The sequence below is a fragment of the Streptomyces sp. NPDC089424 genome (genome assembly GCF_044749345.1).
Lineage (GTDB): Bacteria > Actinomycetota > Actinomycetes > Streptomycetales > Streptomycetaceae > Streptomyces.
In genome coordinates this window covers 114,347-227,072 of sequence record NZ_JBIVHU010000010.1, presented here as the reverse complement: position 1 = coordinate 227,072, position 112,726 = coordinate 114,347, and the positions used below count along the sequence as shown (strand labels likewise).

Here is a 112,726-nt window from a genome sequence, read left to right as displayed (position 1 = left end):
GGCGCACCGGTCTGATGTGGGTGAACCCGCTGCTGCCGCGCCGCCGGGTGGACGTACGGCTGCGGCACTGGCGCAGTGAGCCGATGCCGGCGGCCGACGGCAGCGGGCTCGCGCTGCGGGTCGTGGTCCTGGTGGTGTGGCGGGTGCGGGACACCGCCCGTGCGGTGCTGGCGGTGGAGGACCACGAGTCGTATCTGCGGGTGTGCGTGGAGGCGGCGCTGGCGCGGGTGCCGGTCGAGATGCCGGGCGCGGCGAAGCCCGCGGTGGACGCGGCGGCCGACGCGCTGACCCGGCTGGTGGCGGCGGACGCGACGCCGGTCGGCATCGAGGTGTTCTCGGTGCAGCCGGTGCGGGTGGAGTACGCCCCCGAGGTGGCCGCCGCGATGCACCGCCGGCGGATCGCCGCGCTGGACGCCCAGCACCGGGCGAGCGTGCTGACCTCGGTGGTGGACTCGGTGGAGGACACGGTGACCCGGCTGACCATGCGGGGGCTGGTGGCGCTGGACGACAACGAACGCAAGGTGCTGGTCAAGGACTTGACGGTGGCGTTCTGCGCGGGGCGGGGAGAAACCGGTCCCTGATTGGTATGGACATGTTCAACTCGCGGCAATAAACTCAGCCTTGGTCTAGACCTGCAAGCTCAGTGAACTTCCCCCACGTTCTCCAGGAGCGGCAGTATGCGCAAAAAGACCAAAGTGTCCGCATTGATGGTGGGTATGGCGACCACCGGTGCCCTGGTGCTCTCCTCCGGCGGAGCCAGCGGCCACGGCTACACCGACCTGCCCATCAGCAGGCAGAAGCTGTGTCAGAACGGCAGCGTGACCAACTGCGGCAACATCCAGTGGGAGCCGCAGAGCGTCGAGGGACCGAAGGGCTTCCCTTCCTCCGGCCCGGCCGACGGGCGGATCTGCTCCGGCAACAACGGGCAGTTCGGCCAGCTCGACAGCCCGCGCACCCCCTCGGGCGCCGCTTGGCCGGCGACCAAGGTGAACGGCGGCCAGAGCTACTCGTTCCGCTGGCAGTTCACCGCCATGCACTCCACCACCGACTTCAAGTACTACGTCACCAAGCCGGGCTGGAACCAGAACCACAACCTCGCCCGGTCCGACCTCAACCTGACCCCGTTCCTCACGGTCCCCTACAACAACCAGCGTCCGCCGCAGACCCTCTCGCACAGTGGCACCCTGCCGTCCGGGCTCAGCGGCCGGCACGTCATCGTCGCGGTGTGGACGATCGCGGACACGGCCAACGCGTTCTACGCCTGCTCGGACGTCACGTTCTGAGTGTGCCGGACACGCGAAGGAGCCCCTCGCTTCCCGCGAGGGGCTCCTGCGTTGTGCGCCGCCAGGGACTCGAACCCCGGACCCGCTGATTAAGAGTCAGCTGCTCTAACCAACTGAGCTAGCGGCGCATGACTCCCGCCGTCCGCTGTACGCGGTCGGCGACGGAGAAAATAATACCCGGTCCGCGCGGGTGCTCCGACCACCGCCCGAGGCGCTACAGCGCCAGGGAGAGCAGTACCGGAGCCGCGTTGCGGTTCAGGGTGTCGGCCGCCTGGCGCAGCCGGTGGGCGTGCTCGACCGGGAGCGACAGGGCCAGGCAGCCCACCGCGGAACCGGCGGTGATCGGGACGGCCGCGCAGACCGTGCCGATCGCGTACTCCTGGAGGTCGAGCACCGGCACCGTCGGCGGCTGGGCCTCCAGCCGGGAGAGCAGCACCTTGTCGCTGGTGATCGTGCGCGAGGTGAGGCGCGCCATCTTGTGCCGGGCGAGGTGGTCGCGGCGGCCGTTGTGGTCCAGCTGGCCGAGCAGGCTCTTGCCGACCGCCGTGGCGTGCGCCGAGAAGCGGAAGTCGACCCACTCGTTGACCGCCGGGGTGGCCGGGCCCGCCGCGTACTGGGTGACCCGGACCTCGCCGTCGACGTAGCGGCTGATGTAGACGGCCGCGCCGACGGAGTCGCGCAGCCGGTCGAGGGTGCGCTGGAGCTGCTCGCGCAGGGCCTCGTCGTGCCGGTGCGCGGAGCCGAGGCGGGCGAGCGCCGCGCCGGTCACGTAGGCCCCGTCGGAGCCCTGGTCGACGTACCCCTCGCGGCGCAGCATCCGCAGCAGTCCGGTCAGCCGCTCCGCGCGCAGTCCCGTCCGTCGGGCGATCCCGGTGACGGTGACACCGGCGGGGTGCCGTGCCACCGTCTCCAGGACGCGCAGCGCGTCCTGCGCCGAGTGGTACGGCACGGTCGGCTCGTGCTTCAGCGCCACGGTCTCCCCCTGCGCTCGCTCGCTTCCGTCCTGGGCCTGCTCTCGCTCTCCACGATAACCGGCAAGAGGCCGGTAATGAGCGGCAGTTGACGAGATGACGACCTCCTCAGCAGGGGCGTAGCCACTTGGCATATGCCAGTGGAATGCCCCGCCGCCCCGACCTCGGGTGACGGTACTGGCGCGTAGTGTGACGGACCGGAAAAAATCACAGCACCGCGCTCAGAAACTCCCGCGTCCGCTCGTGCTCGGCGTCGCCGAAGATCTTCTCCGGCGGCCCGGACTCGATCACCCGTCCCGCATCGAACATCAGGACCTGGTCGGAGATGTCCCGGGCGAAGTTCATCTCGTGGGTCACGCAGAGCATGGTGATGTCGGTGCTGCGCGCGATGTCCCGCAGCACGTCCAGCACCCCCGCGACCAGCTCCGGGTCGAGCGCGGAGGTCACCTCGTCGAGGAGCAGCACCTGCGGGCGCATCGCCAGCGCCCGCGCGATCGCCACCCGCTGCTGCTGTCCGCCGGACAGCTGGGACGGCTTCGCGTCGCACTTGTCGGCGAGGCCCACCAGCTCCAGCAGCTCCCGGGCGCGCGCCTCCGCCTCGTCCTTCGACAGGCCGAGCACGGTGACCGGTGCCTCGGTGACGTTGCGCAGCACGGACATGTTCGGGAACAGGTTGAACTGCTGGAAGACCATGCCGATCTTCTTGCGGACCTCACGGATCTGCTTCTCGGGCGCGGGGAAGAGCTTGTCCCCGTCGACGGTGATCGTGCCCTCGTCGGGCTTGATCAGGGTCATCAGCATCCGCAGGATCGTGGTCTTGCCCGATCCGGAGGGCCCGATCAGGGTGACGTGCCGGCCGGCCTCGACGGAGAAGTCGAGGTGGTCGAGGACCAGGTTGTCGCCGAACCGCTTGCTCACCTGCTCCAGTCGGATCAGCTCGGCGCTCCGGCCGGTGGCGGGGTTCTTCTCCGGGTTGGGGAGGGTCTCAGTGGGCAAGGCGTCGCTCCAGGGCTCGCAGAACAAGGGAGGCCAGGTAGGAAATGACGATGAAGGCCACGCCGATCACCGTCAGGGGCTCGGTGAAGCGGAAGGTCTCCTGGGAGAACAGCCGGGCCTCGCCGAGCATCTCCAGCACCGTGATCGCCATCAGCATCGGTGTGTCCTTCAGCATGGAGATCACGTAGTTGCCGAGGGCGGGCACCACCCGGCGGACGGCCTGCGGCAGGATCACCGCCGTCCAGGTCCGCCGCAGCGGCAGGTTCAGCGCCGTCGCGGCCTCCCACTGGCCGACGGGCACCGCCTCGATACCGGCCCGGTAGACCTGCATCGTGTACGTCGAGTAGTGCAGGCCGATACCGATCACACCGGTGGTGAGGGCCGAGGCCGTCACGCCCCACTCGGGCAGCACGTAGAACAGGAAGAACAGCTGCACCAGCAGCGGGGTGTTGCGGACGAACTCGGTGACCACACCGACCGGCCAGGTCACCCAGCGGCTCGGCACCCGCATCAACAGGGCCCACACCAGACCCAGGACGAAGGAGATCAGCGAGCCGATCACCAGGATCTGCAGGGTGACCAGCAGACCGTCCCAGAAGTGCGGCATGAAGTCCGTGACCGCGCTCCACTCCCAGTTCATCGGACCCCCTCCACCACGGCCGGCTCAGGCGTCCGGACCTTGCGCTGCGGCGCCTTGCCGACCCCGGCCTTCAGCTTCTTCTCCAGCCCGCGCATCACCCGGGTGAGCAGGAAGGCGATCACGAAGTAGACGATCAGGATGTACGTGTAGATCTCCGCGCTCTCCTGGAGGGCGAGGCGCACCAGGTTGCCGCTGAAGGCCAGATCGCCCATGCCCATGATCGACACCAGCGCGGTGCCCTTGAGCAGCTCGATCAGCAGGTTGCAGAACGGCGGGATCATCTCCGGCACCGCCTGCGGCAGCAGGATCAGCCGCATCCGCTGCCACGGTGTGAAGCTGAGCGCGATCCCGCCCTCCCGCTGCGCCGGGTCGACGGCGTTCAGCGCGCCGCGCACGATCTCCGAGCCGTACGCGCCGTAGGTCAGGCCCAGCGCCAGGGTGCCCGCCCACAGCGGGACCAGCTGCCAGCCGAAGGCCGGGGGCAGCACGAAGAACACCCAGAAGATCATCACCAGCGCCGAGGTGCCGCGGAACACCTCGGTGTAGAGGCCCGCCAGGAAGCGGACCACCCACAGCCGGTGGGTGCGCGCCATGCCGACCGCGAAGGACACGGCGGTGGCCAGCAGCGTGCTGAGGACGAGCAGCTGGATCGTGACCCAGATGCCCTGAAGTACGAGTTCCCACAGTCCCGAGGTCATCCGCCGCACAGCTCCTTCGCGGTCAGATCCGTCATCTCTTCCTCGGTGAACCCGAACGGCCTCAGGATGCGCAGCAGTTCGCCGCTCTCCTTGAGCTTTCGCAGCTCCCGGTTGAAGGCGTCCCGCAGCCCCGTCTCGGTGGGCCGGAAGGCGAACCCGCCGCCGTCGACGTGCGGCTTCCCGCCGACGATCGGCTTGAACGGCTCGGTCGCCTCGGCCTTCGCGGACTTCTTCACCACCTCGCGGGTGGTCAGCGCCGTACCGGCGAACACGTCCACGCGCCCGGCCTCGACGGCGTTCAGCCCGGCCACCTGGTCGGGCACGATGAGGATGTCGCTCTCCTCGTAGCCCGCCTCCACGGCGTAATCGATCTCGGCGTAGCCGGTGCCGGTGGCGAACCTGGCCTTCTTCTCGACGACGTCCCGGTAGTCGCGCAGTCCGAGCGGGTTGCCCTTGCGCACGATGAAGGAGTCGAGCATCTGGTAGTCGGGGTCGGAGAAGATGACCTGTTCGCAGCGCTCGGGGTTGATGTACATCCCCGCGGCCACGACGTCGAACTGCTGGGAGTTCAGGCCGGGGATGAGCGAGCCGAACTCGGTCGGCACGGGCTGCACCCGGTCCACTCCGAGCCGTTTGAAGATCACCCTTGCCAGCTCGGGCGCCTCGCCGGTCAGTTCGCCGTTCGTGTCGATGTACCCGAAGGGGATCTCGCCCGCGATGCCCAGGCGCACGACACCGGCGGCCTTCAGCCGGTCGAGCAGGTCACCGCCCGCCGTGCCGGAGGCGGTGGCCACCCGGGTGCAGCCGGCGGCGCCCAGCGCGCCGAGCGCCGCGACCCCCGCGAGCAGCGACCGGCGGGCGGGCCCGAGGGCGCGTCCCGGAGCGGGTTCGGATATGTGGTCGGTGTTTCTCGTCGGGCTTCTGCGTGGTGGAGCCATGGGCGCGCGGCTACCCGACCGCACGCGGGTTATGCCGATCTTTTCAAGCCCCGCACGCTGCGGGGCCGGGTGCGCGGGCCCCCTTGACCGCGCCGCCGCCGGGCACTCCCATGGAACCCATGGCTGATCGCTACATCGAGGTCTCGCTGGACAAACGCGCCGTCACCTGCACGGCCAGGCTGCTCGACGACCGTGCGCCGATCACCTGCGCGGCCGTCTGGGACGCCCTTCCGTTGTCCGGTGACGTCTACCACGCCAAATACGCCCGCAACGAGATCTACGGACTCTTCCCGCCCTTCGCGGCATCCGAGCCACCACTGGAAAATCCGACCGTAACCCCCATTCCGGGCGATCTGTGTTATTTCGCCTTCGCCGGTACGGAGTTGGGCACCCAGGCCTACGGCTACGACCGCGAGGTCCGCGCCGGTACCACCGTCGTGGACCTCGCGCTCTTCTACGAACGCAACAACCTGCTGCTCAACGGAGACGTCGGCTGGGTCCCCGGCATCGTCTGGGGGCAGATCGTGGACGGCCTGCCCGCGATGGCCGAGGCCTGCAACGACCTGTGGCGGACCGGCGCCGCCGGGGAGACGCTCAGCTTCCGGCGGGCCTGACCCCGGCGGCGGCACCGGCCTCGTACAGCGCGTGCGCGGCCCGCAGGACCAGGTCGTCCCGGTGCCGGGCGGCCACCAGCTGCATCCCGATCGGCAGGCCGTCCCCGTCCGTCCCGACGGGCACGGTCGCCGCGGGCTGCTGGGTCATGTTGAAGGGGTAGGTGAACGGGGTCCAGCCCGTCCACCGCCGGTGCCCCGACCCCTTCGGCACCTCGACGCCCGCCTCGAAGGCCGTGATCGGCAGGGTCGGGGTGACCAGCAGGTCGTAGGTGTCGTGGAAGCGGCCCATCCGGCGGCCCAGATCCATCCGGACGTCCACCGCGGCCAGATAGTCCAGCGCCGTGTACCGGGCTCCCCGCGCGCAGATCTCCCGCAGCCCCGCGTCCAGCAGCGCGCGCTGCTCCGGCCCGAGCCGCCGGGTCACCCGGGCGGCCCCACTGAACCACAGGGTGTGGAAGGCCTCCACCGGGTCGGTCAGGTCGGGATCGGTCTCCTCGACGTACGCGCCGAGCTCCGCCAGCCGCTGCACCCCCCGCCGTACCGCCGCCGCGACCGCCGGCCGTACCGCCACCTGCCCGCCCAGCGACGGCGAGTACGCCACCCGGAGCCCGCGCACGCCGGCCGCCAGAGCGTCGGTGAAGGCCGTGGCCGCCGGCGGCAGCCCCGACCAGTCGCGGGAGTCCGGGCCGCCGATCACGTCCAGCAGCAGTGCCGCGTCCGCCGCGTCCCGGGTCATCGGACCCACGTGCGCCAGCGTCCCGAACGCGCTCGCCGGGTACAGCGGCACGCGCCCGTACGTCGGCTTCAGCGCGAAGATCCCGCAGAACGCCGCCGGGATGCGCACGCTGCCGCCGCCGTCGGTGCCGAGCGCCAGCGGTCCCGCGCCGAGCGCCACGGCCGCCGCCGCGCCCCCGCTGGAGCCGCCCGCGGTGCGCGTCAGGTCGTACGGGTTGCGCGTCACCCCCGAGGCCGGCGAGTCCGTGACGCCCTTCCAGCCGAACTCGGGCGTCGTCGTCTTGCCGAGGAACACCGCGCCGTGCTCGCGCAGCCGGGCCACGGAGGGGGCGTCCTCGTCCCAGCGGCCCTCGGGATCGACCGTCCGCGAGCCGCGCAGGGTCGGGGCGCCGCGCAGCAGCAGGATGTCCTTCACCGTGACCGGCACCCCGTCGAGCAGCCCGTCCGGCTCACCGCGCCGCCATCGCTCCTGCGACTCCCGGGCGCGCAGCAGCGCGTCGTCGGCGGTCAGCCGGACGAAGGCGTTCACCTCCGGCTGGATCGCCTCGGCCCGCTCCAGCGCCGCGCGGACCGCCTCCACCGGGCTGAACTCGCCCTTGCGGTAACCGTCGAGGAGCCGTACGGCGGTCAGCTCGGTGAGCTCGGTCATCCACCCTCCCAGGAACGTCAGTGTCCGGGTACATACCCACGCTGTTTGTCCACCACGTTCGCGAGCGGCCGCCCCGCCTCCCATGTCTCGTACAACTCCACGAACTGCGTGCCCAGTTCGTCCCGCCAGCCGACGGTGTCGCCGCTCATGTGCGGGGACACGATCAGGTTCGGGACCTGCCACAACGGGCTGTCGGGAGGCAGTGGTTCGGCGTCGAAGACGTCCAGGGCGGCGCCCGCGATCCAGCGCTTGGCCAGCGCCTCGGCGAGCGCCTCCGTCACCACCAGCGGCCCGCGTCCCACGTTGACGAAGCGGGCGGAGGGCTGCATCATCCCGAACCGGCGGGTGTCGAACATGCCGTGCGTCTCCTCCGTGAGCGGCGCCGCCGCGATCACCCAGTCGGCGCGTGCCATCAGCCGGTCCAGGTCGCCGGGGCCGTGGACGCCGGTGCGCGGGGTGCGGCCGACCAGGGCGGTGGTGACGCCGAGCGCCTTGAGGGTGCGCACGATCGCCCGTCCGATCGGCCCGGAGCCCACCACGACCGCCCGGCCCCCGCCGACCTTCTGCGACTCGCGGTGGCGCCAGGTCCGCTCCCGCTGGAACTCCAGGGTGCGCGGCAGGTCCTTGGCCATCGCCAGCACCAGGGCGGCGACGTACTCGGCGATCGGCTCATCGAAGATGCCGCGCGCGTTCGTCACCACGGTGTCGCAGGCGGCGAGTTCCGGACACATCAGGTGGTCCACACCGGCGCTCGCGGTGTGCACCCAGCGGGGCCGTGGCCCGTCGCCCGGCCATGCCGCGCGCACGGCGTGCGAGGTGAAGTCCCACACGAGCAGCACATCGGCGTGCGGCAGCCGCTCGGCGAGCCCCGCCGCGTCCGTGTGCTCGATCCGGGCGCGGCCGGTGAGGCGGCCCAGCCGGGGGAGGGGTTCGGCGTCCAGGACGAGCAGGGTGGGAAGGGGCATGAGCAGCCGTTTCTCCAGCCGTTCGCGGGGGCGGCCGGCCGTGGGGGCGACGGCCGGTGACGACATGTCAACGGGGTTCAACCGGGTGTTGACCTGGGAGTGATCCGGGCGGATTGACCACGCTCGCACCCGAACCTACCGTCGTCAACACGGGCGTTCCCCACGATCCGTCGCCCACTCGTCTCCGAGCGTGAGGCCGGTGCCTGCCATGGACGTCGCATTTCTCGGCGGACCGGCTCCGCAACGCGGAATCGGTGTCGTCGCCCCCTTCGACTTCGCGCTGGACCGCGAGCTGTGGCGCTGGGTGCCGGACGAGGTGTCCCTGCACGTCACCCGCACCCCGTACGTGCCGGTGGAGGTGAGTCTGGACCTGGCCCGCCTGGTCAGCGAGCACGAGACGCTGAGCGAGGCGGTGCGCACCCTGAACGCGGTCGAACCCGAGGTGATCGGCTACGCCTGCACCTCGGGCAGCTTCGTCGGCGGCATCGTGGGCGAGCGCGCGATGTGCGAGGCGATGAGCCGGGCGGGCAACGTGCCGGCCATCACCACCTCCGGCGCGCTCCTGGAGGCCCTGGTCGAGCTGGACGTGCGCCGGGTGGCGCTGGTGACCCCGTACACGGTCTCGGTGACGCGGGCCCTGGAGGGCTATGTCGCCGAGGCCGGGGTCGCCGTCACGGGCTGCGCGTTCATGGGGCTGACCCGGCACATCTGGAAGGTGCCCTACCGCGAGGTGGTGGACATGGCGCGGCGGGCGGTGCGCGGCGCCGCCGACGCCCTGTTCATCAGCTGCACCAACCTGCCGACCTATGACGTGATCCCGCAACTGGAGGCCGAGCTGCGCATACCGGTGATCTCGGCCAACCAAGTGACGATGTGGGCGGCGCTGCGACGACTGGGTACCCGTGCGGTGGGGCCGTATCAGGCGCTGATCGATCCGGCGGCGCGCACCGGTCCCGTACTGCCGGGGGACACCCCCGGCGCCGTAGTGCCGGAAGAAGAGCAGCAGGAAGGCTGGACATGACAGCACTGGGATTCCTCTACCCGGGACACTCCGCCGAGGACGACTATCCGCGCATCGAACAGCTCCTGGGCAGCGACATCCGGGTGGACCTGGTGCACACCGACATCGGGGAGGACGCCCACCGCGTGGACGCCCTGCTCGAGATGGGCGCCCCGGCCCGCCTCGCCGCCGGTGTCCAGGAACTGCGGCACGCCGGTGCCGACGCCGTGGTGTGGGCGTGCACCAGCGGCAGCTTCGTGCACGGCTGGGAGGGCGCCCACGAGCAGGTGCGCACCCTGGCGCAGGCCGCGGGCATGCCGGCGTCCTCGACGTCCTTCGCCTTCGTGCACGCCGTCCGGGAGGTCGGCGCGGGCCGGGTGGCGGTCGGGGCGACCTACCCCGAGGACGTGGCCCGGCTCTTCGTGGACTTCCTGGGGGCGGCCGGCATCGAGGTGACCGGGGTGCGCAGCTCCGGGATCATCACGGCGGCCGAGGTCGGCACCTGGGGCGAGGCCGAGGTCTTCGCGCTGGCCCGCGCGGCCGACGCGCCCGACGCGCAGGCGGTGCTGCTCCCGGACACGGCGCTGCACACGGCGGCCCACATCCCGGCCCTGGAGAAGGAGCTAGGCAAGCCGGTCCTGACCGCCAACCAGGTCACCGTCTGGGAGGCGCTGCGGCTGGCGGACCGCCGGGTGAACGCCCCGCAGCTGGGGGCGCTGTTCACCAGGGAGCCGATCGTGCAGGTCTGAGTCGTGCGGGTGAGGGTGTCGACGGACTCGACGGCCTCGACGGACGCCCCGCGGACGCCCGGAAGGGAATAAGCGGGGACCGTCTCCTGTTCGCGTCCTGAGGAGACCGCACGGCCGAGGACGCAGGAGGCACCCCTTGCCTGACGAGCAGCACGACCAGCACGACCAGCAGGAACAGCCCGACGAGCGCGGTGAGCGCGACCGGAACGGGATCCGCGCCACCGCGCACGGCACCGCCCCCGTCCCGCTGTCCGTACTGGACCTGGTCACCGTCGGCGCGGGCCGCACCGCCACCGACGCCCTGCGCACGAGCGTCGCCCTGTCCCGGCTCGCGGAGACCCGCGGATACCACCGCTACTGGGTCGCCGAGCACCACTCCATGCCGGGCGTCGCCTCCTCGTCCCCGGCCGTGATCCTCGCCCACCTCGCCGCCCACACCGAGCGCATCCGGCTCGGCTCGGGCGGCGTGATGCTGCCCAACCACGCCCCGCTGGTGATCGCCGAGCAGTTCGGCACCCTGGAGGCGATGGCCCCCGGCCGGATCGACCTGGGCCTCGGCCGGGCCCCCGGCACGGACGGCGCCACCGCGGCGGCCCTGCGCCGCACGGACCGGCTGAACGAGGGCGCCGACGACTTCCCGGAGCAGCTCGCCGAGCTGACCCGGTTCCTGGACGACGACTTCCCCGACGGTCACCCCTACCGCCGCATCCACGCCGTCCCCGGCCCCGTCCAGGCCACCTCGCCCGGCGGCGTGCAGTCCCCGCACCGCCCGCCGGTCTGGCTGCTCGGCTCCTCCGGCTTCAGCGCCCGGCTGGCCGGCCTGCTCGGCCTGCCCTTCGCCTTCGCCCACCACTTCTCGGCGCAGAACACCATCCCCGCGCTCGACCTCTACCGGGAGTCCTTCAGGCCCTCCGCGCTCCTCGACGAGCCCTACGCCCTCATCGGCGTCTCCGCGCTCGCCACCGACGACGAGAAGGAGGCCCGGCGCCAGGTCCGCGCCGCCGCGCTCAGCATGATCCGGCTGCGCACCGGACGGCCGGGCCTCGTGCCCACGCCGGAGGAGGCCGAGGCGCACGAATTCAGCCCGATGGAGGAGGAGTTCGTCACCTCCTGGAACGCCAACGTCGTCCACGGCACCCCGGACGAGGTCCGTGCGGGCCTCGACGGTCTCCAGAAGCGCACCGGCGCCGACGAGTTGATGCTCACGGCCAACGCGCACAGCGGTGAGATCCGGCTCCGTTCCTACGAACTCGTCGCGGACGCCTACGGGTTGCCGACCGCCTGACCCGAAGGGCACGCCAGCAGCTCGGAGATGCGGTCCGGCGGCACCGGGCGGGAGTACAGCCACCCCTGCCCGGTGTCGCAGCCGATCCGGCGCAGCCGGCCGGCCTGCGAGGAGGTCTCGACGCACTCCGCGGTGACGGTCAGCCCCAGCCGGTGCGCCAGCTGGATCATGGCCTCGACGATGACCTCGTCGGCCGGGCTGGCGTGGGTGCTCGCGTCCTCGTACTGGAAGCCCCGGACGAAGGACCCGTCCAGCTTCAGCACCGACACGGGAAGTCTGCTGAGGTAGGCGAGGTTGGAGTAGCCGGTGCCGAAGTCGTCGATCGCGATGCGCACGCCCATGTCGCTGAGCGCCTGGAGGGCCTGCAACGGGCGGCCCGCGGAGCCCATCACCGCGGACTCGGTGAGCTCCAGCTGGAGCAGCTGTGGGGCGAGGCCCGTCTCGGCGAGGATCTCGGCGACGTCCGCGACCAGGTCGGAGTCCCAGACCTGACGCACGGCGACGTTGACGGAGACGAACAGCGGGGGCTCGTCGGGGCGTTCGAGCTGCCAGCGGCGGGCCTGGCGGCAGGCGTTGGCCAGCACCCAGCGGCCCAGCGGGACGATCGCGCCGTCCTCCTCCGCCAGTGCGATGAACCGATTCGGCGTCAGCATGCCGAACTGCGGATGATTCCAACGGACCAACGCCTCGACCCCGCTGAGCCGGCCGTCCGCCATCCCGACCAGCGGCTGGTACTCCAGCACGAACTCGCCGCGGTCGATGGCCGGGCGCAGCGTGGAGGCGAGCGCCTGGCGGGTCATCCGGTGCGCGTTGCGTTCCGGGTCGAACAGGGTCCAGCGGGACTTGCCGTCCGCCTTCGCCCAGTACAGCGTGGTGTCGGCGGCCTGCATCAGACCGGTCGCGGTGGTGCCGGCCGCCTGCCGTTCGACGACGCCGATCGACGCCGACAGCGACAGCCGCTGACCGGCGAGATCGAAGGGCTCCTGCAAGGCCGTGAGCACCGACTCGGCCAGATCGGCCAGTTGCTCGGTGCCCGTGGAGTCCTCGACCAGCAGCGCGAACTCGTCACCGCCGAGCCTGGCCACCAGCGGGGCGCTCGCCCTGCCGTAGCCCGCCTCGTCCGCGCAGCGGCCCAGCCGCTCGGCGACGGCCGCGAGCAGCCGGTCGCCGACCCGGTGGCCGAGGGTGTCGTTGACCGCCTTGAAACCGTCCAGGTCCAGGTAGCACAGGCCGATCCGGCCGGTGCCGCCGCGCGCGTACGACTCCACGTCGAGGGCGGCCGAGAGGCGCTCGAAGAACAGGGTGCGGTTGGGTAGCCGCGTCACCGGGTCGTGCATCTGCAAGTGCCGCAGTCTGCCCTGGAGTTCACGGTGCGCGCTGATGTCGGCCGCGCTCAGCAGCACGCCCGGCGCGCCGTCGGGCAGCGGGGCGACGGTGACCTGCACCCAGACGCTGTGCCCGTCGGGGTGCTTCAGCCGCCGGCTGCACCGCAGCCGGGCCTCCCGCCCACGCAGCACCTCGCGGTACGCGTGCCAGGTGCGGGCGTCGGAGGCGAGGTCGACGAGGTCGGCGGCGACCCGTCCGGTGAGGTCGCCTGGACCGGTGCCGAGCAGGTCGGCGAGTGCCGCGTTCGCGCTGACCACCAGGCCTTCGCGGTCGACGACGGCCATCGCCAGTGGTGCGGCGGCGAAGGCGGATCGGTAGGAGTCGGAGGCGTCGGCCCCGGTACTTCGCGACGCCTGGTGGTTACTGTCTGTGACGGCCGGCCCGATGAGGTCTGCCGCGGGCGTCGGCCCTTCGGACGTTCCGCTCACCGCTCGCTCCCGCAGTGCACTCGATCTGCTCGATCTCTGCTCGATCTCTGTCCGGGCAGGAAAGGGTCAGGAAAGTGTGCCGATCATAGAGGGCAGCTCCCGCCGCTCGCAGCCCACTGTCCAGTGTCGCGGAACACGCGCGGAACGGCCCGCCCTCCTGACAGATCGTTTCTGCCCGCCTGAGGACCGGTTCTCCCGTCCCTCGACCGATTGTGACGGACCGTGAGCGGTTCGGGGGTGTCGGCCGGTTTGGTGACCCCGTTCGGCCTCGGTCGCTCTCACTCGTCCGGTGCAGGCAAACAGGGCATACAACAATAAATTCACACAGTCTGGATGCGGTGTCCCGCGAACCGCATCCGGAGGTCCATGTGCCGCGCCAGCTGCCCTTGGGGGTACGCACCCGTGAGGCCCTCGAGGGGCTCGGCCGCGTCGCCGCCCGCCCCCGACTGCGCAGCACCGCGGCCGTGTTCACCACCCTGTCGGCGGTGGCGGCGACCTCTCTGATCGCCTGCCCGTCGGTCGCCGAGCCCTTCGCGGCCGCGCCCTGCGCCCTCGCCCGCACCCAGGCCCACCACTCCGAGGGCCTGGACACCTGGAACGCCGCCTATCCACGGCCGGCCGGCACGCTGGACGCGGTGATGGTCTTCCTGTCCTTCCCGGACGCCCGCCCGCTGACCACCCCCGCCGAACTGGCCGCCGACCACTTCCCGGCCACCAGCCACTACTTCGAACGGGCCTCGTACGGCAAGTTCCGGCTGCGCTCCCACCCGCTGCCGTACTGGATCCGGATGCCGCGCCCCTCCACCGCGTACGCCATACAGCGCGACTGGGGCGCCGCCCACCGGGCGGCCTATCTGCGGGACGCGCTCGCCGTCGCCGACGGCCAGGTCGACTTCTCGCGCTACGACGTCGTCTACTTCGTCGCCGACCCGCACGCGCCGGGCGTCGACTCGGACGCCACGAAGGTCGTCAACCTGGACACCCCGCTGCGCGCCGACGGCACCGACATCCGGCGGGTCGTCACCGTGTTCGAGAACCACCCGCCGGACCGGCTCGTCCTCGCCCACGAGACCGGCCACGTCTTCGACCTGCCGGACCTCTACCACCGCCCGGACGACGGAAAGGGCGACTGGGACACCCATGTGGGTGACTGGGACCTGATGGGCAGCCAGTTCGGACTCGCCCCGGATCTGTTCGGCTGGCACAAGTGGAAGCTGGGCTGGCTGGAGCCCCGGCAGGTGGTCTGCGTGCGGGGCGGCACCCCCGTACGGCTCACGCTGGAGTCGCTCGGCGCCGCACCCGGACTGCCCTCCACCACCCAGGCCGGTGCCCCCGCCTTCGGGCTGGGGCGCGGGACCAAGCTCGCCGTCGTGCGGACGGGGTCCGACAGCGCCCTCGCCATCGAGGCCCGCGGCTCGGTCGGCAACGACCAGGACAGCTGCCGCCAGGGCGTCCTCGTCTACCGCGTGCACGCCGGCGCCGAGTCCGGCGGCGGCCCGGTCCAGGTGATCGACGCCCATCCGCACACCGAGGCGTGCTGGGAGGGCTCGGTGTACCCGCCCCTCGCGGACGCGCCGGTCGCCCTCGGGGAGAGCTTCACCGTGCCGGGCACGACGGTGCGGCTGGACGTGGAGGGACGCACGGCGTCCGGGGGATGGACGGTGAAGATCGCGAGCGGGTAGCGGCCGCGCGAACGGGCAGCCGCCGCGGCGGGGCAGGAAAAAAGCCCCCCGCGTCCGCGAGGGGCCTTCTCGTTGTCGTGCGCCGCCAGGGACTCGAACCCCGGACCCGCTGATTAAGAGTCAGCTGCTCTAACCAACTGAGCTAGCGGCGCCTGCTGACGTCGTAGACCTTAGCATCCAGGTCGGGGGGAGGAAAAATCGATATCCGCACCGTCGAGCGGGCCGCTCGGACCGCCGCCCAGAGCAGGATCTCGGGGCCCGGGAGCCAGGGGTGACGGGTGTCGGGGGCGACGAGCCAGCGGGATCCGGACGCCGTGTCCGCGTCCGTTCCGGAGGGGGCGGGGACGGTCACCGCGTCGCCGGTGCCGTGGCACAGCAGGGGAGGGACGGCGGCCGTACGTCCGTCGGCGGCCGGGCCCGTGGACCCCCACTCCTCCCACTCCATCAGCGACGGCAGCCGCTGTGCCGTGCCCGGCGCGGCGAACAGCAGCATCCGGCCCCGGAACACCGCCACCGGCCCCGAGCCGGGGCCGTCGTCCCACAAGCGGTCCAGCATCGCGCGTCCGAAGATCGCGGGCGCGCTCACGACGTCGAAGGCGGAGCCGCACGGCAGCACCACGGGTGCCTCGGGGCGCTCCTCCCAGAGGGCGAGGGTGCTACGCGGATACGCTCCTGCCGAGGCGAGCCAGGCGGCGCCGTCCGAGGTCACTGTGCTGCTGCTCATGGCATCTACAGGTACCGGGAGTGAACGTCGCGTTTCCCTGGGTTGCCGGAAATCGGGACAGGAGCGGACGACAAGGGGTACCTTGCCCGGTCGGCATATGCCGAAAGGGTGGTCGCGGGCGGCGCGGGCGGCGTCCGGTCGCTCATGACCTGCGGCTCACGCCCTCAGACGGGATCCGGACCCCGCGCCTCCACGCCCCGCAGCAGGTCCCGGCCGAACTCCACCATCTTCTTGGCGTAGTCCTCGGTCCACTCGGCCCGCTCGGCGATGTCCGCCGCCGTGAGCCGGTCGAACCGGCGCGGGTCGGCGAGCTGGGCCGCGGCCATGGCCTGGTACTCCACCGCGCGGTCGGCGGCGGCACGGAACGCCTGCGTCAGCTCCGTGGCCCGGGCCAGCAGCGTCCGGGGGTCGTCGATGGACTCCAGGTCGAAGAAGTGCTCCGGATCGGAGGCCGCCTCCGCGGGCTCGAAGAGCAGGGGCGCGGGGCGTAGCCGCGGTTCGTTCCGACGCGGCGTGGGCTCCGCCATGTCCTCATCTCCTCCTCGTACGTTTCCGACGGCACCACCCGTCCAGGGTGGACCACCCTCAATTCTCTCGCGCCCGCGCAAGGGGGCCCTTGCCCCAGAACATCAGACGTACGGCGGACGCGTCCGGCGAGGGCGAGGGCAAGGCGGGGCGTGCCCGGTGTCGTCGTTCACGGGGTCCAGCGGATCCGGTGTTCGGCCAGGTGGGCCAAGACGGCGTGGTTGGCCTCCCAGCCGTCGGGGAACTTGACCAGGGTTCCCAGCTGGACCGGCTCCGTCGACGGGTAGTCGTCCAGGAGGTCGCTCACTCCCTCCCGGCAGACCACGACGCACGCGTGCCGGTGGCGGGAGGCCAGGACGCACAGGCGGCCGGTCTCCAGGTGGAAGGCGGTGGCGTCGGGGCGGCCGGAGAGCGGGTGCAGGACGACCGTGACGTCGTACTCGCGGCCCTGGAGCCGGTTCGCCGTGTCGACCGTGACCTCGCGGACGCCCAGCTCGGCGAGGGCCGCCCGGACTGCGGCCGCCTGGTCGCGGTGGGCCGTGCCGACCGCGATCCGGTCGGCGGTCAGCGGCGTCGGCTCGGACGACCGCTCCGACGTGGCCGCTCCGCCCCGGTCCAGCAGCCGCCGTACCACCGACGCCACCGCCCGCACCGCCTCCGGATCGGTGCGCGGCGTGTGCCGGGCCGGCAGCTCCAGCAGGCCCCAGCCGGACTCCGCCGCCTCGTCGATCACCCGGTCGGGACCGGAGCCGTCCGACGCGACCCCGAAGGTGAGCCGCCGGTCGCCGTGACCGGTGCCGCTGCGGAAGGGCGTATAGGGATAGAACGCGTCCGAGACGAGGGGGGCCGCCGAGGCCGGCAGCCGCCAGGAGACCGGCAGCCGGTGCTGCGGCAGCTCGGGGTTGTGGGCGAGCAGGGTCGTCACGGCGGACGCCGAGGGGTCGTACGACAACCCCGCCCACTGCTCGCTGCCCACGATCGCGAACGGGTCCAGCTGCCCCGGGTCGCCCACGAACAGCGCCCGCTCGAACAGCCCGGCCACCGCCAGCAGCGCGTCCGAGCGCATCTGGTACGCCTCGTCGACGATCGCGTGCCGCCAGGGCTCGTCGGCCTTCACATGACCCCACTTGGCGGCGGTGGAGACGACCACGGGCAGCCCCGCCAGGTCCCCCGCCTTCGCCGACTTCCGTACCTGCGGCAGCTCGTCCAGCGCCTTGTCGTACGGGTCGGCGTCACTGCTGTGCAGCCGGCCCACCGGCAGCTCGGGATCCTTCTCCGCGAGCCGCAGCACCAGGTCGTCGACCTGGGCGTTGGTCTGCGCGACGACCATCAGCGGGCGGCCCGCCTCGGCCAGTTCGAGTGCCGCGCGCACCACGAGCGTGGACTTGCCCGCGCCGGGCGGGGAGTCGACGACGACCCCGCGGTGCGCACCGTGCAGGGTGTCGCGCAGGATCGCCTCGGTCGCACGCGCCGCCGCGGCACCGGGGTCGAAGGCGGTCTCCGTGGTCACAGGACGTCCTCCTCGGTGACGGGATCGGCGGGCTCCGGCGCGGTCCGCTCACCGGGCGGCCCGCCGTGCGTCCACGGCGTCTCCTCCGGGTCGGGGAGCTTCGCCCCGCCCCGCTGCTCGTGCTCGAAGAGCGTGAAGCACAGGGCGTCGCCCTTCTCCGGCACGGACCCGGCCTCGGGCTCCTTGCCGCGGCCCATCTTGTCGAGGATCCGCAGGACCACACCCTCGCCCTCGTACCCGACGAACTCCGCGGCCTGCGGCTTTCCGTTCAGGGAGCGGTACACCTTCGCCCGCTCGCCCAGATGCGGCCGGTCGGCCGTGCGGACGGTCACCAGGGGGCGCGGGCTCGGGCGCCTGCCCTCGCCGTACGCCATGACCACCTCGGTGACCTCGCCCGAGAACGCCTCCCCGGACAGCCGCCGCCCCGCCATCACCAGCGGATCGTCGAGAGCCTCCTGGGCCTCCAGACGTGCCTGTTCGCGCTCGCGCGCGGCCAGTTTGTTCGCCGCCGTCACCGCGTCGTCGCGGCGCGGCTGCGGTGGCTCGCCCGAGAGCACCCGGTCACGATGCCCGGTGAACGACCAGCGGTCGCGCGTCCAGCGCTCCTCGACGCGCGCCCCCTCGGGCAGCTCCCGCAGCAGGTCCAGGCCCCGCCAGACCGCGTCCCAGGTGGGACGCGTGACCCGCTCGACCAGCGCGCGGATCTCCCGCTCGGCCGCGGTGGCGTCCCCGAGCCGGTCGTCCGCCTCCAGGCCGTCCTCGGCGGCGGCGAGGGCCGTACGCGCCCGGTCGTAGCGCTCGATGGCCGGGGCGAGCAGCTTGTTGTCGAACGCCGGGTCGGTGGCCGGACCCGCAGGCGGCCACCGGAGCTGGCCGTCCCCGTCCCGGTCCAGCTCGGCCCGCAGCGCGGCCTCGGCGCCGGTCGTGCCCGGCGGCGGGTCGATCCAGGCGAGCAGCGCGCCGAGGTGCTGGTCCTCCAGGCTGGACTGGCCGGTCGCCCAGTGCCGGGAGAGCACGTCCGTCAGCGCCAGCAGCAGCGAGGAGCCGGGGACCCGGGCGCGCTCCCCGTAGTGCGTGAGCCAGCGGCCGAGCAGCGGCACCCGGGGCGGCGCCGGATGTGGAGCCTCCGGGTCCTGCTCCGCCGTACGGCGAAAGCGCATCGAACGCCCCAGCAGCCGCACCAGGTCGACGCCCGGACGGCTCGGCACGATCAACTGCGGGGCGTCCGCGCACAGTTCGACCTCGACCTTGACCCGCTTGCCGGTCTCCGGGTCGGTGTCGGTGCGCTCGGCCGCCTCGACGCTGTCGGCATGCGCATCGATGTACGGCAGGACCACCTCCGCCAGTTCGGCCAGGAAGGTGAACCGGAGGTCGCGGTCGCGCGGCTGCGGCACCGCCAGCAGGCGGGGCGCGTCCCGGTCCGTGCCGACCAGCGCGCCGAGCGGGGCGCCGGCCTCACCGGCGGTGGTCAGCGGCACGAGGACGAGGGGGCGCTCGGACAGGTGCCGGTGGCGGACGGTGGCGGCCGGCTGGGCCCGGCCGCTCTCGACGGCCTCCAAGCGGGCGAGAGTGGAGATCAGCGACACCGGGCGCCCTCCGGAGACTCGACGCGCCGCTGCGGTGCCTCGGGATCCGAAGGCCCGGCCGCCCCGGGCCGCCGGCCCAGGGCCTCGGCGCGCAGGAGGGCCGCCCGGCGCAGGGCCGCGACCGCCGGATCGTCCGGGTCGCCCTGTTCGCCGCGGGAGGCCGCGAGGATGTCCTCGACGGTGGTCAGGCCGCCCAGCTCGGCGCGCAGCGAGCGGCCCAGGGAGGTCACCGCACCCCGCGCGCGGGAGCGTTCCCGGCAGTGGAAGGCCAGCTCGCACGCGGACAGGCACTCCGGCGCGTACGTCGCCGGGACCGACTCGACGGCGGCCGTGAGCCGGTCGGGGGGCAGCTCGGGGGAGAAGCAGGTGCCCTCGGGGAGCGCGTCGGCGATGTCCTCGACACGGGTGAGGCGGGCCAGCTGGCGCCGGGTGACGGCGCGCTGCTTGCGCACGTCGACGGCGGAGGCGGTGGGGAGGTTGGAGAAGTCCTTCGGGCAGACCAGCAGGACCTGGTGCCGTACCGGCGGGGCGGGGGCCATCCGGGCGGCGACCTGCTCCAGCGCCAGCACGTACACCGCCGCCTGCCGCGCGGCGGCGCCCACCTTCGCGGGGTCCGCGGAACCGTCCAGCATCGGGAACGACTTGATCTCCACGACCGTCCAGCCGCCGTCCGGGTGCACGACCACGGCGTCCGGCTCCAGGAACGCGGGGGAGCCCGCGACGTCCAGCGCGAGCATCGGATGGTCGAGCAGCGTCCAGCCGCCTGCCTCGACGGCCTCGCGCAGCGCCAGGGCCGTGCGCGCGGCACGGCCCTCGGGCCCGACGGCGGACAGCTCCGGCACGCGTGCCCGCGCCGGCGGCTCGGCGCCCGCGTCGAGCTTCTCGTGCGCCAGCCGCAGCAGGTCCGCGCCGCCGTCCGCCTTGACCCGCGCCTCGAACGCGTTGCCCCGCATGAAGGCGAACTGCGACTGCCCGAACGCCGAGGGCGCGCCCAGCGCACCGGCCAGCGCCGCCTTGTTCACCCCGGCGCCGTCGAGGATGGCACGCCGTCTGCACCCGGGGTTCGCGGCGAGGGCCGCGAGGGCGCGGGCGTCCAGCGCCTTGGCCGGGACGTCGGGACCGCGCAGCTCAGCGAGCCGGTGCCGGAGCGCCGTCCCCCGCGTCCGAGGGGGAGGCACCCGGCTCGGCTCCCGCTCCGAACCGCGACTCGCGCTGCCGTGGAATTCGCTCACCCGCCGAAGTCTGACATCCACCACCGACAATCGAGGCCCGAGCGACGGGGGAGCCCGTCGTGACCGGTGCGGTGCGCGCCGTCAGCGACGTCCGCACGCGGTTCGCGGCACGCATCACGTACGGCGCCAGCAGCAGACCGGCGCCCATCACGGCGGCGCCCGCGACGGCGTCGAGGAAGTAGTGGTTCGCGGTGCCCATCACCACGATCGTGGTCACCAGCGGATAGAGCACGCCGGCGGCCTTGGCCAGGCGCGTCCCGCCGTACCGCCACAGGATCACCCCGCACCACAGTGCCCAGCCGACGTGCAGGCTCGGCATCGCGGCGTACTGGTTGGTCATGCCCCCCAGGCCGCGCGGCGCGCTGGCCTCGCCGGCCCACCAGCCGTAGGTGCTGTACTGCGCCATCGTGTCCACGAAGCCGTACCCGGCGGACAGCAGCCTGGGCGGGCAGGTCGGCATCAGCGTGAACCCGATCAGGCCGATGAAGGTCGAGGTCATCAGCCAGGTCCGGGCCGCGCGGTAGCGCACGGCCCGGGACCGGAAGAGCCAGATGAGCAGCGCCGGCGTGACCAGGTAGTGCAGCGAGGCGTACCAGAAGTCCGCCGGTATGCCTATCCACGCCTCGCTGGTGAAGAGGCGGTTGAGCGGGTGCTCGGCGTTGAGGTGGAGGGCCTTCTCGATGCGCAGTATCGCCAGGCCGTGGTCGACGGCGGTGGTGACGTCGCCCCGGGCGAGCAGCCGGCCCGCCGAGTAGCAGGCGTACACGAGGAGGATCAGCGGCAGCTCGGACCACCAGCGCAACCGGGTTCGCGGAGCCGCCTCGATGCCCGGTGTCTCGGCGTGCGGCATCCGATCGCCCTCCCCCTTCTCCTTGCGGCGCCCCTCGGCCCTGCGGCCGGTCGAACCACTTTACGGTGTACGTGCGGTCACCCTACGGGTGCCCTTCCGGCCCTGATAGACGCCAGGATCGCCCCCCGGGTTGCCCCCGGACGCGGTGCGCGATGATGGAGACGTTCCGCCTCGGTTCTTCTCCCCGAAAGGTCCCGTCCCCTCATGGCACCGCGCATCCTGCTCGCCCGGCACGGGCAGACGGAGTGGTCGCTGGCCGGAAAGCACACCGGCCGGACCGACATACCCCTCCTCGACGAGGGGCGGCGCGGCGCGAAACTCCTCGGCGAACGCCTGCACCACAGCCCGTACGCCGGGCTCCCCGGCGTCGAGGTCCGCACCAGCCCCCTCTCCCGCGCGCGGGAGACCTGCGAGCTGGCCGGCTTCGGCAGCCGCGCGAGCACCTGGGACGCGCTCCTGGAATGGGACTACGGGGCCTACGAGGGCATGACCCCCGCGGAGATCCAGGCCCTGCGCCCCGGCTGGCTGATCTGGCGCGACGGCGTCCCCGAGGGCGAGAGCCTGGCCGACATGACCGCCCGCGCCGACGCGGTCGTCACCTGGGCCCGCGCGCAGGACGGCGACGTCCTGATCTTCGCGCACGGCCACATCCTGCGGTCGATCGGCGCCCGCTGGCTGAACCTGCCCCTCGACTTCGCGGCCCGCATCCGCCTCAACCCGACGTCACTGTCCGTCCTGGGCTGGGCCTACGGCGAGCCGGCCATCGAGAGCTGGAACGACCTCGGCCACCTGGCGGGGTGACCGGGCCTTACGAGGGGGTGGAGCGGGGCGGCCGGGGGCCACTGCGCCCCACGTCACACCGGGCGCGGCGCCGAGGCGTGCCGCTCCAGGAACTCCGACACCCCGGACGCCCGCCGGTGCGGCAGCAGCACCCGCGCCGTGCCCGCCAGCATCGTCTGGATGCGTGACGACTGCACCTCGTCGAGCAGGTCCAGCACGCGCATCCCGGCGGCGGCGGCCTCGTCGGGCCGCCCCCCGCGCGCGAGGTCGTCGGCGAGCTCCGCCGTGTACAGCGCGATGTTCCGGGTGAAGTGCGGATCCTGCAGATGCGCCGCCCGCCGCGCGTGCCGCGACGCCCGGGTCCAGTCGCCCAGCGTCGACCAGCACTGCGCCTCCAGCGCCTCCAGCTCGGCCTCGCCGTAGAAGGTCATCCACTCGGGATCGGCGTCCGACGGGCCCCGGTCGTAGAGGGCGTGCGCGCGGGTGAGCGCCTGCGCGCATCCCGTGGTGTCGGCGAGCCCCGCCCATCCCCCCGCCTCGCGCAGGGCCAGCAGCGACATCAGCCGGGCCGAGCCGAGGGGCCGCGCGATCCGCTGCGCGGCCTGCGCGGCCCGTACGGCCTCCCGCGGCCGCCCGGCGTCCCGGGCGAGGAACGCCGTGTTGCAGAAGGCGTGCGCCTCCAGCGCCGGGTCGCCGGTCATGCGCGCGGTCGCCAGGGCCTCGGCGTAGTGCGAGCGGGCGTCGTCGAACCGGCCCGAGTCGTGGGCCAGCCACCCCACGGAGATGGCCAGTTCACCGGCGCCCGAGTGCAGCCGGTCGGCGGTCGCCTGCCGGGTGGCGCCGGCGTCCAGGAGCGCGTACGCGGCGCGCAGCGGGGCCGCCGCGCGCCGGTACAGCCCGTCGGCGCCGTGCCGGTCGTCGAGCAACCGGATTCTGCGGACGGCCTCTTCGAGCGCGCCCGCCTCGCTCGCGCCGGCGCGGCGCGGTGGGCGCTGCGCCGCCGAGGCGTCGGGGGCGAGCCCGAAGGGACTCAGCGAGGCGGCGGCCACGGTGGCGCCCCCGCCGGTCATGAATGCGCGACGCAGCACGTCGCTCTCCTCGTAGTTGATGTGCGTGTCGTACGGGTTGTGCGTGGTGTCATACGGCTCGCCCGCCCCGCGCGTCTCACTCGTGGTCTGCGCCGGGCTCTGGGAGTGCACCGGGGGCGTGTCCTCGTCCGTGCGCGCCCCGCGCCCCCGGCCGCGAACGGACGAGCGGGGCGCGAACCCCAGGTCGGTGAGCGTGCGTCCGGGAAACATGTGCAGGAACACCCGCTCGTAGGCGTAGTTGGGACAGCGGATCTCACCTGCCTCCACCCGGCCGATGTAGCGCGCGTCACAGCTGACCCGCTCGCCGATCTCGCGGGCGGCGCGCCGCACCGCCGCGGCGAACTCGGCAGGCGAACGCCTGCCGCGCAGGCGCCGGAAGGCGAGGTTCGGCCGCGGTGGCCGGTTGGGCTGGGACGAGGTCACGCTCGACGACGTCATGGCCGGGTCCTCTCGTGCGAACCGTCGAACCATGCCGGAACAAGGTGAGTTGCGCTGTCAAGCCAAAGTGACGTCCTGATTCCGGCGGGCAAGAACGTACCTGCTGTGTCGGGTACGGCACGCTGTGTTTGGCTACAAATCGGATATCTCATCCAGGATCTGCCATGAACTGCCATCCTTCGCGGCGCACTTCCGCCGTAGCCGTTGACGCCGTCCGGCGTTAACCGGGTGGACCGGGAGCAGCCCGACTCCCGAACTGCTCGCTCAAGGAGGGGTTCCGTGGTGGAGGCCGGGATGAAGACCAGCCGGAGCATCGATCCGTGTACGCCGCTGCCGGCGTGCGACCTCGTGACGGTGCCCGCCCGGCAGGGCCTGGAGGCGGTGGACATCCTGCGGCGTGGTGAGGTCGAGGCCGTGGGCCCGGTCCTGCACGACGACGGCTGCGACACCCTCTGCTTCGTGGTCCCGCCCGGCACGGCGGCGGCGTGGGACATGCCCGGCAGCACCTGCACGGAGACCGACGGACGCGGACTGCGGCTGGCCCCCGAGCCGCCGCCCGGCGGGCCGGAGGCACTGCCCGGCGGCTCCGCGGCGCTGCCCGGATCGGCCTGGCTGCTGCCGCCCGGCGAGTCCGAGCCCGCGACCGACCCGGCGATGCTGCGCCGCGCGCTGGGCGAGGCGGCACGGACGATCGAGGCGGCGGACAACTGCCGCTGACGGCCACCGGCCGCCACGGCCGACCGAGCCGATGCCGCCGCGCCCGCCGATAATGGTCGCGTGGGAAAGTCCAGGAAGCCGCGGCGGGCGCAAGCCGCACTCGTAGCCGTGGAGGAGACCGTCGACGGCGGCCTCGCCCAGCTGATACCGGACCGGGACCGGGCGCGGGCCTGGACCCTGCTGATCGACGGGGCCCCGCAGTCCCACGTCGATCTGGACGATCCGGCGTACCTCTTCTTCGAGTACCAGCGGCGCCTCGGCCACGTCATCGACCTCGCCGCCCTGCCCGGCAAGCCGCTCCAGGCCGTGCACCTCGGCGGTGGCGCCCTCACGCTCGCCCGCTACGTCGCCGCCACCCGCCCCCGCTCCACCCAGCAGGTCGTCGAACGTGACGCGTCCCTCGTCCAACTGGTCCGCCGGGAGTTGCCGTTGGCGCCGGGCGCGCGCATCCGGGTGCGCTCGGCGGACGCCCGCGAAGGGCTCGCCAAGGTGCCGGACGGCTGGGCCGATCTGATCGTCGCCGATGTGTTCAGCGGGGCCCGGACGCCGGGCCACCTCACCTCGACCGAGTTCCTCGACGAGGTCCGCCGGGCACTGCGGCCCGGCGGTCTGTACGCCGCCAACGTCGCCGACGGCCCGCCGCTCGCGCACCTGCGCGGCCAGATCGCCACCGCCGCCGCCCGCTTCGGCGAGCTCGCCCTGATCGCCGATCCGGCGGTGCTCAGGGGCAAGCGCTTCGGGAACGCGATCCTCGTCGCCTCGGACCTGCCGCTGCCGCTCGCGGAGCTGACCCGCCGCGCCGCCTCCGACCCCCATCCCGGCCGCGTCGACCACGGCCGCAGGCTCGCCGACTTCACGGGGGGCGCGACGCCGGTGTCGGACGCCGGGGCGGTCGCCTCACCGGCACCGCCGCCCTCCGTCTTCCGCTGAACGCGGGCGCGGGGCGCTGGGCGCGGGGCGTTTGGGCGTTGGGCGCGGTGGCGCGAATACCGGCGCGGGGTACCGCCACGGGGGTACCGGCGCGGGGCTAGTACGTACCGATCTCCACCCGCGGTGGCCCGTCGTGCCAGGTGCAGAACACCGACACCCGCTCCGCGCCGGCCGCGAACTCCACTCGGATCCACGTCTCCGTCTTCCACACCTGCATCGACCAGCCCGCGTCCGGGGTCGCCGACACCAGCGTCGCGGAGGCGTCGCCGAGGTCGAAGACGGCCCGGCCGCCCTCGGTGGCGTAGCTCTTGATCTGTCCGGACACGGGAGCCGAGGGCGGAGCGCTCGGCCTCGGGGAGGCGCTCGGGGTGGCGGAGGGGGCCGGCTTCCGCGTGGCCGGCGCGGAGCTCGCACTCCGCGACGGTTCGGGCCGGCGCGTGCTCGCGGCGGTGGACGCCGGCCGCGGCGCACGGGTGCTCGCGTCGGCCGCGGTGACGGGCAGGGCGCGCGGCGGGTCGTACACCGTGCCCGCCATGACCGAGTGGACACCCCACCACGACAGCGTGGTCGCCGCGCCGGTGGCGAGCGACCAGGCCAGTACGTGCACGAGTCCTCTGAGCATCGCGGGCCATACTGCCTCACCCGTGACACCGCTGTCCCACCGGTCACTGTTGGACAAGGAGTTGCGCACGGAGTTGTCCACAGGCGCCGGGTTGTCCACAGGCGCCGGACCCGGCTCCCTCGCATGGCGTACGGTGCGGCGCATGGCAAGTGTTCTCGTGGTCGAGGACGACCAGTTCGTACGCTCGGCGCTCATCCGGCACCTGACCGACGCCGCGCACACCGTGCGCAGCGTCGGCACGGCGCTGGAGGCGCTGCGCGAGGTCGCCCACTTCCGTTTCGACGTGGTCATCCTGGACCTCGGCCTGCCCGACCTGGACGGCTCCGAGGCCCTGAAGATGCTGCGCGGCATCACGGACGTACCCGTGATCATCGCCACGGCGAGGGACGACGAGACGGAGGTCGTCCGGCTGCTGAACGACGGCGCGGACGACTATCTGACCAAGCCCTTCTCGGTGGAGCACCTCTCCGCACGGATCGCCGCCGTCCTGCGCCGCTCCCGCGCGACCGGCGCCGACGCCCCGCCGTCCCCGGTGCTGCGGGTGGGCGGACTGACGGTGGACCCGCTGCGCCGCGAGGCCGAGCTGGACGGGACTCGACTGGACCTGACCCGGCGCGAGTTCGACCTGCTGGCCTTCCTGGCCGGGCGGCCCGGGGTGGTCGTGTCACGCAGGGAGCTGCTCGCCGAGGTGTGGCAGCAGTCCTACGGCGACGACCAGACCATCGACGTCCATCTGTCCTGGCTGCGCAGGAAACTGGGCGAGACGGCCGCGCGCCCGCGCTATCTGCACACCCTGCGCGGCGTCGGAGTGAAGCTGGAACCGCCGCAGGCACAGGCGCGGCCATGAGGTGGGCACTGGTCAAGGTCTCGCTGGCGGTCACCGCCATGGTCGTGGTCGCCTTCGCGGTCCCGCTCGGGCTGGTCGTCAAGGAGTTGGCCCGCGACCGCGCGTTCTCCGACGCCGAGCGGAACGCCGCGGAGATCGCTCCGGCGCTGTCCATCACCACCGACCGCGACCAGCTCGAACGCGCGGTCGCCGCGGCGGGTTCGGGCGACGTGATGGCCCTGCACATACCGGGCGGCGACGGCGCGCGAGCCGTCGGTGTCGGGCGGCAGCGGGCCGCCGACGCGGACATCGAGGCGACCCGGGAGCTGGGCCGGGCCTCGACGGCCGCGGCGAGCGGCGGCTCGGCGCTGCTGCAGCCGGTCGCGCTGAGCTCCGGCGAGTTCGCCGTGGTCGAGGTGTTCATCCCCGACGCCGCCGTCACCAGGGGAGTGGCCGCGGCCTGGGCGGTGCTGGCCGGGGTCGGACTCGCGCTGATCGTCGGGTCGGTCGCGGTCGCCGACCGGCTGGGCGCGCGGATGGTGCGCCCGGCGCAGCGGCTGGTCGAGGGCGCGCGCGAACTCGGCGACGGCCGGCTGGGCGCCAGGGTGCCGGAGGAGGGGCCGCGGGAACTGCGCCTGGCGGCAGTGGCGTTCAACTCGATGGCCGACCAGGTCGTCCAGCTCCTCGCCAACGAGCGGGAACTGGCCGCGGACCTGTCCCACCGGCTGCGGACACCGCTGACGGTGCTGCGGCTGAACGCGGCCTCGCTCGGGGACGGGCCGGCCGCCGAGCAGACCCGCGCCGCGGTGGCCCAGTTGGAGCGTGAGGTCGACACGATCATCCGGACCGCCCGGGAGGCCAAGCCGCAGACCGCGGCGGCCGGTCCGGGCGCCGGGTGCGACGCGGCGGAGGTGGTGCGCGAGCGGATGGAGTTCTGGTCGGCGCTGGCCGAGGACGAGGGCCGCAAGGTGCGCACGGCCGGTGTGGAGCGGCCGGTGCGCATACCCGTGGCCCGCGCGGACCTCGCCGCCGCCCTCGACGCCCTGCTGGGCAACGTCTTCAGGCACACCCCCGAGGGCACCGCCTTCGCGGTCGACGTGCACAACGGCGAGGACGCGGTGATCGTGCTGGTCTCCGACGCGGGGCCCGGCATAGCCGACCCCGAGGCGGCGATGGCACGCGGCCGGGGCTCCGGCAGCGACGGGTCGACCGGGCTCGGGCTGGACATCGTGCGCCGGCTCGCGGAGGCGACGGGCGGCGACGTACGGATCGGTTCGTCGGTGCTGGGTGGCACCGAGGTGCGGATCTGGATCCAGCTGGACCCACGCGAGCGGACGCCCGGGCGGCGCAGCCACCGCGGGTCCATGAGACGCCGCAGACAGGGCAGATCGAGCGCGATCCTCAAGCGTCCCCGATCCCTGCCTTAAGCGCACCATAAGTTCCCCGACGGCCGTCCGGATCGGGCACTTTGCCCGAGTCCGGCCGACTAGGGTGCTGACGCTGCACACTTCCCGTGCACCCCGGAAGCCCGGGGCGCGGCACCACCCCCCACCGGTGCCGCGCCTCGACCTCCCTCCACCGAGGCCCTAGGCGCCTTCGACCGGCGGGAGCGACCCCGACCGCGCCGCCGCCCCGTACCAGCGGGCGCTCGACTTCGGGGTGCGCTCCAGCGTCGCGTAGTCGACGTAGACCGCGCCGAACCGCTTGCCGTAGCCGTAGGCCCACTCGAAGTTGTCCATCAGGGACCACAGGTAGTACCCCCGGACGTCGGCGCCGTCCGCGACGGCCCGGTGGACCGCCGAGAGGTGGCCGTGCAGATAGGCGATGCGCTCGGGATCGTGGACGCGGCCGTCGGGGTCGGGCTTGTCGTCGCAGGCCGCGCCGTTCTCGGTGATGTACAGCGGCAGGCCGGGCGCCTCCCGCCGGTACCGCATGATCAGTTCGTGCAGGCCGGACGGGTCGATGGTCCAGCCCATCGCGGTGCGCTCGCCCGGCGTCTGGTGGAAGGCCACGTCGTCCGCGGCAGGCCAGGGGGAGTGGGAGCTTGTGCCGTGACCGTCGGCGCGGGGGCCCTTCGCGTCCGGGTCGGCCGCCGAGACCAGCGTCGGGGTGTAGTAGTTGAGGCCCAGCGCGTCCAGCCGCTGGTGGGCGGCCGTCAGGTCGCCGTCCTGGACGAACGACCAGTCCGTGACCGACGCCGTCGCGGCGGTCAGGGTCTGCGGGTAGGCGCCGTGCAGCATCGGGCCGTGGAAGATCCCGTTGGCCAGGTCGTCGATCTTCCGCGCCGCCGCCAGGTCCGCCGGGTCCTGCGAAACGGGGCGCACCACCGAGGAGTTGAGGGACACCGCGACCGTGTTGCGGGCCGGCATCACCGACCGCAGCGCGGACGTGCCGAGCCCGTGCGCCAGGTTCAGGTGGTGGGCCGCCCGCAGCGCGGCGGCCGGTTCGGTACGGCCCGGGGCGTGCACCCCGGAGCCGTAGCCGAGGAAGGCGCTGCACCAGGGCTCGTTGAGCGTGATCCACTGCTCCACCCGGTCGCCGAGCGCCTCGCCGACGAGCTGCGCGTACTCCGCGAACCGGAACGCCGTGTCGCGCTCGGGCCAGCCGCCCGCGTCCTCCAGCTCCTGCGGCAGGTCCCAGTGGTAGAGGGTGACCGCCGGCTTGATCCCGGCCGCCAGCAACTCGTCGACCAGCCGCCGGTAGAAGTCGAGCCCGACCTGGACCGCGGGGCCGCGGCCCGTGGGCTGCACCCGGGACCAGGAGATCGAGAAGCGGTACGCGGTCAGGCCCAGCTCGGCCATGAGCGCGACGTCCTCGCGGAAGCGGTGGTAGTGGTCGACAGCGATGTCACCGGTGTCGCCGTCGGCCGTCCTGCCCGGCGTATGACTGAAGGTGTCCCAGATGGACGGGGTGCGGCCGCCCTCCCGCACGGCGCCCTCGATCTGGTAGGCCGAGGTGGCCGCGCCCCAGAGGAAGGCGGGCGGGAAGGAGACCGGCGATGCGGGTTCAGGCATGGAAGCGCTCCCAAGGAAGTCGTGAGAAAGAGGGGCCGAGGCGGCGGTGACCCGGCCCCTTGCGCGCGAGGGAAAGTGTCAGCCCTTGACCGCGCCCTGCATGATGCCGCCCACGATCTGCTTGCCGAAGATCGTGAAGACCAGCAGCAACGGCACCGTGCCGAGCAGCGCGCCGGCCATGATCAGGGACTGGTCGGGGGTGTAGCCGCGGCCCAGGCCCGCGACCGCCACCTGCACGGTCGGGTTGCCCGTCTGGGTCAGCACCAGGAACGGCCACAGGAAGTCGTTCCACGTCTGGACGAACATCAGCATGCCCAGCACCGCCATCGCCGGCCGCGCCGCCGGGAACACGATGTGCCAGATCACGCGCAGACTGCTCGCGCCGTCCACCCGGGCGGCCTCGATCAGCTCGTCGGGCAGCGCCTGCAACAGGTACTGACGCATGAAGAAGACCCCGAAGGCGCTCACGAGCGACGGCAGGATCACCGCCTGGAGCTGATCGGTCCAGTCCAGCTTCGCGACCATCATGTACAGCGGGATCACGCTGAGCTGCGGCGGCACCATCATCGTGCCGATGACGACGAGCATCATCGCGCTACGGCCGCGGAAGCGCAGCTTGGCGAAGGCGAACCCGGCGATCGTCGACAGCACCACGATGGTGACCGCCGAGATCCCGGCCACGATGGTGGTGTTGAGGAAGGCCTCACCGAGGTTGGCGTCCTTCCAGGCGATCTCCAGGTTGTTCATCAGGTTCGAGCCGAACCAGAACGGCGGTGGCGTCTCGGCCAGCCGCTGGTTGTCGCGGGACGCGGCGATCGCCGTCCACACCAGCGGGAACAGCGATCCGATGGTGAACAGGGCGAGGATCACGTACGCGACGGGTCCGGCGTGCAGGGTCCCGCCGGCGCGCGCCGCCTTGGGCCGCCGGAGCTGCCTGACCTCCTCGGCCGGGGGCTTGGTCGCTGTCGTCGTCACGGCCGGTCTCCTTGACTACTGGCGCGCAGCCGGCGCGAGATGACGTAGTTGACGATCCCGATCACGATGAGGATCAGGAACATCGTCCAGGCGATGGCGGAGGCGCGGCCCAGGTGCTGGTTGACCCAGCCCTGCTCGTACAGGTACAGGCCGAGCGTCTGGAACTGGTGCTGGGATCCGCCCGAGGCGCCCTTGTTGGCGTCGAACAGCAGCGGCTCGCCGAACACCTGGGAGGCGCCGATCGTCGACACGACGACGGTGAACAGGATCGTCGGCCGCAGCGACGGCAGCGTCACGTGGAGGAACTGCTGCCAGCGGTTGGCCCCGTCCAGTGCCGCCGACTCGTAGAGGTCCTGCGGTATCGCCTGCATCGCGGCCAGGTAGATCAGCGCGTTGTAGCCGGTCCAGCGCCAGATGACGATCGTCGAGACGGCGATCTGGGAGGGCCACTTCTCGTTCTGCCAGTCGACGTGGTCGAAGCCGACGGCGCCGAGCGCCCAGTTGATCATGCCGTAGTCGCGGCCGAAGAGCAGCACGAAGACCAGCGACGCGGCGGCGATCGAGGTGGCGTACGGAGCCAGCATCACGACCCGGTAGAAGGTCGAGGCGCGCAGCTTGTAGTTGAGGATGTGGGCCAGGCCCATCGCCATCAGCAACTGGGGAACGGTGGAGATGACGCCGATGGTCAGGGTGTTGCGGGCCGCGTTCCAGAAGAAGTCGTCGTCGAAGATCCGGGTGTAGTTGCGCAGGCCCACCCAGTTCATGTCGGTGGGCGCGGTCAGCTCCACCTGGTGCAGCGAGGCCCATCCCGTGTAGACGAGCGGAAACAGGCCGAAGGCGAGGAAGAGCAGGAAGAACGGCGAGACGAAGGCGTACGGGCTCCAGCGCATGTCCCGCTGCCAGCGGCGGGACAGCCGGGCCCGGCGCCGCCGCTCCTGCTCGGAGACCGGCGCGCCGGCCGACGGGCGGGCCGGGGCCGCGCCCCCCTCCTTGGCGGGGGACGCGGCGGCGGTGTCGTGCCCAGTGGTCATACGGGTCACTGGTCCAGGTTGTTGTCGATGGTCTTCACGGCCGTCTCCCAGGCCTCCTTGGCCGACTTGCCCTGGGCGACCAGGATCACGCCGTTGTCGGTCAGGCCCTGCTGGATGATCTGGTCCTTCGGGCCGATCACCTGGACCGGGGCGCTCTTGGCGGCCTCGGCGAAGATCTCGCCGATCGGGGCGTCACCGGTCATCTCGTTCTTGGCGCTCTTGACCTCGTCCATCTCGTACGCGGGCGGGGTGCTCGGGAAGTTGCCCTGCACCTTGAACAGCTTGGCCTGCTGCTCGGGCGCGGTCAGCCAGGCGGCGAGCTTCGCCGCGGCCTCCGCGTTCTTGCCGGACTTGGGCACCGCCAGGAAGGAGCCGCCCCAGTTGCCGGACTTGGGCGCCGCGGCCACGTCCCACTTGCCGGCCGCGTCCGGCTTCGACTTGCCCTTGATGTAGCCGAGCATCCACGGCGGGCAGGACATCGCGGCGAACTTGCTGTTGGCGATGGTGGTGTCCCAGGCCGGCTGGAACTGCGTCTGGTTGCCGACCAGACCGTCCTCGGCGGCGGCCGCCGTCAGGTCGAAGGCGGACTTGACGGCCGGGTTGGTCTTGTAGATGACCTCGCCGGAGGAGTCGTAGAAGCGCTCGGTCTCGCTGCTGAGGATCGCCTGGATGAGGCCGCCGGGGGAGTCCATGAAGGTGGTGCCGGAGGGCGCCTTCTTCTGGTAGTCACGGCCGGCGTCGACGAACTTCGCCCAGTCGCCCGCCCACAGCTTGCCCACTTCCTCGCGGTCGGTGGGCAGTCCGGCCTTCTCGAAGAGGTCCTTGCGGTAGCAGATGGCCATCGGGCCGACGTCGGTGCCGAGACCGATGGTCTGGCCGTCCGCGGTGGCGGCCTGCTTCCACTTCCACTCCAGGTAGTCGCTCTCCTTGCCGTACTTCGACAGGTCGAGCAGCTTGGTGCCCTGGGTCGTGGCCACCTCGGCGATGTTGCCCACCTCGACGGCCTGGATGTCCATCAGACCGCTGTTGGTGGTGAGGTGGTTGACGAGCGCGGGGTAGTAGTTCTCGTTGCGCTCGGTGACGTTCTCCTTGATGGTGATGTCCGGGTTGAGCTTCATGTACTCGTCGTAGAGACCGGCTTCCTTGAAGCCCATCGTCCCGAACAGGCCCAGGGTGATCGTGGTCTTGCCCTTGCCGTCGCCCGACGAGCCGGAGCCGCCCTCGTCGCCGCCGTCGTCGGCACAGCCGGCCAGCAGCCCGGCGCCCAGCGTCGCGATGGCCGCGAGGACCACCGACTTACGTGCTCGCATTGCGTCCTCCTGTTGCCCTGACGTGCCGACCCCCCGGCCAACTGCATGGTTGGTCCCGTAAGTTGTACTCGCTGCGGCTCGGGCGGGGAACGTGCGGGTTGTGTAGGTGTCAGGTACTGTGGGAGCGCTCCCACCAGTGATGAGTTGAAGAGTCGTCGGTTCCCGCGGGGGTGTCAAGGGAGCGGACGGCGGGAGATGCGTTCAGTTATCGGGCTGTTAACTGGAATCTGAGAGTCCGGCGCCAGGGGTGCGGGCGACGGTTTCCGGCCCGTCCGGGGCGCTCGCGGTGCCGGTCACCGCGGAACACCGGGCTGTTAGATTCCAGGCCAGCGTGAGGAACGGCGGCGGAAGGCGGAGCCCATGGCAAGCCACGGAGCGCGGGGCCGGAGCGGTGGCCGGCCCACCCTGGAGGAGGTCGCCGCGCGCGCCGGCGTGGGCCGCGGCACCGTCTCCCGGGTGATCAACGGCTCGCCCCGGGTCAGCGACGCGACCCGCGCCGCGGTCCAGGCGGCGGTCGCCGAACTCGGCTACGTCCCCAACACCGCGGCCCGCGCCCTGGCCGCGAACCGCACCGACGCGATCGCCCTCGTCGTCCCCGAGCCGGAGACGCGGTTCTTCGCCGAACCGTACTTCTCGGACATGCTGCGCGGTGTCGGCGCCGAGCTGTCCGAAACCGAGATGCAGCTCCTGCTGATCTTCGCGGGCAGCGACCGGGAGCGCCGGCGCCTGGCCCAGTACCTCGCGGCACACCGGGTGGACGGGGTGCTGCTGGTCTCGGTGCACGCGGACGACCCGCTGCCGGACCTGCTGTCCCAGCTGGAGATCCCGGCCGTGATCAGCGGCCCGCGCTCCGCGGACGAGACGCTCACCTCGGTGGACTCGGACAATTACGGCGGCGCCCGTTCCGCCGTCGAGCACCTGATCGGCCGGGGCCGCCGGCGGATAGCGCACATCACCGGCCGCCTCGACGTCTACGGCGCCCAGCGGCGCATCGACGGCTACCGCGACGCGCTGCGCGACGCCGGGCACCCGGCGACGGAGCAGCTGATCGAGGCGGGCGACTTCACCGAGGACGGCGGCCGGCGCGCCATGACCCAGCTGCTCGCCCGCGCCCCCGGCCTGGACGCGGTCTTCGCGGCCTCCGACGTGACCGCGGCCGGCGCCCGCCAGGTCCTGCGCGAGGCCGGGCGCCGGATCCCCGAGGACGTGGCCCTGGTCGGCTACGACGACTCGGCGATCGCCCGCCACATGGACCCGCCGCTCACCAGCGTGCGCCAGCCCATAGAGGAGATGGGCCGCCGGATGATCGACCTGTTGCTCACCGAGATCGCCGACCGGCGGCCCGCGGTGTCCCGGGGCGTGCAGCGGCACCAGATGGTGCTGGCGACGGAGCTGGTGGCACGCGCCTCGTCGTAGCGCAGGGGTTGCGCCGGGCGAGTCAGGGGGCGCCGCGGACGGCCCGGTCGGGACGCCTGCCGCCGGGCCCGCGCATAGGATCCGCGCGTGGCACACACCTTCGAGGAACTTCTGGCGAAACAGCGGGCCGCGGACGAGGCGCACACGAGGGTCCTGGAACTCCGGGACGACTACGGCGCCCCGACCCACGAGGGCGGATGGAACGCGCCCCAGCGCGAGACGTACGAGACGGCCTGGCGGGCCTGGCGCGACCTCGACCGCGACCTGGGTCAGACGGTGACCGAGTACGCGAGGGAGCGCGGGACCACGCGGGGCGAGGTCGAGGCGGAACTGCGCAAGGTGCTGCCGGACCCGGAGGCGGACCGGGACACCACTGAGGGCTGATCCCTGAAAAGGAATCAGCCCTCAGCTGCGAAGGGTGAGTGACGGGACTCGAACCCGCGGCATCCTGGACCACAACCAGGTGCTCTACCAGCTGAGCTACACCCACCATGACCGGCGGTTCTACTGTCGTTTCCCCGACCGGCCGAGAAAAAGTGTACAGGGTCCGAAGGGGTGCTCGCGCACGGCTTTTACGGCGCCCCTCGAACGGGTCTCGTCAGGCGGGCTGAGCAGGCAGGACGTGCTTGGCGGCGATCGCCTTCGCGGTGTCCGAGTCGGGGCCCGGCTGGGGTACGAAGACGGCCTCGCGGTAATAGCGGAGTTCCGCGATGGACTCGCGGATGTCGGCGAGGGCGCGGTGGTTGCCGTTCTTCTCGGGGCTGTTGAAGTACGCCCGCGGATACCACCGGCGGGCCAGCTCCTTGATGCTGGAGACGTCGACGATGCGGTAGTGGAGGTAGTCCTCCAGCGTGGGCATGTCGCGCAGCAGGAAGCCGCGGTCGGTGCCGACCGAGTTGCCGCACAGCGGGGCCTTGCCGGGCTCCTTGACGTGCTCACGCACGTAGGCGAGTACCTGGGCCTCGGCGTCCGCGAGGGTCGTGCCGCCCGGGAGCTCCGCGAGCAGTCCGGACGCGGTGTGCATCTGGCGGACCACCTCCGGCATCGTCTCCAGCGCCCGGTCCGGCGGGCGGATGACGATGTCCACTCCCTCGCCGAGCACGTTCAGCTCGGAGTCGGTGACGAGGGCGGCCACCTCGATGAGAGCGTCGTCGGACAGCGAGAGACCGGTCATCTCGCAGTCGATCCACACCATGCGATCGTTCATGCGTCCACCCTACGGCCGAGATGCGCGTGTGAGGTCTGCCGCGTACACGACGAGACCGTTCCGGGGCCCACAGGGGCGGTTCGCGCCCTGTGGACCCCGTCACACCGTCGCCGTCACGACCCGCTTCGCTGCCCCGGCAGACTGGCCCGGGCATACGTCTCCCGGGCGTGGTCACCCGGCAGGGACGCGGAGCCGACCGCGCCGGCCGCCGCCGTGCGGCGCGACTGGATCGGTACCGGCCCCTCCGGGTGCAGGGAGGGGGACGGGCCGGCCTGGGGCGGCGGCCCGGTCATCGGCGCGGACGTGCTCGAGTGGCCGTCGCTGTCCGAGGGTCGCTCGGACTGCGGGCGGCGTGCTCGGTACGCCGCCCGGTACGCGGCCGGGGACGAGCCCAGCTGACGGCGGAAGTGGCCGCGCAGCGCGACCGGCGAGCGGAACCCGCAGCGGCCCGCCACCTCGTCCACCGAGTAGTCCGACGTCTCCAGCAGCCGCTGCGCCTGCAGCACCCGCTGGGTGATCAGCCACTGCAGGGGCGCGCTGCCCGTCAGTGAGCGGAAGCGGCGGTCGAACGTACGCCGGCTCATGTACGCGCGCGCCGCCAGCGTCTCCACGTCGAACTGCTCGTGGAGGTGTTCCAGCGCCCAGGCGACGACCTCGGCGAGCGGGTCGGCGCCGATCTCCTCCGGTAAAGACCGATCGAGGTAGCGCTCCTGTCCGCCGGTCCGGCGCGGCGGGACCACCAGCCGGCGGGCCAGCGCGCCGGCCGCCTCGTTGCCGTGGTCCGTCCGCACGATGTGCAGACAGAGATCGATTCCGGCCGCCGTGCCCGCGGACGTCAGTACGTCGCCGTCGTCGACGAACAGCTCCCGGGGGTCCACGTGGACCGACGGGTAGCGCTTCGCCAGTGTCGGCGCGTACATCCAGTGCGTGGTGGCCGGGCGGCCGTCCAGCAGGCCCGCCGCCGCGAGGACGAACGCCCCCGTGCACAGGCCCACGATCCGGGCACCCTCTTCGTGCGCCCGCCGCAGCGCGTCGAGCGCCTCCTCCGGCGGTGGCGAGGTGATCGATCGCCAGGCGGGCACGACCACCGTGCCCGCTCGGGAGATCGCTTCCAGGCCATGCGGCGCGGTGAGTTCCAGGCCCCCTGTGGTCCGCAGGGGGCCTTCCTCGCCCGCGCACACCAGTAGTCGGTAGCGCGGTACGCCGGCGTCCTGTCGGTCGATACCGAACACCGACAGCGGTATGGAACTCTCGAAGATGGGGCCGCCGCTGAACAGCAGCACCGCGACGATCTCCTTGCGGCGGCGCCCGGACAGTTTCCGGGCCGCGGTGTCCGGCGCGGCAGTGGAGTCGTGGCTCATACTGCTAAGCCCCCCTCGGTGGTCGCGGCTCCTCGGTTGTGTCGCTCCTGCACGTTTCCCCTCGGTCCTGCACGAGTCCCCCGCCGTAGACAGTCAAGATCGAATCTACTGTGTCGCGTTGTGCCGGCGTGGCCAGTTCATCACCCGGCACATTGTCGACTTGGCAACTTGGCGTGAAGCATTCGATCACGAAGCGTTGCACTAGCGGGCCGCGCAGGGAAGTGCGCCTTGTCGCAGTGGCCAATCCACATAGGGTGCGCGCGCCCCCCGGGACCCTTTCCGTGCAGGTCGAACGGGGGTTGGGGGGTGCCGAGGGGTGCTGATGCACACTCTTCAGAAGTTGGCTGAAAAGATACGGGCGCGTGCGCGGAAACCGGTCAGGCGACCGGTGTATGCCCGCCGGGGCGCCGCCCACCCCTGTGTGCCCCCGAACCGCTGCGCTGATGCCGGCCCCGGTGCGGTGCCCCCTCCGTCGCCCGCAGCCGCGCGGCGCCACGCTCGGAGCCGCGCAGCAGCGCCCGGCAGGCCGCCGTGACGGCGGCGAGGCCGACGGCGGTGCCGGTGGCGCCCGCGAGGGAGCTCCCGCACCACAGCAGGACCACCGGCACGAGCAGGCAGCTGAAGGCGGCCCAACGCACCAGGTCGGTCACCGCGTCCGGACCGGACGCGGTGACGGGGCGCGTCTCGGAGGTCGGGCCGGGTGCGGACATCACTACTCCCTGTGCTGGCGGGCTCACGTGGATCAACGCCTGGTGCACCCGTCGGTCACTGCCATACACGCTCGAGCCGTCGCCGTAGGTGAATCCTGCGCGAACCGCCTGTACGAGGCAGCAACCATTGCGTTACGGGCGCCCCCTCGTGCATGCTCCCTGGAACCCGCCGCGGACGTGAGCGGGATCTGGGCCGAGGAGGCGTGCCGCCGTACCCTTGGGGGTATGGGGTTGGGAAGATTGATCCCGGACACAGCTCCGCCGCACAGTGTCGTCCCACCCATAAAGGATCACAACGCCGAGACAGCCATGGCCGGTCACGAATTCTTCGAACCAGCGGACCGCAAGCGGCCGGTCGCCGACCCGACGGCGGCCGATCCCCTGGCGGCGGAAGAGTCGCGCCACGCGTGCGATCCCGCCTTCAAGCACGGCGTGGTCGTCGGCTTCGACGGCTCCACCTCCTCCGAGCGGGCCCTCGCCTACGCGATCGGGATGGCGTTGCGCTCCCGTTCGGGCCTGATCATCGTCCATGTGGCCAACCGGCTGCCCACCACGGTGTGGGCCGGCTGTGAGCCACCCGTCTTCGTCGACGTGCCGGACCACCGCACCGAGGTGCTCGGTCTGGAACTGGCCTGCGCGGACTATCTGGCCGAGGTGCCCTGGATCCTGGTCGAGCGCGGCGGGGACATCTGCCACGAACTCGAGGAGGTCGGGCGGGAGTACGAGGCCGACGCCATCGTCGTCGGCTCCACGCACGGCATCGTGGGGCGCATTTTCGGCTCCGTGGCCGGGCGGTTGGCCAAGCGCGCCAAGCGTCCTGTCGTTGTCATTCCGTAACTCCCCGTTGGCCCAGGTGAGATGCCCCGTGGGCAGGGCCGGTGCCCGTTGTGCGCACGCCGAATCTACTCGCGCGTAGATGTGTTTGTGCTCTTGTGAAGGGCATATATCGGTCACCGTACAACTGCACATGCATGAAGGGAGCCCGCCGTGGACAACGTCGTCTCTGCGGGAAGCACCACCACGATCGTCGGCCGACTCGCACTCGGTGTCACGCTGCTGGCCGTCGGCCTCGGCTGGACCGGACTGATCGACGGAGTGTCGGCGGCGGACGCCGTGACACTGGCTCACTACGTAGGCGGCGTCGCGCTGTTCGTCGCCGGACTGTTCGCCTTCCGGGAAGGCGACGCCGGGACCGGCACCGCGTTCGCCGCGCTCGGCGCGCTCTGGTTCACCTGGGCGGTCTCGCCCGAGGTCTCCGCCAACGCGGCCGGACTGTTCCTGCTGCTGTTCGCCCTCGTGGTCCTCACCCTGACGCTCGCCGGTGGCGACACGCTCGGGCAGGCCATGTACGGACTGTTCTTCGTCGCGCTGCTGCTGCTCGCCATCGGGCAGTTCGCGGACAGCGGGGCGCTGGGCAAGGCGGGCGGCTGGTTCGCCGTCGCCTCCGGTGCGGTCGCCTGGTACGCGGCGACGGCAGCGCTGGCGCACTGGCCGACGGCACTTCCGCGACGCGCCGCGGGCCGGGGGGTGACGGCCGCCGGCTAGCGGCGCAGGCCGGGGAGTTGGGCGGCTTCCCGGCACACGAGACGGACCCCCTGTGTTCGGTGGCGACACATGGGGGTCCGTCCTCTGTGAGCGGGGTGCTACTCGACCGTCACCGACTTCGCGAGGTTGCGGGGCTTGTCGATGTCGCGGCCGAGGGCAAGTGCCGTGTGGTAGGCGAGGAGTTGGAGCGGGATGCCCATCAGGATCGGGTCCAGCTCGTCCTCGTTCTTCGGGACCACGATCGTCTGGTCGGCCTTCTCCTGCTCGCGGTGGGCCACCGCCAGGATCTTGCCGCTGCGGGCCTTGATCTCCTCCATCGCGGCGCGGTTCTTCTCCAGCAGGTCGTCGTCCGGGACGATCGCGACCGTCGGGAGCGCGGGCTCGATGAGGGCGAGCGGGCCGTGCTTCAGCTCCGAGGCGGGGTAGGCCTCGGCGTGGATGTACGAGACCTCCTTGAGCTTGAGGGAGGCCTCGCGGGCGACCGGGTAGCCCCGCACCCGCCCGATGAAGAGCATCGAGCGGGCCTCGGCGTAGCCCTTGGCCAGCTCCTCGATCTCGCCCTCCTGCTCCATCATCTCGGCGATCTGCGCGGGCAGCTTGCGCAGGCCCTCGATGATCCGCTTGCCGTCGCGCACGGAGAGGTCGCGCGTGCGGCCGAGGTGCAGGGCGAGCAGGGCGAAGGCCACGCAGGTGTTGGTGAAGCACTTCGTGGAGACCACGCAGACCTCGGGGCCGGCGTGCACGTAGATGCCGCCGTCGGCCTCGCGGGCGATCGCCGAGCCGACGACGTTGACGATGCCCAGGACCCGGGCGCCCTTGCGCTTCAGCTCCTGGACGGCCGCCAGCACGTCGTAGGTCTCGCCGGACTGGGAGACGGCGATGTAGAGGGTGTCGGGGTCGACGACCGCGTTGCGGTAGCGGAACTCGGAGGCAGGCTCGGCGTCCGCGGGGATGCGGGCCAGCTCCTCGATCATCTGGGCGCCGATCATGCCGGCGTGGTACGAGGTGCCGCAGCCGAGGATCTTGACGCGCCGGATCCGGCGGGCCTCGCGGGCGTCGAGGTTCAGGCCGCCGAGGTGCACGGTGGAGAAGCGGTCGTCGATCCGGCCGCGCAGGACGCGGTCCACGGCCTCGGCCTGCTCGTGGATCTCCTTGTGCATGTAGGTGTCGTGGCCGCCCATGTCGTAGGAGGCGGCCTCCCACTCCACGGTGGTGGGCTCGGCCGTCGTCCGGGTGCCCTCGGTGGTGTACGTACGGAAATCGTCGGCCTTGAGCGTGGCCATCTCGCCGTCGTCGAGGGTCACTATCTGCCGGGTGTGGGTGACCAGCGCGGCGATGTCCGAGGCGACGAACATCTCCTTCTCGCCGATGCCGAGGACGACCGGGGAGCCGTTGCGGGCGACGACGATGCGGTCCGGGAAGTCGGCGTGCAGGACGGCGATGCCGTAGGTGCCCTCGATGAGCCGGAGGATCTCGCGGACCTTGTCCTCCAGCTTCTCGGCCGCCGAACGGGCGATCAGGTGGACGAGGACCTCGGTGTCGGTCTCGGAGAGGAACTCGACGCCGTCCGCCTCCAGTTTGCGGCGCAGGTCGGAGGCGTTGTCGATGATGCCGTTGTGGACGACGGCGACCTTGCCCTCGGCGTCCAGGTGCGGGTGGGCGTTGACGTCGGACGGGGCGCCGTGGGTGGCCCAGCGGGTGTGGGCGATACCGGTGGTGCCCTTGAAGCGCGCCGGGACCTTGGCCTCCAGATCGCGCACCCGGCCCTTGGCCTTGACCATCCTCAGGCCGGAGGCCTTGGGGGAGGTGACGACGATGCCGGCCGAGTCGTAGCCGCGGTACTCCAGGCGCTGCAGGCCTTCCAGGAGCAGAGGGGCGACGTCACGCTTCCCGATGTATCCGACGATTCCGCACATACAGATGTATTCCTCAGCCGTAGACGATGCGGCGCAACTGCCGGAGGGTGAGCTCCGGCGGTGCCACCGCCCGGTATTTCAGGTCCGCCGCGATCTGTTCGAAGATCGTCGCGTTGACCAGGCCCTGGGCCTGGAGCTCGCGATGGCGGCGACGGACGAACTCCTCGGTCGTCTCGTCGAAGTAGGCGAGCACGTCCTGGACCACGCGCAGCGCCTCGCCCCGGTTGAGGGGCGTGGAGCGCGTCAGATGATCAACGAGTTCGTCGTGCACCCGGTAGATCCTGGGGTACCGGCCGATCTTTCGCAACAATCCTGCCCGATTTCGGGCAGGGGTAGGGTACGCCGATATGCCCTGCCCAGGCCATGGGTGAGGTGAGCCGGGTCACATGCGCTTCAGGACCGCCTGCTTGGCCAGGGCGAACTCCTCGTCGGTCAGCACGCCGGTGCGGTGCAGCTCGCCGAGTTCGCGCAGGCGCCGCAGCAACGCGTCGTGCTCGTCCTCGCGGGCGGCCGCGGCGGGCTCCGGCCGCTGCGCCGGGGCGTCCAGGGCCGCGCCGGGGGACGGCGAGGCCGGGTGCGGGAGGCGGGCCTGGACGGCGGCGGCGATCAGGGCCATCAGGGGGTCCTTCTTGAAGCCCCACAGCTCGACCGCGTTGGGGTCGTACTTGGGCGGCGCCTTGGTCGGGGAGTTGCGCACGGTGAAGCGCAGGTAGCCGTTCTCCAGGCCGGCCGCCGGATGCCACTCCACGGCCGCGATGTCGGTGACGGCGAGCGTGCGGGTGCCGGCGGCGGCCTTGGCGTCCTCCGTCTTCCAGTTCCACTCCAGGCGCACCTGCTCGCCGTCGAAGCTCGCGGTGCCGTCCCCGGCGGCCGCCGACAGCGGCACGGACGGGCCGGGCAGCAGATACTCGGTGACCGGGTCCGAGGGCACCTGGTCCAGCAGCAGCGCCTGGCGCACCTCGTCCACGAGGTACTCGGCGACGCCGTAGCGGTCGGACTCGACGGCCAGCTGGTAGGGGTCGTGGGGTTCGGCGAGCCGGCCGGCGGTGGCGTGCAGCAGCGGGTCGGCGCCGTCCCGCAGCCGTAGCCTCAGCCGCCCCGTCCTGCGGCCCTGCTCGAACGAGATGCCCGCCAACGCCCCCAGCGGGACGACCAGTTCACCCAGTGTCTTGCGCAGCAGACCGACGTTCTTGTCCCGTCCGGGCGTCAGGCGCAGGGCGTCGCCGTCGAAGATCCACGTGCCGTCCTTCTGGATGATTTCCGCCATGCGAGGGATTGTTCCACCGGTCTCGCGAGAGAGTGGTCCATACCTGTTGGAGCTCCAGGAAGGGACGTTTGTGAGACAGCACCGCACACTGCACCACCGAGCGCCTCGCCTTCTGGCTTCCCTGCTGCTGGTCACCGCGGTCGGCGCCTCACTCACCGCGGCGGCGCCCGCACCCGGGCCCGCCCGCCCGGGGACCGGGACCGCGCTCGGCGCCGTGATACCCGCCCCGGCCTCCGTCGACCCGGGCGGATCGCCGTACCGCATCACCGAGGGCACCCGCATCCGCGTCGACGACTCCCGTGAGGCCCGCGGGGTCGGCGGCTATCTCGCCGGGGTGCTGCGCCCCTCGACCGGCTACCGCCTCCCGGTCACCACCCACGGCGACGGGGGCATCCGGCTGCGGCTCGCCAAGGGCCCCTACGGCGACGAGGGCTACCGCCTGGAGAGCGGGCGCGCCGGCGTCACCATCACCGCCGCCCGCCCCGCCGGGCTCTTCCACGGCGTGCAGACGCTGCGCCAGCTCCTCCCCGCGGCCGTTGAGCGCGACTCCGTACAGCCCGGCCCCTGGCTCGTCGCGGGCGGCACCATCAAGGACACCCCCCGCTACGGCTGGCGGGGCGCGATGCTCGACGTGTCCCGGCACTTCTTCGACGTCGGTGAGGTCAAGCGCTACATCGACCAGCTCGCGCTCTACAAGTTCAACAAGCTGCACCTGCACCTCAGCGACGACCAGGGCTGGCGCATCGCCATCGACTCCTGGCCGCGGCTCGCGACGTACGGCGGCTCGACCGAGGTCGGCGGCGGCCCCGGCGGCTACTACACCAAGGACGACTACAAGGAGATCGTCCGCTACGCGGCCTCCCGGCACCTGGAGGTCGTCCCCGAGATCGACATGCCCGGCCACACCAACGCGGCCCTCGCCTCGTACGCCGAACTGAACTGCGACGGCGTAGCCCCTCCGCTCTACACCGGCACCGCGGTCGGCTTCAGCTCGCTGTGCGTGCCGAAGGAGGTCACCTACGACTTCGTGGACGACGTGGTGCGGGAGATCGCGGCGCTCACCCCGGGCCGCTATCTGCACATCGGCGGCGACGAGGCGCACTCCACCAGCCACGAGGACTACGTGACCTTCATGGACCGGGTGCAGCCGGTCGTCGCCAAGTACGGCAAGAAGGTCGTCGGCTGGCACCAGCTGACCGGCGCGACCCCGGCCGAGGGCGCCCTCGCCCAGTACTGGGGCCTGGACGGGACCGGCGCCGCGGAGAAGGAGCAGGTCGCCGCCGCCGCGCGGGCCGGCACCGGGCTGGTCCTGTCCCCGGCGGACCGCGTCTACCTCGACATGAAGTACGACGCCCAGACCCCGCTCGGGCTGTCCTGGGCCGGATACGTCGACGTGCGGCGGTCCTACGACTGGGACCCGGGCGCCTATCTGCCCGGCGCGCCCGCGTCGGCCGTCCGGGGCGTCGAGGCGCCGCTGTGGTCGGAGACCCTCGAGAACTCCCGCCACATCGAGTACATGGCCTTCCCGAGGCTGCCGGGCGTCGCCGAGCTCGGCTGGTCGCCCCGGGCCACGCACGGCTGGGACGGCTACCGGCAGCGGCTGGCGGCGCAGGGGCCGCGCTGGGAGGCGCTCGGGATCGGGTACCACCGGGCGCCGCAGGTTCCCTGGCCGGCGGAGTGACGCGGTGAGCTGAGACCGCGACGGGCACCCCGGAGGACCGTACTCCGGGGTGCCCGTCAGTCTCCGGGTCAGAACCCCGCGATCGGGTTCTCCAGGTCGCCGATCAGCTGCAGCGCGCCCGCCGGGTCGGCCAGGTCCACCATCTGCCGGTTGTCGCGCAGCTGGAGCCGGTTCAGGCAGGACAGCGCGAACCGGGGGGCGAACATGTCGTACTGCCGGAACTTGTCCGCGAGTTCGGGCATCGACTCCTGGTACTCACGGGTGACGTCCGCGACCGTGGACCAGAAGCCGTCCTCCTCCAGGACCCCCTCGTCCGCGAGGTTCGCGGCGAGGAAGCGGAAGAAGCAGTCGAAGACGTCCGTGAAGATCGAAAGGAGTTTCTTGTCCTCGGGGACGTCGACGCGCAGCCGTTCCACCGCGGGCGGCAGCACCGCGTCCGGGTCCATGACGGCGATCTCCTCGGCGATGTCCTTGTAGATCGCGCGCTCGACGGCGCCGTCCTTCAGGACCAGGATGACGTTCTCGCCGTGCGGCATGTACACCAGGTCGTAGGCGTAGAAGCTGTGCAGCAGCGGCGTGAAGTACGCCCGCAGGTAGCCGCGCAGCCACTCCTTCGGCGTGCGGCCCGACCGCTCGATCAGCGCGGCCGCGAACCCCCGGCCCTCGTGGTCGACATGCAGCAGCGAGGCCATGGTGGCGAGGGACTCGCCCGGCTGGAGCGAGGCCACCGGGCTCTCCCGCCACAGCGCGGCCAGCATCTTGCGGTACGGCGAGTAGCGGTCCGTCGCCTGCTCGTACTCCAGGTGCCGGTAGCCGACCGCGGCGCGCTCCCGGATGATCGACAGGCCCGTCGACTTCAGCACCGGGTCGCCCTCGATCAGCTGGGCGAGCCAGTCGTTGATCGCCGGGGTGGCCTCCATGTAGGCGGCCGACAGCCCCCGCATGAAGCCCATGTTGAGGACGGACAGGGCCGTCTTCACGTAGTGCTTCTCGGGCCGGGTGGTGTTGAAGAAGGTACGGATGGACTGCTGGGCCAGGTACTCGTCGTCGCCCTCGCCGAGGCAGACGAGGTGCCGCTGGGCCACCTCGGCGGCGAAGGTGACGGTGAGCTTGTTCCACCACTGCCAGGGGTGGACGGGGATGAGGAGGTAGTCGGCCGGGTCCAGGCCCTGCTCGGTGAGCTGCCCGTGGAAGCGCTCCAGGGCCGGCGCACCGAGCTCGTCCCTCAGGAAGGACTCGTACGCGATGCCGACACCGGCGGTGAAGGCCGCGCGGGAGCGGTGCGCGGCCAGCCACACCAGCCGGACCGGGCTCGCCGTCTCGGGGGCGTACGAGAGGTACTCGTGGATCCCGAAGCCGAGCCGGCCGTTGTTGGCCACGAAGCAGGGGTGGCCCTCGGTCATACCGGTCTCGATGGCCTGGAAGCCGCTGGTCACCAGCTCGCCGACCGGGATCTGCGGCTTGGTGAGCTTGTAGCAGGTGCCGGAGAGGGTGGAGGAGATCTCCTCCAGATACACCGGGAGGATCTCGTCGCTCAGGCCGAGCGCCTGCCGCAGCTCGACGAAGAAGTCCAGCGCGGCGAGCGGCAGTTCGGCCCCGTCGCGGTGCCGGGTGATCGACTCGGCGTCGATCTGCCAGTGGTCGAGGGCCCGGACCACGGCGTCGAAGGTGTACCGCGTCTGGCCGTCGTCGCTGTGGACGACGTATCCGCCGCCGTCGGTGGGCCGCGGCGACAGGAGCCGCTCGTGGGTGAACTCGGCCAGGGCCTTGCGGATCAGGAGGCGGTTGGCCCGCGCCCAGCGGTGGGGGGAGAGGTGCGCTACGGCGTCGGACAGGGTCATACGGCTACTCCTCGGGCGGCCTCGAACTGCTCGCGCGTGCAGAAGCTGAGCAGCGCGCGCTTCTCCGGCTTGTCGATCTCACGGTCGGACACGAAACCCACGGCCTCGTTGAGCGCGTGCACCGCGGTGTTGCCCACATCGGGTTCGACCACGACCCGCCGGGTGGCGGGGTCGGCGAACAGTTCCGCCATCACGGCGGTGATGACGGCCCGGGTGAAGCCGTGCACGGGCCGGTCGGTGGGGGCGACCAGGAAGTGCATGCCGACGTCGCCGGGCTTGGGGTTGTACAGGCCGACCAGCTCCACGTACCGGGGGTCGTAGCTCTCCATCAGGAAGGCCGGTGCGCCGTCGTGCAGCCCGAGGTAGGCGTGGTGGTGCTCGTGCGCCGCGATGCGCATGTACTCGCGCTCGACGTCCTGGAGTCTCGCGTCCTGCATCATCCAGAAGGCCGCCTTGGGATGGGTGACCCAGCTGTGCAGCAGCTCGGCGTCCTTCAGCGGGTCGAGGGGGCGGACGGTGAACGTACCGATGCTCATACGGCGAACTCCTGGAACGCGATGGACTTCTCGACCGGGTAGTACTCGCTGCCGAGCAGCTCGCGGATGATGTACGAGTTCCGGTACGCGCCCATGCCCAGGTCGGGCGAGGTGATGCTGTGGGTGTGCACACCGGCGTTCTGGAGGAAGATCCCCCGGCCGGTGACGTCGACGGCGTAGTTGCGGGCGACGTCGAAGTTGCCCTGGGAGTCGTAACGCAGGCGGTCGCGGACCGGCTTCAGGAATTCCGGCTCGACGTACTTGTAGCCGGTGGCGAGCACCAGGCCCTGGGTGTCGAGCGTGAAGTCGCGCTCCTGCTCCTCCTGGTGGAAGCCCAGCGTGTACGTGCCGTTCTCGTACCGGGCGCCGGTGAGCGCGGAGTTGGTGAGCAGCCGGGTGCGGATCGGGCCGCCGAGGTTCTTCTGGTAGAGCAGGTCGAAGATCTCGTTGATGAGATCGCCGTCGATGCCCTTGAACAGGCCCTTCTGCTCGGCGGTCAGGCGGTAGCGGGTCGCCTCGGGCAGCTCGCGGTAGTAGTCGATGTACTCCGGGGAGGTCATCTCCAGCGTGAGCTTGGTGTACTCCAGCGGGAAGAACCGCGGGGAGCGCGTCACCCAGTTCAGCTGGTAGCCGTGCACGTCGATCTCACTGAGCAGGTCGTAGTAGATCTCGGCGGCGGACTGACCGCTGCCGACCAGCGTGATCGACTCCTTGCGCTGCAGCTCCGCCTTGTTCTGGACGTAGCGGGAGTTGTGCAGGAAGTCGCCGCCGAGCCCCTGGCAGGCCTCCGGGACGTAGGGCGGGGTGCCGGTGCCGAGGACCAGGCGACGGGCGCGGAACACCTCGCCGGCCGCGGTGCGCACGACGTACAGGTCGTCCTCGTACGTGACCTCGGTGACCGTGGTGCCGAAGCGGACGCCGCTCAGCTGGTTCGCCGCCCAGCGGCAGTAGTCGTCGTACTCGACCCGCAGCGGGTAGAAGTTCTCGCGGATGTAGAACGAGTACAGCCGCCCCTTGTCCTTCAGGTAGTTCAGGAAGGAGTACGGGGAGGTCGGGTCGGCCAGCGTCACCAGGTCCGACATGAACGGCGTCTGGAGGTGGGCGCCGTCCAGGAACATGCCCGCGTGCCACTCGAAGTCCGGCTTGGACTCCAGGAAGACGCCGTCGAGTTCGGCGATGGGCTCGGTCAGGCAGGCGAGGCCGAGGTTGAAGGGGCCGAGCCCGATCCCCACGAAGTCGTAGGTCTTTTTCGTGGTGTCAGGAAGCGCGGTCAAGGGATTCTCCCAGGTACTGCTCGGCGTGGCCGGCGATCAGGTCGAGGACGGCGGCGATGTCGGACGCCGTGGTCTCGGGGTTGAGCAGGGTGAACTTCAGGTAGTGGCGGTTGCCGACCTTGGTGCCCGCGACGACGGCCTCGCCGGAGGCGAACAGGGCCTTGCGGGCGTAGAGGTTGGCGCGGTCGATCTCGGCCGGGTCGGTGACGGCGGCCGGGATGTAGCGGAACACCAGGGTGGACAGGGAGGGCTCGACCACGACGTCGTAGCGCGGGTCGGCGGCGAGCAGCTTCCAGCCCTCCTGGGCGAGGTCGCACACCTCGTCGAAGAGCTGCCCGATGCCGTCGGCGCCCATCACGCGCAGCGTCATCCAGAGCTTGAGGGCGTCGAAGCGGCGGGTGGTCTGGAGCGACTTGTCCACCTGGTTGGGGATACGTTCCTGCACCATACGGCGCGGGTTGAGGTACTCCGCGTGGTAGGTGGCGTGCCGCAGGGTGGCGGCGTCCCGGACCAGCACCGCCGAGGAACTCACGGGCTGGAAGAAGGACTTGTGGTAGTCGACGGTGACCGAGTCGGCCCGCTCGATGCCCGCCAGCAGGGAGCGGCGCTTGAGCGAGGTGAGCAGCCCGCAGCCGTAGGCCGCGTCGACGTGCATCCAGGCGCCGTACTGGGAGCAGAGCTCGGCGATCTCGGGGAGCGGGTCGATCGAGCCGAAGTCGGTGGTGCCGGAGGTGGCGACGACGGCCATGGGGACGAGGCCGTCCTTCGCGCAGCGCTCCAGCTCGTGCGCGAGCGCGAGGGTCTGCATCCGCTTGTCGTGGTCGACGGGGATCGTCACGACGGCGTCGGGTCCGAGGCCGAGCAGTTTCGCCGACTTCTTCACGCTGAAGTGGCTGACCTCGGAGGCGAAGACGCGCAGTTTCGCCAGGGAGTCGGTCTTGGCCTCCTCGCGGGCCAGCAGCAGCGCCTGGAGGTTGGACTGGGTGCCACCGGAGGTGAACACCCCGTCGGCGGCCGGGCCGAGGCCGATGCGCTCCGTGGTCCAGTCGATGAGCTTGCGCTCGATCAGGGTGCCGCCGGCCGACTGGTCCCAGGTGTCGAGCGAGGAGTTGACCGCCGAGAGGATCGCCTCGCCCAGCACCGCCGGTATGACGACCGGGCAGTTGAGGTGGGCGAGGTAGCGGGGGTGGTGGAAGTAGACCGCGTCGCGGAGGTAGACCTCCTCCAGCTCGTCCAGCACCGCGGCGGTGTCGTGCAGCGGCTGGTCGAGGTCGATCTGCTCGATCCGGGGGGAGAGGGTGTCGACGGTGACGCCGGTGAACGGACGGTCGGTGGTGGCGAGTTTCGCCGCCACCCGCTCTACTCCATCGGTCACGGAGCGGCGGTACTGCTCCGCGGTCGCGTCATTGAGCAGGTGCGAGCGCATGTGGGGGTCCTCCGGTGGGGACGGTCCGTGGGCGGGACGGGTGAAGGCCGCGTTTTACTTAGGTTAGCCTAACCTAAGTACCTCTGGTCAACCGCAGCCCCGTGCCGTGACAGCCGTCACGGTGAACGACCGTCCGACGGCGGGCAGTTATTCGCCCAGCTCGCGCAACTGCTCCTCGCTGAGCCCCTGTCGCCAGTAGCCGACGAAGGTGACCCGGCGCCGGTCGATGCCACGCTCGCCCACGAAGTGCCGGCGCAGCTGCTTCACGCAGGAGGACTCGCCCGCGATCCAGACGTACGGCCGCTCGCCGGGCGGCAGTTGGGCGGCGCGCAGCGGGTCGAGGGCCAGGGGGGCGGGGGCGCCGCCGTCGGCGCCGGGGGCGGCCTTCGGGCCCCGCGCCTCGCGGACCAGCCAGGTGACCTCGGCGTCGGCCTCGGTGGCCAGGTCCTGGACGGTGCCGGCGTCGTGCACCTCCAGCCAGACGCGCGCCGGCAGACCGGCCGGCAGCGACTCCAGGACGGCCGCCACGGCCGGCAGCGCGGTCTCGTCGCCCCAGACGACCACCAGATCGGTGTCCGGCGGCGGACGGAACCGGATCGCCCGGTTGTCCGCGACCGCCGGTCCGAGCAGCAGGACCCGATCGCCGGCGGTGGCACGGGAGGCCCAGTGGGAGGCGGGTCCGGCCGGGGTGTGCAGGACGAAGTCGATGTCGATCTCGTCGGGGTCCCGGCGCAGCGCCCGCAGCGTGTAGGACCGCATCACGGCCCGTACGTCGTCCGGGAGGTCACGCCAGCCCTGCCACCATCCGTCACCGAGCTCCACCGGCACGACCGGCTCCGGCTGTCCGGGATGGGGCAGGAACAGCGACAGCGACTGGTCGCGGCCGTCGGAGAAGAAGTGCCGCAGGTCGCCTCCCGCGAAGGTGACCCGGACGAGAGACGGCCCGAGCCGCCTCGTCCGCACGACCTGAAGGGCGAAGAAACGGAACGGGGCGGCCAGGGCCGTCGTCATGGGACTACTCCTGAAATGCCGTACGGCCTCAGCTGACCTTCTTCGCCTTCTCGATGGCCTCGGCCAGCGACGTCAGCAGCGGCGTGCACTTGGCGTACGACAGGATCGGCTCCGGCGAACGCGCGATGACCTGGCCCGCCTTGACCGCCGGCAGCTTCTTCCAGGTGCCCTCGGCGATGTCCGCCGGCTGGATGGTCGAGGAGCGGTCGTCCATCATGATGATGTCGGCCGGGTACTTGTCGACGTTCTCCCAGCTGAGGTTCTCGAACCAGCCGCCGCCCTCGGCCTTGGCCTTCTCCGGCGGCTCGACGAAGTTCACGCCGAGCGCCTTGAAGTACTCCAGGTCGATGGAGAGGTTGGTGCCGGAGACGTAGAAGATCTCCTGGCTCGCGGAGCCTGCCAGCACCTTGATCTCGGGCCGGGACTTGGCGGCCTTGCGCAGCCGCTCGGCGGCCGCCTCGAACTCCTGCTTGGCCTGCACCGTCTTGTCCGCCTTCATGTCCGCGCCGAGCGACTCGGCCAGCTCCCACATGCGCTGCAGCGGCGCGGTCAGCTGGCGGTCGTAGACGGAGAGGGCCACGCTCGGGGCGAGCTTGGCGATCTTGTCCTTGGACGCCTCGGGGACGTACCAGAGGGTGCCCGCGCTGTCGAAGGTGGTGGAGATCAGCACGTCCGGCTGGAAGGCCGCGTACTGCTCGACGTTGAACTGGTCCCAGACGTTGCCGAAGACGGTCAGCTTGCTGACGTCCATGTCGCCGGCCTGGACGTCGGCCTTGCCGTCCTTCGTCTCGGTCGGGCCGAAGACGCCCTTGACCTCGACGCCGTAGTCGTACAGGGCGGCGGCGACGCCCACGAAGGCGGCGATGTTCGCCGGGGCCTGGTCCAGCTTCACCGTCTCGCCGCGGTCGTCCTTGAACGACCAGGGGCCGGAGGCCTTGGCGGAGGCCTTCGCGTCCGAGCCGCCGCTGTTCGTGTCTTCGTCGCCACAGGCGGCGAGCACGGCACCGAGGCCGAGGGCACCGCCGGCGGCGAGGATGCCGCGACGGGTGAGGTGGGTGGCACGGGCGTTGGACATGGGAATGGCTGCTTTCGAACAGGGCGGAGGGCCCGCCGGACAATTCGAAGGTAGGTTAGCCTAACCTCAGAACTTGTCCAGGGGGCGGGTCCTCCCGTGGCGCCGCCGTCCGTCGGCAGGGCGGGCGACGGATCAGCCCACGAGCCCCAACTCGCGGGCGATCAGCATCCGTTGCACCTCGCTCGTGCCCTCGCCGATTTCCAGGATCTTCGAGTCCCGCCACATCCGGGCCACCGGGTACTCGTTCATGAAGCCGTACCCGCCGTGGATCTGGGTGGCGTCACGGGCGTTGTCCACCGCGACGGTGGAGGAGTACAGCTTCGCCAGGGCCGCCTCCTTCTTGAAGGGCTCGCCCGCCACCAGCCGGGAGGCCGCGTCGCGCCACGCCAGACGGGCCGTGTGGGCCTTCATCTCCATGTCGGCGACCTTGAACTGGATGGCCTGGTTGGCGCCGATCGGCCGGCCGAAGGCGTGACGTTCCTTCGCGTACTTCACCGACTCGTCCACACAGCCCTGCGCCAGGCCCGTGGCGAGCGCCGCGATGGCGATCCGGCCCTCGTCGAGGATGCGCAGGAACTGGGCGTAGCCGCGGCCCTCCTCGCCCAGCAGGTTCGCCGCCGGGACCCGGACGTCGTCGAAGGACAGCTCCCGGGTGTCGGAGGCGTTCCAGCCGACCTTGGAGTACTGCGGCGCCACCGTGAAGCCCGGCGTGCCGGAGGGGACGATGATCGCGGAGATCTGCGGCCTGCCGTCCGGCTTACGGCCCGTCACGGCGGTGACCGTCACCAGTCCGGTGATGTCGGTGCCGGAGTTGGTGATGAAGCACTTGGTGCCGTTGATCACCCACTCGCCGGTCTCCGCGTCGAGCCGGGCCGTCGTGCGGGTCGCACCGGCGTCCGAGCCGCCGTCGGGCTCGGTCAGTCCGAAGGCGCCGAGGACCTCGCCGGAGCACAGCCGGGGCAGCCACTCACGCTTCTGCTCCTCGGTGCCGAACAGGTGCAGCGGCATCGCGCCCAGCGAGACGCCCGCCTCCAGGGTGATGGCGACCGAGGAGTCGACGCGGGCCAGCTCCTCCAGGGCGATGCCCAGGGCGAGATAGTCGCCGCCCATCCCGCCGTACTCCTCCGGGAACGGCAGTCCGAACAGGCCCATCCTGCCCATCTCGCGGACGATCTCGTACGGGAACTCGTGCCGCTCGTAGTAGTCGCCGATCTTGGGGGCGACGACCTCGTGCGCGAACTCCTCCACCGTGCGGCGGAGTTCTTCCAGCTCGGGGCTGAGGCGGTGGTCCATGATGCGTCACTGCTCCTGGTGGGAGAGGGCTCTTACAGTGCGGGACGGGCTGGGTCGGCCCAGTCGGCCGGCCATCCACACGCTGGTGGCGGTGAGACGGCCGAGGTCGACGCCGGTGTCGATGCCGAGGCCGTGCAGCATCCACACGAGGTCCTCGGTGGCGAGGTTGCCGGTGGCGCTCCTGGCGTACGGGCAGCCGCCGAGTCCGCCCGCCGAGGCGTCGACCGTCGTGACGCCGTGCTGGAGCGCGGCGAGGGTGTTGGCCAGTGCCTGGCCGTAGGTGTCGTGGAAGTGCACGCCGAGGGCGGGGGTCGGGACGCCGTCGGCGTTCAGCGCGGAGAGCAGCTCGGCGACGTGGCCCGGGGTCGCCACGCCGATCGTGTCGCCAAGGCTCAGCTCGTCGCAGCCCATGTCCCGCAGCGCCTTGCAGACCCGCACGACCTGGTGCACCGCGACGGCCCCCTCCCAGGGGTCGCCGAAGCACATCGACAGATAGCCGCGGACGTGCAGCCCCTCGGCCTTCGCGCGGGAGACGACGGGGTCGAACATGGCGAGCGCCTCGTCGACCGTGCGGTTGAGGTTGGCCTTCGCGAAGGACTCGGTGGCGCTGGCGAAGACGGCGACGCGGGTGGCGCCGAGGGCCAGCGCCCGTTCCAGCCCCCGGTCGTTGGGGACGAGCACCGGCAGGTCCGTAGGAACCTCCCGCACGAGCGGGAACAGCGCCTCGGCGTCCGCCAGTTGGGGCACCCACTTGGGGTGCACGAAGCTGGTGGCCTCGATCGTCGTGAGGCCCGCCTCGGCCAGCCGGTGGATGAACTCCGCCTTGACCTCCGTCGGCACCTGCGCCTTCTCGTTCTGCAGGCCGTCGCGGGGGCCGACCTCGTGGATCCGGACGCGGGCGGGCAGGCCCGGGGCCGGTACGACCATGGGGAGGGCGGGATCGGGGGTGCTCATGCCGTCTCCTCCTCGGTCGGCGTGATGACGGCGAGGACCTGCTCCATGGCGACGGTCGTCCCCGGGGTCACGTCGAGCTCGGCGACCGTCCCGGCGTGCGGGGCGGAGATGACGTGCTCCATCTTCATCGCCTCCACCACCAGCAGGCTCTGACCGGCCTCGACCGCGTCACCGACCGCGACCTTCACCACCGTCACTGTGCCCGGCATCGGCGCGGTCAGCGAGTCGGCACCGGCGTGCGCGCCGCGGGAGAGGGACGCCTCGACCGGGTCGTGGTCACGCACCTGCCAGGCCTCGCCGTCACGGCCGAGCCAGCTGCCGTCCGGCAGAGCGGCGAAGGTGTGGGCGACGCCGTCGAGCCGGAGAGTGAACCGGGACCCGGTCTCCGCCGGGGCCAGGTCCGCGGATGCCCGGACCGGGCTCCCGGCATCGCCGAGCAGCAGCTCGTACCCGCCGTCCGCCGCGGCGCGCAGCCGTACGGTCACCGGGTCGTGCCCCGGCACCCGCAGGTGGTGCGCCGTCCATGCCCGCTCGCCGCCCAGGCGCCAGCCCCGCGGGACGGAGAACGGGTCGACCCAGCCATCGCCGGGCGCGGGGGCGAGCGCGTGGTGGCGCAGCAGCGCCGCCGCCGCGTAGACCTCGTCCGGGACCTCGTCCGTCACGAGGCCCGCCACCTCCCGCTCGACCAGCCCGGTGTCCAGGTCGCCGTCGGCCACCGCCGGATGGGCGAGCAGCCGCCGCAGGAACCCGGCGTTCGTCGGTACGCCGAGGACGACCGTGCCGGCGAGGGCGGCGCGCAGCCTGCGCAGCGCGGTGGCCCGGTCGGGGCCGTGGGCTACGACCTTGGACAGCATCGGGTCGTACAGGCTGCCGACCTCCGTGCCCTCGCTGAGGCCGGAGTCGGTGCGCACGCCGTCGCCCTGCGGCTCGTGCAGGGCGAGGACCGTGCCGCCGGAGGGCAGGAAGCCCCGGTTCGGGTCCTCGGCGCAGACCCGGGCCTCGATCGCGTGGCCGGTGAGGGTGATGTCCTCCTGCGCGAAGGGGAGACGGTCGCCCGCCGCGACCCGCAGTTGCCATTCCACCAGGTCGAGCCCGGTGATCAGCTCGGTGACGGGGTGCTCCACCTGGAGCCGGGTGTTCATCTCCATGAAGCAGTACGCGGCCGGGTCGCCGCCGGGGACGATGAACTCCACCGTGCCCGCCCCGACGTACCCGCAGGAGCGGGCCGCCTGCACGGCCGCCTCGCCCATCGCCGCGCGGGTGGCCTCGTCCAGGAGCACGCTCGGCGCCTCCTCGACGACCTTCTGGTGGCGCCGCTGGAGAGAGCACTCGCGCTCGCCGAGGTGGACGACGCCGCCGTGGCCGTCGGCCAGGACCTGGATCTCGATGTGGCGCGGCCGGTCGATCCACCGCTCCACGAGGAGGGTGTCGTCACCGAAGGAGGCGGCGGCCTCGCGCCGGGCGGCGGCGATCTCGTCGTCGAGCAGGCCGAGGTCGCGCACCAGGCGCATGCCCTTGCCGCCGCCGCCCGCGGAGGGCTTGATGAGGACGGGCGCGCCCAGTTCGCGGGCGGCGCGGGCGAGTTCGGGGTCGCGGCCGCCGGGGACGACCGGGACGCCGGCCGCCGAGACGGTCTCCTTGGCGCGGATCTTGTCGCCCATCAGGGCGATGGCGTCGGCCGGCGGCCCGATGAAGACCAGTCCGGCGTCGGCGCAGGCGCGCGCGAAGGCGGCGTTCTCGGCGAGGAAGCCGTATCCCGGGTGGACGGCCTGGGCCTGCGTCGCGGCCGCGGCCTCGAGGATGCGCTCCACGGACAGATAGCTCTCGACGGCCGGCGCCGGGCCGATCCGTACCGCCGTGTCGGCCTCGCGCACGTGCCGGGCGTCGGCGTCGGCGTCGGAGAAGACGGCGACCGAGCGGACGCCCAGGGAGCGCAGCGTACGGATGACCCGGACCGCGATCTCACCGCGGTTGGCCACAAGAACGGTGTCGAACATCGGTCCCCTCACATCCGGAAGACGCCGAACTGGGGGTCTCCCAGGGGCGCGTTGGCGCAGGCGGTCAGGGCCAGACCGACCACCTGACGGGTGTCCAGGGGGTCGATCACCCCGTCGTCCCAGAGGCGGGCGGTGGCGTAGTAGGCGTTGCCCTGGTGGTCGTACTGCGCGCGGATCGGCGCCTTGAACGCCTCTTCGTCCTCGGCGGGCCAGGACTCCCCGCGGCCCTCCAGCTGGTCCCGCTTGACGGTGGCGAGCACCGACGCGGCCTGCTCGCCGCCCATGACGGAGATCTTGGCGTTGGGCCACATCCACAGGAAGCGCGGCGAGTACGCCCGGCCGCACATCGAGTAGTTGCCCGCGCCGTACGATCCGCCGACCACGACCGTCAGTTTCGGGACCCGGGTGGTGGCGACGGCCGTGACCATCTTGGCCCCGTGCTTGGCGATGCCGCCGGCCTCGTAGTCCCTGCCGACCATGAACCCCGAGATGTTCTGCAGGAACAGCAGCGGGATGCCCCGCTGGTCGCACAGCTCGATGAAGTGGGCGCCCTTCTGGGCGGACTCCGAGAAGAGGATGCCGTTGTTGGCGACGATGCCGACCGGGTGGCCGTGGATGCGGGCGAAGCCGGTGACGAGGGTCTGCCCGAACTCGGCCTTGAACTCGGCGAATCGGGATCCGTCGACCACGCGCGCGATGACCTCGCGGACGTCGTAGGGGGTGCGGGAGTCGGCCGGCACCGCCCCGTACAGCCCGTACGGGTCGGCCTTGGGCTCGACCGCCGGCCGCACCTCCCAGGGCAGCGGTCCGCGCGCGGGGAGGGTGGCGACGATGTTCCGCACGATCCGCAGGGCGTGGGCGTCGTCCTCCGCGAGGTGGTCGGTGACGCCGGAGACGCGGGAGTGCACCTCGCCCCCGCCGAGCTCCTCGGCGGTGACCACCTCGCCGGTGGCGGCCTTCACCAGCGGGGGGCCGCCGAGGAAGATCGTCCCCTGGTTCCGCACGATGACGGCCTCGTCGCTCATGGCCGGGACGTAGGCCCCGCCGGCCGTGCAGGAGCCGAGGACGGCGGCGATCTGGGGGATCCGCGCGGCGGACATCCGGGCCTGGTTGTAGAAGATCCGGCCGAAGTGCTCGCGGTCCGGGAAGACCTCGTCCTGCATGGGCAGGAAGGCGCCGCCGGAGTCCACGAGGTACAGGCACGGCAGCCGGTTCTCCAGGGCCACCTCCTGCGCGCGCAGATGCTTCTTCACCGTCATCGGGTAGTACGTCCCGCCCTTGACGGTGGCGTCGTTGGCCACGACGACGCACTCCCGGCCGCTGACCCGCCCGATGCCCGCGACGACGCCGGCGGCCGGGGCCTGGCCGTCGTACATCCCGTCGGCGGCGAGCGGGGCCAGCTCCAGGAAGGGCGAGCCTGGGTCGAGGAGCGTGTCGACGCGGTCGCGCGGCAGCAGCTTGCCGCGCGCGGTGTGCCGGGCGCGCGCCCTCTCGCCCCCGCCGAGCCGGGCGGCGGCGAGCTTGCCGCGCAGCTCCTCCACGAGGGCGAGATGCGCCGCCTCGTTGGTCCGCCAGGCCTCCGACGCGGGGTCCGCCGCGCCGTGCAGCTCCGGTGCCTGGTCCATCCTCGCGGTCCCCTCACCTTGTTAATGAGCGTTAACGCATTTCCTTCAGGTTAACGACCGCTAACCTCCCTGTCTAGAATTGCTTCCATGGCCACGCGAACCGACGCCCCGACCCGCCGCGAACAGATCCTCAAGGAGGCCGCGCGGCTCTTCGCCGAGCGCGGTTTCCACGGCGTCGGGGTCGACGAGATAGGCGCCGCGGTGGGCATCAGCGGCCCCGGTCTCTACCGCCACTTCCCGGGCAAGGACGCGATGCTCGCCGAGTTGCTGGTGGGGATCAGCGGTCAGCTCCTGACCGGCGGCAAGCGCCGGGTGGCGGAGGCGGACGGGGATCCCGAGGCGCTGCTCGACTCGCTGATCGAGGGCCACATCGACTTCGCGCTCGACGACCGCCCCCTCATCACGCTGCACGACCGCGAGCTGGACCGACTGCGCGACAGCGACCGCAAGATGGTGCGCCAGCTCCAGCGCCAGTACGTCGAGCTGTGGGTGGAGGTGGTCCGTGAGGTCTACCCCGGGCTGCCCGAGCCGACGGCCCGCTCCGCCGTCCACTCGGTCTTCGGCCTGCTGAACTCGACCCCGCACCTGGGGCGCCCCGGCTCGCTCCCCGGGCGCGGGGCCACGGCGGAGCTGCTGCACCGGATGGCCAGGGGCGCGTTCGCGGCGGCGGGGGAGTAGCACCGCGCCGTAGGGCGCCGTCCCCGGGGCGGGCGTGACGAGCGTTACGCAGGGACCGGTCTTGTCGGCGGTTCGTACTCGCCGGTACGGTGAGTGAGCAAGCGCTTAGACATGTGACGGTGGAGGTGGCGGCGTGCGCCGTACGGTGTTCAACGAGGATCACGAGGCGTTCCGGGAGACCCTGCGCGCCTTCATCGAGGCCGAGGTCGTGCCCGTCTACGACGACTGGTTCGCCGCCGGCCAGGCGCCGCGCGACTTCTACCACAAGCTGGGTGAGCTGGGCATCTTCGGCATCAACGTGCCCGAGGAGTTCGGCGGAGCCGGCATGGACAGCCACAAGTTCGAGGCCGTCCTGTACGAGGAGACCGCCCGCGCGGGCGTCCAGTTCGGCGGCTCCGGTGTGCACGTGCTGCTCGCCCTGCCGTACATCAAGATGCTGGCCACCGACGAGCAGAAGAAGCGCTACCTGCCGAAGTTCGTCACCGGCGAGGAGATGTGGGCCATCGCGATGACCGAGCCGGGCACCGGCTCCGACCTCGCGGGCATGAAGACCACCGCCAAGCTCTCCGAGGACGGCACCCACTACGTCCTCAACGGCGCCAAGACCTTCATCACCGGCGGTGTGCACGCCGACAAGGTCATCGTCTGCGCCCGCACCTCGGCGCCGCGCGAGGACGACCGCCGCTTCGGCATCTCCCTCTTCGCCGTCGACACCAGGTCCGAGGGCTACTCGGTCGGCCGCAAGCTGGACAAGCTGGGCCTGCGCACCTCCGACACGGCCGAGCTGGCCTTCGTCGACGTCAAGGTGCCCGTCGAGGACCTGCTCGGCGAGGAGAACAAGGGCTTCTCCTACCTCGGCCACAACCTCGCCTCCGAGCGCTGGGGCATCGCCTTCGGCGCCTACGCGCAGGCCAAGGCCGCCGTCCGCTTCGCCAAGCAGTACGTCCAGGACCGTGTGGTCTTCGGCAAGCCCGTCGCCCACTTCCAGAACACCAAGTTCGAGCTGGCCGCCTGCCAGGCCGAGGTGGACGCCGCCGAGGCCGTCGCCGACCGCGCGACCGAGGCCCTGGACGCGGGCGAGCTGACCCCCGCCGAGGCCGCCTCCGCCAAGCTGTTCTGCACCGAGGTCGCCCACCGCGTCATCGACCGCTGCCTCCAGCTGCACGGCGGCTACGGCTACATGAACGAGTACCCGATCGCCCGCCTGTACGCGGACAACCGCGTCAACCGCATCTACGGCGGCACCAGCGAGATCATGAAGTCGATCATCGCGAAGGACATGGGTCTGTAAGGTTCCGGCAATCGCCGGCCAGTAGAAAAGGTGCCATGAACGAGGCACTACAGGGTCTCCTCGATCTGCTCGACCTGGAGCAGATCGAGGAGGACATCTTCCGCGGGCAGTCCCGGTCCGCCGTCGTCCCGCGGGTCTTCGGGGGGCAGGTCGCGGCCCAGGCCCTCGTCGCCGCCGGACGGACGGTCCCCGAGGACCGGCACCCGCACTCCCTGCACGCGTACTTCCTGCGCGCCGGCGACCCGGGCGCCCCGATCGTCTACACGGTCGACCGGATGAACGACGGCCGCTCCTTCACCGCCCGCCGGGTCGTCGCGGTGCAGCACGGGCAGCCGATCTTCGCGCTGTCCGCGTCCTTCCAGAAGTACGAGGAAGGCTTCGAGCACCAAGGGGCGATGCCGTCCGCCCCCGACCCCGAGACGCTCCCCACCTCGCGGGAGCGGATGAGGGGGTACGGCCACCTGCCCGCGCAGGTCGTCGAGAAGTTCCTGGAGGCACGCGCCGCCGTCGACCTGCGCTACGTCGACGAGCCGCCGTACGGCAGATTCGGCGAGCCGCGTGAGCCGCACTCGCAGGTGTGGTTCCGCACCGACGGCAAGCTCGCCGACGACCCGCTGCTGCACGTCGTGCTGGCGACGTACGTGTCGGACATGACGCTCCTCGACTCCGTGCTGCTCGCGCACGGCAGGGGCGGCTGGGCCGTCGGCGACGTCGTCGGGGCCTCGCTCGACCACGCGATGTGGTTCCACCGCCCGTTCCGCGCCGACGAGTGGCTCCTGTACGACCAGGAGTCCCCGTCGGCGTTCGGCGGCCGCGGCCTCGGCCAGGCCCGCATCTGGACGCAGGACGGCCGCCTCGCCGTCACGGTGATCCAGGAAGGCGTCGTCCGGGCCCCGCGTCCTGGCTGAGCCCCGCCTCCGACAGCAGGTAGGCCGTCATCGGGTCGTAGTGGCGCGGGCTGACCACGTGGTCGTCGAGGGGGACCGTCACCTGGACGGTTCCCTCGGCCTCCGCGATGAACAGGGCCGGGTCGTTGCAGTCGGCGTAGCCGACCGAGTCGACGCCGTGCTGGCCCGCGTAACCCGCCCAGCCGTGGTCGGCGACGACCAGGTCCGGCAGCGGGCGGCCCTCGCGCTCCAGGGCGGTGAGAATGGCCTTCATCGGTTCGCCCGAGTGGGTGTGCCACAGGGTGGCGCCGTGCTCCAGCACCGCCACGTCCGCGAACTGCATGACGTATCCCTCGTCCGTCTGCAGCCCCTCCGGGATCACCACGATCTCGCAGCCCGCGGCGCGCAGCGCGGCCGCCGTGGCGCGGTGGACGTCCAGCAGGCCCCCGGGGTGGCCGGTCGCGAAGAGCACCCGCTGGCGGCTGTCCGCCGCCTTGCGCAGCCGGGCCGCGAGGCGCTCCAGCGCGGCCACCGTCAGCTCGGGGTCGATGGTGTCCTGGCCGTGCCGGTGCTCGGCGTCGTCGTTCACGCCGACCCGCTCCGCCATCACCGCGAGGACGTCCTGCTCGTCGGTCCAGCGGTCGCCGAGCTCCAGGCCGAGCCAGAAGTTGCGGACGCCGTTCGACAGTTGGCGGTAGTGGGAGAGGTTGTTCTCTCGCGGGGTGGCGACGTCGCCCGCGATACGGGTCTTCACAAGGTGCTCGACGAGCTCGGCGCGGCTGGGTGTCCCGGATATCGGCATGGCTCTTATTGTGCGGTACCGGCCCGGGCCCGTCCCCGGCGTCCCGCACGCTGGGACGTGGGTCACGCACCCGAGGTCGACCGGCCGTCACAGCTGCCGCAGCGCGAACCACAGCTCCATCCGTACGTCCGGGTCGTCCAGGTCCACCTCCAGCAGCGCCGCACACCGGCTGATCCGCTGCCGGACGGTGTTGCGGTGCACCGACAGGGCGACGGCGGTGCGGTCCCAACTGCCGTGCAGGGACAGCCAGGTGCGCAGGGTGTCGGTGAGGGCGGTGTTGCCCGCCACGGGGCCCAGCACCGCGCGGGCGTACGCCTGCGCCTCACCGGCCGGCACCAGGTCCGCCAGTGCGGGCCGGCCGCCGTGCCGGACCAGCGCCGTGCGGGTGGCGCGGGCCCGTGCCAGCGCACGGGCCGCCTGGGTGTCGGCGGCCGGCCACTCGCGCGGGCCGGCGGAGGCGCTGACGCCCAGGGTCCAGCCGGGTTGCGGGGCCGGTTCACGCTCGGCGGGCAGCAGGACGCGTACGACGTCCCGGGCGAGGTCCACCAGGGGCGAGCCCAGGGCCGCGCCGAGCGCCGAGGCGGCGACCGGGTCGGGGGCGTGCGAGTCCGGCCGCCCGTGGACGACCAGCCACCGTTCGGCACCGAGCAGCGGAGCCACCGCCTCCGGATCGGCCCCGAGCAGCAGCCGCACCAGCGCCGAGGAGCGCGCAGCGCCGGCGCCGCTGTGGTGCTCGCCGGTGAGGAGGGAGAGCAGCACGGAGGCGACGGAGGCGATCGCGTGATCGGCGGGTTCACGGCGCGGGGCGGCGATCCCGAGCACGAACCCCTGCCCGGCGCCGAGGGCGTAGGCGGAGAGGTGGGTGCCGGTCACGGTGTCGGTGGCGGAGGAGGGGGCGGGGCGGGAGGCGGCTGACGACGGGGCCGTACGTGGCGGGCCGGGGGTCGTGGCCGGTGCGGGGCGGGTGGTGCCGGTGGCCGGTCGTGCGGGGCCTGCGGCACGTGTGGCCGGTGGCGTGGGGAGCGGGGCACCCGTGACCGGTGGCGTGGGGCTCGTCGGGGGTGCGGCGGGTGGCGGGGTGGTGCGCGGGGCGCCGGGCTGTGCGGGACGGGTGGATGCGGCTGTGGCCGGCGCCGAGGCCGTCCGTGTGGGGGCGGGCGTCGGCACAGCGCCCCGGCCTTCGCCCGGCGGCGGGCGGTCGCCGACCGGGCGTACCACCCCCGCCAGCTCCTCCAGCGCTCGTCGTGCCTCGTCCGACGGGGGTCTGCCCGCGGTGGCGATCCGGGCGCCGTCGGAGCCGTACAGGACCGTCCAGCCCCCCACCCGCTGCGACAGCTGGCGCAGCACCGACGGGACGGGATCCGGACGGGCGGCGGCCGTGGCGAGGCCCTGCTGGGCCTCCGTCACCCGGCGCAGTTCGTCGAGGCGGGCGCGGGCGATCAGCTGCCAGACGGCGCGGGCGACACCGGAGAAGGTGGTCCGTGGCGGGACCTCCAGCAGGGGCAGGCCGTGCGCCTCGCACGCCTCGACCAGCGCCCGCGGCACCGTGTCGTGCACCGGGGCCACCCCGAAGCCGAGGGCCGCGCCGCCCGCCGCGACGATCCGCGAGACGTAGTCGTCGAAATACGTCCCCGGCGCGCCCGGCGGAATGTGCACCCCGGCCGAGAGGAGCAGCTCGCCGCCCAGCAGATACGGGTACGGATCGGACATCTCCGAGGTGTGCGCCCCGTGCAGCACTATTCCCGGGCCCGACGGTCCTGCGATCTGGCGCAGGGCGAGATCCTCCCTGGCCAGCAGGGCGGAAAGGGGCACGGGAGGAGTGGGCGGGAGGGCCGGCGACTCGGACATGGTGTGTGCGTTTCCTCCAGTCCGTTCCGTACGAATGGATGAAACGTACACTTCGCAGTCGCTTTCCGGCCACCTAAGGTCGGTCCAGACCGGCAGCCGCGGGTACGGGCGGATGTCCCCGCGCCGTCACACCGGACGACCCCCATCTGCACGACACGCCACCGAGAGTGCGCGAAGGAGGGCCCCATGGCCGTCGACTACATCGTGATCGTCGTCTATCTGGCCGGCATGCTGGCCATGGGCTGGTGGGGCATGCGCCGCGCCAAGTCCAAGAGCGAGTTCCTGGTGGCCGGCCGCCGCCTGGGCCCGGCCATGTACTCCGGCACCATGGCGGCGATCGTCCTCGGCGGCGCCTCCACCATCGGCGGCGTGGGCCTCGGCTACCAGTACGGCCTCTCCGGCGCCTGGATGGTCTTCACCATCGGCCTCGGCCTGCTGGCGCTGTCGATCTTCTTCTCCGCCCGGATCGCCCGCCTGAAGGTCTACACCGTCTCCGAGATGCTGGACCTGCGCTACGGCGGCCGGGCGGGCGTGATCTCCGGCGTGGTCATGTGGGCGTACACCCTGATGCTCGCGGTGACCTCGACGATCGCGTACGCCACGATCTTCGACGTCCTCTTCGACATGAACCGCACCCTCGCGATCGTCCTCGGCGGCTCGATCGTCGTCGCCTACTCGACGCTGGGCGGCATGTGGTCGATCACGCTGACCGACATGGTGCAGTTCGTGGTCAAGACGATCGGCGTGCTGCTGCTCCTGCTGCCGATCGCGGTCGTCAAGGCCGGCGGCTTCAGCGAGATGAAGGCGAAGCTGCCCACCGAGTACTTCGACCCGCTGGGCATCGGCGGCGAGACGATCTTCACCTACGTCCTGATCTACACGTTCGGCATGCTGATCGGTCAGGACATCTGGCAGCGCGTCTTCACGGCCCGCAACGACACGACGGCGAAGTGGGGCGGCACCGTCGCCGGCACCTACTGCCTGGTCTACGCGCTCGCCGGCGCCGTCATCGGCACCGCGGCCAAGGTGCTCTACCCGAACCTGGCCAGCGCGGACGACGCCTTCGCGACGATCGTCAAGGACGAACTCCCCATCGGCGTGCGGGGACTGGTGCTCGCCGCGGCGCTCGCGGCGGTGATGTCCACGTCCTCCGGTGCCCTGATCGCCTGCGCCACCGTCGCCAACAACGACATCTGGTCGCGGCTGCGGGGCCTGGTGCGCCCGTCCGAGCAGGAGCACGACGAGGTCAAGGGCAATCGCGTCTTCATCCTGCTCATGGGCGTCGCCGTGATCCTCACGGCCATCGCGCTCAACGACGTCGTGCAGGCGCTGACCGTGGCGTACAACCTGCTCGTCGGCGGCCTGCTGGTGCCGATCCTCGGCGGACTGCTCTGGAAGCGCGGCACGGTCCAGGGCGCGCTCGCGGGCGTCGGGGTCGGCGGCATCTCCGTGATCGTCCTGATGGCCACCTACGGCATCCTCGCCAACGAGCCCATCTACTACGGCCTGCTGGCCTCGCTGGCCTCGTACGTGATCGTCTCCCTCGCGACCCCGGCGACGGACGCCGCCGTGCTCGCCGCCTGGCGCGACCGGCTCGCCGGGCGGGCGCCCGAGCCCCGGTCCGAGCACGCCCCGGCCCACCAGTAGAGTCGTACGACAAGTAGTGCAAGCAGCGCATGTCGTCCATGCGGTGCATACGCGATGAAGCGTGAGAGAGAAGGCAATTCCCGATGAGCAGCAACGAGACGCCGACACCCCGCGGCCCCGTCGACTCGTCCCGCGTCCCGCGGTACGCCGGCCCCGCGACCTTCGCCCGGCTGCCCCGCCTCGACGAGGTCGGCACCGCCGACGTCGCCGTCGTGGGCGTGCCGTTCGACTCGGGCGTCTCGTACCGGCCGGGCGCCCGCTTCGGCGGCAACGCGATCCGTGAGGCGTCCCGGCTGCTGCGGCCCTACAACCCGGCGCAGGACGCCTCCCCGTTCGCCCTCGCCCAGGTCGCGGACGGCGGCGACATCGCCGTGAACCCCTTCAACATCAACGAGGCCGTCGAGACCGTCGAGGCGGCCGCCGACGACCTGCTCGGCACCGGCGCCCGGCTGATGACGCTGGGCGGCGACCACACCATCGCCCTTCCGCTGCTCCGCTCGGTGGCCAGGAAGCACGGCCCGGTGGCGCTGCTGCACTTCGACGCCCACCTCGACACGTGGGACACCTACTTCGGCGCCGAGTACACGCACGGCACGCCGTTCCGCCGCGCCGTCGAGGAGGGCATCCTCGACACCTCGGCGCTCTCCCACGTCGGCACCCGCGGCCCGCTGTACGGCAAGCAGGACCTCACCGACGACGAGAAGATGGGCTTCGGCATCGTCACCTCCGCGGACGTCTACCGCCGCGGCGCCGACGAGGTCGCCGACCAGCTGCGCCAGCGCATCGGCGACCGCCCGCTGTACATCTCCATCGACATCGACTGCCTCGACCCGGCGCACGCGCCCGGCACGGGCACCCCCGAGGCCGGCGGCATGACCTCCCGCGAACTGCTGGAGATCCTGCGGGGGCTGGCATCCTGCAACCTGGTGTCGGCCGACGTCGTCGAGGTGGCCCCCGCGTACGACCACGCGGAGATCACGTCCGTGGCGGCCTCCCACACGGCGTACGAACTGACCACGATCATGTCCCGACAGATTGCCGAGGCGCGCGCGAAGTGACTCACGACCACGACCTGGTACTCCGCCCGACGGCCGCGCAGACCTCGGCGGCCCTGAACCCGCCGCCCGGGCGCAACGGCGGGGACCTGGTCGTGGAGACGCTGGCCGGGCTCGGCGCGACGACGGTCTTCGGCCTGCCCGGTCAGCACGCGCTCGGCATGTTCGACGCCCTGCGGCGGTCCGACCTGCGGTACATCGGGCTGCGGGTGGAGAACAACGCCGGCTTCGCGGCCGACGCGTACGGCCGGATCACCGGCGAGGCGGCACCGCTGCTGCTGTCGACGGGCCCGGGGGCGCTGACCTCGCTGGCCGCGCTCCAGGAGGCGGCGGCGGCCTCGGCGCCCGTGCTGGCGATCAGCAGCCAGATCCCGACGGCGGGCCTCGGCGGCGGGCGGCACGGCTATCTGCACGAACTGCCCGACCAGTCCGCCTCGTTCCGGGGCGTGGTGAAGTCGGTCCACACCGTGCGCACCCAGTCCCAGATCCCCTCCGCCGTCGCGGCCGCCTGGAAGTCGGCGCTGACCGCCCCGCACGGGCCGGTGTGGGTGGAGATCCCGCAGGACGTGCTGCTCGCCGAGACGTCCGTGCCGGTCGTGACCGGCGGCGACGCCTTCCCCGAGGAGCTGCCGCCGCGCCCCGAACTCACGGCCGTGGCGGCCCACCTGCTCTCGAACGCGGCCCGCCCGGCGATCATCGCGGGCGGCGGGGTTGTCCGGGCCGACGCGTCGAAGAAGCTCCGCCGGCTCGCGGAGACGCTCGCGGCGCCGGTCGTCACGACCCCCGGCGGCAAGGGCGCCTTCCCCTGGACGCACCCGTTGTCGTTGCAGTCCTGGATCGAGGACCGGCACACCACCGACTTCCTGGAGGACGCGGACGTCCTCCTCGTCGTCGGCTCCGGCCTCGGTGAACTCTCCTCCAACTACCACACGTTCAAGCCGCGCGGCCGGGTGATCCAGATCGAGGCCGACCTCGGCAAGCTGGAGTCCAACCACCCGGCGCTGGGCATCCACGCGGACGCGCGCCTCGCCCTGCAGGCGCTGCTGGAGACGGTGACGGAGCGGCAGGACCCGGCGGCGCCGCAGCGCGTGCGCGAGGTCCTCACGAAGGTCGCCGACCGCATCGCCTCCCAGGAACTCACCCTGGAACAGGACGTGCTGGCGTCCGTCCGGCGCGCGCTGCCGGCCGACTCCCCGTCCTTCTGGGACATGACGATCCTCGCGTACTGGGCCTGGTCGGCCTTCGACGCCAAGGGCCCCAACACCATGCACTCCGCCCAGGGCGCGGGCGGCCTCGGCTACGGCTTCCCGGCGGCGCTGGGCGCGGCGGCCGCCGACCCGACCCGCCCGGTGCTCGCGGTGTCGGGCGACGGCGGCGCGCTGTACTCGATCGCCGAACTGGCGACCGCCCGGCAGTACGACCTGAACGTCACCTGGCTGATCGTCGACGACGGGGGCTACGGCATCCTGCGCGAGTACATGACCGACGCCTTCGGCCGGCCCACGGCGACGGAACTGACCCGTCCCGACTACGTGGCGCTCGCGGAGTCCTTCGGCGTCCCGGGAACCCGCACGACGCCGGAGAACCTGGAGGCCGACCTGACGAAGGCACTGGCGTCCCCGGGCCCGTCGGTGGTCGTCCTCCCGGCGGTCCTGCGCATGTTCGCCCCCACACACCTGGCCTGACCCCCGGACGCCACCCCACCCGCAACCCCGGCACGCCTTCCCCTGTCGGCCTCCGGCGACCTCGCCGGCGCGGCCCAGGGGCGTCCCCGGGACCGGGCGGCTCCGGTGACGCCGCACCTCCGGGCCCGGGTGGCCCCGAAGGCGCGGTGGCGGGGCCCGGTGTGGGCGCCCGTGTCAGCGGGACCGGGTCAGCAGGCGCCCGGGCCGACGCCGTCGATGCGGCCGCCGAAGTCGCCTAGGTAGCGGGAGCGCCAGTCGCCGTTGAAGACGTCGCGCTTCTCGACCGGGCTCCAGTTGATGAAGCAGGCGCGGGTGCTCGCCACGACCGAGCCGACGTGGTCGTGCAGGCGGGGCGGCATGTCGCGGTAGCCGCTGCGGGCCGTCCATTCCCAGTAGTCGCCGCCGAATCCCTCCCCGCTCCAGAAGCAGACCGACCCGTCGGGGCAGGCGGGCGGCGCGGCGGCCTCGGCGGCGACCGCGCCCTGGGACGGCAGGACGAGCGCGGTCAGCGCGAGCGCGGCGGCGACGGACCAGGAACGAAGCTTCATGAGTCTCCTCGGACGGCTGTGGTGCGCCCCGGCGGAGTTGCCGGGGCACCTCGCCATCGTCCCGAGGGGGTACGGCGGCATGCCCGGCCGCCGGGGCCGCACACCACCTCATGGGAGGAATCGGAGGCACGGACCGGGGAGCGCGCAGCCACCGGTTCGCCTCCCCTCGCTCCGCGGCGGCCTGCGGCCCTCCGACCGCCCCTGAGCGCGCGCGGACATGTGTTCCTGGGAACGCATGTACAACCTTCGGTCACCCATTCGGGTCAGAACCGGCATGACTTTCCTCAGACCCCGGCGTACGGGACTGCTCGCCGCAGCCCTCGGTGCCGGACTTCTCGTCCCGGTCGTCGCCGCCGCGTCCCCCGCGGCCGCCGCGCCCGCGCCCACCGTCAGCTGCACCTCCGCCAAGGCGGGGCTCGCCGCCAAGCTGAAGAAGGACATCACGGCCGCCCTCGCGAACCGCAAGGGCACCGTCGCCGTCGGCCTCTACGACCGCACCACCAGGACGACCTGCACCCTGCGGTCCACCACCGCCTACGACTCGGCCAGCGTCGTCAAGGTCACCGTGCTCGCCGCGCTGCTGTGGGACGCGAAGAAGCACGGCCGCTACCTCACCGCCCGCGAGACCTCCCTCGCCACGGCCATGATCACCAAGTCGGACAACGCGGCGACCAGCACGCTCTGGCGGCAGCTGGGCCTGACGAAGATCAAGGGCTTCCTGTCCGCCGCCGGGATGACGCAGACCAAGCCCGGCGCCGACGGCTACTGGGGCCTGACCCGGATCACGGTCACCGACGAGCAGAAGCTGCTCAAGCTCGTCACCGCCAAGAACACCGTGCTCAGCGACAACTCCCGCGCCTACATCCTGAAGCTGATGGGCCAGGTGGTCTCCTCCCAGCGCTGGGGGACGCCCTACGGGGTGCCGTCCGGGGTCTCCGTCGCCGTCAAGAACGGCTGGCTGCAGCGGGCCACCTACGGCTGGCGCGTGCACAGCGTCGGGGCCTTCAAGGGCCGTGGCCACGACTACATGATCACCGTGCTCACCCACGGCAACAGCACCATGAACTACGGCGTCGCGACCATCCAGGGCGTGGCCAAGGTCGTCCACAGGGACCTCGCCGCGTCCTGAACAGACCTCGAGATCATCGCGGCGGGATGAAATCGGGGCCCGTCCGTGTTGGTGCCTTCCGGTAGATCAGGACGATCGGCAGGATCAGGACCGGAGGGCACCGGCGTGGGACCGCAACGGGGATGGGCACGACGGCTGTGGGGCTACGCCTGGCGCTATCGGAAGGACGTGGTCCTGGCCCTCGGATCCTCCCTGGCCGGCATGGCCGTCATGGCCCTCGTCCCCCTGATCACCAAGGTGATCATCGACGACGTGGTCGGGGACCGGACCCGCGCCATGACACCCTGGGCCGCCGCGCTCATCGGCGCCGCCCTGCTCGTCTACGTCCTCACCTACATCCGCCGCTACTACGGCGGCCGGGTCGCCCTGGACGTCCAGCACGACCTGCGCACGGACATGTACGACACGATCACCCGGCTCGACGGGCGCCGCCAGGACGAGCTGTCGACGGGCCAGGTCGTCGGGCGGGCCACCAGCGACCTCCAGCTGATCCAGGGCCTGCTCTTCATGCTCCCGATGACCATCGGGAACCTCCTGCTCTTCGTCATCTCCCTGGTGATCATGGCGTGGCTGTCACCGCCGCTCACCCTGGTGGCGCTGGCCGTCGCCCCGGCCCTGTGGTTCATCGCCAAGCGCAGCCGCAGCAAGCTGCACCCCGCCACCTGGTACGCCCAGGCCCAGGCCGCCGCCGTCGCGGGCGTCGTCGACGGCGCCGTCACCGGCGTACGCGTGGTGAAGGGGTTCGGGCAGGAGGAGCAGGAGACCGGCAAGCTCAGAGAGGTCGGCAGGAAGCTGTTCGCGGGGCGCCTGCGCACCATCCGGCTGAACTCCAGGTACACCCCCGCCCTCCAGGCCGTCCCCGCCCTCGGCCAGGTCGCGATGCTCGCCCTCGGTGGCTGGCTGGCCGTGCGCGGCCACATCACGCTCGGCACCTTCGTCGCCTTCTCCACCTACCTCGCCCAGCTCGTCGGCCCGGTCCGGATGCTCGCCGTGGTCCTCACCGTCGCCCAGCAGGCCCGCGCCGGCACCGAACGCGTCCTGGAGCTGATCGACACCGAGCCGTCGCTGCGGGACGGGACCCACGACCTCCCCGCCGACGCCCCCGCCACCGTCGAGTTCGACGACGTCTCCTTCGGGTACGACGCCGGCAAGCCGGTGCTCGACGGCCTGAGCTTCGAGATCCGCCCCGGCGAGACCCTCGCGGTCGTCGGCTCCTCCGGCTCCGGAAAGTCGACGGTCTCCCTCCTCCTGCCGCGCTTCTACGACGTCGGCCGCGGCGCCGTCCTGATCGGCGGCCACGACGTCCGCGAACTCACCCTCGACTCGCTCAGGGCCGCGATCGGCCTGGTCCCCGAGGACTCGTTCCTCTTCTCGGACACGGTCCGCAACAACATCGCCTACGGACACCCGGACGCCACCGACGCCCAGATCGAGGCCGCCGCCCGCGCCTCCCAGGCGGACCGCTTCATCCGGGAACTCCCGCACGGCTACGACACCACGGTCGGCGAGCACGGACTGACCCTCTCCGGCGGCCAGCGCCAGCGCATCGCCCTGGCCCGCGCCCTGCTCACCGACCCGCGTCTGCTCGTCCTCGACGACGCCACCTCCGCCGTCGACGCCCAGGTCGAGCACGAGATCCACGAGGCGCTGGGGCATGTGATGGAGGGCCGCACGACCCTGCTCATCGCCCACCGGCGCTCCACGCTCAACCTCGCCGACCGCATCGCCGTCCTGGACGCCGGCCGGCTCGCCGACATCGGCACCCACGACGAGCTCCAGAAACGCTCGGCCCTCTACCGCCGCCTGCTCACCGACCCCGACGAACTCGGTGCCGTCTCCCCGGGCCACGCCCTGCCCGCCGCGCCCCCGGAGGACACCTCCGTCCGTGAGGAGCTGGACGCCGAGTTCGACGCCGAGCGCGGCGTCACGCCCCACCTGTGGACCGGTGACCGCGAGCCCAAGGACGCCGCTCTTACCGGCACCCCCGCCACCCCGGAGCTGCTCGCCCAGGTCGACGCACTGCCCCCGGCCACCGAGACCCCCGGCGTCGACGAGGCCCGCGCCGTGCGGCCCGAGCGCTCCTACGGGCTGAAGCGGCTGCTGCGGGGCTTCGGCGCGCCCCTGCTGATCAGCCTCGGCCTGGTGGCCGTCGACGCGGGCATGGGCCTGCTGCTGCCCGTGCTGATCCGGCACGGCATCGACAGCGGTGTCACCAAGGTCGCCCTCGGCGCGGTCTGGGCCGCCTCGTTGCTCGCCCTGTTCGCCGTCCTCGCCCAGTGGGTGGCGCAGATCGGCGAGACCCGGATGACCGGCCGCACCGGTGAACGGGTGCTCTACTCGCTGCGGTTGAAGATCTTCGCCCAGCTTCAGCGGCTCGGACTCGACTACTACGAGCGCGAGTTGACGGGCCGGATCATGACCCGGATGACGACGGACGTGGACGCCCTGTCGACGTTCCTCCAGACGGGCCTCGTCACGGCCTTCGTCTCCGTGGTCACCTTCTTCGGGATCATGGGCGCCCTGCTGGTGATCGACGTCCAGCTCGCGTTCGTCGTCTTCGCCACGCTCCCGCCGCTGATCATCGCCACGTACTTCTTCCGCAGGGCCAGCGTGAAGGCCTACGAGCTCGCCCGTGAGCGGGTATCGACGGTCAACGCCGACCTCCAGGAGACGGTCTCCGGGCTGCGGATCGTGCAGGCGTTCCGGCGCGAGGGGGACGGCGGGCGGCGGTTCGCCGAGCGCAGCGACAGCTACCGGCAGGCCCGCATACGCGGCCAGTGGCTGATCTCCGTCTACTTCCCCTTCGTGCAGTTCCTGTCCTCGGTCGCCGCGGCGGCCGTGCTCTACGCGGGCGCCGGGCGGGTGGAGGCGGCCACCCTCACCACGGGCGCGCTGGTGGCCTACCTGCTCTACATCGATCTGTTCTTCGCCCCCGTCCAGCAGCTCTCCCAGGTCTTCGACGGCTACCAGCAGGCGTCCGTCTCGCTCGGCCGGATCCAGGAGCTGCTGCGGGAGCCGACGTCGACGAAGTCCGCCGACGAACCCCGCGAAGTCCTGTCCCTGCGGGGCGACATCGCCTTCGAGGACGTGCACTTCTCCTACGGCGACGAGGAGGAGGCCCTCGGCGGCATCGACCTCACCGTTCCCGCCGGGCAGACCGTCGCGTTCGTCGGCGAGACCGGCGCGGGCAAGTCGACGCTGGTGAAGCTGGTGGCGCGGTTCTACGACCCGACCGGCGGCCGGGTCACCGTCGACGGCGCCGATCTGCGGGACCTCGACATCACCTCGTACCGGCACCGCCTGGGCGTCGTGCCGCAGGAGGCGTACCTCTTCCCCGGCACCGTGCGTGACGCCATCGCCTACGGCCGCCCGGACGCCACCGACGCCGCGGTGGAGGCGGCGGCCCGCGCGGTCGGGGCGCACGAGATGATCGCGACCCTGGAGGGCGGTTACCTCCACGAGGTCGCCGAGCGCGGCCGCAACCTCTCCGCCGGTCAGCGCCAGCTGATCGCGCTGGCCCGCGCCGAACTGGTCGACCCGGACGTGCTGCTCCTGGACGAGGCGACGGCCGCGCTGGACCTGGCGACCGAGGCACAGGTCAACCAGGCGACGGACCGGCTGACCGGCCGCCGTACGACGCTCGTCGTCGCGCACCGGCTGACCACCGCCGCGCGCGCGGACCGGGTCGTGGTGATGGACCACGGCCGGGTGGTGGAGGACGGCACGCACGAGGAACTGCTCGGCCGCGGCGGCAGATACGCGGCCCTGTGGCGCACCTTCATCGGCGAGGAGGCCCCGGCGGTGGCCTGACGGAGTCCGGCCGGTCGTCCCGAAGCCCGGGGGGTTCGCCCGCCCGCGGGGAGCGTAGGCGTCCGGGAACCGCGCAACCATCCGGCGTACGTCGCGCGTCCGTACATCCGTACGTCGATCCGAGGGGCGCAGAGGGGACGACTGTGGACACGGGTGCGATACGACGGCGGACGGGGCTCGGAGTGGCCCTGCTGACCGCGGCCGGACTGCTGGCGCTCGCCGCCCCGGCGGACGCGCGGGCGGCGGCGGGGTCGGCGTCGGCGTGCGCCGGACGCAAGGTCAGGACCCTGCCGTTCGCCACCGGCGCCGTGCACGTCTACAAGCGCGGCGGGTACGTCTGCGCCGTCACGCTCCCGGAGGACCCCGGTCCCAGGCGCTCGATGTCCGTCAGCGTGCAGGCGCGCGGCAACCGCCCGGTCGTCGACAAGGGCCGCTACTCGCACCGCGCGGGGCCGGTGACCGTGCACGCCGGGCAGCGCTGCGTCTGGGTGAAGGGCGCGGTCGGCCAGGAGTCGGTCAGCTCCGGCTGGATACTGTGCTGACCTGCTGATTCACCAACCACCCTGGTGCACAGGTGTGTTGCTCCGATAGCTTCCGGCGCACATCTGTTCTTACAGGGAGGGTGCATGCGCAAGGCGCTCAGATGGCTGCTCGCGCTCACCGTGCTCATAGGCACGCTGAGCACGGCGGGGGCGGCCACCGCGGCCCAGCCGGAGGCCACCGACATCAAGGACCGGTTGCTCTCCATACCCGGCATGAGCCTGATCGAGGAGAAGCCGTACCCCGGCTACCGCTTCTTCGTCCTCAACTACGCACAGCCGGTCGACCACCGCAAGCCCTCCAAGGGCACGTTCCAGCAGCGGATCACGGTGCTGCACAAGGACGTCTCGCGGCCGACGGTCTTCTACACCGGTGGCTACAACGTCTCCACCACCCCGAGCCGCCGTGAGCCGACCCAGATCGTGGACGGCAACCAGGTCTCCATGGAGTACCGCTTCTTCACGCCGTCCCGGCCCAGCCCGGCCGACTGGACCAAGCTGGACATCTGGCAGGCCGCCAGCGACCAGCACCGCATCTTCACGGCGCTGAAGCGGATCTACTCCAAGAACTGGATTTCCACGGGCGGTTCGAAGGGCGGCATGACCGCCACCTACTACGAGCGCTTCTACCCCCGCGACATGGACGGCGTCGTCGCCTACGTCGCCCCCAACGACGTCGTGAACGACGAGGACAAGGCGTACGACCGCTTCTTCGCCGGCGTCGGCACCAAGGAGTGCCGCGACCGGCTCAACGGGGTGCAGCGCGAGGCCCTGGTGCGCCGGGAGCCGCTGGAGCAGCGGTACCAGGCGTACGCGGCCGAGAACGGCTACACCTTCGACACCGTCGGCAGCCTCGACAAGGCGTACGAGGCGACCGTCCTCGACTACGTCTGGGGCTTCTGGCAGTACAGCCTGCTGTCCGACTGCGGCACCATCCCGGCGGACGCGAAGAACGCGACCGACGAGGAGATCTGGAACTCCATCGACACGATCGCCGGGTTCTCCTTCTACACCGACCAGGGCCTGGAGCCGTACACGCCGTACTACTACCAGGCGGGCACGCAGCTCGGCGCGCCGACGATCGTCTTCCCGCACATCGAGAAGAAGTACGTCCGCTACGGCTACCTGCCGCCCCGGTACTTCGTGCCGCGCTCGATCCCGATGAAGTTCCGGGAGGGCGCCATGGAGGACGTCGACAGCTGGGTCCGCCACAACGCGCGGCACATGCTGTTCGTCTACGGCGAGAACGACCCGTGGGGCGCCGAGCGGTTCCGGCTCGGCAAGGGCGCGCACGACTCCTACGTCTTCACCGCCCCCGGCGCCAACCACGGCGCCAACGTGGCCGGTCTGCGGGCCGAGCAGAAGGCGCTGGCCACCGCGAAGATCCTGCGGTGGGCCGGGGTCGCGTCCACCGCGGTGGCGGCCGACCCGGCGGCGGCCAAGCCGCTGGCGACGTACGACGCCCGGCTGGACAAGCGGGGCGCGGAGCGCACCCTGCGTCCGTGACGCCGGGGCCGTGCCCGCCCGTCACCACGGGCGGGCACGGCCCGCGTGCGCGGGGGGTGCGTGGCGTACCGCGCACCCCCCGTCCGGTCGACGCCTAGTACGACAGCCCGTGCCCGACCGGGTACAGCACACGAGCCGGATCGTCCGCCCGCTGCACCGGCACCGGCAGCTTGCCGCGCGGCCGCACCTTGCCTGCGATGACCCGCGCCGCGGCCCGCACCTCGACGTCCGTCCACGAGTAGGACGCCAGGTACCCCCGGACGCCGGGCAGATGGGCCACGTCGTACGGATTGCGCACGGCCACCGCGACGACCGGCTTCCCGGTCGCCAGCAACCGTTCGACCAGCGTCTTCTGCGCGCTGGTCGCCGTGACGTTGTACGTCCCCACGACCACCGCGTCCACGTCCTGGGCCGCCGCGACCGCACGGTCCACGACCGCCGCCGAGGGCGCCGTACCGGTGGACAACGCGGTGGCGGTGAAGCCGAGTTCCGTCAGCGCGGTGGCGAGGACGCCGGTGGGCGGGCCGGTCGTGCCGGACGGCGAGGCCGGGTCGGCGCCGACCACGAGCAGCCGGGGGTGCTCGCGCCGGGACAGCGGCAGCAGGCCGCCCTCGTTGACCAGCAGGGTCGTCGTCCGCTCGGCGATCCGGTCGGCCTCCTTGAGATGGGCCCGGGTGCCGACCGCGCGGTCGACGCCGCGCGCGCTGACGTAGGGCGACTCGAAGAGCCCCAGCTTCGCCTTCAGCCGCAGCACCCGCAGGATCGATTCGTCGAGCCGCTCCTCGGTGAGCTCGCCGTCCTGTACGGCCTTCAGGACCGCGTTCCAGGCGACGTCCAGCTTGGGCGGGTTCAACAGCTGGTCCACGCCCGCCTTCAGCGCCAGTACCGGCACCCGGTCGTCGCCGTACTTGGTGCGGACGCCCTCCATGCCGAGCGAGTCGGTGACCACGACGCCGTCGTAGCCCAGCTCCTCGCGCAGGATGCCGGTGAGGATCGGGCGGGAGAGCGTGGCCGGGTCGCCGGAGGAGTCCAGCGCCGGGACCATGATGTGCGCCGTCATGATGGAGTCGATGCCGGCCTCGATCGCCGCCCGGAACGGGGGCGCGTCGATCCGGCCCCACTCCTCGCGGGTGTGCTCGATGACCGGGAAGCCGTAGTGGCTGTCCACCTCGGTGTCGCCGTGGCCGGGGAAGTGCTTGGCGGTCGCGGCGACGTCCGCGCGCTGGTACCCGGTGACCTCCGCCGCGACCAGGTCGGCCACCGCGTCCGGGTCCGCGCCGAAGGACCGTACGCCGATGACCGGGTTGGCGGGGTTGACGTTGACGTCGGCGACGGGGGCGTAGTCCTGCCGGATGCCCATCGCGCGCAGTTCCTCGCCGGCGATCCGGCCGAGGGTGCGGGCATCGGCGCGCGAACCCCCGGCGCCGAGGGCCATCGCGCCCGGGAAGAGCGTCGCGGGCCTGCCCACGCGGGCCACTATCCCGTGCTCCTGGTCCGTGGAGACCAGCACCGGCAGCCCGCGGGGGAGGTCGAGGGAGGCCTTCTGGATGCCGTTCGACAGGTCCGCGATCTGGTGCGGGGTACGGGTGTTGTGGGCCCAGGTGAAGTAGATGATGCCGCCGAGGCGGTACTTGGCGAGCAGTTCGGCCGCCGTGCGGACGCCGAGTTCGCTGAGGTTGGCGTCGATGTCGGCCTGGTCGGGGGCGGTGGCGGAGTGGCCGTAGACACGGGAGACGAAGAGCTGGCCGACCTTCTCCTCCAGGCTCATCCGGGAGATGAGCCGCTGGAGGTGCTTGTCGTCGGCCGCCTGCGCGGTGCTCTGCCCGACCGTCAGGGCGGCGGTTACACCGGCGGTGGCGGCGAGAACCGTTCGTCTGGAGGGGGCGGCAGCGGGGTTTCCTGCGCTTGGCGTGCTGGTGTGGTGCACGTGCGCTCCTTCCGGAGGAGATCGCTGAAGGAAACTTCCAAAGGGCCACCAATATCCGGGAAGTTTCTGCCGGTCAAGGGGACGCACAGTCCTGCAGGCCACATGGCGGGGCGCGATCCGATTCGTCCCGGTGCCTAGCGGTCCGACACCCCGGGCCAGTGGGCCTGCAAGGAGCGGACCGTCTCCGCGATCGCGGGGCGGCGGGACGCGCCCTCGCGCCAGAGGGCGTAGAGGTGGCGGACGGGGAGGGGGTCCAGGGGGACCTCGGCCACGTTCGGCGGGAGGGGGCCCCGGCCCAGGCGGGGGATGAGGGCCACGCCGAGGCCCGCCGCGACCAGCGCGACCAGCGTCGGGTTCTCCTCCGCCGTGTGGACGATGTCCGGCTCGTGACCGACCGAGCGCAGGGTGCGCAGCAGCCAGTCGTGGCAGACCCGTCCGGGCGGCTGGCACACCCAGCGCTGGCCGCCCAACTCCGCACGGCGTACGGCCGTTCGGGAAGCGAAGGGGTGGTCCGCAGGGACCAGCAGGTCGCACAGGTCGTCACCGATCAACGCCTGCTCGACGCCCGCGGGAGCGGGCAGCGGCGCGATGTCCCAGTCGTGGGCGACCACCAGGTCCACCGCGCCCTTGGCGACCAGGTCGACCGACAGATGGGGGTCGACCTCCGTCAGACGGGCGTCCAGGGCCGGGTGCCGCTTCGCGAGGTCGGCGAGGACCGGCGGCAGCAGCCCCCGCGCCGCCGACGGGAACGCCGCCACCGTCAGCCGCCCGGCCGGCAGCCCCCGCCGCTCCTCCAGATCCGTCTCGGCCCGCTCCACGATCGCCAGCAATTCGACGGCGGTGGCGACGAGTTGGTGTGCCTCGTCGGTCAGGCGCACCCCTCGCCCCTCCCGTTCGAGCAGCACCGTCCGCGTCTCCCGCTCCAGCTTCGCGATCTGCTGGGAGACGGCCGACGGGGTGTAGCCGAGCGCCACGGCGGCCGCTCCGACCGTGCCGTGCACGGAGACGGCGTGCAGGGCCCGCAGTCGTTGGAGATCCAGCATCGCCCTCTCCTGATTGATTAGCCTCGCTTCATCCAATCATGCAGCAATCATCGCTGGTGCTACATGGTCCTCGCCGGTGATCCTCGACGTATGCGACCCGCCCACCTCCTGCTCGCCGTCCTCGTCGCCGCCGTCTGGGGCGTCAACTTCACCGTCATCGAGATCGGTCTCGACCACTTCCCGCCCCTGCTCTTCTCCGCCCTGCGCTTCCTGGTGGCGGCGGTCCCCGCCGTCTTCCTCGTCGGTCGCCCGAAGGTGGCCTGGAAATGGATCGTGGCGGTGGGACTGGTCCTCGGGGTCGCCAAGTTCGGGCTGCTGTTCGTGGGGATGGACGCCGGGATGCCGGCCGGTCTGTCGTCGCTGGTGCTCCAGGTGCAGGCGGTGTTCACCGCGCTCATCGCCTTCGTGGCCCTCGGCGAACGACCCACCGCCGTCAGGGGCGCGGGCATGCTCGTGGCCCTCGCCGGCATCGGTGTCGCCGCCGTCGACGAAGGCACCTCCGGCCCGCTCACCGCCTTCGCGCTCGTCATCGCGGCCGCCGCCTGCTGGGGCGCCTCCAACGTCCTCACCCGCAAGGCCGCGCCCCCGGACGCCCTCAACTTCATGGTGTGGGTCAGCACCGTCCCCGTCCTGCCCCTCCTCGCCCTCTCCCTGCTCCTGGAGGGCCCGACCCGCGACTACGAGGCCCTGCGCGCCCTCGACTGGCAGGGCGCCGGCACCGTCGTCTACGTCGCCTGGATCACCACCGTCTTCGGGTTCGGCGCCTGGGGCTGGCTGCTGCGCCGCCACCCGGCCTCCACCGTCGCGCCCTTCTCGCTGCTGGTCCCGGCCTTCGGGATGACCTCCGCGGCGGTGTTCCTCGGCGAGTCGATGACACCCCTGCGCTGGTGCGCGGCGGCGCTGCTGGTGGGCGGGGTGGCCCTCACCTCGGTGACGCCCCGGCGATCTTCGGTGGTCCATCCCGTGGACGACGCGGCGCTCCCGGTGGACGCGGGCCGATCATGAACGCATGCCCGCAGTCGACATTCCCGGTTCCAAGTCCCTGACCGCCCGCGCCCTCTTCCTCGCGGCGGCGGCCGACGGTGTCACCACCCTGCGCCGGCCGCTGCGGTCGGACGACACCGAGGGCTTCGCGGAAGGCCTCGTCCGCCTCGGCTACCGGGTCGGCCGCACCCCCGACACCTGGCAGATCGACGGCCGCCCGCAGGGCCCCTCGGTCGCCGAGGCCGACGTCTTCTGCCGCGACGGCGCGACCACGGCCCGCTTCCTGCCCGCACTGGCCGCCACCGGCCACGGCACCTACCGCTTCGACGCCTCCCCGCAGATGCGCCGCCGCCCCCTGCTGCCCCTGACCCGCGCCCTGCGCGACCTCGGCGTCGACCTGCGCCACGAGGAGGCGGAGGGCCACCACCCGCTCACCGTGCGGGCGGCCGGGGTCGACGGCGGCCAGGTGACGCTGGACGCCGGCCAGTCCTCCCAGTACCTCACGGCCCTGCTCCTGCTCGGCCCGCTGACCCGGCGCGGGCTGCGCGTCGAGGTCACCGACCTGGTGTCCGCCCCCTACGTCGACATCACGCGCGCGATGATGCGGGCATTCGGTGCGGAGGTGCGCCGCGAGGGCGACGTCTTCGTCGTCCCGCCCGGTGGCTACCGCGCCACGACGTACGCGATCGAACCGGACGCCTCCACGGCGAGCTACTTCTTCGCGGCCGCGGCGCTGACCGGCGGCGAGGTGACCGTCCCCGGCCTCGGCGAGGGCGCGCTCCAGGGCGACCTGGCCTTCGTGGACGTCCTGCGCCGGATGGGCGCGCGGGTGGAGGTCGGCGCGGACCGCACCACGGTCCGGGGCACCGGCCGTCTCGACGGACTCACGGTCAACATGCGGGACATCTCCGACACCATGCCCACCCTGGCCGCGATCGCCCCCTTCGCCTCGGGGCCGGTGCGCATCGAGGACGTGGCCAACACCCGCGTGAAGGAGTGCGACCGCCTGGAGGCCTGCGCGGAGAACCTGCGGCGGCTCGGGGTCGAGGTCGCCACCGGCCCCGACTGGATCGAGATCCGGCCGGGCCGGCCGGCGCCCGCCGACTTCAAGACGTACGGCGACCACCGGATCGTCATGTCCTTCGCGGTGACCGGCCTGCGGGTGCCGGGGATCACGTACGACGACCCGGGCTGCGTACGGAAGACCTTCCCCGGCTTCCACGAGGCGTTCGCGGCGCTGCGCGGCCGTCTGCCCGGCTGACCGCGCCGCGGGCCGGGGCGGCGGACCGCGCCACCCGGCCGTTCAGGCCGAGTCGTTGAGCAGGCGCGCCAGATGGTCGCGGCCCGCGTCCAGCAGCCCCGGGAGCGGGGCCGCGTCCTCGTACCAGCGCTTCTCGTACTCCCAGCACAGCCAGCCGTCCCAGCCTTGCCGGGAGAGCAGCTCCACGGTCTCGGCGAGCGGGAGCACCCCGGCGCCCAGCGGCAGCGGGGCCGTGTCCTCGGTGGAGGCGATGTCCTTGACCTGGACGTAGCCGAGGTGCGGGGAGAGGGCCGCGTACGTCTCCGAGGGCTGCTCGCCGCCGCGCCAGGTGTGCATGACGTCCCACAGGGCGCCGACCTGACGGTGGCCGACCAGGCCCAGGATCCGCATCGCGTCGGCGCCCGTGCGGTGCGAGTCATGGGTCTCCACGAGGATGCGCACCCCCACGTCGGCCGCGTATTCGGCCGCCGTGCCCAGGCGGCGGGCGGCGGTCGCGTCGGCCTCCTCGGGACTCTGCTCCGCCGTACCGCCGGGGAAGACCCGGACGTAGGGGGCGCCGAGGTCGTGGGCCAGGTCGAGAAGGGCGCGCAGCTCGCCGAGGACGGGCTCGTCGTCGCCCGGAGCGGCCACCCGCGTGTACCCGGCGATCCCGAGCGGCGTGATCTCGGCCGCCTTGAACTCGGCCGCGGCGTCCGCCCGTTCGGCGGCCCCGATGCCGGTATGCACCGGCTCCTCGGGGTGCGCGCGCAGCTCCACACCGTGGTAGCCGTGCTCGCTCGCGAGTCGGAGGACGTCCGGCAGGGGGAGGCCGGGGACACCGAGGGTGGAGAACGCCAGCTTCATGCCTCCAGCTTCGTACACCTGGGCCCTCCCCGTCACTCCGGTGCCGGCCCGTACCGGTCGGGCCGCCGTCACTCCCGTGGTACCCGCAGCTCCAGGCGCCAGTCCTGGCCGACCAGGTCCTTGCCGAACGACCGGTGCGGCTTCTCGCCGACCAGTACGAATCCGTGCCGCTGGTAGACGCGGCGGGCCGCGGTGAGCACGTCGTTCGTCCACAGGACGAGGTCGCGGTAGCCGACCCCCCGCGCGAAGTCGGCGACCGCCCGCACCAGCCGGTCGCCGACGCCGAGGCCGCGCGCGTCCGGCTCGACCAGGAGCAGCCGCAGCCGGGCGGTGGCGGGCGCCTCGTCCCGTACGCACATCACGCAGCCCACCGCACGCCCGTCCAGCTCGGCGATCCACACCCGTTCCAGGTGCGGGTCGTGGTCCTGCGCGAAGTCCGCGACGATCCGGGCGACCAGCCCCTCGTAATCGGCGTTCCAGCCGTGCTCGGCCGCGTACAGCGCGGCGTTGCGCTGCACGATCCAGCCCAGGTCGCCCGGGCCGGGCTCGCGCAGCAGCACGTCCTCGGGGCGCGCCGCCCGGTCGGCGCCCAGGAGCGCGCGCACCGTCGCGAGCGCCTCGGTGAGCCGCCCCCGTTCCGTGGGCGGCACCCTGGTCAGCAGCGCCTCGACCGCCTGCGCCGCCCGCTCGTCCAGCAGGTCCGCCGCCTCCCGGCCGCGCGCGGTCAGGGTGATGCGCCGGCGGCGCGGATCGCGCTTGGAGGGTGCCCGCTCGACCAGCCCGTCCTGCTCGAACCTGTTCAGGATCCGGCTCAGGTACCCGGCGTCCAGGTGGAGTTGGGAGCGCAGGTCGGCGGCGTCCGTACGCGGCGCGTGCGCGAGTTCGTACAGGACGCGGGACTCGGTGAGGGTGTACGGGACGTACAGGTGGCGGCCGTGGTCGAGGGCGCCGATGAGGTGGGTGTAGAAGCGGTTGAAGGAGCGGATGTCCTCGACGGTCATGATCGGCCCCGGATCGGGAGGGGCGGCCGGGACGGCCGACCCGGATGGTTGACTCGGTCAGAGATGTCCCCGCGTCGAGCCTAGGCCGCCCGCCCCCTCGCGTCCATGCCCCGGCGGCTACTGCCCGGCGGCCCGCCGGTAGACGCACACCTGGACGCCCGCCTCCGAGGCCGTCGTCGAGACCAGCGTGAACGTCGTCTTCGTGCCGTCGTCCGGGAAGATCGACTTCCCGCCGCCCAGCACCACGGGCATGACGATCAGCCGCAGCTCGTCCACGAGCCCTTCGCCCAGCAGCGTACGGGCGAGCGTCGGGCTGCCCATGACCAGCAGGTTCCCGCCCTCGGTCGCGCTCAGCTCCCGCAGTTCGGCGACGGCCCCGGCAGCCGGGACGAGGAGGGTGTTGTCCCAGGCCTTGGTGTCGGCGTCACCGAGGGTGGCGCTGACGACGTACTTCCGGATCGAGTTCATCCGGTCGGCGAAGGGGTCTCCGGCCCGCTCCGGCCACGCCCCGGCCATCGCCTGCCAGGTCCGCCGCCCGAAGAGCAGGGCGTCGGCGCCCTCCAGCGCCGCGTCGAAGGCCCCGCCCACGATCTTCGGGTCGAAGAAGGGGTGCGTCCAGCCGCCGTGGGCGAACCCGCCGTCGGTGTCCTCCTGCGGGCCGCCGGGCGCCTGGACGACGCCGTCGAGGCTGATGAACGAGGTGATGACGAGGGGCATGGCCGGCTCCTGTTTCGGGGTGACGAAGACGCTGAGGGAACTGGAGTGAAGACCGCGCTACGGCCCGGAAATCATCGCCCGTGCGGCGACCGGTCCGGTTCAGTTCACGACGGGCGGCCTACCTTGCGTCCACACCGGCCGTACCGCCATCCGGCTGAACCGCCAGCCGTCCGGCGTACGCCGCACCTCGGCGTCGAACCGCCCCCCGACGGTGAACAGGCTCCCGTCCTCGTGGACATGGGTCATATGGGCGTTCCAGGAGACGTCGGCCCGCTCGCCCTCGGCGTCGACGAGGATCCCGGACGCCATGTGCTGCGTCCGTACGAACCGCTCCACCGCCTCCACCGCCAGCTGCCCGACCGCCGTCACGCCCTCGGCGGCGCCGACGGGTGTCTCCATCCGTACGTCCTCGGTGGCGAGGCCGCCCATCCAGCCGGGGGCGAACTCGCGGGCGTCCAGGGCCCGGAAGAGGCGGTGGACGAGGACGGGGGCGACGGTGTGGACGTCCTGGGACGCGTGGTGATCGCTCATGGGACGAGCGTCGTACGTCAACCGCGCTTGAGGTCAAGCGTGGTCCCCCGGCGTCCCGCGACCGGCGCGGCCCGGTGGCGGGAGCGCGCGGATTGCTGCTGTCTTGACGAAGGAAGGGCAGAGGTCCGGGCCGGCAGGGGCGGGCGTCTGCGTGCGGGAGGACGGACGGAGAGCGAGAGACGATGCGGCAGATGCGCGAGCGCCTCGGGACACCCCGGGCCGCCGGTGTCGCCGGGGTCCTGTTCGCGCTCCTGATGGCCGCGGCGATCATCCTGGTGCGCCTCGCGCTGCCCGGCGGGGCCGACGGCACCGAGATCACCGTCGACGCCGGGCAGCGCGGCGCCGTGCAGACGGCTTTGGAGCTCCTGCCGTTCGCCGGGATCTCCTTCCTGTGGTTCATGGGAGCGCTGCGCGAGCAGGCGGGCGCGGGGGAGGACCGCTTCGTGTCCACCGTGTTCCTGGGCAGCGGACTGGTCTTCGTCGCCATGCTGTTCGGCTGCGGGGCGGCGGCCGGGACCGTGCTCGACGACGGTCAGCCGCCCTCGGCGTTCGGCCGCCACTACGCCTACACCCTGCTCACCACGTACGGGCTGCGCATGGCCGCGGTGTTCGTCTTCACGGCGTCGACCATCGGCCGCCGGCTCGGAGTCTGGCCGCGCCCGCTCATCCTGCTGGGCTACGCGGTGGGGCTGGTGCTGCTGGTGGTGGGAGCGGACATGCCGTGGTCGGAGCTGGTGTTCCCGGGCTGGGCACTGATCGTCAGCCTGCACATCCTGAAAGGCCACCGCCCCACCGACCACCCGTCCCCTACGACGCCCTGAGAAGCCGCCGGGCGCTGCGGAGCCGCCGGGCGCTGCGGAGCCGCCGGGCTGTGTGGAGCCGCCGGGCTGTGTGGAGCCGCCGGGCTGTGTGGAGGCGCCGGGTCCTGGGGAGTCGCCGGGCTGTGTGGAGGCGCCGGGCTATGTGGGGCGCTGGGCTGTGTGGAGGCGCCGGGCTGTGTGGGGCGCTGGGCTGTGTGGAGGCGCCGGGCTGTGTGGGGCGCTGGGCTGTGTGGAGGCGCCGGGCTCTGTGGAGCGCTGGGCTATGTGGGCCCGCAGGGCCCTGTGGAGCGCTGGGCCATGTGGAGCCGCCATGCGTTGTGGAGGCAGCCGGGTCCTGTGGAGCCCGCGGGGCTTTGACGGGTCGCCGGGCTCAGCAGGCTCAGACCGGGAGCCGCCTCGCGCAGGTGCTTGATCGCCGCGATCGAGTCGGCCGGACCCTCGTAGCCGACGGCGGTCAGCCGCTCACGCACCCGACGGGCGCGGACGTCCGTGTCGGTGGCCGCCGCGGCCCGCTCGGCCGGCGCCACGGCTGCCCGCTGGGCTCTGACGACTCGCCGGGTCCTGTGGAGTCGCTCGGCTTTGTGGAGCCTGCTGGACTTTGACGGGTCGCCGGGCACTGTGGAGCCCGCCGGGCTCTGACGACTCGCCGGACCCCGTGAAGCCACCGGACCCCGTGAAGCCACCAGGCCCCGTGGAGCCGCTGGGCGCTGTGAAGTCGCTGAGCTCTCAGGAGTGGCTGGACCCTGTGGAGCCGTCGGGCTCCGAAGAACCGCCGGGCCTTGAGCGGGCGCAGGGCTCCGAAGAACCGCCGGGCCTTGAGCGGGCGCAGGGCGCCGAGGAGTCGCCGGGCCTTGAGCGGGCGCTGGGCGCCGAGGAGTCGCCGGGCCTTGAGCGGGCGCTGGGCGCCGAGGAGTCGCCGGGCCTTGAGCGGGCGCTGGGTGCCGAGGAGTCGCCGGGTCCCGAGCGGGCGCTGGGTGCCGAGGAGTCGCCGGGGCCTGCGGAGAACGGCGGGGCGGCCGGAGCACGGCCGGTGGCGGTGGCCTCGGGATGCGCGGTGTCCGACGAGCCGCGGACGGTAGCCGGGCCTTCAGGGGTTCACTCCGACGGACCTCTCTCGTCGCCGTACCCCAGGGGCGGGCCGAGGATGGGCGCACGGGGGACCGGGCCGTCGGAGAGGACACATCCCGTGGTGAGGCTTGTCGTCGACCTGAACCGCTGTCAGGGATACGCGCAGTGCGCGTTCCTCGCGCCCGACGTCTTCGTCATGCACGGCGACGAGGGGCTGCTCTACCACCCCGAGGCGGACGAGGCGCAGCGCGACGGACTCGCGCGGGCCGCGGCCGCCTGCCCCGTCCAGGCCATCCTCGTCGACGAGGTCGACGTCCCTGCCGGGGCGGTGACCGATGACCGCTGACGGAGCCCTGGAGAGCCTCCGGCGCGAGGGCCGTGTGGTCGTCGTCGGCGCCTCGCTGGCGGGCCTGCGGGGCGCGGAGACCCTGCGCGAGAAGGGTTTCACCGGCTCCCTGACGATCATCGGTGACGAACCCCACGAGCCGTACGACCGGCCCCCGCTGTCCAAGCAGGTGCTGCTGGGCATGACCACCGCCGACCGCACCGCTCTGCCCAGGCGCCGGGACCTCGACGCGACCTGGCGGCTCGGCGTCCCGGCCACCGGGCTGGACATGGCCGCCCGCCGGGTGCGGCTCGGCGACGGCGACGAGGTGCCCTACGACCGCCTGCTGATCGCCACCGGGGTACGGGCGCGGCCCTGGCCCCACGAGGCCGAGGCGGAACTCGACGGTGTCTTCGTGCTGCGCACCCGCGACGACGCCGCCCGGCTGGAGCGCCGGCTGGCGGCGGGGCCCAAGCGGGTCTTCGTGATCGGCGCCGGCTTCACCGGCTCGGAGATCGCCTCCGCCTGCCGCGAGCGCGGCATCGCCGTCACCGTCGCCGAACGCGGCGGGGCACCCCTGGTCGGCGCGCTCGGCGGAGTGGTGGGCGCGGTCGCCGCCGACCTCCAGCAGGAGCACGGCGTGGATCTGCGGTGCGGGGTCATGGTGACCGCGCTGGAGGGCGACGCCTCGTGCCGGGTGCGGGCCGCGCACCTGTCCGACGGGTCCACCGTCGAGACCGACCTGGTGGTCGTCTGCCTGGGCGCCACCCGCAACACCGAGTGGCTCGCCGGGTCGGGGCTCGGGGCGGGCCCGCGCGGCATCGCCTGCGACGCCGGCTGCCGTGCCTTCGACATCCGCGGCATCGTCACCGACGACATCTATGTCGCCGGTGACGTCGCGCGGTCCCCGCACGCCCTGTTCGGCTACCAGTTCCTGTCGCTGGAGCACTGGGGCAACGCCGTACGCCAGGCCGAGATCGCGGCGCACAACATGCTCAGCGAGAGCGCCGACCGGCTGCCCCACCTGTGGGTGCCGGCGTTCTGGTCCTCGCAGTTCGGCGTGAACATCAAGTCGGTCGGGGTGCCGTCTCTGGGTACCGAGATCCTCGTCTCGCAGGGCTCGCTCACCGACCGGCGGTTCGTCGGCGTCTACGGCTACCAGGGGCGGGTCATCGGCGCGGTCGCCTTCGACCACGCCCGGTGGCTGCCGTTCTACCAGGAGCTGATCGAGACCACCGCGCCGTTCCCGCCGCCGTTCCCCACGGTCGGCCGGAGCCCGGGACAGCGTCCGACGGACGCGGACTTCCCCGACCCGTCGGTGCCCACGCACGGCCCCACGGTGACCCTCAGCGGATACTCGCCGGCCGACCGCCGGATGACGTTCACCCCCGCGCACTGACCCGCCCGGCCCCGAGGACGCACGATGACGCCATCGCCGCTGCACCAGATCCTGGACTACTCGAACCGCGCCGACCCGTACCCCCTCTACGAGGAGCTGCGCAAGACGCCCGTCCTCCACCAGGACGACGGGCCGTACGTCGTCAGCACCTACTACGAGATCCGCAGCCTCCTGCACGACCCCCGCATCAGCTCGGATGCGCGCAACCTGGCCTCCGCGTCGCACGATCCGCTCGCCGAGTCGTCGTCCGAGCCGGAGGACGGGGTGCTGCCGCCGAGCTTCCTGCGGCTCGACCCGCCCGAGCACGACCGGCTGCGGCGGATGACGAACCGGCCCTTCGGCCCGCCGCACTCCCCGCACCGGGTCGACGGAATGCGCGAGGAACTGCACGGCATCGTCTCGGGACTGGTCGACGGCATCGCCGACCCGGGCCGGATCGACCTGGTCGAGGAGTTCTCGTACCCGTTCCCGGTCACCGTGATCTGCCGCATCCTCGGCGTGCCGCGCGAGGACGAGCCGCGCTTCCACGGCTGGGCGGACACCATCGCCGCGAGCCTGGACCCCGATCCGGACGCGGACCCCGCCGACCGCGGCAAGTCCTCGCACGAGGCCCGTATGCAGCTCGGCATGTACCTGGCCGGGCTGATCGAGGAGCGCCGCAAGCACCCCAGGAACGACATGATCTCCGCGCTTGCCTCGGCCGAGGGCCCGGACGGCGCGATGACGACGATGGAACTGCTCAGCACCGCCGCCCTGCTGCTGATCGCGGGACACGAGACCACCGTCAACCTCGTCACCAACGGCATGCTGACCCTGCTGCGCAACCCGGACGTCCTGCGACGGCTGCGGGACGAGCCGCGGCTCGCCGTGCCGATCGTGGAGGAGCTGCTGCGCTTCGAGCCGCCGGTGCAACTGGTGCCGCAGCGCACCACCGTCGCCGACATCGAGATCGGCGGCGTCACCATCCCCAAGGGCGCCTCGCTCTGGCTGGTGCTGGCGTCCGGCAACCGCGACCCGCGGCGGTTCGAGAACCCGGACCGCTTCGACCCGGACCGCGGGGACATCCAGCACCTCGGCTTCGGCAGCGGCATCCACAGCTGCTTCGGCGCACCACTGGCGCGTCTGGAGGCCCAGCTGGCCCTGGCCGAACTCGCCCGCCGCCTGGAGAACCCCCGGCTGCTGGAGGACCCGCCCCCGTACCGCCGGAACGCCGTACTGCGCGGCCCCCGTCACCTGTCCATCGCCTGCGACGGGATCCGGCCCTGAGGACGAGCGCGGAAAAGGACGCCTGTACCTACTAGTATGTACGGCATCGGTCCGCGGCCCCCGTGTCCGCAGTCCCCCGTGTCCGCGGCCGTCCCCTGTCCGCAGCCGTCCGCCGGGAGTTGACCCGTGCCCCTCGTCCGCATCGACGCCCTGGCCTCCCGCCCCGGCCGCCTCGAAGCCCTCGGCCGGGCCGTCCACGAGGCCCTGATCGAGACCCTCGGCATCCCCCCGGACGACCATTTCCAGATCCTGACCGCGCACGACGGCACGAGGAGCACGCTCCGGTACGGCGACTACCTGGACGTCGCGCGCGACGAGGGCATCGTCTACGTCGCGATCACCCTGCGCGCCGGGCGCACCCCGGACCGGAAGCGCGCCCTGTACCGCCGTATCGCCGAACTCGCCGAGGAGTACGCGGGCACGGAGCCGCGCAACGTCTTCGTCGCCCTGACCGAGAACGGGCCGGCCGACTGGTCGCTGGGCAACGGGGGCGCGCAGTACGTGGGGGCCTGAAACCCCGCCCCTCAACCGCGCGGCGCCCCCGTGGAGCCGCGCACCATCAACTCCCCCCGCGCCGTGGCGATCCCGCCCGGCGGTGGCTCCTCGCGGCCCATGGCGATCCGCCCCGCCCGCGCCCCCGCCTCCGCCAGCGGCAGCCGTACCGTCGTCAGCGCGGGCACCGCGTCGATGCTGAACGGCAGGTCGTCGAACCCGGCGACCGAGACGTCCTCCGGTATCCGCCGTCCCGTCTCCCGCAGCGCCGCGCACGCCCCCAGCGCGACGGAGTCGTTCGCGGCGACCACCGCGGTGAGGGACGGGTCGCGGCGCAGCAGCTCCAGCGTGGCCTCGTAGCCGGACCGGCGGTCGTAGCGGCCGTGGACCGTCCAGCGCGGGTCCTCCGGGATGCCGGCCGCCTCCAGCGCGGCCCGGTGTCCCTCCAGCCGGTGCCGGGTCGTGGTCCGCTCCTCGGGGCCGGCGATGTAGCCGAGCCTGCGGTGCCCGAGCCCGATCAGATGCTCCGTCAACTGCCGCCCGCCGCCGCGGTTCTCGAAGGTCAGCGCCACCGCCTGGGTCTCCGGGGCCGGCGGCCGCCCGCACAGCACGACCCGCGTGCCGGCCTCGGCCAGCCTGCGCAGCTTCGCCGACACCGCCGTCACGTGGGCGGCGTCCTCCACCGCGCCACCGGTCAGCACGACGGCGGCGGCGCGCTGGCGTTGCAGCAGGGTCAGATAGGTCAGCTCGCGCTCGGGGGAGCCCCCCGTGTTGCAGACGACCGCGAGCCGCTCCCCGCCGGCTCTGCCGCCCGGGCCGCCGATCTCGGACTGGATCGCGCTCGCCATGATCCCGAAGAAGGGGTCGGCGATGTCGTTGACCAGGATGCCGACCAGGTCGGAGGTGGCGGCGGCGAGCGCGCTGGCGGGACCGTTGAGGACGTAGTCCAGCTCGTCGACCGCCTTGAGCACCCGCTCGCGGGTGGACGCGGCCACCGGGTAGTTGCCGTTCAGCACGCGCGACACCGTCGCGGGCGAGACCTGGGCGCGGGCAGCCACGTCCGCCAGGGTCACCGTCATCTCGTCGTCCTCCGGTAGCGCAGCCTGTGATTCCCCGCCTGGAATCGTCCGGGTTGACCATAAGGCCACCGCCTCGATTGTTCGCCCCCTCGAACAACTCAAGACGGTCACACCCTTGTCCGAACCCCTGCTCAGAGGCTAGCTTCTCCATGTAGAAAGCGCTTGCTGCATGCTCAGTGCCCACTGCTCACAGCGAGAGGGAACCACGTGAACCGCAAGACGGTGCGCATCGCCATGAACGGCGTGACCGGGCGCATGGGTCATCGCCAGCATCTCGTCCGCTCTCTGCTGGCCCTCCGTGAACAAGGCGGTCTCGACCTCGGCGACGGCACCGTGCTGTGGCCCGAGCCCGTCCTCGTCGGGCGCCGCGAGCACGCCCTGCGGGCGCTCGCCGACCGGCACGGCCTGGAGCACGTCTCCACGGACCTCGACGCGGTCCTCGCCGACCCGGCCGTCGACATCTACTTCGACGCCCAGGTCACCTCCGCCCGCGAGGAGGCCCTGCGCAAGGCGATCGCGGCAGGCAAGCACGTCTACACCGAGAAACCGACCGCCACCGGACTCGCCGGCGCCCTGGAACTGGCCCGCCTCGCCAAGGACGCCGGCATCAAGCACGGCGTCGTCCAGGACAAGCTGTTCCTGCCCGGCCTGCTCAAGCTGAAGCGGCTCGTCGACGGCGGCTTCTTCGGCCAGGTCCTGTCCGTGCGCGGCGAGTTCGGCTACTGGGTCTTCGAGGGCGACTGGCAGTCCCCCCAGCGCCCCTCCTGGAACTACCGCGCCGAGGACGGCGGCGGCATCGTCGTCGACATGTTCCCGCACTGGGAGTACGTCCTGCACGAGCTCTTCGGCCGGGTGACCTCCGTCCAGGCCGTCGCCACCACCCACGTCCCGCAGCGCTTCGACGAGAACGGCAAGCCCTACGACGCGACCGCCGACGACGCCGCGTACGGCATCTTCGAGCTGGACGGCGGCGCCATCGCCCAGATCAACTCCTCCTGGACGGTCCGCGTCCACCGCGACGAACTGGTCGAGTTCCAGGTGGACGGCACCCACGGCTCGGCCGTCGCGGGCCTGCGGAACTGCCGCGTCCAGCACCGCGCCGCCACCCCCAAACCGATCTGGAACCCGGACCTCCCGGCCACCTACGCCTTCCGCGACCAGTGGCAGGAGGTGCCGGACAACGCCGAGTTCGAGAACGGGTTCAAGGCCCAGTGGGAACTGTTCCTGCGCCACGTCTACGCCGACGCCCCCTACCACTGGGACCTGCTCGCCGGCGCCCGCGGCGTCCAGCTCGCCGAACTGGGCCTGCGCTCCTCGGCCGAGGGCCGACGCCTCGACGTACCGGAGATCACGCTGTGACCCTCCGGCTGCCCGACGCCCACGGGAGCCTGCGGACCTACGAACCCCGCTCCGAGCCCTTGGCGTTCACCCCCGGCGCGGACCTCTCCTCCCGTACGGTCCTCGCCGCCGCGCACGTCGTCGCCGACCCGTTCGCCGACGTCACCCCGGACTCGCCCGCCGCGATCGACTGGGACGCCACGCTCGCCTTCCGCCGCCATCTGTGGTCGCACGGGCTGGGCGTCGCCGAGGCGATGGACACCGCCCAGCGGGGGATGGGCCTGGACTGGGCGGGCGCGGCCGAACTGATCCGCAGGTCGGCGGCGGAGGCGAAGGCGGTCGGCGGCCGTGTCGCCTGCGGCGTGGGGACGGACCAGATCACCTCGGGCGGCCTCGCCGAGGTACGCGCGGCCTACGAGGAGCAACTCGCGCTGGTCGAGGCGTCCGGCGCCCGGCCGATCCTCATGGCGTCCCGGGCGCTCACCGCCGCCGCGAGGGGCCCCGAGGACTATCTGGAGGTGTACGGCCACCTGCTGCGCCAGTCCGCCGAGCCGGTGATCCTGCACTGGCTGGGCCCGATGTTCGACCCGGCGCTGGCGGGCTACTGGGGCTCCGCCGACCTCGACGCGGCCACCCGCACCCTCCTGGACGTGATCGCCGCCCACCCCGGCAAGGTCGACGGCGTCAAGGTCTCCCTGCTGGACGCCGGGCGCGAGATCGACCTGCGCCGCCGGCTCCCGGAGGGCGTCCGCTGCTACACCGGCGACGACTTCCACTACCCCGAGCTGATCGCGGGCGACGACCAGGGGTTCAGCCACGCCCTGCTCGGCATCTTCGACCCGCTCGGTCCGCTGGCGGCGCAGGCGGTGCGCGTCCTGGACACCGGGGACGGCACGGGCTTCCGCGCCCTCCTCGACCCCACCGTCGCGCTGTCCCGCCACCTGTTCCAGGCGCCCACCCGGTTCTACAAGACCGGAGTGGTCCTGCTGGCCTGGCTGGCGGGCCACCAGACCCACTTCACGATGGTCGGCGGCCTCCAGTCGGCGCGTTCCCTCCCCCACCTCGCCCGCGCCTACGAACTCGCCGACGGGCTCGGCCTGTTCCCCGACCCGAAGCGGGCCGAGGAGCGGATGCGGACCCTGCTCGCGATGTACGGGGTGACGCAGTGAGCGGCGCACTGGAGCGTTTCAGCATCAACCAGATGACGGTGCGCCAGCTCGCCCTGCCCGAACTGGTCGCGGCCTGCGTGGAACTGGGGGTCCCCTCCGTGGGCCTGTGGCGCGAGCCGGTGCAGTCGTACGGCGTGGAGGCGAGCGCCGCGCTGGTCCGGGACGCGGGCCTGACGGTGACGACGCTCTGCCGGGGCGGCTTCCTCACCGCGAGCGACCCCGGGGAGCGGGCCCGTGCCCTCGCCGACAACCGCCGCGCGATCGACGAGGCGGCGACGCTCGGAACGACGACCCTGGTCCTGGTCTCGGGCGGCCTGCCGCCTGGGTCGAAGGACCTGCACGGGGCCCGGCAGCGCGTCGCCGACGCCCTCGCCGAACTGGGCCCGTACGCGCAGCGGCACGGCGTCCGCCTCGCCATCGAGCCGCTCCACCCGATGTACGCCGCCGACCGCTGCGTGGTCTCCACCCTCGCCCAGGCCCTCGATCTCGCCGAGCGCTTCCCCGCGCACCAGGTCGGCGTCGCCGTGGACACGTACCACATCTGGTGGGACGACACGGCACCGCGGCAGATCGCCCGCGCGGGGGCCGGCGGCCGCATCCACACCTTCCAACTCGCGGACTGGACGACCCCGTTGCCCGAGGGCGTCCTCAACGGCCGCGGCCAGATCGGCGACGGCTCGATCGACATGCGGGAGTGGAAGGGCCACGTCGAGGCGGCCGGGTACACCGGGCCGATCGAGGTCGAGCTCTTCAACGAGCCGCTGTGGGCCCGGGACGGCCGGGAGGCCCTGGCGGAGACGGCGGACCGTTTCGTACGCCATGTGCTCCCGCCGCCCGAGGACGCCGTGACGCCGTGACGCCGAAGGGGACCGGGAGGGCGGCCCGGTCCCCGTCGGCGTGTCAGTCGTCGAACGCGGCGCTGAACATCCCGGGCTCGTAGGAGCCGCCCGGCTGGTGCACGATCACCGCGAGCCGGTTGGCCGCGTTGATCAGGGCGACCAGCGCGACCAGCGCGGCCAGCTGGTCGTCGTCGTAGTGCTTGCGCGCCAGGGCCCACGTCTCGTCGGACACGCCCGGCGCGGCGTCGGCGAGGCGGGTGCCCTCCTCGGCGAGCGCCAGCGCGGCCTGCTCGGCCTCGGTGAACACGGTCGACTCGCGCCAGGCGGCGACCAGGTGCAGCCGGACCGCGGACTCACCGGCCGCCGCGGCCTCCTTGGTGTGCATGTCGATGCAGTGCCCGCAGCCGTTGATCTGGCTGGCCCGCAGGGACACGAGCTCCTGCGTGGACCTCGGCAGCGTCGAGTGGTGGATCAGCAGGCCCGCGCCGGCGAACCGCTTGGCGAACCTGGCGGCGAGCTGGTTCTCGAACAGGTTGAATCGAACGTCCATGACCTCGTCCTCACTGGGGTGGCGTTGCGGACGAACACGAGATGCCGGTGGTCCGGCCCGCGTGACGGGACCGCGCTGTGACGTGGGCCACGGGGCGGCGATGTCACGGATCGGCCCGCGGCGGCGTCTCGTGCGCGAGTACCTTCGTGGGCGAACCGACAGGAGCAGCCGGTGGACAGCGAGCGCACCGAGGAAACGGCCGGGCGGACGGCGGGCGGTGGACGCACGGACCCCGCCACCGAGGCGTTCGTCGCCCACCGCAACCTGCTCTTCACGGTCGCCTACGAGATGCTCGGCTCGGCCGCCGACGCCGAGGACGTCCTCCAGGAGACCTGGCTGCGATGGGCCGGCGTCGACCTCGCCACCGTGCGGGACCGGCGCGCGTACCTGGTCCGGATCACCACCCGCCAGGCACTGAGCCGACTGCGCACCCTGGGCCGCCGCAAGGAGTCCTACGTCGGCTCCTGGCTGCCCGAGCCGCTGCTGACCGCGCCGGACGTGGCCGAGGACGTCGAGCTCGCCGACAGCGTCTCGATGGCGATGCTGCTGGTGATGGAGACGCTCACGCCCACCGAACGCGCGGTGTTCGTGCTGCGCGAGGTCTTCGACCTCGGGTACGACGAGATCGCCGAAGCCGTCGAGAAGACCCCGGCGACGGTCCGGCAGGTCGCCCACCGGGCACGGGCGCACGTCGCGGCCCGCCGGCCCCGCGGCGCCGTCTCGCGGTCCGAGACCCGCGAGGCGCTGGACGCCTTCCGGCGGGCGGTGGAGACCGGCGACCTGCAGGGTCTGCTCGACATCCTCGCCCCGGACGTCGTCCTCGTGGGCGACGGCGGCGGGGTCAAGCAGGCGATCCTGCGGCCCGTCGTCGGGGCCGACAAGGTGGCCCGCCTGATGATCGGCGGGCTGAGCCGGGTCCCGGGCCCGGCACGGCTGCGGCCGACGGAGGTCAACGGCCGTCCGGCGTTGTTCCTCCAGCTCGACGACGAGATCGACACCGTCGTGGCGGTGCGCATCGACGACGGACTGATCACCGGGCTCTACGCCGTGCGCAACCCGGAGAAGCTGTCGCGCATGGACCGGGAGACCGCCCTGCGCCGCTGAGAACGGGACCGCACGGGCGCCCCGCGGAAACCCCGGCAAGAAATCCCACCCCCGCGTGCAACCCTCCCCGGCCTTCGCGGGTCGTATGAGGAGTCAGGGCTTCCATGGGGGGAATCTGGGGGGATCCGGGGGGATCGGGGGGTTCTGGCAGGAGGGGAAAGCCGAGGGGGCCGGTCCGTCGACCGGCCCCCTCCACGCGTGCCCGGCGGCCCGCCCCGTGCTCAGAAGAACACCCCGCAGCGCAACAGCACGTTCGCGTACGGCGTCGCCTCCCCGGTGCGTACGACCAATCGCGCGCCCCCCGACAGCTCCTTGAGGCGCTCGTGGGAGACGAGGCCGAGCTTCGGGAAGCGCCCGTCCAGCAGCGCGGCCACCGCCGGATTGGCTCCCCGTACCTCCGCCGCCGCGGTCGCGCCCTCCACGACCAGCTCGTCCAGCAGCCCGTCGAGCACCTCGGCGAACGAGGGCACCCCGGCCCGGAAGGCCAGGTCGACGACGCGCGGACCCGCGGGTATCGGCATCCCGGCGTCGCACACCAGCACCCCGTCCCCGTGCCCCAACTCGGCGAGCGCGCCCGCGAGATGGCGGTTGAGGATTCCGGCCCTCTTCACAGCGCGGCCACCTCGTCCGGAGTGGGGTACGACTCCTGCGCACCCGGCTTCGTCACGGCCGCCGCCCCGACCCGGGCCGCGTAGGCCGCCGCCTGCGCCAGGTCGTCGCCCTGGCCCAGCCGCCAGGCCAGCGCCGCCGTGAAGGCGTCGCCCGCACCGGTGGTGTCGACCGCCTCGACCCGCACCGAGGGCACCTGGGTCACTCCCTCCGCGGACGCCACCAGCGCACCTTGCGCGCCCAGTGTCACGACCACCGAACGCGGCCCGCGCGCCAGCAGGATCCGCGCCCAGCCGGCGGGATCGTCGCCCACCAGGGCGTCCCCGAGGATCACCTTGGCCTCGTGCTCGTTCACGATCAGCGGGTCGCACGCCGCCAGCACCTCGGGGGGCAGCGGGCGCGGCGGCGAGGGGTTGAGCACGAAGCGGCTGCCCGGTGCCATGCTCCGGACCGCCTCCACGACCGTCTCCAGCGGGATCTCCAGCTGCGCCGAGACGACCCGCGAGGCATGGAACAGGCTTCCCGCCGCCCGTACGTCGTCGGGCCTGAGCCGTCCGTTCGCCCCCGGCGACACCACGATGCTGTTGTCGCCGGACGGGTCCACGGTGATCAGCGCGACGCCGGTCGGGGCACCGCCGGCCAGCACGCCGACCGTGTCGACGCCGGCCGCCCGCTGCGAGTCGAGCAGCATCCGGCCGTACGCGTCGTCACCGACCCGGGCCAGCAGGGCCGTCCGGGCCCCCAGCCGGGCGGCCGCGACCGCCTGGTTGGCGCCCTTGCCGCCCGGGTGGACGGCCAGGTCGGACCCGAGCACCGTCTCCCCGGCGCCGGGCCGCCGCTCGACGCCGATCACCAGGTCGGCGTTGGCCGACCCGACGACCAGGAGGTCGTAGTCGTACATGAAGGTCTCCCTGGTCCGCGTACCTGCTGAGTGACGTGACTGCCCCGCGTGAGGTGGGACGGACGCGGGTGCCGGGGCCCGGACGGCCCCGGCACCCGGCCGTCAGCCGCCGAAGCCGGCCACGTTCTCCTTCGTGATCACCTTCACCGGCACCTTCACCGTCGCACTCACCTTCTCGCCCTCGGCCGCCCGCAGGGCGTTGTCCACGGCGATCCGGCCGAGTTCCTTCGGCTGCTGGGCCACCGAGGCGAACAGTGTCCCGTTCTCGACCGCCTTCAGCCCGTCCGGCGTGCCGTCGAAACCGACGACCTGGACCGACTTGCCGGCCTTCGAACCCAGCGCCTTGATCGCGCCGAGCGCCATCTCGTCGTTCTCCGCGAACACACCCTTGATGTCGGGATGCGCCTGGAGCAGGTTCGTCATGACGTCGAGGCCCTTGGTGCGGTCGAAGTCGGCCGGCTGCTTGGCGACCACCTTGATGCCCGGGTAGTCCTTCAGCCCCTCCGCGAAGCCCGCACCGCGTTCCCGGCTCGCGGAGGTGCCGGCCTGGCCCTGGAGGATCACGATCGTGCCGTTGCCGCCGAGCTTCTCGGCGAGCGCCTTGGCGCCCAGCTGGCCGCCCTCGACGTTGTCGGACGCCACGAGGGCTGCCGTCTCCGCCTTGTTGACGCCCCGGTCGACGGCGACGACGGGGATGTCGGCCTTGTTGGCGGCCCGCACCGACGGGCCGGCCGCGTCCGAGTCCACCGGGTTGACGACGATCGAGGAGACACCCTCGCTGGTGAAGTTCTGCAACTGGTTGGCCTGTTGCGAGGCGTCGTTCTGCGCGTCGGTGACGGTGAGGTCGACCCCGAGCTTCTTCGCCTCGGCCTCGGCGCCCGCCCGGATCTGCACGAAGAAGGGGTTGTTGAGCGTGGACAGCGACAGCCCGACCTTCTTCTGCGTGCCGGAGGACCCGGTGTGCAGCAGCGAGGTCGCCGCGACCACCGCCACCGCGATCACGGCGGCCAGCAGATAGGTGATCGCCTGCTTGCGCTTGTCGCCGCCTCCACCGGCACCGACCGGGGTCGAGCCCGCCTTGCGCCGCACGGTGTCGAGCAGCACGGCCAGCGCGATCACCACACCGATGACGACCTGCTGCCAGAAGGCCGACACGGACAGCAGGTTGAGGCCGTTGCGCAGCACCGCGAGGATCAGCGCGCCGATCAGCGTGCCGGACGCCTTGCCGGTACCGCCCGCGAGCGAGGCACCGCCGATGACGACCGCCGCGATGGCGTCCAGCTCGTAGCCCTGCGCGGCCTGCGGCTGCGCGGAGGACAGCCTGGAGGCGAGCACGATGCCCGCCGCGGCCGCGAACAGGCCGGACAGCGCGTAGATGGCGAGCTTCTGCTTCTTCACCCGCAGCCCCGACAGCCGGGCCGCCTCCTCGTTGCCGCCGATCGCGTACATCGACCGCCCGAGGTAGGTCCGGGCCAGCACGAACGCCGTGATCAGACCCATGACGATCATCACCAGCACGGGCACCGGCAGCCAGCCGCCGAGCGTGTCGCCGAGGTGCGAGACCGAGTCCGGGAACGCGATGGGCGAGCCCTGCGAGATGACCAGCGACAGACCGCGCGCCACCGACAGCATGGCGAGCGTCGCGATGAACGGCGGCAGTTTGCCGTACGAGATCAGGAAGCCGTTGACGAGACCGCAGGCGATACCCGTGGCGACGGCCAGCAGCACCGCCAGCACGACCGGCACGCCCTCGCTGGTGGCGCTCCAGGCCAGCACGGTGGCCGACAGCGCCGCGACCGAACCCACCGACAGGTCGATGCCCGCCGAGACGATCACGAAGGTGACGCCGAAGGCGAGGATCGCGGTGACGGCGGCCTGGACGCCGATGTTGAGCAGGTTGTCGGCGGTCAGGAAGTCCCCGGACAGCGCCGACAGCGCGATGACGAGGACGATGAGCGCGGTGAGCGCCCCGTTGTCGAGCAGCAGCCGGCGCAGTCCGCCGGGGCCGGAGGCGCCACCCGCGCCCGCGGAGCTCTTGAGCGTGTCAGTGGCCACGGGAGGCCTCCGTTCCATCGGTGTCGGTGTCGGTGTCGGTGTTGCCGGGTGTGCTGACGGCGAGGGCCATCACGGAGTCCTGGGTCGCCTCGGCCGCGGGAAGTTCGCCGGCGATCCGCCCCTGCGCCATCACCAGCACCCGGTCGCTCATGCCGAGCACCTCGGGCAGATCGCTGGAGATCATCAGCACGGCGGCGCCGGCGGCCGTCAGTTCGTTGATGAGCTGGTAGATCTCGACCTTGGCGCCGACGTCGATACCGCGCGTCGGCTCGTCGAGGATCAGCACCTTGGTGTCCGCCAGCAGCCACTTGCCGATGACGACCTTCTGCTGGTTGCCGCCGGACAGGGTCCGCACGTGCTGCCCGAGGCCGGCCATCCGCACCCCGAGCTGCCCGGCGATCCGCGCGGCGGACTCGTGCTGCCCCTTGAGATCGACCAGCCCGGCCCGGGTGGCCGAGCGCAGGGTCACGAGCCCGAGGTTCTCCTCGACGGAGGCGTCCAGCACGAGCCCCTGCCCCTTACGGTCCTCGGGCACCAGCCCGATCCCGGCGGCCATGGCGGCGCCGACGTCATGGCGCCGCACGGCCGCACCGGCGACCTTCACGGCTCCCTCGTCGTAGGGGTCGGCACCGAACACGGCCCGTACGACCTCCGTACGGCCGGCCCCGACGAGCCCCGCGATCCCGACGACCTCACCGGCCCGCACCTCGAAGCTCACGTCGTGGAAGACGCCGTCCCGGGTGAGTCCCTCGACGGTCAGCAGCGCGGCGCCGGCATCGGCGCGCTCGCGCGGGTACTGCTGCTCGATGGACCGCCCCACCATGAGGCGTACGAGCTCGTCCTCACCCGTGGAGGCGGGCACCTGCCCGACGCTCTTCCCGTCCCGGATCACCGTCACGCGGTCCCCGAGAGCGGCGATCTCCTCCAGGTGGTGCGTGATGAACACGACCCCGACCCCGTCCGCGCGCAGCTGCCGCACGATGGCGAACAGCTTCTCCACCTCCTCGGTGGTCAGGACGGCGGTCGGCTCGTCCATGATCAGCACGCGCGCGTCGAGACTGAGCGCCTTGGCGATCTCGACCATCTGGAGCCGGGCGATGCCGAGTTCGCGCACCCGGGCGCGGGGGGACACCCGCACACCCACGCGCGCCAGCAGCTCCTCGGCGTCGGCCTCCATCCGCTTCCGGTCGATCACCCCGAAGCGGCGGGGCTGCCGCCCGAGGAAGATGTTCTCGGCGACGGACAGGTCCGGAACGAGGTTGAACTCCTGGTAGATGGTGGCGATCCCGAGGCGCTCGGAGTCCTGCGCACCGTCGATGCGCACCTCCTCACCGCCCACGAGGATCCGCCCGGCGTCGGGCGTGTAGGCACCGGAGAGCATCTTGATCAGCGTGCTCTTGCCGGCACCGTTCTCACCGAGCAGCACATGCACCTCCCCGCGGCGCAGATCGAAGTCGACGCCGTCGAGCGCCACCACGCCGGGGAAGGTCTTGCGGATGCCCTCGATACGCAGCAACTCATGCGGGTCGCTCACGACGTACTCCTTCGTACGGGGACTGAGGGGACTGTGGGGACTGAAGGGGCTGAGGGGGGACTGAGGAGGCCCGTCCTTGGGGGAGGGGGCAGCGAGGGGAACGTCAGGTGGGGGAGAGCGGTCCGGTGCCCGGCGCGCCGCACGACCGGCGTACGACCAGACGGGCGGGGAGGGTGACGGACTCGCCGGGCCGCCCCTCGATCCGGGCGACCAGCGCGCGCACGGCGGCCCGCCCCAGCTCGCCGGTGGGCTGGGCGACGGCGGTGATCGCCGGATCGGTGTGCACGAACCACCGGATGTCGTCGAAGGCGACGAGCGCGAGGTCGTCGGGCACCCGCAGCCCTCGTGCGCGTACGGCGTCCAGCGCGCCGAGGGCCATCAGGTTGTCGGCCGCGAAGACGACCTCGGGCGGCTCGGGCAGGTCGAGGAAGCCCTCGGTGACCCGGCGCCCGCTGTCGGCCTGGAAGTCGCCCTGGCCTATGTAGGCGTCCGGCAGGTCCAGTCCGTAGGCGCCGAGGGCCTCACGGAAGGCGTCCACACGTTCGCGACCGGTCGTGGTCGCCGCCGGCCCCGCGATGATCGCGAGCCGCCGGTGCCCGAGGCCGTGGAGGTGGGCGACCAGGTCGCGCACGGCGGCCCGCCCGTCCGCCCGCACCACGGGCACGTCGACGCCCGGGATCCACCGGTCCACGAAGACCATCGGGGTCCCCGCGCGCACGGCGTCCAGCATCAGCGGGGAGCCGCCGTCGGTCGGGGACACGAGGAGGCCGTCGATACGGCGGTCCAGCAGGTTCCGTACGTGGTGGTCCTGGAGGTCGGGCCGCTCGTCGGCGTTTCCGATGATCACGCTGTAGCCCAGCGCCCTGGCCTCCTCCTCGACGGAGCGGGCCAGCTCGGTGAAGTAGGGGTTCATCACGTCGCTGATGACCAGGCCGAGGGTGTGGGTCTGATCGGTGCGCAGGGACCGGGCGACGGCGTTCGGGCGGTAGCCCAGCGTCTCGACGGCGGCCAGCACCCGCGTGCGGGCGTCCGCGCTGACCGACGGATGGTCGTTCAGCACCCGCGAGACCGTGGCGACGGACACGCCTGCCGCGGCGGCCACGTCCTTGATGCTCGCCATTGCCGGTCCACCTCCTCGTGGTCATGGAATCGATTACATCGATGGGCGTAGAGGTGATTGGAATCGATTACACGGGCGGCTGGCAAGGGTGGTCGCGGCGACCGACGCCGGATCGTTATATTCCGCCGTTGTGGCCGGGCTGTGACGCAATGCGGTTGCAGATGCGACGGACGGTGAACGACCATGGAAGGACGCAAGAGCATGGCCACGTCAGGACACGAGATGGGGGAGGCGAGTTCTGCATGAAGTTCGACATGGGTGCGCAGACGCTGTCGTCGCTGATGCGCGATTCGCGGGGTTCCAGCGACGATCTCGGGACGTTGATCCGGCAGTTGGTGCAGGCGGCGCAGCCGTTGGAGGGGAAGTTCAACGGTACGGGTCGGGCGATGTTCGATCAGTTCAAGGCGCGTGCGGATGAGATCACGGCGGCGTTGAACGGTTCGTTGTCGGCGATCTTGGGTGGTCAGTCGGGTATGGAGTCGGCGTTCAGCTCGGGTGATCAGGAGCAGGGTGACAACGCGCGGCAGCAGATGGGGGCGGCGAACTTCGACGCGGCGCGTTTCCGCTAGGCCTGGTTCTGGGCCTGGGCACGGTTCGGTTCGTTTCGGTTCGTTTCGTTTTTTCTCACGGGGAGTGGTGTGTGATGGCTGCTGGTTCGGATCGTCGGTCGTATGACGTGGGTGCGTCGACGGATGCGCAGGCGAACATTCAGACGGTGATCGGCCGTTTGGAGGAGGTCATCGGTGCGCGTGATCGGCAGGTGAAGGCGGCGATGGCGGACTTCACGGCGGATGGTGTGGCGGATGAGTACCACGGCAAGGAGCAGCGGTGGAACAACGCGTCGCAGGAGGTGCGGAACATCATCCAGTTGTTGAAGTCGACGCTGGAGAAGAATGACGGGACGGCGCAGTCGACGTTGCAGCGGGCGAAGTCCGCGGTCGACAACATCGGCTGATCGCTGGTCGTTCGTCTCTCATCGCTGGTTGCTAGGTACGGGGGTGTGTGGTGCCCGGGTGGGATTTGAAGCCGCAGGGTATTTCGGGTGTGCTGAAGACGACGGGGGAGACCGCGTCGGGTTTCGAGAAGTTGGGGAAGTCGTTCGGTGACAACCTGACGTCGGCGGCTTCGAGTGCGGGCACCGTCTCCGCGGAGGGTGGCGGGGGTGAGGGCGGGGAGAAGGCGCAGGGTGGTCTGGTCGCTCTGGCGTTGTCGCAGTACGCGGAGCGTGCGTCGAAGGATCTTCAGTTCGTGGCGGCCCGGGCGGGCAAGTCGTTGCAGGGTGTGGTCGACGCCACGACCGCCTATCTGAATGGTGATCAGGAGATGGCGGCGGAGGCGCAGCGTAATACGTTGAAGGCGCCGAAGCTTGATATGCCGGGGGCGGGTGCGGCGTGATCCAGCCGGAGCAGATTCCTCAGTTCACGGGTGATCTGGCGCAGTTGGAGCTGGATTTTGCGGCGTTGAAGACGGACGCGGGCAATGTCCGTGACGCCGGTTCGGATGTGCATTCGCAGTTCCAGGGGTTGTCGGCGTTTTATCAGGCGCCGGAGGCTGAGCGGTTGTTCGCGACGACGAAGCCGGTGAAGGACCGTGCGGATGGTTTCGCGGATGGTCTGGAGAAGGTGTCGGGGGCGTTGTCGTCGTATGCGGCGGAGGTGCGGCCGCTGGTGGCGAAGCTGAAGGAGTTGAAGGCGAAGGCGGTCACGTTCGTCGGGTCGGTGAAGGACGACGACGAGTGGGAGTACGACGAGGACAAGGTCGGCGAGCACAATCAGCTGCGTGATGACATCACGGCGACGGTGGCGGCGTTCTGGGCGGCGGAGCGGGCGTGTCATAACCGGATCACCGGTTTGTGGGGCGGCACGCAGATGGTCGCGGGGGATGGTTCGGATCGTAAGGACCAGTACGGGTTCTCCGCGGAGGACATGAAGAACGCGAAGCTTCCCTGGGGTGACCCGGTGGAGGAGAAGCATCACTGGTACGAGGTCGGCCACTGGGTGAAGTCGTTCGTGTGGGACGGCCTGATCGTGGACGGGATCTGGGGCACGATCAAGGGTCTGGGGACGCTGGTCGGGTTCGGCGGCTGGGACGCGATGGGCCAGGCCTGGAAAGGTCTGGCGCAGTTGGCGACGGGTCTTGCGTTGTCGTCGATTCCGGGTGTGGGTGCCCTGTTCTGGACGCTGCCGGACGACAAACTCCCGTCGTGGATCAAGGATTCGCGGACGGCGATGAAGGAGACGGGCAAGGCGCTGGTGGCGTGGGACCAGTGGGGCAAGAACCCGGCCCGGGCGGCGGGGGCGGTGACCTTCAACGTGCTCACCACCGTGTTCACGGGTGGTGCGGGTGGTGCGGTGTCGGGTGCGGGCAAGGCGGGCGCGGTCGCGAAGGTGCTGGGCACCACCGCGAAGGTCATCGACCCGATGACCTACATCGCCAAGGGCGCCGGCGCCGGCCTGTCGAAGATCGGTGACATCAGTGCGGCGCTGAAGGGTGTCGGCAACATCGAGATCCCCCGCCTGCCCGAAGGCGCGATCACGCTGCCCGAGGGCGCGGTGCGCCTGCCCGAGGGGGCGGTGCGTCTGCCGGAGGGTGCGACGATCCCGGCGGGCGGCATCAGGATCCCCGAGGGCGGTGCGGTCACGCTGCCCGAGGGCACCCCGCTCCCGGCGGGCGCGGTCGACCTGGGCAACGGCGCGGTCCGCCTGCCCGAGGGCACCCCCGTCCCGGCGGGCGCGGTCGAGCTGCCCGAGGGCGCGGTCAAGCTCCCCGACAACACGCCCGTGCTGCCTGAGGGTTCGGTCAAGCTGCCCACCGAGGACGGTGCCCCGGCCCGCTACTACGACCCCGAGGGCAACATCCTCGACGAGAGCGGCAACGTCCTCGGCAAGGCCGACGACGGGCCCGCAGACATCGTCGACCAGCCCGGCATGCCCCGCGACGGAGCCGACCTCCCCCGCGTCGACAGCCCCGTCCGCGAACCCGCCATGGCCGGCGCCGTCCACGCCGCCGACAACACACCCCAACACCTCCACCTCGGCAGCGACCTCACCGACCTCGGCGACCTCGGCCGCACCCCCGACAACCTCCCCGGCAACACCGCCGACAACCTCCCCGGAGGCCAGGCCGACAACCTCCCCGGCGGACGCGCCGACAACCTGCCAGGCGGCCACGCCGACGACCTCGGCAGGGGTCCGCACGCGAGCCACGAACCCCCCTCCGGCACGCATTCCTCCGGCACCCCGCAGGACGGTCCTCCTCCGCCGCACGACGGGCCCGGTCCCTCGCACGACCACCCGGCGCCGGCGAACGGGCATGCCGACGACGGCGTCCGTCATGATCCGGGCCCTGGCGGCCACGGCGGGGACGGCGTGCCGGGCAACCACGGTGAGCATCAGCCCGAAGTCCCGCGCACGGACGAGACGCCCGAAGGGATCAGGGTCGAGGACGACAGCCCCCTGCCGCCCCCCGGTGCCGGCGACAAGGACTTCGGCACGCTTCCGGAACACCGGCTCACGGTTGATCCGGAGACCCAGCTGATCACGCACATCGACGACCGGCCCGTCGGCGCGTGGCTGGACGACTTGTCACGGGAGCGGGGCGCTGCCTACCGGGACGCGAAGGAGGCCCAGACCTTCTCCCGCAAGGAGGCCGGCGAGTGTGTCGGCGCGGTGGTCGACCTGCGTACCGGTCAGATCTTCGAGGGCATCAACGGCAGGTCCAACAACGTGATCCCGGTCGAGCAGCTGCACCCGACGCTCGCGGAACGGTTCGGGTCCATCGGCGACCCGCCGCCGCACAAGGATCATCCGCTGGGCCACGCCGAGGTGAAGGCGGCGAACCAGCTGCTCTGGGAGCGCACCAAGCGCGGCCTGCCGGACGGCCCGGAGGCGCTCACCGAGTTGCGGGCTTCCGTCGAGTTCCCGTTCATGAAGCACAAGGAGACCGGCCTTCCGGGCCGCCCCGCACCCTTCTGCGCAAACTGCAACCATATGCTCGAAGGCGTGCCGAGCACCCATGGCCGATACACCGGCTTCCCGCCGAGTGACGAGAATTGGATTCCCTGATGGCAGCCGTGCAGCGGATCGACATCGACGACCCCGACGTGGACATGGACGACTCGGAGCGGCTGTACCACCGGGGAGAACCGTTCACCGGGGAGGTGACCGAGCATCTCGGCGAGAGTCTCGTCAGTCTCGACACCTATGCCGACGGTTACAAGAACGGGCCTTCGCGTGAGTGGTACAAGGACGGCACCCTCCGTTCGGAGGGAACGGTGCGGGACGGGCTGCCCGTGGGCGAGTTCAAGGAATGGCATCCGAACGGCGTGCTCGCGGCGCGGCAGGTGTTCGCCGAGAACGGGATGACGCTCCTGGAGGACGCCACCTGGGACGAACAGGGCCAACCGACCAGGACCTGGCACCAGGGCGAGGAAGGCACGCGCCCATAGAAACACCCCGACGCCCCCTGGACGCGGTCGGCCTGGACCTGAGCGGAGCGGACTTCTCCCGCACGGATCTCTCCGAATCCTGGCTCACCGACGCCAGGTTGAGAGATGTGCGACTGATCGGCGCTGACCTCTACCGATCGGACGCACAGGGCGCCGATCTGACCGGGGCCGACCTGACGGGGGCTTCCCTTGTACGCGTCAACCTTGATGACGCGGTCCTGCGGCATGCGAGGCTCGACGGCGCCGACCTGACGAAGGCGTCGCTCTGCGATGTCGACGCGTTCGGCGCGAGTTGCCGGGGAACCCGGTTCGGGGGTGCGTCGCTGCTGAACGTCGACTTCCGTTCCGCGGACTTGAGCGGATCCGTCTTCGACGGCAACGCATTCCAGGTGACCCTCGACCAGCACACGAAGCTGGACGGCACATCAGGCTCCGTCTTCGGCCCCGCAACCCTCACGCACCCCACCGGGACCCGAACCCTGTCGGGCCCCGACCTCCACCACTGGATCAGCACCCACGGCGGATCGGTTCGCGTCGTGAACGGGCAGGGAACGGCATTCCGGGGGCGAGGGCGTTCATGACGAGGGAGCTTCAGAAGTTCGTCAAGGTGTACTTGAGTCTGGAGCAGGCCTACGACACCACCTGTCAGTTGCGTGCGACCCTGCATTCCTACAGCGAGCGGTACGTGCGTGGGGTCCGGTGCGGCTTGGAGGATGTGCTCCGCGCGAGAGAGCTGACCGTCGGTGATTACGAGGGCCTCACGGATATCGCCTTCGATGACGAGAACACCCTCTACGAGTACTTGACGGAGATGTACCGGTACCTCTTCGAGGCCGGCGGGAGTCAACCGCTTCCGCCCGACTGAGCAGGTGCCGCAGCCGCCCGGTGTCCCCTTTCCCGGCCCTCGCCCCCCGCTGTCACACCTCGCCGGTACCGTCGGGTCATGTCCAACCAGGCGCCCCCGGCACCCGCACCCGCACCCGGCGAGCGGCGGCTCGCCGTGCTCGAAGGCGTTCTTGAGCGGATCACGTACGCCAACGAGGAGAACGGCTGGACGGTCGCCCGCGTCGACACCGGACGAGGCGGGGGCGACCTCCTCACCGTCGTCGGCGCGCTGCTCGGCGCGCAGGTGGGTGAGTCGCTGCGGATGGAGGGGAGATGGGGCTCCCACTCGCAGTACGGCAAGCAGTTCACCGTGGAGAACTACACGACCGTCCTCCCCGCCACCGTCCAGGGCATCCGCCGCTACCTCGGCTCCGGCCTCGTCAAGGGCATCGGCCCGGTCTTCGCCGACCGCATCACCCAGCACTTCGGCCTGGACACCCTGAAGATCATCGAGGAGGAGCCCAAGCGCCTCATCGAGGTCCCCGGCCTCGGCCCCAAACGGACGAAGAAGATCGCCGACGCCTGGGACGAACAGAAGGCGATCAAGGAGGTCATGCTCTTCCTCCAGACCGTCGAGGTGTCCACCTCCATCGCGGTGCGCATCTACAAGAAGTACGGCGACGCCTCCATCTCCGTCGTGAAGAACCAGCCGTACCGCCTCGCCGCCGACGTCTGGGGCATCGGCTTCCTCACCGCCGACAAGATCGCCCAGTCCGTCGGCATCCCCCACGACAGCCCGGAGCGCGTCAAGGCCGGTCTGCAGTACGCCCTGTCGCAGTCGACGGACCAGGGGCACTGCTATCTGCCCGAGGAACGCCTGATCGCCGACGCCGTCAAGCTCCTCCAGGTCGACACCGGCCTCGTCATCGAGTGCCTCGCCGAGCTCGCGGCACCCCCCGAGGACGGCGAGGACCCCGGAGTCGTACGGGAGTCCGTGCCCGGCCCCGACGGCGGCGAGCCCGTCACCGCGGTCTACCTGGTCCCCTTCCACCGCGCCGAACTCTCCCTCTCCGCCCAGCTCCTGCGCCTGCTGCGGACCGACCGGGACCGCATGCCCGGCTTCCACGACGTCGCCTGGGACAAGGCGCTGACCTGGCTGAAGGGCCGTACCGGCGCCGATCTCGCCCCCGAGCAGGAGGCCGCCGTCAAGCTGGCGCTGACGAAACGGGTCGCCGTCCTCACCGGCGGCCCCGGCTGCGGCAAGTCCTTCACGGTGCGCTCGATCGTGGAACTGGCCCGCGCCAAGAAGGCCAAGGTCGTGCTCGCCGCCCCGACCGGCCGTGCCGCCAAACGGCTCGCGGAACTCACCGGAGCCGAGGCCTCCACCGTCCACCGCCTGCTGGAGCTCAAGCCGGGCGGGGACGCCGCGTACGACAAGGACCGGCCCCTGGACGCCGACCTCGTGGTCGTCGACGAGGCCTCGATGCTGGACCTGCTGCTCGCCAACAAGCTCGTCAAGGCCGTGCCGCCGGGCGCGCACCTCCTCTTCGTCGGTGACGTCGACCAGCTCCCCAGCGTCGGCGCGGGCGAGGTGCTGCGGGACCTCCTCGCGGCCGGCGGCCCGATCCCCGCCGTCCGGCTCACCCGCGTCTTCCGGCAGGCCCAGCAGTCCGGCGTGGTCACCAACGCCCACCGGATCAATGCCGGGCACCACCCGGTCACCGACGGGATGAAGGACTTCTTCCTCTTCGTCGAGGACGACACGGAGGCCGCCGGGCGGCTCACGGTGGAGGTGGCGGCCCGTCGTATTCCGGCCAGATTCGGGCTGGACCCCCGCCGTGACGTCCAGGTGCTCGCCCCCATGCACCGGGGCCCCGCCGGCGCGGGCACGCTCAACGGGCTCCTCCAGCAGGCCGTCACTCCTGCCCGCCCCGACGTGCCGGAGAAGCGGTTCGGCGGCCGGGTGTTCCGTGTCGGGGACAAGGTGACCCAGATCAGGAACAATTACGACAAAGGGGAGAACGGTGTCTTCAACGGCACCGTGGGCGTGGTCACCGCGCTCGACCTGGTCGACCAGCGCCTGACGGTGCTGACGGACGAGGACGAGGAGGTTCCCTACGACTTCGACGAGCTGGACGAGTTGGCGCACGCCTACGCGGTGACCATCCACCGCTCGCAGGGAAGCGAGTATCCGGCGGTGGTCATCCCGGTGACCACGGGCGCCTGGATGATGCTGCAACGCAATCTGCTCTACACGGCGGTCACCCGGGCCAAGCGGCTCGTCGTCCTCGTCGGCTCCCGCAAGGCGATCGGTCAGGCGGTGCGCACGGTGTCGGCGGGACGCCGCTGCACGGCCCTCGATTTCAGGCTCGCTCCCGGGTCCTGGAGGCCCGATTCCGGCACCCTGGAGTCCTGAGCGGGCCCGCGGCCGAAAAATGATCGATCAAATGAGTCGCAAAGGTCACAGAGCACTTCCGGAAGCGGAATCAAGCGGGCAGGATGGCAGGTTGGCGGCACTGAGTGCCGCCGATAAGCCCAATGGTCGACCCCGAGTGCACTCTCCTGAGCCAAATGGGGGATGGTAGAGACAGTCAGGGCACCTCGAAGATGAGGCACTACGTCGGTGAGGGAAGACGTGAGCGACAACTCTGTAGTACTGCGGTACGACGGCAGCGAGTACACCTACCCGGTGATCGACAGCACCGTCGGGGACAAGGGCTTCGACATCGGGAAGCTCCGCGCCCAGACCGGTCTCGTGACCCTGGACAGCGGTTACGGAAACACGGCCGCATACAAATCCGCCATCACCTATCTCGACGGTGAGGCCGGCATCCTCCGGTACCGCGGTTACCCGATCGAGCAGCTGGCCGAGCGCTCCACCTTCCTGGAGGTGGCGTACCTGCTGATCAACGGTGAGCTGCCGACCGTCGACCAGCTCACCGGCTTCAAGGACGAGATCACGCGGCACACCCTGCTGCATGAGGACGTCAAGAACTTCTACAAGGGCTTCCCCCGCGACGCCCACCCGATGGCCATGCTGTCGTCGGTCGTCTCGGCGCTCTCGACCTTCTACCAGGACAGCCACAACCCGTTCGACGAGCGTCAGCGCAACCTCTCCACCATTCGTCTGCTCGCCAAGCTCCCGACGATCGCGGCCTACGCGTACAAGAAGTCGATCGGACACCCGTTCGTCTACCCGCGCAACGACCTCGGCTACGTCGAGAACTTCCTGCGCATGACCTTCTCGGTGCCCGCCCAGGAGTACGAGCTCGACCCGATCGTGGTCGCCGCGCTGGACAAGCTGCTGATCCTGCACGCGGACCACGAGCAGAACTGTTCCACCTCGACGGTCCGCCTGGTCGGCTCCTCGCAGGCGAACATGTTCGCCTCGATCTCCGCCGGCATCAACGCGCTCTGGGGCCCGCTGCACGGTGGCGCCAACCAGTCGGTGCTGGAGATGCTGGAGGGTATCCGCGACTCCGGCGGCGACGTCGACACCTTCATCCGCAAGGTGAAGAACAAGGAGGACGGCGTCCGCCTGATGGGCTTCGGCCACCGGGTCTACAAGAACTTCGACCCGCGCGCCCAGATCATCAAGGCCGCCGCGCACGATGTGCTGTCCGCGCTCGGCAAGTCCGACGAGCTGCTGGACATCGCGCTGAAGCTGGAGGAGCACGCGCTCTCCGACGACTACTTCACCGAGCGCAAGCTCTACCCGAACGTCGACTTCTACACCGGTCTGATCTACCGGGCCATGGGCTTCCCGACCGAGATGTTCACGGTCCTGTTCGCCCTCGGCCGGCTGCCGGGCTGGATCGCCCAGTGGCACGAGATGATCAAGGAGCCGGGGTCCCGTATCGGCCGTCCGCGCCAGATCTACACGGGCGTCGTCGAGCGCGACTTCGTTCCGGTCGAGGAGCGCTGATCCGCCGCGGCCGCCTGACGCACAGCAGGCGGCCGCCTCCGCGGCGGTACGCGGCGGCCTGTCCGTACGCGACCACAAGGGCATAACAGAAGGCGCCCCGGTGCGTCAGTCCCCCCACGGGCCGACGACCAGGGCGCCTTCCCATGTCCCGGTGCGGATTCCCCCCACGGGATCCGGCCGGGCGTCTGTGAGAAACCAGCGCCTGAATCGCTGTTGCTGCGTCTTGCCGTACTGCGTCGTGCCGTCTGCGTCGTGCGTACCGCCGTGGTGCGCCTTGCTGCTGCGATCTGCCGGGACAGCGCACGCTGGGAGGGCCGCTCAAAGCTCCCCGGTGTACGTGTCCCGGCAACGCATCTCTGAGGAAGTCCCCCAAGACATCCCCAGATGCCAGGTGACGCCCCCCAAGACGCCCACTGACATCGCCAACTTAGACCTTCGAACCCCTTCGATGGTTACGTTCACACCACTGTGATCTGCGTCTCTTGCATATGTCCCGTTAGATACGCAAGGGCCCCGATACGAAGAACCGGGCCCAAGCGTAAGGATGATGCGCGAGCCTTGTGAAGAGCTTATGTGAGGCTCGCGCCGTACTGAAGGGGGATCCTGCGTTTCCGTGGAACTCCCGGCTCAGCGGAACGCCCGCAGCCGCAAACTGTTCGTCACGACGAACACGGACGACAGGGCCATCGCGGCCCCCGCGATCATCGGGTTCAGCAGACCCGCCGCGGCCAGCGGCAGCGCGGCCAGGTTGTAGCCGAAGGCCCAGACGAGGTTCCCCTTGATGGTGGCGAGGGTGCGGCGGGACAGCCGGATCGCGTCCGCCGCCGCCCGCAGGTCGCCCCGGACGAGGGTCAGGTCGCCCGCCTCGATCGCCGCGTCGGTGCCCGTGCCCATCGCCAGCCCCAGGTCGGCGGTGGCGAGCGCGGCCGCGTCGTTGACGCCGTCGCCCACCATGGCGACCGTCCGCCCCTCGGCCTGCAACCGCCGTACGACCTCGACCTTGTCCTCGGGCAGCACCTCGGCGATCACCTGGTCGATCCCGACGCTCTCGGCCACCGTCTCGGCGACCCGCCGGTTGTCACCGGTCAGCAGCACCGGGGTGAGCCCGAGCTCGCGCAGCTCACGCACGGCCTGCGCACTGGTCTCCTTCACGGAGTCCGCGACCGCGAGCACCCCGCGCGCGACCCCGCCCCAGCCGACCACGACGGCCGTACGGCCGCTGCTCTCGGCCTTGTCGCGGGCGCGCGCCAGTTCCTGCGGCAGGTCGTCGAACAGGCGCCCCACGGACACCTCGACGCCCTCCACCTGGCCGCGTACGCCCCGTCCGGGCACGTTCTCGAACCGCTCGGCCGGCGGCAGCTCCCCGACCCGCGCCGCGGCACCGGCGGCCACCGCGCGCGCGACCGGGTGCTCGGAGGCGTGTTCGAGGGCGCCCGCGAGGCGCAGCACCTCCCGCTCGTCGGCGCCTTCGGCGACGTACACCTCCTGGAGGGTCATCCGGCCGGTCGTCACCGTGCCGGTCTTGTCCAGGACCACGGTGTCCACCCGGCGCGTGGACTCCAGGACCTCGGGGCCCTTGATCAGGATGCCCAGCTGCGCGCCGCGGCCCGTGCCGACCATCAGGGCGGTCGGGGTGGCCAGGCCCAGGGCGCACGGGCAGGCGATGATCAGGACGGCGACGGCCGCGGTGAAGGCGCCGACGCTGTCGTCGGTCGCGCCGAGCCACACGCCGAAGGTGGCGGTCGCCAGCAGCAGCACGACGGGGACGAAGAACCCCGCGACCTGGTCCGCGAGCCGCTGCACCTGCGCCTTGCCGTTCTGGGCCTCCTCGACCAGCCGGGCCATCCGCGCGAGCTGTGTCTCGGCGCCGACCCGGGTCGCCTCGACGACCAGCCTGCCGCCGGCGTTGACGGTCGCGCCCGCCACCGTGTCCCCGGTCGTCACGTCCACCGGCACCGACTCGCCGGTCAGCATCGCGACGTCGACCGCGGAGGCGCCCTCGACGACGACGCCGTCGGTGGCGATCTTCTCCCCGGGGCGTACGACGAACCGGTCGCCGACGGCCAGTTCGGCCACCGGCACGCGCACCTCGCGCCCGTCGCGCAGCACCGCCACGTCCTTCGCGCCGAGCTCCAGCAGGGCCCGTAGCGCGGCGCCCGCCCTGCGCTTGGAGCGGGCCTCCAGATAGCGGCCGAGGAGGATGAAGGCGGTGACTCCGGCGGCCACCTCGAGGTAGATCGCCGAGGCGCCGTCCGCGCGCGAGACGGTGAACTCGAAGGGGTGGCGCATGCCGGGCATGCCCGCGTGGCCGAAGAACAGCGCCCACAGGGACCAGCCGAACGCGGCCAGCGTGCCCACCGAGACGAGGGTGTCCATGGTGGCGGCGCCGTGCCGTGCGTTGGTCCAGGCGGCCTGGTGGAACGGCAGGGCGCCCCAGACGACGACGGGCGCGGCGAGGGTGAGGGACAGCCACTGCCAGTTGTCGAACTGGAGGGCCGGGATCATGGCGAGGAGGACGACGGGGGCGGAGAGCAGCGCGGAGACGATCAGGCGCCGGCGCAGGGGAGCGAGCTCGGGGTCCCGCGGCGCCTCGTCCGGATCCGGTGGTGGCGGGGTGGGTTCCGCGGCGGTGTAGCCGGTCTTCACGACGGTGGCTATCAGGTCGGCGACCTCGGTTCCGGCCGGGTAGCTGATCCGGGCCTTCTCCGTGGCGTAGTTCACCGTGGCGCTGACGCCGTCCATCCGGTTGAGCTTCTTCTCGACGCGGGCCGCGCAGGAGGCGCAGGTCATGCCGCCGATCAGCAGTTCGACCTCGG

Annotated in this window: 101 protein-coding genes and 3 tRNA genes (2 of these 104 cut by a window edge); 47 read left to right on the top strand and 57 right to left on the bottom strand. The window is 71.9% G+C overall.

Going from position 1 to position 112,726, the window contains the following annotated elements:
* Positions 1-581, top strand: the 3' portion of a protein-coding gene (locus ACIP2X_RS33875; protein WP_401680797.1) for an SPFH domain-containing protein. 550 nt of this gene lie to the left of the window's left edge; the window shows 581 of its 1,131 coding nt (coding positions 551-1,131); the start codon falls outside the window, past its left edge; it ends in the stop codon at positions 579-581.
* Positions 582-677: 96 nt separating this feature from the next.
* Positions 678-1,283 (top strand): lytic polysaccharide monooxygenase, encoded by a 606-nt coding sequence (locus tag ACIP2X_RS33870; RefSeq protein ID WP_401680794.1) that lies wholly within the window; start codon positions 678-680, stop codon positions 1,281-1,283.
* A 54-nt stretch (positions 1,284-1,337) separates the two neighbouring features.
* On the opposite strand, the gene ACIP2X_RS33865 is transcribed toward ACIP2X_RS33870, so the two are convergent.
* From ACIP2X_RS33865 to ehuB, 6 genes are all read right to left on the bottom strand, one after another.
* Positions 1,338-1,411, bottom strand: a tRNA-Lys gene (locus ACIP2X_RS33865).
* 86 nt (positions 1,412-1,497) lie between these two features.
* The gene (locus ACIP2X_RS33860; RefSeq protein WP_401680791.1) at positions 1,498-2,256 is read right to left on the bottom strand and encodes an IclR family transcriptional regulator; all 759 of its coding nucleotides are present in this window, start codon (positions 2,254-2,256) and stop codon (positions 1,498-1,500) included.
* Between the two features lie 205 nt (positions 2,257-2,461).
* Complete coding sequence (gene ehuA / locus ACIP2X_RS33855) at positions 2,462-3,250, bottom strand: ectoine/hydroxyectoine ABC transporter ATP-binding protein EhuA (protein WP_401680788.1); 789 nt, start codon at positions 3,248-3,250, stop codon at positions 2,462-2,464.
* Entirely contained in the window at positions 3,240-3,890 is a 651-nt protein-coding gene (gene ehuD / locus ACIP2X_RS33850; RefSeq protein ID WP_401680785.1) for an ectoine/hydroxyectoine ABC transporter permease subunit EhuD, read from the bottom strand. The genes ehuA and ehuD overlap by 11 nt, the downstream gene beginning before the upstream one ends.
* Positions 3,887-4,588: an ectoine/hydroxyectoine ABC transporter permease subunit EhuC gene (ehuC, locus tag ACIP2X_RS33845; protein ID WP_401680782.1), complete on the bottom strand. Its 702-nt coding sequence runs from the start codon at positions 4,586-4,588 to the stop codon at positions 3,887-3,889. Before ehuC ends, ehuD begins: the two co-directional genes overlap by 4 nt.
* Entirely contained in the window at positions 4,585-5,526 is a 942-nt protein-coding gene (ehuB, locus tag ACIP2X_RS33840; protein ID WP_401680779.1) for an ectoine/hydroxyectoine ABC transporter substrate-binding protein EhuB, read from the bottom strand. The genes ehuC and ehuB overlap by 4 nt, the downstream gene beginning before the upstream one ends.
* A gap of 119 nt (positions 5,527-5,645) precedes the next feature.
* Between ehuB and ACIP2X_RS33835 the strand changes: the two genes are divergently transcribed.
* Positions 5,646-6,140, top strand: a complete 495-nt coding sequence (locus ACIP2X_RS33835; protein ID WP_401680776.1) for a DUF3830 family protein — start codon at positions 5,646-5,648, stop codon at positions 6,138-6,140.
* Here ACIP2X_RS33835 and ACIP2X_RS33830 read toward each other — a convergent pair.
* Together ACIP2X_RS33830 and ACIP2X_RS33825 are read right to left on the bottom strand one after the other, a co-directional pair.
* Positions 6,121-7,524, bottom strand: a complete 1,404-nt coding sequence (locus ACIP2X_RS33830) for an amidase (RefSeq protein ID WP_401680773.1) — start codon at positions 7,522-7,524, stop codon at positions 6,121-6,123. The two genes, ACIP2X_RS33835 and ACIP2X_RS33830, sit on opposite strands and share 20 nt — an antisense overlap.
* Before the next feature lie 17 nt (positions 7,525-7,541).
* Positions 7,542-8,489 carry a D-2-hydroxyacid dehydrogenase gene (locus ACIP2X_RS33825; protein ID WP_401681248.1) on the bottom strand — a complete coding sequence of 316 codons (948 nt, stop codon included), beginning with the start codon at positions 8,487-8,489 and terminating at the stop codon, positions 7,542-7,544.
* 208 nt (positions 8,490-8,697) lie between these two features.
* On the opposite strand from ACIP2X_RS33825, the gene ACIP2X_RS33820 reads away from it, so the two are divergent.
* The 3 genes from ACIP2X_RS33820 (at position 8,698) to ACIP2X_RS33810 (ending at position 11,523) form a co-directional block, all read left to right on the top strand.
* Positions 8,698-9,510, top strand: coding sequence for an aspartate/glutamate racemase family protein (locus tag ACIP2X_RS33820; protein ID WP_401680771.1), 813 nt, complete (start codon positions 8,698-8,700; stop codon positions 9,508-9,510).
* Entirely contained in the window at positions 9,507-10,238 is a 732-nt protein-coding gene (locus ACIP2X_RS33815) for an aspartate/glutamate racemase family protein (protein ID WP_401680768.1), read from the top strand. The genes ACIP2X_RS33820 and ACIP2X_RS33815 overlap by 4 nt, the downstream gene beginning before the upstream one ends.
* Positions 10,239-10,449: 211 nt before the next feature.
* Positions 10,450-11,523 carry an LLM class flavin-dependent oxidoreductase gene (locus ACIP2X_RS33810; protein ID WP_401681245.1) on the top strand — a complete coding sequence of 358 codons (1,074 nt, stop codon included), beginning with the start codon at positions 10,450-10,452 and terminating at the stop codon, positions 11,521-11,523.
* Here the strand turns inward: ACIP2X_RS33810 and ACIP2X_RS33805 are convergent.
* Positions 11,502-13,337 (bottom strand): putative bifunctional diguanylate cyclase/phosphodiesterase, encoded by a 1,836-nt coding sequence (locus ACIP2X_RS33805; protein ID WP_401680766.1) that lies wholly within the window; start codon positions 13,335-13,337, stop codon positions 11,502-11,504. The genes ACIP2X_RS33810 and ACIP2X_RS33805 overlap by 22 nt on opposite strands.
* Positions 13,338-13,675: 338 nt before the next feature.
* On the opposite strand from ACIP2X_RS33805, the gene ACIP2X_RS33800 reads away from it, so the two are divergent.
* Positions 13,676-15,019, top strand: coding sequence for a M6 family metalloprotease domain-containing protein (locus tag ACIP2X_RS33800; protein ID WP_401680763.1), 1,344 nt, complete (start codon positions 13,676-13,678; stop codon positions 15,017-15,019).
* 78 nt (positions 15,020-15,097) lie between these two features.
* On the opposite strand, the gene ACIP2X_RS33795 is transcribed toward ACIP2X_RS33800, so the two are convergent.
* The 7 genes from ACIP2X_RS33795 to ACIP2X_RS33765 all read right to left on the bottom strand — a co-directional run bounded on the left by ACIP2X_RS33795 (position 15,098) and on the right by ACIP2X_RS33765 (position 21,446).
* Positions 15,098-15,171, bottom strand: a tRNA-Lys gene (locus tag ACIP2X_RS33795).
* Positions 15,162-15,743, bottom strand: a complete 582-nt coding sequence (locus ACIP2X_RS33790; protein WP_401680760.1) for a bifunctional DNA primase/polymerase — start codon at positions 15,741-15,743, stop codon at positions 15,162-15,164. Before ACIP2X_RS33790 ends, ACIP2X_RS33795 begins: the two co-directional genes overlap by 10 nt.
* Before the next feature lie 164 nt (positions 15,744-15,907).
* Positions 15,908-16,270, bottom strand: a complete 363-nt coding sequence (locus ACIP2X_RS33785; RefSeq protein ID WP_401680758.1) for a hypothetical protein — start codon at positions 16,268-16,270, stop codon at positions 15,908-15,910.
* 167 nt (positions 16,271-16,437) lie between these two features.
* A complete protein-coding gene (locus ACIP2X_RS33780) occupies positions 16,438-17,778 on the bottom strand; it encodes an AAA domain-containing protein (protein WP_401680756.1) in 1,341 nt (446 codons plus the stop codon).
* Complete coding sequence (locus tag ACIP2X_RS33775; RefSeq protein WP_401680754.1) at positions 17,775-19,364, bottom strand: hypothetical protein; 1,590 nt, start codon at positions 19,362-19,364, stop codon at positions 17,775-17,777. The genes ACIP2X_RS33780 and ACIP2X_RS33775 overlap by 4 nt, the downstream gene beginning before the upstream one ends.
* Positions 19,355-20,542, bottom strand: a complete 1,188-nt coding sequence (locus tag ACIP2X_RS33770; RefSeq protein ID WP_401680752.1) for a hypothetical protein — start codon at positions 20,540-20,542, stop codon at positions 19,355-19,357. The genes ACIP2X_RS33775 and ACIP2X_RS33770 overlap by 10 nt, the downstream gene beginning before the upstream one ends.
* On the bottom strand, positions 20,493-21,446 hold the full coding sequence (locus ACIP2X_RS33765; protein ID WP_401680749.1) for a phosphatase PAP2 family protein: 954 nt from the start codon (positions 21,444-21,446) through the stop codon (positions 20,493-20,495). Before ACIP2X_RS33765 ends, ACIP2X_RS33770 begins: the two co-directional genes overlap by 50 nt.
* 204 nt (positions 21,447-21,650) lie before the next feature.
* On the opposite strand from ACIP2X_RS33765, the gene ACIP2X_RS33760 reads away from it, so the two are divergent.
* Positions 21,651-22,247, top strand: a complete 597-nt coding sequence (locus ACIP2X_RS33760; protein WP_401680746.1) for a histidine phosphatase family protein — start codon at positions 21,651-21,653, stop codon at positions 22,245-22,247.
* A 53-nt stretch (positions 22,248-22,300) separates the two neighbouring features.
* Here ACIP2X_RS33760 and ACIP2X_RS33755 read toward each other — a convergent pair whose 3' ends face one another.
* Positions 22,301-23,752 (bottom strand): hypothetical protein, encoded by a 1,452-nt coding sequence (locus ACIP2X_RS33755; protein ID WP_401680743.1) that lies wholly within the window; start codon positions 23,750-23,752, stop codon positions 22,301-22,303.
* Between the two features lie 279 nt (positions 23,753-24,031).
* Here ACIP2X_RS33755 and ACIP2X_RS33750 point away from each other — a divergent pair, with 279 nt between their 5' ends.
* Positions 24,032-24,469, top strand: a complete 438-nt coding sequence (locus tag ACIP2X_RS33750) for a hypothetical protein (RefSeq protein ID WP_401680740.1) — start codon at positions 24,032-24,034, stop codon at positions 24,467-24,469.
* A 60-nt stretch (positions 24,470-24,529) separates the two neighbouring features.
* Complete coding sequence (locus tag ACIP2X_RS33745) at positions 24,530-25,399, top strand: spermidine synthase (protein ID WP_401680737.1); 870 nt, start codon at positions 24,530-24,532, stop codon at positions 25,397-25,399.
* Positions 25,400-25,496: 97 nt separating this feature from the next.
* On the opposite strand, the gene ACIP2X_RS33740 is transcribed toward ACIP2X_RS33745, so the two are convergent.
* Positions 25,497-26,021 carry a hypothetical protein gene (locus tag ACIP2X_RS33740; protein ID WP_401680734.1) on the bottom strand — a complete coding sequence of 175 codons (525 nt, stop codon included), beginning with the start codon at positions 26,019-26,021 and terminating at the stop codon, positions 25,497-25,499.
* 142 nt (positions 26,022-26,163) lie between these two features.
* Here ACIP2X_RS33740 and ACIP2X_RS33735 point away from each other — a divergent pair, with 142 nt between their 5' ends.
* Entirely contained in the window at positions 26,164-26,868 is a 705-nt protein-coding gene (locus ACIP2X_RS33735) for a response regulator transcription factor (RefSeq protein ID WP_401680731.1), read from the top strand.
* Positions 26,865-28,274 carry a sensor histidine kinase gene (locus ACIP2X_RS33730; protein ID WP_401680729.1) on the top strand — a complete coding sequence of 470 codons (1,410 nt, stop codon included), beginning with the start codon at positions 26,865-26,867 and terminating at the stop codon, positions 28,272-28,274. Before ACIP2X_RS33735 ends, ACIP2X_RS33730 begins: the two co-directional genes overlap by 4 nt.
* A 159-nt stretch (positions 28,275-28,433) precedes the next feature.
* On the opposite strand, the gene ACIP2X_RS33725 is transcribed toward ACIP2X_RS33730, so the two are convergent.
* From ACIP2X_RS33725 to ACIP2X_RS33710, 4 genes are all read right to left on the bottom strand, one after another.
* The gene (locus ACIP2X_RS33725; RefSeq protein WP_401680727.1) at positions 28,434-29,861 is read right to left on the bottom strand and encodes a GH1 family beta-glucosidase; all 1,428 of its coding nucleotides are present in this window, start codon (positions 29,859-29,861) and stop codon (positions 28,434-28,436) included.
* Between the two features lie 78 nt (positions 29,862-29,939).
* Positions 29,940-30,836, bottom strand: a complete 897-nt coding sequence (locus tag ACIP2X_RS33720; RefSeq protein WP_401680724.1) for a carbohydrate ABC transporter permease — start codon at positions 30,834-30,836, stop codon at positions 29,940-29,942.
* Positions 30,833-31,867, bottom strand: a complete 1,035-nt coding sequence (locus ACIP2X_RS33715) for a carbohydrate ABC transporter permease (RefSeq protein WP_401680721.1) — start codon at positions 31,865-31,867, stop codon at positions 30,833-30,835. The genes ACIP2X_RS33720 and ACIP2X_RS33715 overlap by 4 nt, the downstream gene beginning before the upstream one ends.
* A 5-nt stretch (positions 31,868-31,872) precedes the next feature.
* Complete coding sequence (locus ACIP2X_RS33710; protein WP_401680719.1) at positions 31,873-33,177, bottom strand: ABC transporter substrate-binding protein; 1,305 nt, start codon at positions 33,175-33,177, stop codon at positions 31,873-31,875.
* A 360-nt stretch (positions 33,178-33,537) separates the two neighbouring features.
* Between ACIP2X_RS33710 and ACIP2X_RS33705 the strand changes: the two genes are divergently transcribed.
* Positions 33,538-34,593, top strand: coding sequence for a LacI family DNA-binding transcriptional regulator (locus ACIP2X_RS33705; protein WP_401680716.1), 1,056 nt, complete (start codon positions 33,538-33,540; stop codon positions 34,591-34,593).
* 87 nt (positions 34,594-34,680) lie between these two features.
* A complete protein-coding gene (locus ACIP2X_RS33700; RefSeq protein WP_401680713.1) occupies positions 34,681-34,977 on the top strand; it encodes a hypothetical protein in 297 nt (98 codons plus the stop codon).
* A 33-nt stretch (positions 34,978-35,010) separates the two neighbouring features.
* Here ACIP2X_RS33700 and ACIP2X_RS33695 read toward each other — a convergent pair.
* The 4 genes from ACIP2X_RS33695 to ACIP2X_RS33680 all read right to left on the bottom strand — a co-directional run bounded on the left by ACIP2X_RS33695 (position 35,011) and on the right by ACIP2X_RS33680 (position 37,871).
* A tRNA-His gene (locus ACIP2X_RS33695) sits at positions 35,011-35,083 on the bottom strand.
* A gap of 108 nt (positions 35,084-35,191) precedes the next feature.
* The gene (orn, locus tag ACIP2X_RS33690; RefSeq protein WP_401680710.1) at positions 35,192-35,800 is read right to left on the bottom strand and encodes an oligoribonuclease; all 609 of its coding nucleotides are present in this window, start codon (positions 35,798-35,800) and stop codon (positions 35,192-35,194) included.
* A 113-nt stretch (positions 35,801-35,913) separates the two neighbouring features.
* Positions 35,914-37,161 (bottom strand): helix-turn-helix domain-containing protein, encoded by a 1,248-nt coding sequence (locus ACIP2X_RS33685; RefSeq protein ID WP_401680707.1) that lies wholly within the window; start codon positions 37,159-37,161, stop codon positions 35,914-35,916.
* Between the two features lie 377 nt (positions 37,162-37,538).
* Positions 37,539-37,871 carry a hypothetical protein gene (locus ACIP2X_RS33680; protein WP_401680704.1) on the bottom strand — a complete coding sequence of 111 codons (333 nt, stop codon included), beginning with the start codon at positions 37,869-37,871 and terminating at the stop codon, positions 37,539-37,541.
* A gap of 309 nt (positions 37,872-38,180) precedes the next feature.
* On the opposite strand from ACIP2X_RS33680, the gene ACIP2X_RS33675 reads away from it, so the two are divergent.
* Positions 38,181-38,708: a universal stress protein gene (locus ACIP2X_RS33675; RefSeq protein ID WP_401680701.1), complete on the top strand. Its 528-nt coding sequence runs from the start codon at positions 38,181-38,183 to the stop codon at positions 38,706-38,708.
* Between the two features lie 150 nt (positions 38,709-38,858).
* The gene (locus ACIP2X_RS33670; protein WP_401680698.1) at positions 38,859-39,416 is read left to right on the top strand and encodes a GPR1/FUN34/YaaH family transporter; all 558 of its coding nucleotides are present in this window, start codon (positions 38,859-38,861) and stop codon (positions 39,414-39,416) included.
* A gap of 98 nt (positions 39,417-39,514) precedes the next feature.
* Here the strand turns inward: ACIP2X_RS33670 and glmS are convergent, their stop codons facing one another.
* The 3 genes from glmS to ACIP2X_RS33655 all read right to left on the bottom strand — a co-directional run bounded on the left by glmS (position 39,515) and on the right by ACIP2X_RS33655 (position 42,599).
* The gene (glmS, locus tag ACIP2X_RS33665) at positions 39,515-41,332 is read right to left on the bottom strand and encodes a glutamine--fructose-6-phosphate transaminase (isomerizing) (RefSeq protein WP_401680695.1); all 1,818 of its coding nucleotides are present in this window, start codon (positions 41,330-41,332) and stop codon (positions 39,515-39,517) included.
* 13 nt (positions 41,333-41,345) lie between these two features.
* Complete coding sequence (locus ACIP2X_RS33660; RefSeq protein WP_401680693.1) at positions 41,346-41,603, bottom strand: hypothetical protein; 258 nt, start codon at positions 41,601-41,603, stop codon at positions 41,346-41,348.
* Positions 41,604-41,714: 111 nt separating this feature from the next.
* Positions 41,715-42,599 carry a DUF4429 domain-containing protein gene (locus tag ACIP2X_RS33655; RefSeq protein WP_401680690.1) on the bottom strand — a complete coding sequence of 295 codons (885 nt, stop codon included), beginning with the start codon at positions 42,597-42,599 and terminating at the stop codon, positions 41,715-41,717.
* Positions 42,600-42,669: 70 nt separating this feature from the next.
* Between ACIP2X_RS33655 and ACIP2X_RS33650 the strand changes: the two genes are divergently transcribed.
* A complete protein-coding gene (locus ACIP2X_RS33650) occupies positions 42,670-44,280 on the top strand; it encodes a beta-N-acetylhexosaminidase (RefSeq protein WP_401680688.1) in 1,611 nt (536 codons plus the stop codon).
* A 68-nt stretch (positions 44,281-44,348) separates the two neighbouring features.
* Here the strand turns inward: ACIP2X_RS33650 and ACIP2X_RS33645 are convergent, their stop codons facing one another.
* The 10 genes from ACIP2X_RS33645 to ACIP2X_RS33600 form a co-directional block, all read right to left on the bottom strand.
* Positions 44,349-46,121 (bottom strand): IucA/IucC family protein, encoded by a 1,773-nt coding sequence (locus ACIP2X_RS33645; RefSeq protein ID WP_401680686.1) that lies wholly within the window; start codon positions 46,119-46,121, stop codon positions 44,349-44,351.
* A complete protein-coding gene (locus ACIP2X_RS33640) occupies positions 46,118-46,657 on the bottom strand; it encodes a GNAT family N-acetyltransferase (RefSeq protein ID WP_401680684.1) in 540 nt (179 codons plus the stop codon). Before ACIP2X_RS33640 ends, ACIP2X_RS33645 begins: the two co-directional genes overlap by 4 nt.
* Positions 46,654-47,931 carry a lysine N(6)-hydroxylase/L-ornithine N(5)-oxygenase family protein gene (locus tag ACIP2X_RS33635; RefSeq protein WP_401680681.1) on the bottom strand — a complete coding sequence of 426 codons (1,278 nt, stop codon included), beginning with the start codon at positions 47,929-47,931 and terminating at the stop codon, positions 46,654-46,656. The genes ACIP2X_RS33640 and ACIP2X_RS33635 overlap by 4 nt, the downstream gene beginning before the upstream one ends.
* Entirely contained in the window at positions 47,915-49,357 is a 1,443-nt protein-coding gene (gene desA, locus ACIP2X_RS33630) for a lysine decarboxylase DesA (RefSeq protein ID WP_401680678.1), read from the bottom strand. Before desA ends, ACIP2X_RS33635 begins: the two co-directional genes overlap by 17 nt.
* A gap of 147 nt (positions 49,358-49,504) precedes the next feature.
* Entirely contained in the window at positions 49,505-50,368 is an 864-nt protein-coding gene (locus ACIP2X_RS33625) for a siderophore-interacting protein (protein WP_401680675.1), read from the bottom strand.
* A 28-nt stretch (positions 50,369-50,396) separates the two neighbouring features.
* A complete protein-coding gene (locus ACIP2X_RS33620) occupies positions 50,397-51,443 on the bottom strand; it encodes an ABC transporter substrate-binding protein (RefSeq protein WP_401680672.1) in 1,047 nt (348 codons plus the stop codon).
* A 132-nt stretch (positions 51,444-51,575) separates the two neighbouring features.
* Positions 51,576-52,736 carry an acyl-CoA dehydrogenase family protein gene (locus ACIP2X_RS33615; protein WP_401680669.1) on the bottom strand — a complete coding sequence of 387 codons (1,161 nt, stop codon included), beginning with the start codon at positions 52,734-52,736 and terminating at the stop codon, positions 51,576-51,578.
* A gap of 6 nt (positions 52,737-52,742) precedes the next feature.
* Positions 52,743-53,690, bottom strand: a complete 948-nt coding sequence (locus ACIP2X_RS33610; RefSeq protein ID WP_401680667.1) for a hydroxymethylglutaryl-CoA lyase — start codon at positions 53,688-53,690, stop codon at positions 52,743-52,745.
* Complete coding sequence (locus ACIP2X_RS33605; RefSeq protein ID WP_401680664.1) at positions 53,687-55,687, bottom strand: biotin carboxylase N-terminal domain-containing protein; 2,001 nt, start codon at positions 55,685-55,687, stop codon at positions 53,687-53,689. The genes ACIP2X_RS33610 and ACIP2X_RS33605 overlap by 4 nt, the downstream gene beginning before the upstream one ends.
* A gap of 8 nt (positions 55,688-55,695) precedes the next feature.
* The gene (locus ACIP2X_RS33600) at positions 55,696-57,312 is read right to left on the bottom strand and encodes a carboxyl transferase domain-containing protein (RefSeq protein ID WP_401680662.1); all 1,617 of its coding nucleotides are present in this window, start codon (positions 57,310-57,312) and stop codon (positions 55,696-55,698) included.
* A gap of 87 nt (positions 57,313-57,399) precedes the next feature.
* On the opposite strand from ACIP2X_RS33600, the gene ACIP2X_RS33595 reads away from it, so the two are divergent.
* From ACIP2X_RS33595 to tesB, 3 genes are all read left to right on the top strand, one after another.
* Positions 57,400-57,990 (top strand): TetR/AcrR family transcriptional regulator, encoded by a 591-nt coding sequence (locus tag ACIP2X_RS33595; RefSeq protein ID WP_401680659.1) that lies wholly within the window; start codon positions 57,400-57,402, stop codon positions 57,988-57,990.
* A gap of 133 nt (positions 57,991-58,123) precedes the next feature.
* On the top strand, positions 58,124-59,281 hold the full coding sequence (locus ACIP2X_RS33590; RefSeq protein WP_401680656.1) for an acyl-CoA dehydrogenase family protein: 1,158 nt from the start codon (positions 58,124-58,126) through the stop codon (positions 59,279-59,281).
* Positions 59,282-59,316: 35 nt separating this feature from the next.
* Positions 59,317-60,189: an acyl-CoA thioesterase II gene (tesB, locus tag ACIP2X_RS33585; protein WP_401680654.1), complete on the top strand. Its 873-nt coding sequence runs from the start codon at positions 59,317-59,319 to the stop codon at positions 60,187-60,189.
* Here the strand turns inward: tesB and ACIP2X_RS33580 are convergent.
* Both ACIP2X_RS33580 and ACIP2X_RS33575 read right to left on the bottom strand, forming a co-directional pair.
* A complete protein-coding gene (locus ACIP2X_RS33580; protein WP_401680651.1) occupies positions 60,143-60,970 on the bottom strand; it encodes a phosphatase in 828 nt (275 codons plus the stop codon). The two genes, tesB and ACIP2X_RS33580, sit on opposite strands and share 47 nt — an antisense overlap.
* An 87-nt stretch (positions 60,971-61,057) precedes the next feature.
* Positions 61,058-62,818: a helix-turn-helix domain-containing protein gene (locus ACIP2X_RS33575; protein ID WP_401680648.1), complete on the bottom strand. Its 1,761-nt coding sequence runs from the start codon at positions 62,816-62,818 to the stop codon at positions 61,058-61,060.
* A gap of 186 nt (positions 62,819-63,004) precedes the next feature.
* Between ACIP2X_RS33575 and ACIP2X_RS33570 the strand changes: the two genes are divergently transcribed.
* The 3 genes from ACIP2X_RS33570 to ACIP2X_RS33560 all read left to right on the top strand — a co-directional run bounded on the left by ACIP2X_RS33570 (position 63,005) and on the right by ACIP2X_RS33560 (position 67,205).
* Complete coding sequence (locus ACIP2X_RS33570; RefSeq protein WP_401680646.1) at positions 63,005-64,465, top strand: sodium:solute symporter; 1,461 nt, start codon at positions 63,005-63,007, stop codon at positions 64,463-64,465.
* Between the two features lie 83 nt (positions 64,466-64,548).
* On the top strand, positions 64,549-65,523 hold the full coding sequence (speB, locus tag ACIP2X_RS33565) for an agmatinase (protein ID WP_401680645.1): 975 nt from the start codon (positions 64,549-64,551) through the stop codon (positions 65,521-65,523).
* Positions 65,520-67,205, top strand: coding sequence for a thiamine pyrophosphate-binding protein (locus ACIP2X_RS33560; protein ID WP_401680643.1), 1,686 nt, complete (start codon positions 65,520-65,522; stop codon positions 67,203-67,205). The genes speB and ACIP2X_RS33560 overlap by 4 nt, the downstream gene beginning before the upstream one ends.
* A gap of 188 nt (positions 67,206-67,393) precedes the next feature.
* On the opposite strand, the gene ACIP2X_RS33555 is transcribed toward ACIP2X_RS33560, so the two are convergent.
* Positions 67,394-67,753, bottom strand: a complete 360-nt coding sequence (locus tag ACIP2X_RS33555) for a peptidase inhibitor family I36 protein (protein WP_401680640.1) — start codon at positions 67,751-67,753, stop codon at positions 67,394-67,396.
* Positions 67,754-68,027: 274 nt separating this feature from the next.
* Between ACIP2X_RS33555 and ACIP2X_RS33550 the strand changes: the two genes are divergently transcribed.
* The 4 genes from ACIP2X_RS33550 (at position 68,028) to ACIP2X_RS33535 (ending at position 74,737) form a co-directional block, all read left to right on the top strand.
* A complete protein-coding gene (locus ACIP2X_RS33550) occupies positions 68,028-68,882 on the top strand; it encodes a serine hydrolase (protein WP_401680638.1) in 855 nt (284 codons plus the stop codon).
* Positions 68,883-68,987: 105 nt separating this feature from the next.
* Entirely contained in the window at positions 68,988-72,692 is a 3,705-nt protein-coding gene (locus ACIP2X_RS33545) for an ABC transporter ATP-binding protein (protein ID WP_401680635.1), read from the top strand.
* Between the two features lie 143 nt (positions 72,693-72,835).
* Positions 72,836-73,234 carry a hypothetical protein gene (locus ACIP2X_RS33540; RefSeq protein WP_401680632.1) on the top strand — a complete coding sequence of 133 codons (399 nt, stop codon included), beginning with the start codon at positions 72,836-72,838 and terminating at the stop codon, positions 73,232-73,234.
* An 84-nt stretch (positions 73,235-73,318) separates the two neighbouring features.
* Positions 73,319-74,737: a S28 family serine protease gene (locus ACIP2X_RS33535; RefSeq protein WP_401680629.1), complete on the top strand. Its 1,419-nt coding sequence runs from the start codon at positions 73,319-73,321 to the stop codon at positions 74,735-74,737.
* Positions 74,738-74,831: 94 nt separating this feature from the next.
* Here the strand turns inward: ACIP2X_RS33535 and ACIP2X_RS33530 are convergent, their stop codons facing one another.
* Together ACIP2X_RS33530 and ACIP2X_RS33525 are read right to left on the bottom strand one after the other, a co-directional pair.
* The gene (locus ACIP2X_RS33530) at positions 74,832-76,664 is read right to left on the bottom strand and encodes a glycoside hydrolase family 3 protein (RefSeq protein ID WP_401680626.1); all 1,833 of its coding nucleotides are present in this window, start codon (positions 76,662-76,664) and stop codon (positions 74,832-74,834) included.
* 134 nt (positions 76,665-76,798) lie between these two features.
* Entirely contained in the window at positions 76,799-77,707 is a 909-nt protein-coding gene (locus ACIP2X_RS33525; RefSeq protein ID WP_401680623.1) for a LysR family transcriptional regulator, read from the bottom strand.
* A 90-nt stretch (positions 77,708-77,797) separates the two neighbouring features.
* Here ACIP2X_RS33525 and ACIP2X_RS33520 point away from each other — a divergent pair, with 90 nt between their 5' ends.
* Positions 77,798-78,712 carry an EamA family transporter gene (locus ACIP2X_RS33520; protein WP_401680620.1) on the top strand — a complete coding sequence of 305 codons (915 nt, stop codon included), beginning with the start codon at positions 77,798-77,800 and terminating at the stop codon, positions 78,710-78,712.
* Positions 78,713-78,716: 4 nt separating this feature from the next.
* The gene (gene aroA / locus ACIP2X_RS33515; RefSeq protein ID WP_401680617.1) at positions 78,717-79,952 is read left to right on the top strand and encodes a 3-phosphoshikimate 1-carboxyvinyltransferase; all 1,236 of its coding nucleotides are present in this window, start codon (positions 78,717-78,719) and stop codon (positions 79,950-79,952) included.
* Between the two features lie 42 nt (positions 79,953-79,994).
* On the opposite strand, the gene ACIP2X_RS33510 is transcribed toward aroA, so the two are convergent.
* The 4 genes from ACIP2X_RS33510 to ACIP2X_RS33495 form a co-directional block, all read right to left on the bottom strand.
* Positions 79,995-80,795: a sugar phosphate isomerase/epimerase family protein gene (locus ACIP2X_RS33510; RefSeq protein ID WP_401680614.1), complete on the bottom strand. Its 801-nt coding sequence runs from the start codon at positions 80,793-80,795 to the stop codon at positions 79,995-79,997.
* A 68-nt stretch (positions 80,796-80,863) separates the two neighbouring features.
* Positions 80,864-81,796: a GNAT family N-acetyltransferase gene (locus ACIP2X_RS33505; RefSeq protein ID WP_401680611.1), complete on the bottom strand. Its 933-nt coding sequence runs from the start codon at positions 81,794-81,796 to the stop codon at positions 80,864-80,866.
* A 117-nt stretch (positions 81,797-81,913) separates the two neighbouring features.
* The gene (locus ACIP2X_RS33500) at positions 81,914-82,513 is read right to left on the bottom strand and encodes a dihydrofolate reductase family protein (protein ID WP_401680608.1); all 600 of its coding nucleotides are present in this window, start codon (positions 82,511-82,513) and stop codon (positions 81,914-81,916) included.
* 99 nt (positions 82,514-82,612) lie between these two features.
* On the bottom strand, positions 82,613-83,044 hold the full coding sequence (locus ACIP2X_RS33495; RefSeq protein ID WP_401680606.1) for a nuclear transport factor 2 family protein: 432 nt from the start codon (positions 83,042-83,044) through the stop codon (positions 82,613-82,615).
* A gap of 182 nt (positions 83,045-83,226) precedes the next feature.
* Here ACIP2X_RS33495 and ACIP2X_RS33490 point away from each other — a divergent pair, with 182 nt between their 5' ends.
* Positions 83,227-83,865: a hypothetical protein gene (locus ACIP2X_RS33490; protein WP_401680603.1), complete on the top strand. Its 639-nt coding sequence runs from the start codon at positions 83,227-83,229 to the stop codon at positions 83,863-83,865.
* A 260-nt stretch (positions 83,866-84,125) separates the two neighbouring features.
* Here the strand turns inward: ACIP2X_RS33490 and ACIP2X_RS33485 are convergent, their stop codons facing one another.
* Positions 84,126-84,392 (bottom strand): hypothetical protein, encoded by a 267-nt coding sequence (locus ACIP2X_RS33485; protein ID WP_401680598.1) that lies wholly within the window; start codon positions 84,390-84,392, stop codon positions 84,126-84,128.
* 662 nt (positions 84,393-85,054) lie between these two features.
* Between ACIP2X_RS33485 and ACIP2X_RS33480 the strand changes: the two genes are divergently transcribed.
* From ACIP2X_RS33480 to ACIP2X_RS33465, 4 genes are all read left to right on the top strand, one after another.
* The gene (locus ACIP2X_RS33480) at positions 85,055-85,279 is read left to right on the top strand and encodes a ferredoxin (RefSeq protein ID WP_401681242.1); all 225 of its coding nucleotides are present in this window, start codon (positions 85,055-85,057) and stop codon (positions 85,277-85,279) included.
* A complete protein-coding gene (locus tag ACIP2X_RS33475; protein ID WP_401680596.1) occupies positions 85,269-86,657 on the top strand; it encodes an NAD(P)/FAD-dependent oxidoreductase in 1,389 nt (462 codons plus the stop codon). Before ACIP2X_RS33480 ends, ACIP2X_RS33475 begins: the two co-directional genes overlap by 11 nt.
* 24 nt (positions 86,658-86,681) lie before the next feature.
* Positions 86,682-87,923 carry a cytochrome P450 gene (locus tag ACIP2X_RS33470; protein WP_401680593.1) on the top strand — a complete coding sequence of 414 codons (1,242 nt, stop codon included), beginning with the start codon at positions 86,682-86,684 and terminating at the stop codon, positions 87,921-87,923.
* A gap of 126 nt (positions 87,924-88,049) precedes the next feature.
* Complete coding sequence (locus tag ACIP2X_RS33465; RefSeq protein WP_401680590.1) at positions 88,050-88,436, top strand: tautomerase family protein; 387 nt, start codon at positions 88,050-88,052, stop codon at positions 88,434-88,436.
* Between the two features lie 11 nt (positions 88,437-88,447).
* Here the strand turns inward: ACIP2X_RS33465 and ACIP2X_RS33460 are convergent, their stop codons facing one another.
* Positions 88,448-89,494, bottom strand: coding sequence for a LacI family DNA-binding transcriptional regulator (locus ACIP2X_RS33460; RefSeq protein ID WP_401680587.1), 1,047 nt, complete (start codon positions 89,492-89,494; stop codon positions 88,448-88,450).
* 207 nt (positions 89,495-89,701) lie between these two features.
* On the opposite strand from ACIP2X_RS33460, the gene ACIP2X_RS33455 reads away from it, so the two are divergent.
* From ACIP2X_RS33455 to ACIP2X_RS33445, 3 genes are read left to right on the top strand one after another with little or no spacing between them, the layout of a single operon-like run.
* Complete coding sequence (locus tag ACIP2X_RS33455; protein ID WP_401680584.1) at positions 89,702-90,853, top strand: Gfo/Idh/MocA family protein; 1,152 nt, start codon at positions 89,702-89,704, stop codon at positions 90,851-90,853.
* The gene (locus tag ACIP2X_RS33450) at positions 90,850-92,001 is read left to right on the top strand and encodes a dihydrodipicolinate synthase family protein (RefSeq protein WP_401680581.1); all 1,152 of its coding nucleotides are present in this window, start codon (positions 90,850-90,852) and stop codon (positions 91,999-92,001) included. The genes ACIP2X_RS33455 and ACIP2X_RS33450 overlap by 4 nt, the downstream gene beginning before the upstream one ends.
* 32 nt (positions 92,002-92,033) lie before the next feature.
* Complete coding sequence (locus ACIP2X_RS33445) at positions 92,034-92,858, top strand: sugar phosphate isomerase/epimerase family protein (RefSeq protein ID WP_401681239.1); 825 nt, start codon at positions 92,034-92,036, stop codon at positions 92,856-92,858.
* Positions 92,859-92,901: 43 nt separating this feature from the next.
* On the opposite strand, the gene ACIP2X_RS33440 is transcribed toward ACIP2X_RS33445, so the two are convergent.
* Positions 92,902-93,390, bottom strand: a complete 489-nt coding sequence (locus ACIP2X_RS33440) for a carboxymuconolactone decarboxylase family protein (protein ID WP_401680578.1) — start codon at positions 93,388-93,390, stop codon at positions 92,902-92,904.
* Positions 93,391-93,561: 171 nt separating this feature from the next.
* Here ACIP2X_RS33440 and ACIP2X_RS33435 point away from each other — a divergent pair, with 171 nt between their 5' ends.
* The gene (locus ACIP2X_RS33435; RefSeq protein WP_401680575.1) at positions 93,562-94,494 is read left to right on the top strand and encodes an RNA polymerase sigma-70 factor; all 933 of its coding nucleotides are present in this window, start codon (positions 93,562-93,564) and stop codon (positions 94,492-94,494) included.
* Between the two features lie 221 nt (positions 94,495-94,715).
* Here the strand turns inward: ACIP2X_RS33435 and rbsD are convergent, their stop codons facing one another.
* The 5 genes from rbsD to ACIP2X_RS33410 form a co-directional block, all read right to left on the bottom strand.
* Positions 94,716-95,105, bottom strand: a complete 390-nt coding sequence (gene rbsD / locus ACIP2X_RS33430) for a D-ribose pyranase (protein ID WP_401680572.1) — start codon at positions 95,103-95,105, stop codon at positions 94,716-94,718.
* A complete protein-coding gene (locus tag ACIP2X_RS33425; RefSeq protein WP_401680569.1) occupies positions 95,102-96,004 on the bottom strand; it encodes a ribokinase in 903 nt (300 codons plus the stop codon). The genes rbsD and ACIP2X_RS33425 overlap by 4 nt, the downstream gene beginning before the upstream one ends.
* A 102-nt stretch (positions 96,005-96,106) precedes the next feature.
* A complete protein-coding gene (locus tag ACIP2X_RS33420) occupies positions 96,107-98,059 on the bottom strand; it encodes a substrate-binding domain-containing protein (protein ID WP_401680566.1) in 1,953 nt (650 codons plus the stop codon).
* Positions 98,049-99,593 carry a sugar ABC transporter ATP-binding protein gene (locus ACIP2X_RS33415; RefSeq protein ID WP_401680563.1) on the bottom strand — a complete coding sequence of 515 codons (1,545 nt, stop codon included), beginning with the start codon at positions 99,591-99,593 and terminating at the stop codon, positions 98,049-98,051. The genes ACIP2X_RS33420 and ACIP2X_RS33415 overlap by 11 nt, the downstream gene beginning before the upstream one ends.
* Before the next feature lie 103 nt (positions 99,594-99,696).
* Complete coding sequence (locus ACIP2X_RS33410; protein ID WP_401680560.1) at positions 99,697-100,713, bottom strand: LacI family DNA-binding transcriptional regulator; 1,017 nt, start codon at positions 100,711-100,713, stop codon at positions 99,697-99,699.
* A gap of 242 nt (positions 100,714-100,955) precedes the next feature.
* Here ACIP2X_RS33410 and ACIP2X_RS33405 point away from each other — a divergent pair, with 242 nt between their 5' ends.
* The 9 genes from ACIP2X_RS33405 to ACIP2X_RS33365 all read left to right on the top strand — a co-directional run bounded on the left by ACIP2X_RS33405 (position 100,956) and on the right by ACIP2X_RS33365 (position 109,910).
* Positions 100,956-101,282: a hypothetical protein gene (locus ACIP2X_RS33405; RefSeq protein WP_399896454.1), complete on the top strand. Its 327-nt coding sequence runs from the start codon at positions 100,956-100,958 to the stop codon at positions 101,280-101,282.
* 74 nt (positions 101,283-101,356) lie between these two features.
* Positions 101,357-101,668 carry a pore-forming ESAT-6 family protein gene (locus tag ACIP2X_RS33400; RefSeq protein WP_399896451.1) on the top strand — a complete coding sequence of 104 codons (312 nt, stop codon included), beginning with the start codon at positions 101,357-101,359 and terminating at the stop codon, positions 101,666-101,668.
* A 47-nt stretch (positions 101,669-101,715) separates the two neighbouring features.
* Positions 101,716-102,108: a DUF6507 family protein gene (locus ACIP2X_RS33395; protein ID WP_401680555.1), complete on the top strand. Its 393-nt coding sequence runs from the start codon at positions 101,716-101,718 to the stop codon at positions 102,106-102,108.
* Entirely contained in the window at positions 102,105-104,777 is a 2,673-nt protein-coding gene (locus tag ACIP2X_RS33390; protein ID WP_401680552.1) for a hypothetical protein, read from the top strand. The genes ACIP2X_RS33395 and ACIP2X_RS33390 overlap by 4 nt, the downstream gene beginning before the upstream one ends.
* A complete protein-coding gene (locus ACIP2X_RS33385; RefSeq protein ID WP_401680549.1) occupies positions 104,777-105,160 on the top strand; it encodes a toxin-antitoxin system YwqK family antitoxin in 384 nt (127 codons plus the stop codon). Before ACIP2X_RS33390 ends, ACIP2X_RS33385 begins: the two co-directional genes overlap by 1 nt.
* A complete protein-coding gene (locus tag ACIP2X_RS33380) occupies positions 105,097-105,741 on the top strand; it encodes a pentapeptide repeat-containing protein (RefSeq protein WP_401681237.1) in 645 nt (214 codons plus the stop codon). Before ACIP2X_RS33385 ends, ACIP2X_RS33380 begins: the two co-directional genes overlap by 64 nt.
* A complete protein-coding gene (locus ACIP2X_RS33375) occupies positions 105,738-106,025 on the top strand; it encodes a hypothetical protein (RefSeq protein WP_401680547.1) in 288 nt (95 codons plus the stop codon). Before ACIP2X_RS33380 ends, ACIP2X_RS33375 begins: the two co-directional genes overlap by 4 nt.
* Positions 106,026-106,103: 78 nt before the next feature.
* Positions 106,104-108,401 (top strand): ATP-dependent RecD-like DNA helicase, encoded by a 2,298-nt coding sequence (locus ACIP2X_RS33370; RefSeq protein WP_401680544.1) that lies wholly within the window; start codon positions 106,104-106,106, stop codon positions 108,399-108,401.
* Positions 108,402-108,620: 219 nt separating this feature from the next.
* The gene (locus ACIP2X_RS33365; RefSeq protein ID WP_401680541.1) at positions 108,621-109,910 is read left to right on the top strand and encodes a citrate synthase; all 1,290 of its coding nucleotides are present in this window, start codon (positions 108,621-108,623) and stop codon (positions 109,908-109,910) included.
* Positions 109,911-110,537: 627 nt separating this feature from the next.
* On the opposite strand, the gene ACIP2X_RS33360 is transcribed toward ACIP2X_RS33365, so the two are convergent.
* Positions 110,538-112,726: the 3' portion of a heavy metal translocating P-type ATPase gene (locus ACIP2X_RS33360; protein ID WP_401680538.1), read on the bottom strand. It continues 67 nt past the right edge of the window; 2,189 of the gene's 2,256 nt are visible here — the last part of the coding sequence; its start codon lies off the right edge, out of view; its stop codon occupies positions 110,538-110,540.

Excerpts from the sequence above, each read along its gene's own strand:
- ACIP2X_RS33870 (WP_401680794.1), top strand. The coding sequence starts at position 678 with ATGCGCAAAAAGACCAAAGTGTCCGCATTGATGGTGGGTATGGCGACC.
- ehuD (WP_401680785.1), bottom strand. The coding sequence starts at position 3,890 with ATGAACTGGGAGTGGAGCGCGGTCACGGACTTCATGCCGCACTTCTGG.
- ehuC (WP_401680782.1), bottom strand. The coding sequence starts at position 4,588 with ATGACCTCGGGACTGTGGGAACTCGTACTTCAGGGCATCTGGGTCACG.
- ehuB (WP_401680779.1), bottom strand. The coding sequence starts at position 5,526 with ATGGCTCCACCACGCAGAAGCCCGACGAGAAACACCGACCACATATCC.
- ACIP2X_RS33835 (WP_401680776.1), top strand. The coding sequence starts at position 5,646 with ATGGCTGATCGCTACATCGAGGTCTCGCTGGACAAACGCGCCGTCACC.
- ACIP2X_RS33830 (WP_401680773.1), bottom strand. The coding sequence starts at position 7,524 with ATGACCGAGCTCACCGAGCTGACCGCCGTACGGCTCCTCGACGGTTAC.
- ACIP2X_RS33825 (WP_401681248.1), bottom strand. The coding sequence starts at position 8,489 with ATGCCCCTTCCCACCCTGCTCGTCCTGGACGCCGAACCCCTCCCCCGG.
- ACIP2X_RS33820 (WP_401680771.1), top strand. The coding sequence starts at position 8,698 with ATGGACGTCGCATTTCTCGGCGGACCGGCTCCGCAACGCGGAATCGGT.
- ACIP2X_RS33815 (WP_401680768.1), top strand. The coding sequence starts at position 9,507 with ATGACAGCACTGGGATTCCTCTACCCGGGACACTCCGCCGAGGACGAC.
- ACIP2X_RS33790 (WP_401680760.1), bottom strand. The coding sequence starts at position 15,743 with ATGAGCAGCAGCACAGTGACCTCGGACGGCGCCGCCTGGCTCGCCTCG.
- ACIP2X_RS33785 (WP_401680758.1), bottom strand. The coding sequence starts at position 16,270 with ATGGCGGAGCCCACGCCGCGTCGGAACGAACCGCGGCTACGCCCCGCG.
- ACIP2X_RS33765 (WP_401680749.1), bottom strand. The coding sequence starts at position 21,446 with ATGCCGCACGCCGAGACACCGGGCATCGAGGCGGCTCCGCGAACCCGG.
- ACIP2X_RS33760 (WP_401680746.1), top strand. The coding sequence starts at position 21,651 with ATGGCACCGCGCATCCTGCTCGCCCGGCACGGGCAGACGGAGTGGTCG.
- ACIP2X_RS33755 (WP_401680743.1), bottom strand. The coding sequence starts at position 23,752 with ATGACGTCGTCGAGCGTGACCTCGTCCCAGCCCAACCGGCCACCGCGG.
- ACIP2X_RS33740 (WP_401680734.1), bottom strand. The coding sequence starts at position 26,021 with ATGCTCAGAGGACTCGTGCACGTACTGGCCTGGTCGCTCGCCACCGGC.
- ACIP2X_RS33735 (WP_401680731.1), top strand. The coding sequence starts at position 26,164 with ATGGCAAGTGTTCTCGTGGTCGAGGACGACCAGTTCGTACGCTCGGCG.
- ACIP2X_RS33730 (WP_401680729.1), top strand. The coding sequence starts at position 26,865 with ATGAGGTGGGCACTGGTCAAGGTCTCGCTGGCGGTCACCGCCATGGTC.
- ACIP2X_RS33725 (WP_401680727.1), bottom strand. The coding sequence starts at position 29,861 with ATGCCTGAACCCGCATCGCCGGTCTCCTTCCCGCCCGCCTTCCTCTGG.
- ACIP2X_RS33715 (WP_401680721.1), bottom strand. The coding sequence starts at position 31,867 with ATGACCACTGGGCACGACACCGCCGCCGCGTCCCCCGCCAAGGAGGGG.
- ACIP2X_RS33710 (WP_401680719.1), bottom strand. The coding sequence starts at position 33,177 with ATGCGAGCACGTAAGTCGGTGGTCCTCGCGGCCATCGCGACGCTGGGC.
- ACIP2X_RS33705 (WP_401680716.1), top strand. The coding sequence starts at position 33,538 with ATGGCAAGCCACGGAGCGCGGGGCCGGAGCGGTGGCCGGCCCACCCTG.
- orn (WP_401680710.1), bottom strand. The coding sequence starts at position 35,800 with ATGAACGATCGCATGGTGTGGATCGACTGCGAGATGACCGGTCTCTCG.
- ACIP2X_RS33685 (WP_401680707.1), bottom strand. The coding sequence starts at position 37,161 with ATGAGCCACGACTCCACTGCCGCGCCGGACACCGCGGCCCGGAAACTG.
- ACIP2X_RS33680 (WP_401680704.1), bottom strand. The coding sequence starts at position 37,871 with ATGTCCGCACCCGGCCCGACCTCCGAGACGCGCCCCGTCACCGCGTCC.
- ACIP2X_RS33675 (WP_401680701.1), top strand. The coding sequence starts at position 38,181 with ATGGCCGGTCACGAATTCTTCGAACCAGCGGACCGCAAGCGGCCGGTC.
- glmS (WP_401680695.1), bottom strand. The coding sequence starts at position 41,332 with ATGTGCGGAATCGTCGGATACATCGGGAAGCGTGACGTCGCCCCTCTG.
- ACIP2X_RS33655 (WP_401680690.1), bottom strand. The coding sequence starts at position 42,599 with ATGGCGGAAATCATCCAGAAGGACGGCACGTGGATCTTCGACGGCGAC.
- ACIP2X_RS33645 (WP_401680686.1), bottom strand. The coding sequence starts at position 46,121 with ATGACCCTGTCCGACGCCGTAGCGCACCTCTCCCCCCACCGCTGGGCG.
- ACIP2X_RS33640 (WP_401680684.1), bottom strand. The coding sequence starts at position 46,657 with ATGAGCATCGGTACGTTCACCGTCCGCCCCCTCGACCCGCTGAAGGAC.
- desA (WP_401680678.1), bottom strand. The coding sequence starts at position 49,357 with ATGCGCTCGCACCTGCTCAATGACGCGACCGCGGAGCAGTACCGCCGC.
- ACIP2X_RS33625 (WP_401680675.1), bottom strand. The coding sequence starts at position 50,368 with ATGACGACGGCCCTGGCCGCCCCGTTCCGTTTCTTCGCCCTTCAGGTC.
- ACIP2X_RS33620 (WP_401680672.1), bottom strand. The coding sequence starts at position 51,443 with ATGTCCAACGCCCGTGCCACCCACCTCACCCGTCGCGGCATCCTCGCC.
- ACIP2X_RS33615 (WP_401680669.1), bottom strand. The coding sequence starts at position 52,736 with ATGGACCACCGCCTCAGCCCCGAGCTGGAAGAACTCCGCCGCACGGTG.
- ACIP2X_RS33610 (WP_401680667.1), bottom strand. The coding sequence starts at position 53,690 with ATGAGCACCCCCGATCCCGCCCTCCCCATGGTCGTACCGGCCCCGGGC.
- ACIP2X_RS33605 (WP_401680664.1), bottom strand. The coding sequence starts at position 55,687 with ATGTTCGACACCGTTCTTGTGGCCAACCGCGGTGAGATCGCGGTCCGG.
- ACIP2X_RS33600 (WP_401680662.1), bottom strand. The coding sequence starts at position 57,312 with ATGGACCAGGCACCGGAGCTGCACGGCGCGGCGGACCCCGCGTCGGAG.
- ACIP2X_RS33595 (WP_401680659.1), top strand. The coding sequence starts at position 57,400 with ATGGCCACGCGAACCGACGCCCCGACCCGCCGCGAACAGATCCTCAAG.
- tesB (WP_401680654.1), top strand. The coding sequence starts at position 59,317 with ATGAACGAGGCACTACAGGGTCTCCTCGATCTGCTCGACCTGGAGCAG.
- ACIP2X_RS33580 (WP_401680651.1), bottom strand. The coding sequence starts at position 60,970 with ATGCCGATATCCGGGACACCCAGCCGCGCCGAGCTCGTCGAGCACCTT.
- ACIP2X_RS33575 (WP_401680648.1), bottom strand. The coding sequence starts at position 62,818 with ATGTCCGAGTCGCCGGCCCTCCCGCCCACTCCTCCCGTGCCCCTTTCC.
- ACIP2X_RS33570 (WP_401680646.1), top strand. The coding sequence starts at position 63,005 with ATGGCCGTCGACTACATCGTGATCGTCGTCTATCTGGCCGGCATGCTG.
- speB (WP_401680645.1), top strand. The coding sequence starts at position 64,549 with ATGAGCAGCAACGAGACGCCGACACCCCGCGGCCCCGTCGACTCGTCC.
- ACIP2X_RS33555 (WP_401680640.1), bottom strand. The coding sequence starts at position 67,753 with ATGAAGCTTCGTTCCTGGTCCGTCGCCGCCGCGCTCGCGCTGACCGCG.
- ACIP2X_RS33550 (WP_401680638.1), top strand. The coding sequence starts at position 68,028 with ATGACTTTCCTCAGACCCCGGCGTACGGGACTGCTCGCCGCAGCCCTC.
- ACIP2X_RS33535 (WP_401680629.1), top strand. The coding sequence starts at position 73,319 with ATGCGCAAGGCGCTCAGATGGCTGCTCGCGCTCACCGTGCTCATAGGC.
- ACIP2X_RS33525 (WP_401680623.1), bottom strand. The coding sequence starts at position 77,707 with ATGCTGGATCTCCAACGACTGCGGGCCCTGCACGCCGTCTCCGTGCAC.
- ACIP2X_RS33520 (WP_401680620.1), top strand. The coding sequence starts at position 77,798 with ATGCGACCCGCCCACCTCCTGCTCGCCGTCCTCGTCGCCGCCGTCTGG.
- aroA (WP_401680617.1), top strand. The coding sequence starts at position 78,717 with ATGCCCGCAGTCGACATTCCCGGTTCCAAGTCCCTGACCGCCCGCGCC.
- ACIP2X_RS33510 (WP_401680614.1), bottom strand. The coding sequence starts at position 80,795 with ATGAAGCTGGCGTTCTCCACCCTCGGTGTCCCCGGCCTCCCCCTGCCG.
- ACIP2X_RS33505 (WP_401680611.1), bottom strand. The coding sequence starts at position 81,796 with ATGACCGTCGAGGACATCCGCTCCTTCAACCGCTTCTACACCCACCTC.
- ACIP2X_RS33500 (WP_401680608.1), bottom strand. The coding sequence starts at position 82,513 with ATGCCCCTCGTCATCACCTCGTTCATCAGCCTCGACGGCGTCGTCCAG.
- ACIP2X_RS33495 (WP_401680606.1), bottom strand. The coding sequence starts at position 83,044 with ATGAGCGATCACCACGCGTCCCAGGACGTCCACACCGTCGCCCCCGTC.
- ACIP2X_RS33490 (WP_401680603.1), top strand. The coding sequence starts at position 83,227 with ATGCGGCAGATGCGCGAGCGCCTCGGGACACCCCGGGCCGCCGGTGTC.
- ACIP2X_RS33475 (WP_401680596.1), top strand. The coding sequence starts at position 85,269 with ATGACCGCTGACGGAGCCCTGGAGAGCCTCCGGCGCGAGGGCCGTGTG.
- ACIP2X_RS33470 (WP_401680593.1), top strand. The coding sequence starts at position 86,682 with ATGACGCCATCGCCGCTGCACCAGATCCTGGACTACTCGAACCGCGCC.
- ACIP2X_RS33460 (WP_401680587.1), bottom strand. The coding sequence starts at position 89,494 with ATGACGGTGACCCTGGCGGACGTGGCTGCCCGCGCCCAGGTCTCGCCC.
- ACIP2X_RS33445 (WP_401681239.1), top strand. The coding sequence starts at position 92,034 with ATGACGGTGCGCCAGCTCGCCCTGCCCGAACTGGTCGCGGCCTGCGTG.
- ACIP2X_RS33440 (WP_401680578.1), bottom strand. The coding sequence starts at position 93,390 with ATGGACGTTCGATTCAACCTGTTCGAGAACCAGCTCGCCGCCAGGTTC.
- ACIP2X_RS33425 (WP_401680569.1), bottom strand. The coding sequence starts at position 96,004 with ATGTACGACTACGACCTCCTGGTCGTCGGGTCGGCCAACGCCGACCTG.
- ACIP2X_RS33410 (WP_401680560.1), bottom strand. The coding sequence starts at position 100,713 with ATGGCGAGCATCAAGGACGTGGCCGCCGCGGCAGGCGTGTCCGTCGCC.
- ACIP2X_RS33405 (WP_399896454.1), top strand. The coding sequence starts at position 100,956 with ATGAAGTTCGACATGGGTGCGCAGACGCTGTCGTCGCTGATGCGCGAT.
- ACIP2X_RS33400 (WP_399896451.1), top strand. The coding sequence starts at position 101,357 with ATGGCTGCTGGTTCGGATCGTCGGTCGTATGACGTGGGTGCGTCGACG.
- ACIP2X_RS33385 (WP_401680549.1), top strand. The coding sequence starts at position 104,777 with ATGGCAGCCGTGCAGCGGATCGACATCGACGACCCCGACGTGGACATG.
- ACIP2X_RS33375 (WP_401680547.1), top strand. The coding sequence starts at position 105,738 with ATGACGAGGGAGCTTCAGAAGTTCGTCAAGGTGTACTTGAGTCTGGAG.
- ACIP2X_RS33370 (WP_401680544.1), top strand. The coding sequence starts at position 106,104 with ATGTCCAACCAGGCGCCCCCGGCACCCGCACCCGCACCCGGCGAGCGG.